Annotated in this window: 95 protein-coding genes and 2 pseudogenes (2 of these 97 running past the window's edge); 38 read left to right on the top strand and 59 right to left on the bottom strand. The window is 53.8% G+C overall.

The window, feature by feature from the left end; genetic code table 11:
• Positions 1-136, top strand: the 3' end of a protein-coding gene (gene narQ, locus HV350_RS07160; protein ID WP_016157109.1) for a nitrate/nitrite two-component system sensor histidine kinase NarQ. Its footprint begins 1,562 nt before the window's first position; the window shows 136 of its 1,698 coding nt (coding positions 1,563-1,698); its start codon lies off the left edge, out of view; it ends in the stop codon at positions 134-136.
• Positions 137-320: 184 nt separating this feature from the next.
• Entirely contained in the window at positions 321-3,434 is a 3,114-nt protein-coding gene (acrD, locus tag HV350_RS07155) for a multidrug efflux RND transporter permease AcrD (RefSeq protein ID WP_016153965.1), read from the top strand.
• Between the two features lie 75 nt (positions 3,435-3,509).
• On the opposite strand, the gene ypfM is transcribed toward acrD, so the two are convergent.
• Complete coding sequence (gene ypfM, locus HV350_RS07150) at positions 3,510-3,569, bottom strand: protein YpfM (protein WP_001386977.1); 60 nt, start codon at positions 3,567-3,569, stop codon at positions 3,510-3,512.
• Between the two features lie 389 nt (positions 3,570-3,958).
• Between ypfM and HV350_RS07145 the strand changes: the two genes are divergently transcribed.
• The 3 genes from HV350_RS07145 to HV350_RS07135 are packed head-to-tail and all read left to right on the top strand — an operon-like array spanning position 3,959 to position 5,674.
• Positions 3,959-4,315, top strand: a complete 357-nt coding sequence (locus tag HV350_RS07145) for an ArsC family reductase (RefSeq protein ID WP_016153966.1) — start codon at positions 3,959-3,961, stop codon at positions 4,313-4,315.
• A 3-nt stretch (positions 4,316-4,318) separates the two neighbouring features.
• Positions 4,319-5,446, top strand: a complete 1,128-nt coding sequence (dapE, locus tag HV350_RS07140) for a succinyl-diaminopimelate desuccinylase (RefSeq protein ID WP_016153967.1) — start codon at positions 4,319-4,321, stop codon at positions 5,444-5,446.
• Positions 5,447-5,473: 27 nt separating this feature from the next.
• Positions 5,474-5,674, top strand: a complete 201-nt coding sequence (locus tag HV350_RS07135) for a YpfN family protein (RefSeq protein WP_003835080.1) — start codon at positions 5,474-5,476, stop codon at positions 5,672-5,674.
• Between the two features lie 48 nt (positions 5,675-5,722).
• On the opposite strand, the gene ypfH is transcribed toward HV350_RS07135, so the two are convergent.
• The 6 genes from ypfH to dapA form a co-directional block, all read right to left on the bottom strand.
• The gene (gene ypfH / locus HV350_RS07130) at positions 5,723-6,421 is read right to left on the bottom strand and encodes an esterase (RefSeq protein ID WP_016157110.1); all 699 of its coding nucleotides are present in this window, start codon (positions 6,419-6,421) and stop codon (positions 5,723-5,725) included.
• A 73-nt stretch (positions 6,422-6,494) separates the two neighbouring features.
• On the bottom strand, positions 6,495-8,510 hold the full coding sequence (locus HV350_RS07125) for a GNAT family N-acetyltransferase (RefSeq protein WP_101700121.1): 2,016 nt from the start codon (positions 8,508-8,510) through the stop codon (positions 6,495-6,497).
• A 15-nt stretch (positions 8,511-8,525) separates the two neighbouring features.
• On the bottom strand, positions 8,526-9,392 hold the full coding sequence (locus HV350_RS07120; protein WP_016153970.1) for a neutral zinc metallopeptidase: 867 nt from the start codon (positions 9,390-9,392) through the stop codon (positions 8,526-8,528).
• 128 nt (positions 9,393-9,520) lie between these two features.
• Entirely contained in the window at positions 9,521-10,234 is a 714-nt protein-coding gene (purC, locus tag HV350_RS07115; RefSeq protein ID WP_003835086.1) for a phosphoribosylaminoimidazolesuccinocarboxamide synthase, read from the bottom strand.
• 111 nt (positions 10,235-10,345) lie between these two features.
• Positions 10,346-11,380 carry an outer membrane protein assembly factor BamC gene (gene bamC, locus HV350_RS07110; protein ID WP_016153971.1) on the bottom strand — a complete coding sequence of 345 codons (1,035 nt, stop codon included), beginning with the start codon at positions 11,378-11,380 and terminating at the stop codon, positions 10,346-10,348.
• Positions 11,381-11,396: 16 nt separating this feature from the next.
• Positions 11,397-12,275: a 4-hydroxy-tetrahydrodipicolinate synthase gene (gene dapA, locus HV350_RS07105; protein WP_016153972.1), complete on the bottom strand. Its 879-nt coding sequence runs from the start codon at positions 12,273-12,275 to the stop codon at positions 11,397-11,399.
• A 145-nt stretch (positions 12,276-12,420) separates the two neighbouring features.
• Between dapA and HV350_RS07100 the strand changes: the two genes are divergently transcribed.
• Together HV350_RS07100 and bcp are read left to right on the top strand one after the other, a co-directional pair.
• Positions 12,421-12,993, top strand: coding sequence for a glycine cleavage system transcriptional repressor (locus HV350_RS07100; RefSeq protein WP_019077363.1), 573 nt, complete (start codon positions 12,421-12,423; stop codon positions 12,991-12,993).
• A complete protein-coding gene (gene bcp, locus HV350_RS07095; RefSeq protein WP_003835095.1) occupies positions 12,993-13,463 on the top strand; it encodes a thioredoxin-dependent thiol peroxidase in 471 nt (156 codons plus the stop codon). Before HV350_RS07100 ends, bcp begins: the two co-directional genes overlap by 1 nt.
• A gap of 115 nt (positions 13,464-13,578) precedes the next feature.
• Here the strand turns inward: bcp and iadA are convergent, their stop codons facing one another.
• The 4 genes from iadA to HV350_RS07075 all read right to left on the bottom strand — a co-directional run bounded on the left by iadA (position 13,579) and on the right by HV350_RS07075 (position 17,107).
• Positions 13,579-14,742: a beta-aspartyl-peptidase gene (iadA, locus tag HV350_RS07090; RefSeq protein WP_181630100.1), complete on the bottom strand. Its 1,164-nt coding sequence runs from the start codon at positions 14,740-14,742 to the stop codon at positions 13,579-13,581.
• Between the two features lie 11 nt (positions 14,743-14,753).
• Positions 14,754-15,215: a YjiG family protein gene (locus HV350_RS07085; protein ID WP_003037948.1), complete on the bottom strand. Its 462-nt coding sequence runs from the start codon at positions 15,213-15,215 to the stop codon at positions 14,754-14,756.
• 1 nt (position 15,216) lies between these two features.
• Positions 15,217-15,876, bottom strand: coding sequence for a nucleoside recognition domain-containing protein (locus tag HV350_RS07080; protein ID WP_047416409.1), 660 nt, complete (start codon positions 15,874-15,876; stop codon positions 15,217-15,219).
• A 166-nt stretch (positions 15,877-16,042) separates the two neighbouring features.
• Positions 16,043-17,107: an AI-2E family transporter gene (locus tag HV350_RS07075; RefSeq protein ID WP_016153975.1), complete on the bottom strand. Its 1,065-nt coding sequence runs from the start codon at positions 17,105-17,107 to the stop codon at positions 16,043-16,045.
• Between the two features lie 226 nt (positions 17,108-17,333).
• On the opposite strand from HV350_RS07075, the gene bepA reads away from it, so the two are divergent.
• Together bepA and arsC are read left to right on the top strand one after the other, a co-directional pair.
• Positions 17,334-18,797: a beta-barrel assembly-enhancing protease gene (gene bepA, locus HV350_RS07070; protein WP_016157117.1), complete on the top strand. Its 1,464-nt coding sequence runs from the start codon at positions 17,334-17,336 to the stop codon at positions 18,795-18,797.
• An 87-nt stretch (positions 18,798-18,884) separates the two neighbouring features.
• The gene (arsC, locus tag HV350_RS07065) at positions 18,885-19,244 is read left to right on the top strand and encodes an arsenate reductase (glutaredoxin) (RefSeq protein ID WP_046275209.1); all 360 of its coding nucleotides are present in this window, start codon (positions 18,885-18,887) and stop codon (positions 19,242-19,244) included.
• A gap of 35 nt (positions 19,245-19,279) precedes the next feature.
• On the opposite strand, the gene HV350_RS07060 is transcribed toward arsC, so the two are convergent.
• From HV350_RS07060 to HV350_RS07045, 4 genes are all read right to left on the bottom strand, one after another.
• Positions 19,280-19,981, bottom strand: coding sequence for a DnaA inactivator Hda (locus HV350_RS07060; protein WP_200049399.1), 702 nt, complete (start codon positions 19,979-19,981; stop codon positions 19,280-19,282).
• 95 nt (positions 19,982-20,076) lie between these two features.
• On the bottom strand, positions 20,077-21,366 hold the full coding sequence (gene uraA / locus HV350_RS07055) for a uracil permease (RefSeq protein ID WP_016157119.1): 1,290 nt from the start codon (positions 21,364-21,366) through the stop codon (positions 20,077-20,079).
• A gap of 95 nt (positions 21,367-21,461) precedes the next feature.
• On the bottom strand, positions 21,462-22,088 hold the full coding sequence (upp, locus tag HV350_RS07050; protein WP_003835110.1) for a uracil phosphoribosyltransferase: 627 nt from the start codon (positions 22,086-22,088) through the stop codon (positions 21,462-21,464).
• A gap of 182 nt (positions 22,089-22,270) precedes the next feature.
• Positions 22,271-23,701, bottom strand: a complete 1,431-nt coding sequence (locus tag HV350_RS07045; protein ID WP_181630099.1) for a 6-phospho-beta-glucosidase — start codon at positions 23,699-23,701, stop codon at positions 22,271-22,273.
• A gap of 295 nt (positions 23,702-23,996) precedes the next feature.
• Between HV350_RS07045 and purM the strand changes: the two genes are divergently transcribed.
• The 4 genes from purM (at position 23,997) to ppx (ending at position 29,498) form a co-directional block, all read left to right on the top strand.
• Positions 23,997-25,034, top strand: a complete 1,038-nt coding sequence (gene purM / locus HV350_RS07040; protein ID WP_019077369.1) for a phosphoribosylformylglycinamidine cyclo-ligase — start codon at positions 23,997-23,999, stop codon at positions 25,032-25,034.
• Complete coding sequence (gene purN / locus HV350_RS07035) at positions 25,031-25,675, top strand: phosphoribosylglycinamide formyltransferase (RefSeq protein WP_049041566.1); 645 nt, start codon at positions 25,031-25,033, stop codon at positions 25,673-25,675. Before purM ends, purN begins: the two co-directional genes overlap by 4 nt.
• Before the next feature lie 210 nt (positions 25,676-25,885).
• Entirely contained in the window at positions 25,886-27,952 is a 2,067-nt protein-coding gene (gene ppk1 / locus HV350_RS07030) for a polyphosphate kinase 1 (protein WP_003835119.1), read from the top strand.
• Between the two features lie 4 nt (positions 27,953-27,956).
• Complete coding sequence (gene ppx, locus HV350_RS07025; protein ID WP_047358231.1) at positions 27,957-29,498, top strand: exopolyphosphatase; 1,542 nt, start codon at positions 27,957-27,959, stop codon at positions 29,496-29,498.
• Here ppx and HV350_RS07020 read toward each other — a convergent pair.
• A complete protein-coding gene (locus HV350_RS07020; RefSeq protein WP_181630097.1) occupies positions 29,478-31,748 on the bottom strand; it encodes a sensor domain-containing phosphodiesterase in 2,271 nt (756 codons plus the stop codon). The genes ppx and HV350_RS07020 overlap by 21 nt on opposite strands.
• Before the next feature lie 350 nt (positions 31,749-32,098).
• On the opposite strand from HV350_RS07020, the gene HV350_RS07015 reads away from it, so the two are divergent.
• The gene (locus HV350_RS07015; protein WP_071601777.1) at positions 32,099-32,302 is read left to right on the top strand and encodes a YfgG family protein; all 204 of its coding nucleotides are present in this window, start codon (positions 32,099-32,101) and stop codon (positions 32,300-32,302) included.
• Positions 32,303-32,857: 555 nt separating this feature from the next.
• Here HV350_RS07015 and guaA read toward each other — a convergent pair.
• Complete coding sequence (gene guaA, locus HV350_RS07010) at positions 32,858-34,435, bottom strand: glutamine-hydrolyzing GMP synthase (RefSeq protein WP_016153990.1); 1,578 nt, start codon at positions 34,433-34,435, stop codon at positions 32,858-32,860.
• Between the two features lie 63 nt (positions 34,436-34,498).
• The gene (gene guaB / locus HV350_RS07005; protein WP_019077375.1) at positions 34,499-35,965 is read right to left on the bottom strand and encodes an IMP dehydrogenase; all 1,467 of its coding nucleotides are present in this window, start codon (positions 35,963-35,965) and stop codon (positions 34,499-34,501) included.
• A 160-nt stretch (positions 35,966-36,125) separates the two neighbouring features.
• Here guaB and xseA point away from each other — a divergent pair, with 160 nt between their 5' ends.
• Positions 36,126-37,499 (top strand): exodeoxyribonuclease VII large subunit, encoded by a 1,374-nt coding sequence (xseA, locus tag HV350_RS07000; RefSeq protein ID WP_181630095.1) that lies wholly within the window; start codon positions 36,126-36,128, stop codon positions 37,497-37,499.
• On the opposite strand, the gene HV350_RS06995 is transcribed toward xseA, so the two are convergent.
• The 13 genes from HV350_RS06995 to HV350_RS06935 all read right to left on the bottom strand — a co-directional run bounded on the left by HV350_RS06995 (position 37,496) and on the right by HV350_RS06935 (position 57,207).
• Positions 37,496-37,711 (bottom strand): zinc ribbon domain-containing protein, encoded by a 216-nt coding sequence (locus tag HV350_RS06995; protein WP_016157125.1) that lies wholly within the window; start codon positions 37,709-37,711, stop codon positions 37,496-37,498. The two genes, xseA and HV350_RS06995, sit on opposite strands and share 4 nt — an antisense overlap.
• A 51-nt stretch (positions 37,712-37,762) precedes the next feature.
• Complete coding sequence (locus HV350_RS06990; RefSeq protein ID WP_153690145.1) at positions 37,763-38,845, bottom strand: Gfo/Idh/MocA family oxidoreductase; 1,083 nt, start codon at positions 38,843-38,845, stop codon at positions 37,763-37,765.
• 63 nt (positions 38,846-38,908) lie between these two features.
• Positions 38,909-40,450: a peptide MFS transporter gene (locus HV350_RS06985; protein WP_181630094.1), complete on the bottom strand. Its 1,542-nt coding sequence runs from the start codon at positions 40,448-40,450 to the stop codon at positions 38,909-38,911.
• Positions 40,451-40,750: 300 nt separating this feature from the next.
• Positions 40,751-42,223, bottom strand: a complete 1,473-nt coding sequence (gene der / locus HV350_RS06980; RefSeq protein ID WP_016153996.1) for a ribosome biogenesis GTPase Der — start codon at positions 42,221-42,223, stop codon at positions 40,751-40,753.
• A 118-nt stretch (positions 42,224-42,341) separates the two neighbouring features.
• Entirely contained in the window at positions 42,342-43,520 is a 1,179-nt protein-coding gene (gene bamB / locus HV350_RS06975) for an outer membrane protein assembly factor BamB (RefSeq protein WP_181630093.1), read from the bottom strand.
• A gap of 10 nt (positions 43,521-43,530) precedes the next feature.
• Positions 43,531-44,151, bottom strand: coding sequence for a YfgM family protein (locus tag HV350_RS06970; RefSeq protein ID WP_016157128.1), 621 nt, complete (start codon positions 44,149-44,151; stop codon positions 43,531-43,533).
• Between the two features lie 13 nt (positions 44,152-44,164).
• The gene (gene hisS, locus HV350_RS06965) at positions 44,165-45,439 is read right to left on the bottom strand and encodes a histidine--tRNA ligase (protein ID WP_181630091.1); all 1,275 of its coding nucleotides are present in this window, start codon (positions 45,437-45,439) and stop codon (positions 44,165-44,167) included.
• 110 nt (positions 45,440-45,549) lie between these two features.
• Entirely contained in the window at positions 45,550-46,668 is a 1,119-nt protein-coding gene (gene ispG / locus HV350_RS06960) for a flavodoxin-dependent (E)-4-hydroxy-3-methylbut-2-enyl-diphosphate synthase (protein WP_016154000.1), read from the bottom strand.
• Positions 46,669-46,694: 26 nt separating this feature from the next.
• Entirely contained in the window at positions 46,695-47,684 is a 990-nt protein-coding gene (rodZ, locus tag HV350_RS06955; RefSeq protein WP_137366961.1) for a cytoskeleton protein RodZ, read from the bottom strand.
• Positions 47,685-47,968: 284 nt separating this feature from the next.
• Positions 47,969-49,135, bottom strand: a complete 1,167-nt coding sequence (locus tag HV350_RS06950) for a bifunctional tRNA (adenosine(37)-C2)-methyltransferase TrmG/ribosomal RNA large subunit methyltransferase RlmN (protein ID WP_016154002.1) — start codon at positions 49,133-49,135, stop codon at positions 47,969-47,971.
• Between the two features lie 256 nt (positions 49,136-49,391).
• The gene (gene ndk, locus HV350_RS06945; protein WP_003037710.1) at positions 49,392-49,823 is read right to left on the bottom strand and encodes a nucleoside-diphosphate kinase; all 432 of its coding nucleotides are present in this window, start codon (positions 49,821-49,823) and stop codon (positions 49,392-49,394) included.
• A 136-nt stretch (positions 49,824-49,959) separates the two neighbouring features.
• Positions 49,960-52,272 carry a peptidoglycan glycosyltransferase PbpC gene (gene pbpC / locus HV350_RS06940; protein WP_181630090.1) on the bottom strand — a complete coding sequence of 771 codons (2,313 nt, stop codon included), beginning with the start codon at positions 52,270-52,272 and terminating at the stop codon, positions 49,960-49,962.
• The gene (locus HV350_RS06935) at positions 52,273-57,207 is read right to left on the bottom strand and encodes an alpha-2-macroglobulin (protein WP_181630088.1); all 4,935 of its coding nucleotides are present in this window, start codon (positions 57,205-57,207) and stop codon (positions 52,273-52,275) included.
• 206 nt (positions 57,208-57,413) lie between these two features.
• Between HV350_RS06935 and sseA the strand changes: the two genes are divergently transcribed.
• A complete protein-coding gene (sseA, locus tag HV350_RS06930) occupies positions 57,414-58,265 on the top strand; it encodes a 3-mercaptopyruvate sulfurtransferase (RefSeq protein WP_181630087.1) in 852 nt (283 codons plus the stop codon).
• Positions 58,266-58,486: 221 nt separating this feature from the next.
• Here the strand turns inward: sseA and sseB are convergent, their stop codons facing one another.
• The 11 genes from sseB to trmJ all read right to left on the bottom strand — a co-directional run bounded on the left by sseB (position 58,487) and on the right by trmJ (position 67,295).
• A complete protein-coding gene (gene sseB / locus HV350_RS06925; RefSeq protein WP_049270026.1) occupies positions 58,487-59,263 on the bottom strand; it encodes an enhanced serine sensitivity protein SseB in 777 nt (258 codons plus the stop codon).
• A gap of 70 nt (positions 59,264-59,333) precedes the next feature.
• Positions 59,334-60,617 (bottom strand): aminopeptidase PepB, encoded by a 1,284-nt coding sequence (gene pepB, locus HV350_RS06920; protein WP_016157137.1) that lies wholly within the window; start codon positions 60,615-60,617, stop codon positions 59,334-59,336.
• Positions 60,618-60,677: 60 nt separating this feature from the next.
• Positions 60,678-60,878, bottom strand: coding sequence for a Fe-S cluster assembly protein IscX (iscX, locus tag HV350_RS06915; protein WP_003037694.1), 201 nt, complete (start codon positions 60,876-60,878; stop codon positions 60,678-60,680).
• Positions 60,879-60,889: 11 nt separating this feature from the next.
• Positions 60,890-61,225: an ISC system 2Fe-2S type ferredoxin gene (gene fdx / locus HV350_RS06910; RefSeq protein WP_003037690.1), complete on the bottom strand. Its 336-nt coding sequence runs from the start codon at positions 61,223-61,225 to the stop codon at positions 60,890-60,892.
• A gap of 1 nt (position 61,226) precedes the next feature.
• Positions 61,227-63,077, bottom strand: coding sequence for a Fe-S protein assembly chaperone HscA (hscA, locus tag HV350_RS06905; RefSeq protein ID WP_016157138.1), 1,851 nt, complete (start codon positions 63,075-63,077; stop codon positions 61,227-61,229).
• A 15-nt stretch (positions 63,078-63,092) separates the two neighbouring features.
• Positions 63,093-63,608, bottom strand: a complete 516-nt coding sequence (hscB, locus tag HV350_RS06900) for a co-chaperone HscB (RefSeq protein WP_016154008.1) — start codon at positions 63,606-63,608, stop codon at positions 63,093-63,095.
• Between the two features lie 108 nt (positions 63,609-63,716).
• Positions 63,717-64,040 carry an iron-sulfur cluster assembly protein IscA gene (gene iscA, locus HV350_RS06895; RefSeq protein ID WP_003835203.1) on the bottom strand — a complete coding sequence of 108 codons (324 nt, stop codon included), beginning with the start codon at positions 64,038-64,040 and terminating at the stop codon, positions 63,717-63,719.
• 20 nt (positions 64,041-64,060) lie between these two features.
• A complete protein-coding gene (gene iscU, locus HV350_RS06890) occupies positions 64,061-64,447 on the bottom strand; it encodes a Fe-S cluster assembly scaffold IscU (RefSeq protein WP_002913991.1) in 387 nt (128 codons plus the stop codon).
• A gap of 25 nt (positions 64,448-64,472) precedes the next feature.
• Entirely contained in the window at positions 64,473-65,687 is a 1,215-nt protein-coding gene (iscS, locus tag HV350_RS06885) for a cysteine desulfurase (RefSeq protein ID WP_016154009.1), read from the bottom strand.
• 167 nt (positions 65,688-65,854) lie between these two features.
• Positions 65,855-66,346: a Fe-S cluster assembly transcriptional regulator IscR gene (iscR, locus tag HV350_RS06880; protein WP_005120405.1), complete on the bottom strand. Its 492-nt coding sequence runs from the start codon at positions 66,344-66,346 to the stop codon at positions 65,855-65,857.
• A gap of 217 nt (positions 66,347-66,563) precedes the next feature.
• Positions 66,564-67,295, bottom strand: coding sequence for a tRNA (cytosine(32)/uridine(32)-2'-O)-methyltransferase TrmJ (trmJ, locus tag HV350_RS06875; protein ID WP_016157139.1), 732 nt, complete (start codon positions 67,293-67,295; stop codon positions 66,564-66,566).
• Between the two features lie 118 nt (positions 67,296-67,413).
• Here trmJ and suhB point away from each other — a divergent pair, with 118 nt between their 5' ends.
• On the top strand, positions 67,414-68,217 hold the full coding sequence (gene suhB / locus HV350_RS06870) for an inositol-1-monophosphatase (RefSeq protein ID WP_016157140.1): 804 nt from the start codon (positions 67,414-67,416) through the stop codon (positions 68,215-68,217).
• 83 nt (positions 68,218-68,300) lie between these two features.
• Here the strand turns inward: suhB and HV350_RS06865 are convergent, their stop codons facing one another.
• The gene (locus tag HV350_RS06865; RefSeq protein WP_016157141.1) at positions 68,301-69,281 is read right to left on the bottom strand and encodes a nickel/cobalt transporter; all 981 of its coding nucleotides are present in this window, start codon (positions 69,279-69,281) and stop codon (positions 68,301-68,303) included.
• Positions 69,272-69,910, bottom strand: a complete 639-nt coding sequence (locus HV350_RS06860) for a DUF1007 family protein (protein WP_181630085.1) — start codon at positions 69,908-69,910, stop codon at positions 69,272-69,274. The genes HV350_RS06865 and HV350_RS06860 overlap by 10 nt, the downstream gene beginning before the upstream one ends.
• A 420-nt stretch (positions 69,911-70,330) precedes the next feature.
• On the opposite strand from HV350_RS06860, the gene HV350_RS06855 reads away from it, so the two are divergent.
• The 7 genes from HV350_RS06855 (at position 70,331) to csiE (ending at position 78,639) form a co-directional block, all read left to right on the top strand.
• Positions 70,331-71,314: an autoinducer 2 ABC transporter substrate-binding protein gene (locus tag HV350_RS06855; protein ID WP_003037665.1), complete on the top strand. Its 984-nt coding sequence runs from the start codon at positions 70,331-70,333 to the stop codon at positions 71,312-71,314.
• Positions 71,315-71,417: 103 nt separating this feature from the next.
• Positions 71,418-72,926 (top strand): sugar ABC transporter ATP-binding protein, encoded by a 1,509-nt coding sequence (locus HV350_RS06850; protein WP_016154014.1) that lies wholly within the window; start codon positions 71,418-71,420, stop codon positions 72,924-72,926.
• Complete coding sequence (locus HV350_RS06845) at positions 72,919-73,908, top strand: ABC transporter permease (RefSeq protein ID WP_008785467.1); 990 nt, start codon at positions 72,919-72,921, stop codon at positions 73,906-73,908. The genes HV350_RS06850 and HV350_RS06845 overlap by 8 nt, the downstream gene beginning before the upstream one ends.
• A 1-nt stretch (position 73,909) precedes the next feature.
• Positions 73,910-74,863: an ABC transporter permease gene (locus tag HV350_RS06840; protein ID WP_003037658.1), complete on the top strand. Its 954-nt coding sequence runs from the start codon at positions 73,910-73,912 to the stop codon at positions 74,861-74,863.
• A 17-nt stretch (positions 74,864-74,880) separates the two neighbouring features.
• Positions 74,881-76,518 (top strand): FGGY-family carbohydrate kinase, encoded by a 1,638-nt coding sequence (locus tag HV350_RS06835; RefSeq protein WP_181630083.1) that lies wholly within the window; start codon positions 74,881-74,883, stop codon positions 76,516-76,518.
• The gene (locus HV350_RS06830; RefSeq protein WP_047416447.1) at positions 76,515-77,114 is read left to right on the top strand and encodes an SIS domain-containing protein; all 600 of its coding nucleotides are present in this window, start codon (positions 76,515-76,517) and stop codon (positions 77,112-77,114) included. The genes HV350_RS06835 and HV350_RS06830 overlap by 4 nt, the downstream gene beginning before the upstream one ends.
• A 247-nt stretch (positions 77,115-77,361) precedes the next feature.
• Positions 77,362-78,639 carry a stationary phase inducible protein CsiE gene (csiE, locus tag HV350_RS06825; RefSeq protein WP_047416449.1) on the top strand — a complete coding sequence of 426 codons (1,278 nt, stop codon included), beginning with the start codon at positions 77,362-77,364 and terminating at the stop codon, positions 78,637-78,639.
• Here the strand turns inward: csiE and HV350_RS06820 are convergent.
• Positions 78,634-79,782: a 3-phenylpropionate MFS transporter gene (locus HV350_RS06820; RefSeq protein WP_019077391.1), complete on the bottom strand. Its 1,149-nt coding sequence runs from the start codon at positions 79,780-79,782 to the stop codon at positions 78,634-78,636. The genes csiE and HV350_RS06820 overlap by 6 nt on opposite strands.
• A 488-nt stretch (positions 79,783-80,270) precedes the next feature.
• Here HV350_RS06820 and HV350_RS06815 point away from each other — a divergent pair, with 488 nt between their 5' ends.
• The 6 genes and pseudogenes from HV350_RS06815 (at position 80,271) to HV350_RS06790 (ending at position 86,016) form a co-directional block, all read left to right on the top strand.
• Positions 80,271-80,849: a fimbrial protein gene (locus tag HV350_RS06815; RefSeq protein WP_049270012.1), complete on the top strand. Its 579-nt coding sequence runs from the start codon at positions 80,271-80,273 to the stop codon at positions 80,847-80,849.
• Between the two features lie 76 nt (positions 80,850-80,925).
• Positions 80,926-81,363, top strand: a pseudogene (locus HV350_RS06810) (fimbria/pilus periplasmic chaperone); the annotation flags it as partial.
• A gap of 62 nt (positions 81,364-81,425) precedes the next feature.
• Positions 81,426-82,123, top strand: a protein-coding gene (locus HV350_RS06805; protein ID WP_103215986.1) for an IS1-like element IS1A family transposase whose coding sequence is annotated in 2 segments (ribosomal slippage) — positions 81,426-81,675 and positions 81,675-82,123 — 699 coding nt in all. Because the reading frame shifts where the segments join, the coding sequence is not laid out codon by codon here.
• 23 nt (positions 82,124-82,146) lie between these two features.
• A pseudogene (locus HV350_RS06800) lies at positions 82,147-82,395 on the top strand (molecular chaperone); the annotation flags it as partial.
• 52 nt (positions 82,396-82,447) lie between these two features.
• Positions 82,448-84,943: a fimbria/pilus outer membrane usher protein gene (locus tag HV350_RS06795; RefSeq protein WP_181630082.1), complete on the top strand. Its 2,496-nt coding sequence runs from the start codon at positions 82,448-82,450 to the stop codon at positions 84,941-84,943.
• Positions 84,934-86,016, top strand: coding sequence for a fimbrial protein (locus HV350_RS06790; protein ID WP_181630081.1), 1,083 nt, complete (start codon positions 84,934-84,936; stop codon positions 86,014-86,016). Before HV350_RS06795 ends, HV350_RS06790 begins: the two co-directional genes overlap by 10 nt.
• Positions 86,017-86,019: 3 nt before the next feature.
• Here the strand turns inward: HV350_RS06790 and hcaR are convergent, their stop codons facing one another.
• On the bottom strand, positions 86,020-86,901 hold the full coding sequence (hcaR, locus tag HV350_RS06785; RefSeq protein WP_181630079.1) for a DNA-binding transcriptional regulator HcaR: 882 nt from the start codon (positions 86,899-86,901) through the stop codon (positions 86,020-86,022).
• Between the two features lie 135 nt (positions 86,902-87,036).
• Between hcaR and hcaE the strand changes: the two genes are divergently transcribed.
• From hcaE to hcaD, 5 genes are read left to right on the top strand one after another with little or no spacing between them, the layout of a single operon-like run.
• A complete protein-coding gene (gene hcaE / locus HV350_RS06780) occupies positions 87,037-88,398 on the top strand; it encodes a 3-phenylpropionate/cinnamic acid dioxygenase subunit alpha (RefSeq protein WP_181630077.1) in 1,362 nt (453 codons plus the stop codon).
• Positions 88,395-88,913, top strand: coding sequence for a 3-phenylpropionate/cinnamic acid dioxygenase subunit beta (gene hcaF, locus HV350_RS06775; protein ID WP_016154024.1), 519 nt, complete (start codon positions 88,395-88,397; stop codon positions 88,911-88,913). Before hcaE ends, hcaF begins: the two co-directional genes overlap by 4 nt.
• Positions 88,913-89,233 carry a 3-phenylpropionate/cinnamic acid dioxygenase ferredoxin subunit gene (gene hcaC, locus HV350_RS06770; protein WP_016154025.1) on the top strand — a complete coding sequence of 107 codons (321 nt, stop codon included), beginning with the start codon at positions 88,913-88,915 and terminating at the stop codon, positions 89,231-89,233. Before hcaF ends, hcaC begins: the two co-directional genes overlap by 1 nt.
• Positions 89,230-90,042 carry a 3-phenylpropionate-dihydrodiol/cinnamic acid-dihydrodiol dehydrogenase gene (gene hcaB, locus HV350_RS06765; protein WP_155574439.1) on the top strand — a complete coding sequence of 271 codons (813 nt, stop codon included), beginning with the start codon at positions 89,230-89,232 and terminating at the stop codon, positions 90,040-90,042. Before hcaC ends, hcaB begins: the two co-directional genes overlap by 4 nt.
• A 9-nt stretch (positions 90,043-90,051) precedes the next feature.
• Entirely contained in the window at positions 90,052-91,254 is a 1,203-nt protein-coding gene (gene hcaD / locus HV350_RS06760; RefSeq protein WP_181630075.1) for a phenylpropionate dioxygenase ferredoxin reductase subunit, read from the top strand.
• Positions 91,255-91,355: 101 nt separating this feature from the next.
• Here hcaD and HV350_RS06755 read toward each other — a convergent pair whose 3' ends face one another.
• The 7 genes from HV350_RS06755 to HV350_RS06725 all read right to left on the bottom strand — a co-directional run bounded on the left by HV350_RS06755 (position 91,356) and on the right by HV350_RS06725 (position 101,469).
• Complete coding sequence (locus HV350_RS06755; RefSeq protein WP_016157153.1) at positions 91,356-92,237, bottom strand: aldose 1-epimerase; 882 nt, start codon at positions 92,235-92,237, stop codon at positions 91,356-91,358.
• Positions 92,238-92,246: 9 nt separating this feature from the next.
• Complete coding sequence (locus tag HV350_RS06750) at positions 92,247-93,308, bottom strand: zinc-binding dehydrogenase (protein ID WP_016157154.1); 1,062 nt, start codon at positions 93,306-93,308, stop codon at positions 92,247-92,249.
• A 27-nt stretch (positions 93,309-93,335) separates the two neighbouring features.
• Entirely contained in the window at positions 93,336-94,334 is a 999-nt protein-coding gene (locus HV350_RS06745) for an ABC transporter permease (protein ID WP_016157155.1), read from the bottom strand.
• 50 nt (positions 94,335-94,384) lie between these two features.
• A complete protein-coding gene (locus HV350_RS06740; protein ID WP_046092923.1) occupies positions 94,385-95,416 on the bottom strand; it encodes an IS630-like element ISEc33 family transposase in 1,032 nt (343 codons plus the stop codon).
• 100 nt (positions 95,417-95,516) lie between these two features.
• On the bottom strand, positions 95,517-97,034 hold the full coding sequence (locus HV350_RS06735; protein WP_088583052.1) for a sugar ABC transporter ATP-binding protein: 1,518 nt from the start codon (positions 97,032-97,034) through the stop codon (positions 95,517-95,519).
• Between the two features lie 30 nt (positions 97,035-97,064).
• Complete coding sequence (locus tag HV350_RS06730; RefSeq protein ID WP_016157157.1) at positions 97,065-98,048, bottom strand: substrate-binding domain-containing protein; 984 nt, start codon at positions 98,046-98,048, stop codon at positions 97,065-97,067.
• Positions 98,049-98,187: 139 nt separating this feature from the next.
• Positions 98,188-101,469, bottom strand: a complete 3,282-nt coding sequence (locus tag HV350_RS06725; RefSeq protein WP_181630073.1) for a DUF5107 domain-containing protein — start codon at positions 101,467-101,469, stop codon at positions 98,188-98,190.
• A 115-nt stretch (positions 101,470-101,584) separates the two neighbouring features.
• Here HV350_RS06725 and HV350_RS06720 point away from each other — a divergent pair, with 115 nt between their 5' ends.
• Positions 101,585-102,778 (top strand): ROK family transcriptional regulator, encoded by a 1,194-nt coding sequence (locus HV350_RS06720; RefSeq protein WP_016154034.1) that lies wholly within the window; start codon positions 101,585-101,587, stop codon positions 102,776-102,778.
• A gap of 58 nt (positions 102,779-102,836) precedes the next feature.
• On the opposite strand, the gene glyA is transcribed toward HV350_RS06720, so the two are convergent.
• Positions 102,837-104,090 carry a serine hydroxymethyltransferase gene (gene glyA, locus HV350_RS06715; protein WP_003835277.1) on the bottom strand — a complete coding sequence of 418 codons (1,254 nt, stop codon included), beginning with the start codon at positions 104,088-104,090 and terminating at the stop codon, positions 102,837-102,839.
• Between the two features lie 326 nt (positions 104,091-104,416).
• Between glyA and hmpA the strand changes: the two genes are divergently transcribed.
• Positions 104,417-105,607 (top strand): NO-inducible flavohemoprotein, encoded by a 1,191-nt coding sequence (hmpA, locus tag HV350_RS06710; protein ID WP_115190339.1) that lies wholly within the window; start codon positions 104,417-104,419, stop codon positions 105,605-105,607.
• 95 nt (positions 105,608-105,702) lie between these two features.
• Here the strand turns inward: hmpA and glnB are convergent, their stop codons facing one another.
• The 5 genes from glnB to purL all read right to left on the bottom strand — a co-directional run bounded on the left by glnB (position 105,703) and on the right by purL (position 114,098).
• Positions 105,703-106,041, bottom strand: coding sequence for a nitrogen regulatory protein P-II (gene glnB / locus HV350_RS06705; protein ID WP_002914032.1), 339 nt, complete (start codon positions 106,039-106,041; stop codon positions 105,703-105,705).
• A 60-nt stretch (positions 106,042-106,101) separates the two neighbouring features.
• Positions 106,102-107,436, bottom strand: a complete 1,335-nt coding sequence (gene glrR / locus HV350_RS06700) for a two-component system response regulator GlrR (RefSeq protein ID WP_304412487.1) — start codon at positions 107,434-107,436, stop codon at positions 106,102-106,104.
• Complete coding sequence (gene qseG / locus HV350_RS06695) at positions 107,436-108,179, bottom strand: two-component system QseEF-associated lipoprotein QseG (RefSeq protein WP_181630071.1); 744 nt, start codon at positions 108,177-108,179, stop codon at positions 107,436-107,438. Before qseG ends, glrR begins: the two co-directional genes overlap by 1 nt.
• Before the next feature lie 22 nt (positions 108,180-108,201).
• Complete coding sequence (qseE, locus tag HV350_RS06690) at positions 108,202-109,632, bottom strand: two component system sensor histidine kinase QseE/GlrK (RefSeq protein WP_049282310.1); 1,431 nt, start codon at positions 109,630-109,632, stop codon at positions 108,202-108,204.
• Between the two features lie 578 nt (positions 109,633-110,210).
• Complete coding sequence (gene purL, locus HV350_RS06685; protein WP_181630070.1) at positions 110,211-114,098, bottom strand: phosphoribosylformylglycinamidine synthase; 3,888 nt, start codon at positions 114,096-114,098, stop codon at positions 110,211-110,213.
• A gap of 257 nt (positions 114,099-114,355) precedes the next feature.
• Here purL and mltF point away from each other — a divergent pair, with 257 nt between their 5' ends.
• Positions 114,356-115,343: the 5' portion of a membrane-bound lytic murein transglycosylase MltF gene (gene mltF / locus HV350_RS06680; RefSeq protein WP_016157165.1), read on the top strand. The gene runs 563 nt beyond the window's last position; 988 of the gene's 1,551 nt are visible here — the first part of the coding sequence; the start codon lies at positions 114,356-114,358; its stop codon lies off the right edge, out of view.

Below are 115,343 nucleotides of genomic sequence, written 5' to 3'. Positions count from 1 at the left end.
GCACTATGGGTTAAATATTATGCGCGAGCGGGCGGAAAGGCTGAGCGGCACGCTGACTTTCTCTCAACCCTCCGGAGGAGGAACGCTGGTGAGCATCAGTTTTCGTTCGGCAGAATCCGACGGTGAGCTAACGTAAAGAACCGCAAAGCGCCGTCGGTTCTCGATCCAGGCCTGACGGCGTTGGCACGAAAGGTATGCTGTAAACGGGCATGATAATTTACATTATCTTCTTTTTTTCTCCACGTTTGCCCCGTACCTTGCCGCTAAAGTGAAGCAATTCACACCCATAACGATACGCAGAAACACGAGGTCCTCTTTTAATGGCGAATTTTTTCATCGATCGCCCCATTTTTGCCTGGGTGTTAGCAATCCTGTTGTGCCTGACAGGAGCCCTGGCTATTTTTTCGCTGCCCGTTGAGCAATATCCCGATCTGGCACCGCCAAACGTGCGGGTAACCGCGAACTACCCTGGCGCGTCCGCACAAACCCTGGAAAATACCGTCACCCAGGTTATCGAGCAGAACATGACTGGTCTCGATAATCTGATGTACATGTCGTCGCAGAGCAGCGGGACAGGCCAGGCGTCAGTTACGCTGAGCTTCCTCGCGGGAACCGATCCTGATGAGGCCGTCCAGCAGGTGCAAAACCAGCTGCAATCGGCAATGCGTAAGCTGCCGCAGGCGGTACAGAATCAAGGGGTCACGGTGCGCAAGACCGGTGACACCAATATTCTGACCATCGCCTTCGTCTCCACCGATGGCTCAATGGATAAGCAGGACATCGCCGACTACGTCGCCAGTAATATCCAGGATCCGCTCAGTCGTATAAACGGCGTGGGCGATATTGACGCCTACGGTTCACAATATTCCATGCGTATCTGGCTCGACCCGGTCAAACTTAACAGCTTCCAGATGACCGCCAAAGATGTGACCGATGCTATCGAGTCACAGAATGCGCAGATTGCCGTCGGGCAACTTGGCGGCACGCCTTCGGTAGACAAACAAGCGCTGAATGCGACAATCAACGCCCAGTCGCTGCTACAGACTCCGGATGAATTCCGCGCGATTACGCTACGCGTCAACCAGGACGGCTCAGAAGTTAAACTGGGTGATGTGGCGACGGTCGAAATGGGAGCGGAAAAGTACGACTATCTCAGCCGCTTCAACGGCCACCCGGCTTCCGGTCTGGGGGTAAAACTGGCCTCCGGCGCCAATGAAATGGCAACGGCGGAGCTGGTTATCGACCGCCTGAACGAGCTCTCACAGTATTTTCCGCATGGGCTGGAATACAAGGTGGCGTATGAAACTACCTCCTTTGTCAAAGCCTCAATTATCGACGTGGTGAAAACGCTGCTGGAAGCGATCGCGCTGGTATTCCTTGTGATGTACCTGTTCCTGCAAAACTTCCGCGCCACGCTGATCCCTACAATCGCCGTTCCCGTCGTCCTGATGGGTACTTTTTCCGTGCTCTACGCCTTTGGCTACAGCGTTAACACCCTGACGATGTTTGCGATGGTGCTGGCGATCGGCCTGCTGGTCGATGATGCCATTGTGGTGGTGGAAAACGTCGAGCGTATTATGAGTGAGGAAGGCCTCTCACCGCGGGAAGCGACGCGGAAATCGATGGGGCAAATCCAGGGCGCGCTGGTCGGTATCGCCATGGTGCTGTCGGCGGTGTTTATCCCGATGGCCTTCTTCGGCGGCACTACCGGGGCTATCTACCGCCAGTTCTCGATTACCATCGTCTCCGCAATGGTTCTTTCAGTTCTGGTGGCGATGATCCTCACCCCTGCCCTGTGCGCCACTCTGCTCAAACCGCTACATAAAGGCGAGCATCACGGGCAAACCGGTTTCTTTGGCTGGTTTAACCGGATGTTTAACCGCAACGCCGAACGCTACGAAAAAGGCGTCGCCAGGATCCTGCACCGCAGCCTGCGCTGGATACTGATTTACGGCCTGCTGCTCGGCGGTATGGTTTTCCTGTTCCTGCGCCTGCCAACCTCCTTCCTGCCGCTCGAAGACCGCGGCATGTTTACCACCTCAATACAGTTGCCCAGCGGCTCGACCCAGCAGCAAACATTGAAAGTGGTTGAGGAAGTGGAGAAGTATTACTTCACCCATGAGAAAGACAACATTACGTCGGTCTTTTCCACGGTCGGTTCCGGCCCTGGCGGGAACGGTCAAAACGTGGCGCGGATGTTTGTCCGCTTAAAAGACTGGGATGATCGCGACACCACCACCGGAACCTCTTTCGCCATCATCGAGCGCGCGACTAAAGCCTTTAATAAGATTAAGGAAGCCCGCGTCTTCGCCAGCAGCCCTCCGGCGATTAGCGGTCTCGGGAGCTCTGCCGGTTTCGATATGGAACTGCAAGATCACGCCGGTGCGGGCCATGATGCGTTAATGGCCGCGCGCGACAAGCTGATTGAGCTGGCCGGGAAAGACGCGTCTCTGACCCGTGTTCGTCATAACGGTCTGGACGACAGCCCGCAGTTGCAAATTGATATCGATCAGCGCAAAGCCCAGGCGCTGGGCGTTTCCATTGATGACATCAACGACACCTTGCAAACGGCCTGGGGCTCCAGCTACGTCAATGACTTTATGGACCGGGGTCGTGTGAAGAAGGTTTACGTACAGGCGGCAGCAAAATATCGCATGCTCCCGGACGACATCAATCTGTGGTACGTCCGCAATAATAGCGGCGGCATGGTGCCTTTCTCGGCCTTTGCCACGTCGCGCTGGGAAACGGGTTCACCGCGTCTGGAACGCTATAACGGCTACTCCGCCGTCGAGATTGTTGGCGAAGCCGCCCCAGGCGTCAGTACCGGTACGGCGATGGACATTATGGAATCGCTGGTCCACCAGTTGCCGACCGGATTCGGCCTCGAATGGACCGCAATGTCTTACCAGGAACGGCTGTCGGGCTCTCAGGCGCCAGCCCTGTACGCCATTTCTTTGCTGGTGGTGTTCCTGTGTCTGGCGGCTCTGTACGAAAGCTGGTCGGTTCCCTTCTCCGTCATGCTGGTTGTACCGCTGGGGGTCATTGGCGCGCTGCTCGCTACCTGGATGCGCGGTCTGGAAAACGACGTGTACTTTCAGGTCGGGTTACTCACCGTGATCGGGCTTTCGGCGAAGAACGCAATATTGATTGTTGAATTCGCCAATGAGATGAACGAGAAAGGTCACGACTTGCTCGACGCCACGCTGCATGCCTGTCGCCAACGCTTACGCCCAATTCTGATGACGTCACTGGCGTTTATCTTTGGGGTGTTGCCGATGACCATCAGCAGTGGCGCAGGTTCCGGCGGTCAACATGCGGTGGGGACTGGCGTAATGGGCGGGATGATTTCAGCCACTGTCCTTGCGATTTACTTCGTTCCTCTGTTCTTTGTGCTGGTACGCAGACGCTTCCCGTTGAAGCCACGCCCAGAATAATCGGACACAAAAAAGGCGACTTACGTTGAGTCGCCTTTTATTATCCTTTGCAGGATATGAATTTCTTCCAGAAAATTATTTACGAAGCATCACTTCGATAAAGTCTTTCCAGTTCCCCAGTTCACGTTCAATCATAACAACCTCTCTTATTATTATGGGCATTCTACGAAATCATCATCATAAAAAGAAGATCATTTAACCAATGGTTGCGATTACATCCTCCAGTGTTCGGGGGTATATGTAATCACTATGCGCTAACCCCATAAATTTTATGTGACTTACTGCAATATTTTGAAATATTCATACATCATCTACGACTTTGGCAATTCTGATGGAAAAACAGGCTGATGCAAACAGGCAAAATCTGATTTTCAGTTCCCCGTGAATTTTGGAACTTTCAGGAATCATTATTCACCATTCAACAACAATGTTATATTTTTCTATAACGGTTCGATGACAATATGTATTATTCATGTTTATAGAACACGAGAATAAATATTCAAATTACGTCAATAAGGATTCAAATGATCACCCTCTACGGCATTAAGAATTGCGATACGATTAAAAAAGCCAGACGCTGGCTGGAAGACAATGGGGTCGACTACCGCTTCCATGATTATCGCGTCGACGGCCTGGACAATGCGTTATTACACGCCTTTATCAGCGAATTAGGTTGGGAGGCGCTGCTCAATACACGTGGAACCACCTGGCGCAAACTGGATGAAGCCACACGTAACCAAATCACCGATGCGTCCTCTGCTGCTGCATTGATGATTGAAATGCCTGCAATTATCAAACGCCCATTGCTCTGCGCGCCGGGTAAGCCTATGCTGCTTGGCTTTAGTGAATCCAGTTATACGCAGTTTTTTAATGAGGTATAGTCTATGTCGTGCCCGGTTATTGAGCTGACACAGCAGCTTATTCGCCGTCCTTCCCTGAGCCCGGATGATGCCGGGTGCCAGGCGTTAATGATTGAACGCCTGCGCGCGGTAGGTTTTACCGTTGAGCGTATGGATTTTGGTGACACACAGAATTTTTGGGCATGGCGCGGCAAAGGTGAGACTCTGGCATTTGCCGGTCACACTGACGTAGTGCCTGTCGGCGATGTCGATCGTTGGATTAATCCACCGTTCGAACCGACCATTCGCGATGGCATGTTGTTCGGGCGTGGCGCAGCCGATATGAAAGGCTCACTGGCGGCAATGGTCGTGGCCGCAGAACGTTTTGTCGCCCAGCATCCGAACCATCAGGGTCGTCTGGCGTTTTTGATAACCTCTGACGAAGAGGCCAGCGCCCAAAACGGCACCGTAAAAGTGGTTGAAGCACTTATGGCACGCAATGAACGACTGGATTATTGTCTGGTTGGCGAGCCGTCCAGCACGGAAATCGTTGGCGACGTGGTGAAAAATGGGCGTCGTGGTTCACTGACCTGCAATCTGACCATTCACGGTGTGCAGGGCCACGTAGCCTACCCGCATCTGGCCGATAACCCGGTACACCGCGCGGCGCCAATGCTTAATGAACTGGTGGCGATTGAGTGGGATCAGGGCAACGAATTCTTCCCGGCTACCAGCATGCAGATTGCCAATATTCAGGCAGGAACCGGCAGCAACAATGTTATTCCCGGCGAACTGTTTATCCAGTTCAACTTCCGTTTCAGCACCGAATTAAACGATGAAATGATTAAGTCCCGGGTGCTGGAGTTGCTGGAGAAACATCAGCTGCGTTATACCGTCGACTGGTGGCTTTCCGGTCAACCGTTCCTGACCGCACGCGGTAAACTGGTGGATGCGGTGGTGAACGCCATTGAGCACTATAATGAGATTAAACCGCAGTTACTGACTACAGGCGGGACGTCCGACGGGCGTTTTATTGCCCGCATGGGGGCACAGGTAGTAGAACTGGGGCCGGTCAACGCGACCATTCATAAAATTAATGAATGTGTTAATGCCGCCGACCTGCAGCTGCTTGCCCGTATGTATCAACGTATCATGGAGCAACTCGTCGCCTGATGAGTGTTCCTGTAAGAGGAAATGAGCATGGACTGGCTGGCAAAATACTGGTGGATTCTGGTGTTGGTGTTTCTGGTAGGCGTATTGCTGAACGTGATTAAAGATCTCAAGCGCGTCGACCACAAGAAATTTCTTGCCAATAAGCCGGAGCTTCCCCCGCATCGTGATTTTAACGATAAATGGGATGACGACGACGATTGGCCAAACAAGGATCAACCGAAGAAATAAGCCAACGCAGGCCGAATGGCGGTTTCACATCGCCATCCGGCCTGCGGGTTAAATCATCTCAATCACATCATCATCGTGAGGCTTACCACCGCTCAGCGCTTCATCAAAGTAGTGCTTCGGTACGGTAAAACGCAGGTGGTCGAGCGCAAACTGCATACTGCGTTCATCAATGGCGTGCCCCAGATTTTCGACGATATCCAGCGTCACATCCCCACCGGCGCGTATTAACGCCTCCTGCGCGGCAACGGCATGAGATAACTCAATCACCCGGTCTTCACCGCCGTGAATCAAATGCACCGTCGTCGCGGTAGTTGCAACCTCCGGCAACGTGGCATAGCGACCATTAAAGGCGATGACCCGCGACGCCAGCCCAGGCTCGGCTTTAATACTCTCAAGCGACATAATCGAGCCCTGAGAAAAACCAATCAGCGCGGTCGCCTGAGGCGAAACGCCGCTTTGCTTCTGCCAGTAGCGAACGGTTTCGATAAAGACCGGCATAATCGCGTCAATACGCGCCTGGCGGTTCTCTTCCGTTATCCCCTGTACAGAAAACCACTGACGCCCGGAAGTTGTACCATAAGGCTCTGCCCCGCCAATGCTGACGATTAGCGCATCTGGAAACAGCGGCGCAAACCAGGAGCCAATTTCGCCCATGGCAACCGGGTTATCGCCGACGCCATGAAACAGCAACAAGAGCTGTTGAGCGGGTTTATCGGGACTTTGAACAACAAAATGGTCATGTTTCATGGCGATCTCCTTAACTGATGAGAATCATTCTACGCCGCTTAACCGCAATGACCATGCCAGGAAATTGAAGAAGTCAGTGAAAAAATTGCCATTGCATAATGCGATTATGTAGCCGTTGTTCACGTTCAGCATCCAGCTGTTTTAAGGCCTGCGCCGCCTCGGCGCGCTGAACTGCCAACAGCGCTTTGCGACCCGATATTTTCAGCTGTTGGCACAATTCAGCATCGCTGCGTTGAGCCTGTATACGCCCGCGTAATGCCGGAAGAGGCAACTCGCTGTGCTCAAGCAAACGACTCAGACAACCTAATGATGTAAGTAATGGTCGATGCGCGAAGGCAAACCCAGCCAGCTCACCCCAGTCATCCTCATTAAGCGTAGTCTCTTTCAGTGGTACCAGCGGAATGCGCTCTGCGTTCCACTGAGCAAGAATCTCCGCATCCCGTCGCAGGCGCTGGTGCGCCCGCCAGGCAAGGCGTTTTCCCGCTTCGCTGATGGGCAGCACCGCCATAGCGGTATAACAGCCGCTGCTGGCTTCCCGATGATTACCCATCCGTACCAGGACAAAACCGCAGCGCTGCCAGAAACGCCATAATTCAGCCGTATAACCAAAGCTGACGGACAGATAGTCGCACTGCGTGCAATAGTGCCGGGCCTGCAGAATCAGCTGTTGCCCAATACCTTCTCTTTGACGTGCGGGATGAACCGCAATTCGACTGACCCGCCGCCCGACGAGCGTCGCTGCCAATGGGTCTCCGCCGTGCGCCGCCAGTGACTGCGCAACCAAATTTCCTCTTGGTCGGCGATATCCGGCCCAGACGGCCTGGCTTAATTCTGCGGATAATCCCCCCTCGTCGACCAGCCAGACGGCGCCCGCCACCGAGTCAGCAGCCGAAGCCTGAAGAAAATGCTGACCCGGCGCGTCCATCATTCGCCGCAGATCCAGTGGCGAGGTGCGATAATGCGCGCCGGAAAGCAGCTGATATACCGCTAACGGCAGCGCCGGGTTTGTCTGCCATGAGAGTTGCTCAAATGCCGAGAAGCTAAGCTCCCCTAAGGGGGCATGCGCAAAGGTTTCGTCGTCAAACACCAGCGCATCGCTGACGATTTTCTCCAGCGGACATCCCTGCGCCCAGCGCACGGGTTGTTGCAACTCATAGCGTCGAAGATGGGGAAAGCGGGCGCAAAATTTCAACAAAAAGCCTCTGCCAGTTCCCTCATAGCCCTGTACGGTGGTGGTTAACAGCGTACGAGGGAAACGCGCAACCAGTTGGTGCAGCAGCGGCGCGGGGATCGCGGCGGCTTCATCCACAACCAGCCAGTCTGCGGTTGCAGAACTGCTTAACAGCGCATCGGGGGCCATAAAGCGGTAACGCTCTGCGGCAAATTGCGCCAGCACATCCGTTGCCGCTTTAGCAGGCGCGGTGACAATCGCGGTCCCGTTGATACGTGCTATCAGTTGCCCTGCCAGAGCCGATTTACCCCGGCCACGTGCAGCTGTGACCGCAGCCACGCCGGGAGGCATATCCAGCAACTGGGTTAAAATCATCGCCTGTTCAGGCTGAGGATCACCGGTTGCCGCGTGCCAGACTGCACAAACAGGAAAACGCGGGCTGGAAACTGCGTGATGCTGCTGCCAGTGCAGCGCCTGTCCGTCACGGGAAATCACCCGTTTGACATGTTCAACAAAGTGCGGCGTTGGGATAGGTTCAGCACAGTCGCTCCAGCGCAGTGAATCCACGTCCGGATGCGTGTGCCAGGTATGCCAGGGGGGAGTCAGCAAAACCAGCCAGCTCCCGGCGATCAGCGTTCCGCTTAAGGCGGCAAACGCCGCAGCGTCAAATCCCTGCCCGGCGTCAAAAACCGCATGACGAAATTCGCGCCCTAATAACGTTTGCAGCGCCTGTGGCGTACAGTTTGGCTCAGCAGGGGCGAGTGCGCCCACCCATAACCAGTCGCCGGGTAACGTGTCGCGTAGCGCTAAAGCCCGCTCCTGACACCAGTTCCCCTCGCCACTGATAATCAGCAGACGACGGATCCCTTCGTGGGCCATCTGTTCAGTTAACGCGCTCAGCGCCGTATTATCAGACATCCCTGCCTCAGTAGCTTAAATGCCTTTACCAAAAGTATTACATTGTCCCGGATCGCCGCTGTCAAAACCGCGTTTGAACCAGCTAAGCCGCTGCTCAGAAGTGCCGTGGGTAAAGCTGTCCGGCACAACGCGTCCTTGTCCCTGCTGCTGCAGGCGATCGTCGCCAATAGCCTGAGCGGCGTTCAGCGCTTCAGCCAGGTCGCCGGACTCCAGCACGCCCTGCTGCTGCATACTGTTGCCCCAGACGCCGGCAAAGCAGTCCGCCTGCAGTTCCATACGTACGGAAAGACGGTTCACTTCAGCCTGTGAGGCATTCTGCTGCATCTGGCGAACTTTCGGTTCAATACCCAGCAGTTTCTGCACGTGGTGACCCACTTCATGGGCGATAACATAGCCCTGAGCAAAATCACCATCGGCGCCCAGCTTGTTTTTCATGTCATCATAAAATGAGAGGTCGATATACACCGTACCATCCGCCGGGCAGTAAAACGGCCCCATCACGGACTGACCCGCGCCACAGCCGGTACGCGTCGCTCCGCGATACATTACCAGCTTCGGCTGTTGGTAGGTCCGGCCCATTTTTTCAAACTGCTGCCCCCAGGTATCTTCCGTGGTGGCCAGAATCACCGAGGTAAATTTTGCTGCTTCATCATCATTTGGGCTGATGGAGTGTGACGATTGCTGTTGGGAAACTGGCTGGCCGGTCATTAATCCGGTGAGATCCACGCCATAATATCCCGCCACCAGCACCACAATCAGCAGGATGATGCCACCTTTACCACTGGGCAAACGAAAACCAGGGCCGCCTATAGAAGGGCCGCCACCGGAGCTATTTCGTCTGTCTTCCACATTGTCACTTTCACGACGCCCTTGCCAGCGCATAATCACCTCAACTTTTTATTCATTATGATGATGATCGTAGGCGGTTCGGAACAGGATTACCATAAGAAACAGTAATCAAAATCGGCGGGATTGATGAGCCGGAGAGCGATCGCCGGCTCAGGGGAGGGTTAGTCTAACTTCACACCCAGACGATGCGCGACGGCTTCATAGGCTTCGATCAGGCCGCCCAGGCTCTGGCGGAAGCGATCTTTGTCCATTTTATCCAGCGTTTCTTTGTCCCACAAACGGCTACCGTCCGGTGAGAACTCATCGCCCAGGACCACTTCACCTTTATACAAACCAAACTCAAGTTTGAAGTCGACCAGAATCAGACCGGCATCATCAAACATCTTTTTCAGCACGTCGTTGGCTTTGTAGGTCAGCTCTTTCATACGCGCCAGATTCTCTTTGCTCACCCAACCAAAAGTTTCGCAATAGGAATCGTTAATCATTGGATCGTGCATAGCATCGTTTTTCAGGAACAGATCAAACAGCGGCGGATTCAGTTCAATACCTTCCTCAACGCCTAAACGCTTAACCAGGGAGCCTGCTGCGCGGTTACGAACCACACATTCAACCGGTACCATCTCCAGTTTTTTCACCAGACATTCAGTATCGGAAAGCAGTCGCTCCATCTGGGTAGGAATGCCCGCTTCTTGCAGTTTAGTCATAATGAAATGGTTGAACTTGTTGTTCACCATGCCTTTACGATCAAACTGTTCAATGCGCGCGCCATCCCCTGCTGACGTATCATTGCGGAATTCGAGCACCAACAGGTCCGGGTTTTCCGTGCTGTATACGGTCTTCGCTTTACCACGATACAACTCAGCTTGCTTTTGCATCTTTATTACTCCTGGGTGTGAATTAACGATAAATATTGCGTTTTTCTGCCGACGCACACGTTTGCGTATCATATCAGAAAAAAAGGGCTGGAGTTATCCAGCCCTTTATTTTTACTTACTGAACGCTGCCTGGAAGACGGCGACCAGCGCGTCGTTCTGGCTTTGCGTCAGGGTATGCCCCTTCGGATCGATAAACTGCAAGCTACTGCGGTTGTCTAAATCACCGACCTGCAGTTTATAGTCGCCGGATACCAGACCCGGATCGCTTGCGCCCAGCTCCTGCCAGTTGCTATCAGACAGTGGTTTGTAGGTCACGGCGATGCTGCCCTGAGAACGGGTGCTGTCGGTCACTTTCATCCCCACTTTCTCAAGCGCTGCCGGCAGACGCTGCCATACCACGTTGAACGGTCCACGTACCACCAGCATCGGTAAACCGGTGTCATCGGCAGCACTCTGAACATCCATGGTGGCGGCAGAGCGGTTCTGCGCGGCATTCGCGGCGTCAGTGGCGTTCTTATCCAGACCTGCGGAGATAACGTTCATCATCTCAGCGCTGTAACGCTGCATTGATGCTGGATCAGCTACGGGTTTACCGGCCTGCTCGAGGTTAATCAGTTTCACCGTTACCGCTTGCTGATAGCCCTGCGGTTTAACCGAGATTTGATAACGTCCACGGTACTGCTCGTCTTCATCCAGACGGTTCCAGTTAACCCAGTCGGTGGTCAATGTCTGGCTGGCATCATCACGTTTGGTGATCGTGTAGTTTTTAGACTGAATGACGCTAACGACCTGTGGCCACAGCGTGTTGCCACGACCATTTTCCACCAGCAATGTCGACGTATCACCCGCGATCTGAGTGCGAGCACCGGTGACTAATGCTAACGGCTGAGCCGGCGGGCGAATGTCCAGCGCTTTACCAACGGCACCGCTGCCGTTGGTGACCGGGATATTATAGTCACCCGACATAACCGGCAGAATCATCCCAGCTGGAGCGTGAAGCTCAGCAAGCGGTGCGGCCTCCAGATAGGATTCATCACCGCTCACCTGGCGCTTATAACGCGAGTCAGAACTACAGGCCGCGAGCAACATAACAAGCGAAACACCCGCAACCTTGGCCAGGCGCGACTTTTGTACTGAGTAAGCCATCAAATCTCCCTAAACTTTACAGCAAACCGGCATGCTTAAGCGCCGCTTTGACGATTTCACGAGCATTATCCGTGATTGGCGTCATCGGCAGACGTAGCGTATCGGTCGCCACAAGTCCCAACTCCTTACACGCCCATTTCACTGGGATAGGATTGGGTTCGACAAATAGTTTGTTGTGTAACGGCATCAGACGCTGGTTAATCACCCGCGCCTCGGCAAAGTTCCCGGCTGCCGCCAGTTTGCACATTTCGGCCATATCGCGTGCCGCAACGTTAGACGTCACGGAAATCACGCCATGACCACCGAGCTGCATAAAATCCAGTCCGGTCGCGTCATCACCGCTGAGCAGAATAAAGTCGTCTGAAACCAGCTCTTTGATCTGGTGAACGCGACTTAAGTTCCCCGTGGCCTCTTTAATAGCGATAATATTTTTTACTTTCGCCAGGCGACCAACGGTTTCCGGCAACATATCGCAGCCGGTACGGGACGGTACATTATACAGAATTTGCGGCAGGTCAGTATGTTCAGCGATGGCTTTGAAATGCTGGAACAAACCTTCCTGGGTTGGGCGGTTGTAGTAAGGCGTCACCGTCAGGCAGCCGACAACACCACTGTCGTTGAAACGCTGCGTCAGACTAATGGCTTCCGCGGTCGCATTAGCGCCGGTTCCGGCAATCACCGGAATACGCCCGTCGGCCAGCTCCAGGGTCATCATCACCACATCGCCATGCTCATCGTGACTCAGGGTGGCAGACTCACCGGTGGTGCCAACCGAAACGATCGCCGAGGTGCCGCTGGCGACATGATAATCAATCAGTTTTTTCAGGCTCGACCGGCAGACTTTACCTTTCTCATCCATCGGCGTAACAAGCGCGACAATACTTCCCGTGAACATGGGCCATCCTCTGTGCAAACAAGTGTCTCAATGGTACGTTTGGTACGACAATAAAAGCAAGCGACCAGAGCCGTTCTGATTGTTGTATGCATGTTTTTTTTATGCTTTCCTTATGATTACCTCACCGCTCAAAGGAAGAACAGGTTTGACATCGTCATCGCAACACTATCTGGTCATTACTGCGCTGGGTGCTGACCGCCCGGGAATTGTGAACACCATCACACGTCATGTCAGCAGTTGCGGCTGTAATATCGAAGACAGCCGACTGGCCATGCTGGGTGACGAGTTCACGTTTATCATGTTGCTGTCGGGCACCTGGAATGCCATAACCCTAATTGAATCAACCTTGCCGTTGAAAGGTGCAGAGCTGGATTTACTGATTGTGATGAAGCGCACGACCGCACGCCCCCGTCCGGCGATGCCCGCTACGGTATGGGTGCAGGTCGATGTTCCTGATTCTCCGCATTTGATTGAACGCTTTACCGCCCTGTTTGACAGCCACCAAATGAATATTGCGGAACTGGTTTCACGCACGCAACCGGCTGAGAACGAAAAGGCGGCACAGCTGTTTATTCAAATTACCGCACATAGTCCTGCGTCACATGATTCGGCAAATATTGAAGATGCGTTTAAAGCACTCTGTACAGAACTCAATGCGCAAGGCAGTATTAACGTCGTCAATTACTCACAGCATGATGAACAGGATGGAGTTAAGTAATGAACCCACTGAAAGCCGGTGATATCGCACCGAAATTTAGCTTGCCGGATCAAGACGGAGAACAAGTAAATTTAACCGACTTCCAGGGACAGCGTGTTCTGGTTTATTTTTACCCGAAAGCCATGACACCCGGCTGTACCGTTCAGGCCTGCGGCCTGCGCGATAACATGGATGAGTTAAAAAAAGCAGGTGTTGAAGTGCTGGGAATCAGCACCGATAAACCAGAGAAGCTTTCCCGATTCGCGGAGAAAGAAGTCCTTAACTTCACGCTCCTGTCCGACGAAGATCACCAGGTTTGCGAGCAGTTCGGCGTCTGGGGTGAGAAGTCATTTATGGGCAAAACCTATGATGGGATCCACCGCATCAGCTTCCTGATTGATGCTGAAGGGAAAATTGAGCATGTGTTTGATGACTTCAAAACCAGCAACCACCACGACGTGGTAATGAACTGGCTGAAAGAGAACGCCTGATTTACATTTTGCCGGATAGCGCCTGATGGTGACGCCACGCGTCTTATCAGGCCACCATCCGCATAACTCCGTAGCCGGATAAGGCGTTTACGCCGCCATCCGGCATCAACGTCGTTTATTCAAACGTCCCTTTTACACAGGCTTTTTTCTCTCTGACGACGGCTTTTCCCTTCGCCCACAGGTGATGAACTTCAAGCGCATCATTGAGCACCAGAATGTCGGCATCGCATCCCACCGCCAGACGCCCTTTATGTTCCAGTCCCAAAAATTCTGCGACCGTTCGCGTCAGCGGACACAGCGCCAGTTCCAGCGGTATGGCATGAACCTTCACCAACTGGCGCACTGTTTCAGCCAGTGATTCAAACCCTGCGACACCGATGCCGGTAAGATTACCGTAGTCATCAAATTCCGGCTGGCTACCGTTGCCATCCGAACTCAAGGTAATACGCGACAGCGGCACGTTCTGGCGTAGCGCTGTGGCGATAGCCGTGGCCGGGTCGACGGGTTCATCAATGCTGCTGGTAATGTCGATAAAACCGCCTTTGCGGGCATACTCCAGCGCCGACTGAAACAACGGTTCCGCACGATTAACGTGTGTGGGCAGCAGCTTGGTAATCGGTACATCGCAACTGTCGAGGATCTGATACAACGGCTCCAGCATGCGCGGGCTGTCGCCCATATGGAAGACGCTAATCCCCGGCTTGCGCCCTAACAATCCGCCAACGCGCGACTGCGCCGCCATGTTTGCCAGCGCCGAGGTGTCCGGGGCTGAAGAACGATGGTCCGAAACAGCACATTTCACGCCAATGATTTTATCGATCAGCGCCACATCGCGATCGATACTGCCGGTGATGGTCGGGGAAGGCAGAGAATACGCCCCGGTCAGCATCCATGCGCTGATGCCTTCAAATTCCAGCGCGCGGGTTTTCGCCAGCAGGGATTCAGGGTGACGGGTAATACCATCTGTCCCCAGCAATCCCACCACCGAGGTGACGCCAGCTTCAACCAGCCGCGACAAGCGCACTTCCGGCGTGCGGGTGTGCGGCCCCGCTTCTCCGCCGCCGCCAATCAGATGGACGTGTTGATCGATAAATCCTGGGCACACAATCGCGCCGTCAAGATTGATACACTCGCAGCCAGGAAAATCGTCAGGGGAAATCGACGGTGCGATGGCAACAATTTTGCTGCCAGACACCAGTATATCCTGGCGCCCTAAGTCTTCCGGCGCGTACACGTGTCCCTGCTGGAACAACGTCAAATTAAGAATGGAACAGTTCATAACCTTCCTTGTCAGGCAATAACCTGCATAACCCAAATAGAGAGCAGCGCATTAATTACGCATACCGCAATAATAAGCGGGTAATAACGGGGATGGACTCCCGCGGTACCCAGACAGCGTCCCACATTTTGCACCGGATTGCCCATCAGGTAGATAGCCGGTAACAGCACCGTAGCATCATGTCCCGAAAGCGTACCGGCAACAACCAGGCTGGCGCAAACACCGACGCCGCCTCCCATACTCATCACCGCCGCCAGCAGTACGGTAGCAGATTCCCCCGGCAGTCCCCACAGCGCCATTACCGGCTCACATACCCGCCCGACAATCTCGAGCAGTCCCGTCACCTTCAGCGCCTGAATAATCACAAACGCCATTACCACGTTAGGCAACAGGCTGGTTGTTGCAATAGTGAATCCGCGCCGTGCGCCATCGATAAACATATCCATGACGTTTTTACGTACTTGCGTTGTCATCTCACGCCTCCTGCTGCGTACGGCGATTTTCCAGCTGCGCAATCCACAAACGCAGCAGGTTCGCCCCCACAAATTTGAAGACAAGGATCACCGCCAGCGGCGTAATCACCGGAACGGTAACCATCGTAAACAGCGCAGCACCCGAGGAAAAATAGTTGGTAATACACGCACTGCCGCTGGTTTGCCAGCAGGCAAAAATGGCACGTTCCTGTTCAGTGATAATGCCCTCTTCCGCCATTTCTTTAGTCATCCCTGCCGCAGCATCGGTATTTTGCATATTCGCAATCAGGGCCAGCGAACAAATACCCGGAATACCGAGTAACGGGCGCAGGACTGGCGTCATCAGTTGCTGTGCCGCACGCAACCCTCCCAGCCCTTCGGTGACGGAAATTATCCCGAGTGAAAGAATGACGGAAGGCGCCAGTTCAAGCGCGAATAAGAAGCCGTCTTTTGCGCCCATACCGCCCGTGCCGCGAAAAGAGACCGCCGTGTCCCCCGCCGCATTAATCTGCCCAAACGCACCGTTGAGAACGGTGAAATCAAAGACTCGCCACCATTCGGTACTTTTCGCAAACATGCCGGAAAAAAGAATAATCGTAATAAAAAAAGCGAGATAACCGCCCCATCCCACCTTCTGCTGCGTGTGTGTGTTGTGACCCATTTTGTTCTCCTGTTGGCCTTATTCCTTGCGTGACTTAAAGACATCACGCGGGTCAAGTTAAAGACAAACGCAGAGAAAAACGACACCAGAGGAGATTATTCAGAATGTGTGGATAGAGGTCAGACAAGTTCGGCTCCGGCGACATTGCATCGCCGGAGCAAACAGATTAGGGTTCATCAACGACCTGACCATCCGGCCAGGCATGCATTACCGCTTTGATTAACGTCGCCAGAGGAATCGCAAAGAATACGCCCCAGAATCCCCACAGGCCGCCGAATATCACTACTGAGAGAATAATCACCAGCGGATGCAGATTTACCGCCTCGGAGAACAGCACCGGCACCAGCAAATTACCGTCCAGCGCCTGGATTATCAGGTATACGGCAAAACAGCTCCAGAACTCGGTGCCAAGCCCGAACTGGAACAATGCCACACCGACCACCGGAATAGTGACCACGAAAGCGCCGATGTACGGGATCAGCACGGAGAAGCCTACCAGCACCGCCAGCAGCAGCGAATAGTTGAGGCCAAACAGCAGGAAGCCGAGCCAGGTCGCCACGCCAACCACCACCATTTCCAGCACCTTGCCGCGGATATAGTTGGTGATTTGCTGGTTCATCTCTTTCCACACCTGCCCCGCCAGTCCGCGATTACGCGGCAGCACCCGACGCACAGCGTTCAGCATTTGTCCTTTATCTTTGATCAGGAAGAATACCATCAACGGGACGAGAATCAGATACACCGCCAGCGTCAGCAATCCGACCAGTGAAGCCAGCGAATATTTCACCACCGAATCGCCCATGGTGAGCATTCGCGAGCGCATATTCTCCGCCATCGCATCAATAATGCCCGCATCCATCAGCGCCGGATAACGCCGCGGTAAGGTGGCGGCAAAATCAGACAATTTGTTGAGCATGCCGGGCATATCGCGGATCAGGTAGATCCCCTGTTGCCATGCAACGGGCATTACCACAAACGCCATCAGCAGCAAAATACCGACAAACACCACCAAAACAATCGATGTCGCCCAACGCCGTGAACAACCAATATGTTCCAGCCGTACTGTCGGCCATTCGAGCAGGTACGCCAGCACGATGGCGACCAGCAGCGGCGCCAGAAGACCGCTAAAAAAGAACAGGATGCCAAAACCGGCAACCAGAATAATCAGCAAGGCGATGGCTTCGGGGTCGCTAAAGCGGCGGCGATACCATTGCATCAACATTTCGAGCATAAAACCCTTCCATGAATCCAATAGCGGGATTGCGATCCCGAATTGTATCGAAATGTCACAAAAAAGACTTCGCTTTTTATAGCGGATTACGCAAAGTGAAAAGTCATTTTTCCTGGGTGTTCATCGTCAGGTTTCGCAGTTACACTCCCTAAGCTTGCGGAGTGTGAACGAAACTTCACGGCATTGGTCAAATGGCTATCTCAAAAAAGAATACAGGACAGAGGTTATGTTCAGGCAGTTGAAAAAAAACCTGGTTGCTACCCTCATTGCTGCACTGACCATCGGTCAGGTTGCGCCCGCATTTGCAGAAACCGCGGACACCCTACCGGATATGGGAACCTCGGCAGGGAGTACGCTTTCCATAGGACAGGAAATGCAGATGGGCGATTATTATGTACGCCAGTTGCGCGGCAGTGCGCCATTAATTAACGATCCGTTGCTGACGCAATACATTAATGCGCTGGGGATGCGTCTGGTCTCGCACGCCGACTCGGTAAAAACGCCCTTCACCTTTTTTTTGATTAACAACGATGAAATCAACGCCTTTGCTTTCTTTGGCGGCAACGTTGTTTTGCACTCCGCACTGTTCCGCTATTCCGATAACGAAAGCCAACTGGCATCGGTTATGGCGCACGAAATTTCCCACGTTACGCAGCGTCACCTGGCGCGTGCAATGGAAGACCAGAAACGCAGCGCGCCGCTAACGTGGGTGGGTGCGTTAGGGTCAATTTTATTGGCGATGGCCAGCCCGCAGGCGGGTATGGCGGCGCTGACCGGTACGCTGGCGGGTACACGCCAGGGGATGATTAGCTTTACGCAGCAAAACGAACAGGAAGCAGACCGCATCGGTATTCAGGTACTGCAACGCTCGGGATTCGATCCCCAGGCCATGCCGACGTTTCTGGAAAAATTGCTCGATCAGGCCCGTTACTCTTCGCGTCCACCAGAAATTTTGCTGACTCACCCCCTGCCAGAAAGCCGTCTGTCGGATGCCCGTAACCGCGCCAACCAAATGCGTCCGGCTGTCGTCCAGTCTTCAGAAGATTTTTATCTGGCCAAGGCACGCACCTTAGGCATGTACAACTCTGGTCGCAACCAGCTGACCGATGACCTGCTGAGTAACTGGTCGAAAGGCAACATACGTGAGCAACGTGCGGCGCAGTATGGCCGGGCATTGCAGGCAATGGAGGCCAGTAAATATGACGAGGCACGTAAAGCACTACAACCGCTGCTGGCGGCAGATGCTAACAATGCCTGGTACCTCGACCTGGCAACGGATATCGATCTCGGCCAGAAGAAAACCAGCGATGCCATTAATCGGTTGAAAAACGCCCGCGACCTGCGCACCAACCCGGTACTGCAGCTCAACCTGGCAAATGCGTATTTACAGGCCGGGCAAGCCAAAGAGGCAGCGACCATCCTGAATCGCTATACGTTTAACCATAAGGACGACCCTAACGGCTGGGATCTGTTAGCGCAAACGGAAGCCAACCTGAACAACCGCGATCAGGAACTGGCGGCCCGCGCGGAAGGGTATGCCCTCGCAGGACGTCTGGATCAGGCGATTTCGATGCTCAGCAGCGCAAGCTCACAGGTCAAGCTGGGTAGCCAGCAGCAGGCCAGATACGATGCCCGTATCGACCAGCTACGCCAACTGCAAGAGCGCTTTAAACCGTATACGAAAATGTAATTATCGAACCCTTGCCGGATGGCGATATATAGGCCAGATAAGGTCTTTTGGTCGCCATCCGGCAGGATTGTTATGCAAGGAGAAGTCATGTCAGACGCGATTAAAATCTACCATAACCCACGCTGCTCCAAGAGCCGTGAAACGCTGGAGTTACTGAAGTCCAACGGCGTGGACCCGGAAGTGGTGTTGTATCTGGAAACCCCGGCTGACGCCACAACCCTGCGTGAATTGCTGCAGATGCTGGGCATGTCCAGCGCGCGCGAGCTGATGCGCCAGAAAGAAGATCTCTATAAGTCACTTAATCTGGCGGACGTAAATCTGAGTGAAGATGCGCTGATTCAGGCAATGGTGGAAAACCCGAAATTGATGGAGCGCCCGATTGTGGTTGCCAAAGGCCAGGCGCGAATTGGACGCCCGCCGGAGCAGGTACTGGAAATCATCGGTTAACCTGAAACCTGCCGCAGTTTTTTCGGCTGCGGCGCTTACAGCTTCAGTATCTCTTTTACGAATGGAATGGTCAGCTTACGCTGGGCGGTGATCGATGCGTGATCAAGCTGATCCAACGTCATAAACAGCGTACGCATTTCTCGATCCAGACGCTTGAGCAGGAAGCGTCCCACATCTTCCGGCAGTTCAAACCCACGAAGTCTGGCGCGTAATTGCAACGCCTGCAGCTTATCTTCATCGGAAAGCGGCTGCAGCTTGTAGATTTGTCCCCAGTCCAGGCGCGAGGCGAGATCCGGCAACCCCAGATTCAGCTGTCTTGGCGGGCGATCGCCGGTGATCAGCAGACGCGTTTTCCCCGACTCCAGGATGCGGTTGTAGAGATCAAAGATCGCCATTTCCCACAGCGAATCCCCGGCCACACATTCAATGTTATCGATGCATACCAGCGATAAATGCTCCATACCGTCGAGCACCTCGGGGACGAACCAGGTACGCTTGTCGAGCGGCACATAGCCTACCGCATCGCCGCGCGCGGACAGTTCCGCACAGGCTGCATGCAGCAAATGACTACGGCCAGCGCCTTCACGCGACCAGAGATAAATATACCCGCTATGGTCCTGACGCAGCACGTTTTGCAGTGCAGCCAGTAAAGAGGAGTTATCCCCCGGCCAGAAACTTGCGAAAGTTTCGTCGTCAGGAAGATAAAGTGGCAAAGAGAGCTGTGCCGGTGTGTTCAGAGATACCTCAACCCAGGATTTCATAAAATCGCGTTGAGTTTAACACAGAAATACGTCGTGATAGAACCGGGCAGCATCGCCACCCGGTAAGAGATTTACTGTTGCGGACTGTCGGCATCTTCCGCGTCAAGCACGACTTCTTCCGGACGCAGCAGGCTGATAACTTTGAAAATCAGGCTCAGACAAACGCCAACAATGGTCGCCAGCGCCATGCCTTTCAGCTCAGCGGCGCCAATGTGAACTTTCGCACCACTCACGCCGATGATCAAAATAACCGAGGTCAGGATCAGGTTTTGCGCTTTGTTGTAGTCAACTTTTGACTCGATCAGTACACGAATACCAGAAGCACCAATCACGCCGTACAGCAGCAGCGATACGCCACCCATGACCGGCAGTGGAATGATTTGGATCGCCGCCGCCAGCTTGCCCACACAGGAGAGCAGAATGGCAAAAATTGCCGCGCCGCCGATAACCCAGGTACTGTAAACACGAGTAATCGCCATTACGCCAATATTTTCACCGTACGTGGTGTTCGGCGTAGAGCCGAAGAAACCAGAGATAACCGTAGACAGGCCGTTGGCAAACATTGAACGATGCAGGCCAGGATCGCGAATCAAATCTTTTTTCACGATATTCGCCGTTACCACCAGGTGTCCAACGTGTTCAGCGATGACCACCAGCGCCGCCGGCAGGATGGTCAGAATGGCAACCCATTCAAAGCGCGGCGTGTAGAACGTTGGCAGAGCAAACCAGTGGGCCTGCGCAATCGGCGTGGTGTCCACGACCCCCATCACGAAGGAGAGCGCGTAGCCGGCCAGCACCCCAATCAGAATCGGGATAATCGCCATAAAACCGCGGAACAGTACAGAGCCAAATACCGTAACCGCCAGCGTCACCATTGAGATGATGATGGTTTTTGAATCCGGTAATTGTCCCTCTGCTGGCAGTAACCCCGCCATGCCCGCAGCGACGCCAGCCAGCTCCAGACCGATGACGGCAACGATTGCGCCCATCGCCGCAGGAGGGAACATGACATCCAGCCAGCCGGTTCCTGCTTTCTTAACGATGAAAGAAACCAGACAGAACAGAACGCCGCACATAATGAAACCACCCAGCGCCACTTCATACCCTAACGGCAGCAACAGCAGTACCGGGGAAATAAATGCGAAGCTGGAACCCAGATACGCAGGAATTTTACCTTTACAGATAAAGAGATACAGCAATGTACCAATGCCGTTAAACAGCAGAACGGTAGCCGGGTTGATGTGGAACAGGACTGGCACCAGTACCGTTGCGCCAAACATGGCGAACAGGTGCTGCAAACTAAGCGGGATTGTCTGTAAAAGCGGCGGTCTTTCACTCACCCCGATAGCACGGCGCGTCATAGTGTTTTCCTCTGAGTGTTGTTTGTTATTAGCCTTGGGTTGTTATATTCAAAAAAAAGCCGACTCTTAAAGTCGGCTTCTTTTCACTTATTCGTTTACTTGGTACCAAAAATCTTATCGCCGGCATCGCCGAGCCCCGGAATAATGTATCCGTGCTCGTTCAACCCCTGATCGATGGAGGCCGTGTACAGCTCAACATCCGGGTGCGCTTTTTCCAGTGCCGCGATACCTTCCGGTGCCGCAACCAAGACCAGCACTTTAATGCTGGTGCAGCCTGCATTTTTCAGCAGGTCGATGGTGGCGATAACGGAACCGCCGGTTGCCAGCATCGGGTCAACGATCAGCGCCATACGCTCATCGATGTTAGATACCAGCTTCTGGAAGTACGGAACCGGCTCCAGCGTTTCTTCGTTACGGTACATACCAACCACGCTGATACGCGCGCTCGGAACGTTTTCCAGTACGCCTTCCATCATGCCCAGGCCCGCACGCAGGATTGGCACAACGGTGATTTTTTTACCTTTGATTTGGTCAACTTCAACCGGACCATTCCAGCCTTCAATGGTCACCTTTTCGGTTTCCAGACCAGCGGTTGCTTCATAAGTCAGCAGGCTGCCAACTTCCGAGGCGAGTTCACGAAAGCGTTTAGTGCTGATGTCGTTTTCACGCATCAGTCCCAGCTTGTGTTTGACGAGTGGGTGTTTGACTTCCACGATCTTCATACTCTTCTCCTTTCCTCAGACGAGTGGCAACCACAAAAAAATCGCCGGATTATACCGCTTTTCGTCTCTGGCGCAACACTGGATACGCTTGATATGGATCAACCAAAGTCGTTTGCGTCTGGATGATGAGTATAAAACAAGCCCCGCATTATTGGCGGGGCTGGCTGTCAATGCTATGAATTTTATAGATATTCAGCATTGGTCTGGATAACGTTTTGATACCATGAAAAAGATTTCTTCGGCGAGCGTGCTAACGTTCCGCTTCCGTCATTATTTTTATCAACATAGATAAAGCCGTAGCGTTTTTTCATCTCCCCCGTCCCGGCTGAGACTAAGTCAATACAACCCCACGGGGTATAACCCATCAGGTCCACACCATCTTCCACTACCGCTTTTTTCATTTCACTGATATGTGCGGCCATATAGTCAATACGATAGGAATCATCTACCGAGCCGTCGGCCTGCTGCACGTCAATCGCACCAAAGCCGTTTTCGACGATAAACAGCGGCAGTTGGTAATGATCCCAGAACCAGTTCAGCGAATAGCGCAGACCGACGGGATCAATCTGCCAGCCCCAGTCCGATTTATGCACGTACGGGTTGGAAACCAGACTTTTCGACTCGTCGTAGTCCAGCTGTGGGTTGTCTGCCGTGGCCTGCGTTGCGAAAGACATATAGTAGCTAAAGCCGATGTAATCGACACAACCCTCGGTCAGCGCCTGACGGTCTTCCTCAGTGATATCAAGATCAAAGCCACGCCGGGCAAAGTAGTTGAGAAGATGCCGCGGGTATTTGCCGCGCACATGGACATCGGTAAACCAGTAACGCCGGTGCATGGCGTTCATCGCCATCATCATATCGTCTGGCGCGCAGGTCAGTGGATAGATAGGACACATGGCAATCATGCACCCTATCTGCAATGCCGGGTTAATCTCACGCGCAGCCTTTACCGCCAGCGCGCTTGCCACCAGTTCATAGTGCGCCGCCTGGTACATAACCGGCTCGCGGTCTTCACCGGGCTGATATTTCAGGCCAGAGTTAGTAAAAGGCGCGAAGTCTTCGTGATAATTTGCCTGGTTGTTAATTTCATTAAACGTCATCCAGTACTTCACTTTGTGCTGGTAACGGGTAAAAACCACTGCGGCAAAACGGACAAAGAAATCGATAAGTTTGCGGTTGCGCCAGCCGCCATATTGCGTCACCAGATGGTATGGCATCTCGAAATGCGACAACGTAATCACCGGTTCAATGCCATATTTCAGGCATTCGTCAAACAGGTCATCATAGAACTGCAGGCCAGCCTCATTGGGTTGCGCTTCGTCGCCTAAGGGGAAAATACGCGTCCAGGCAATCGAAGTACGAAAACATTTAAACCCCATTTCGGCAAACAGTTTAATGTCGTCTTTATAGCGGTGATAAAAATCGATGGCGTCGTGGTTAGGGTAGTTTTTACCGGCAATCACACCGTCAGTGATTTCACGCGCCACGCCATGCGCCCCCGCCGTCATGACATCGGCAACGCTAATTCCTTTTCCACCTTCCTGCCAGCCACCTTCCAGTTGATGAGCGGCTACGGCACCACCCCACATGAAATCTGCTTTAAATCCTGACATCCCCTTCCCCTCTCGTGATTACTCTGTGCAAAACGCTGTTGATGAGGTCTGCAACAGAAAACAGAAACCGGTTTCAGTACGATACTGTGTATTCAGCAGGCAGGTTTCAAGCACAAGACTGTACCCGGTTTCATTTTCGTGGCGCAGTTCAAACAAATAGATAAATGATTGTAAAATGCTGAAAAAATCAGCACATAAAACTTGATGCAGAGCAGGCTCGCAAACGTTTGCTTTCCCTGTTAGAATTGCGCCGAATTTAACTTTTACTGCAAGTAAACATGTGGGGAAGCAGGCAGTGACCGATAAAACCTCTCTTAGCTACAAAGATGCCGGTGTTGATATTGATGCAGGTAATGCTCTGGTTGATCGAATCAAAGGCGTAGTAAAGAAAACTCGTCGTCCGGAAGTTATGGGTGGTCTGGGTGGCTTCGGTGCGCTGTGCGCATTGCCGCAAAAATATCGTGAACCGGTACTGGTTTCCGGCACTGATGGCGTCGGCACAAAACTGCGTCTGGCGATGGATCTGAAACGCCATGACACTATCGGCATTGACCTCGTCGCAATGTGCGTCAACGACCTCGTGGTTCAGGGCGCTGAGCCGCTGTTTTTCCTCGACTACTATGCTACCGGCAAACTGGATGTGGATACCGCAGCCAGCGTCATTAACGGTATTGCCGAAGGCTGTCTGCAGTCTGGCTGTGCGCTTGTCGGCGGTGAAACGGCTGAAATGCCGGGGATGTACCACGGCGAAGATTACGACGTGGCAGGCTTCTGCGTTGGCGTCGTCGAAAAATCAGAGATCATCGACGGTTCAAAAGTGGCTGACGGCGACGTACTGATTGCACTCGGCTCCAGCGGTCCGCACTCCAACGGCTACTCTCTGGTGCGCAAAATTGTTGAAGTTAGCGGTTGTGACCCGGAAACCACCGAACTTGAAGGCAAGCCGCTGGCCGATCACTTACTGGCCCCGACCCGCATTTATGTCAAATCCATTCTGGAACTGATTGAGAAGGTTGATGTGCATGCCATTGCCCACCTGACCGGCGGTGGTTTCTGGGAAAATATTCCACGCGTTCTGCCAGACAACACGCAGGCTGTGATCGACGAATCTTCATGGCAGTGGCCAGCCGTCTTCAACTGGCTGCAAACGGCGGGTAACGTCAGCCAGCATGAGATGTATCGCACCTTTAACTGCGGCGTAGGCATGGTTATCGCCCTGCCAGCTTCTGAAGTGGACAAAGCCCTTGCTTTGCTCAATGAGAAAGGTGAAAACGCATGGAAAATCGGTATCATCAAAGCTTCTGATTCCGAACAGCGTGTGGTCATTGAATGAAAAACATTGTGGTGCTCATTTCCGGCAACGGAAGCAATTTGCAGGCGATAATGGATGCCTGCGAACAGAATAAAATCAATGGCACCATACGTGCAGTATTCAGTAACAAGGCCGATGCGTTCGGCCTTGAGCGCGCACGCGAAGCGAATATTCCTGCACACTCGCTGGAAGCCGCCCAGTTTGCCAGTCGCGAAGCATTCGACCAGCAACTGATACAAGAGATCGACGCTTATGCCCCCGATGTCGTGGTGCTGGCCGGTTATATGCGCATTCTAAGTCCGGCGTTTGTTGCTCACTATTCTGAACGATTGCTGAATATCCACCCGTCTTTATTGCCGAAGTATCCTGGCCTGCACACGCACCGTCAGGTTCTGGAAAACGGCGATGAAGAGCATGGCACCTCCGTCCATTTCGTCACCGATGAACTGGACGGCGGACCGGTTATTCTCCAGGCCAAGGTTCCGGTATTTGAAGGCGACAGCGAAGATGATGTCACGGCACGAGTCCAGGCCCAGGAACATACCATTTACCCGCTGGTGGTAAGCTGGTTTACTGATGGTCGCCTGAAGATGCGTGATAACGCAGCATGGCTGGACGGCGTTTGTCTGCCGCCACAAGGCTACGCCGCCGACGAAGAATAAAATCAACCTGTAAACCGGATCTCATCATCCGGTTTACAGGCATAAATACCTTTTCCGGTTAACATCTCCGGTATTCATCTACGCTCCCCCTTTCTCTTTGCTATCAGACGGTTTATTGTCATATTTTTCTGGCACTGTTGGACATCTGAGAGCAATGCTCGCCATAATAAATCGGTAGTGTCCCGTGAATGAAACGGAGTAAAAGTGGTAATGGGTCAGGAAAAGCTATACATCGAGAAAGAACTCAGCTGGTTAGCGTTCAACGAACGTGTACTCCAGGAAGCTGCTGATAAGTCAAACCCGTTGATCGAACGGATGCGTTTCTTAGGCATCTATTCCAATAATCTCGACGAGTTTTATAAGGTTCGTTTTGCCGAACTGAAGCGCCGAATCATTATTAGCGAAGAACAGGGTTCAAACTCTCATTCCCGCCATCTGTTAGGTAAAATCCAGGCCCGCGTATTAAAAGCCGATCAGGAATTTGACGGCCTGTACAACGAGTTGCTGCTGGAGATGGCGCGCAACCAGATTTTCCTTATCAATGAACGTCAGTTGTCGGTCAATCAACAGAGCTGGTTACGCCATTACTTCAAACAATATCTTCGCCAGCACATTACACCGATCCTGATTAACCGCGAGACGGATTTAGTTCAGTTTCTGAAAGATGACTACACCTATCTGGCGGTGGAAATTATCCGCGGCGATACGATCCGCTACGCGCTGCTGGAAATCCCTTCCGACAAGGTTCCCCGTTTTGTGAATCTACCGCCGGAAACCCCGCGCCGTCGCAAACCGATGATCCTGCTGGACAACATTTTACGCTACTGCCTTGACGACATTTTCAAAGGGTTCTTTGATTACGATGCGCTGAACGCCTATTCGATGAAAATGACTCGCGACGCCGAATACGATTTGGTGCACGAGATGGAATCGAGCCTGATGGAGCTGATGTCGTCCAGCCTGAAACAGCGTCTGACCGCAGAGCCTGTACGTTTTGTCTATCAGCGCGACATGCCCAATGCGCTGGTCGAGGTACTGCGTGAAAAGCTGACGATTTCTCGCTACGACTCGATTGTTCCCGGTGGGCGTTACCATAACTTCAAAGACTTTATTAATTTCCCCAACGTTGGCAAAGCTAACCTGGTGAACAAACCGCTGCCGCGTTTGCGCCATATCTGGTTCGATAACGAGAAGTTTCGTAACGGCTTTGACGCCGTTCGCGAACGCGACGTGCTGCTATATTATCCGTATCACACTTTTGAGCACGTTCTTGAACTGTTGCGCCAGGCCTCTTTCGACCCGAGCGTGCTGGCGATTAAAATCAACATCTACCGTGTGGCCAAAGACTCGCGCATCATTGATTCGATGATCCATGCCGCGCACAACGGTAAGAAAGTCACCGTGGTGGTGGAGTTGCAGGCTCGCTTTGATGAAGAAGCCAACATTCATTGGGCCAAGCGTCTTACCGAGGCTGGCGTTCACGTCATCTTCTCCGCGCCGGGCCTGAAAATTCACGCCAAATTGTTCCTTATCTCGCGTAAAGAAGGTGATGAAGTTGTGCGCTATGCGCATATCGGGACGGGGAACTTCAACGAAAAAACGGCGCGTCTCTATACCGACTACTCGTTACTTACCGCCGACTCACGTATTACCAACGAGGTTCGTCGGGTGTTCAACTTCATCGAGAACCCGTATCGTCCGGTGACGTTCGATTATCTGCTGGTATCTCCGCAGAACTCGCGCCGTTTGCTGTACGCGATGATTGACAAAGAAATCGCCAACGCGCAGCAAGGACAGCCTTCCGGTATCACCCTAAAACTGAATAACCTGGTCGATAAAGGCCTGGTTGATCGTCTCTATGCGGCCTCAAGCTCAGGCGTGCCAGTCAATTTATTGATTCGCGGTATGTGCTCTTTGATTCCGAATCTGGAAGGCATTAGCGACAATATTCGCGTGATAAGCATAGTTGACCGCTACCTTGAACACGACCGGGTTTATATCTTCGAAAACGGTGGCGACAAGCAGGTATACCTCTCCTCCGCAGACTGGATGACCAGGAATATCGACTATCGCATCGAAGTCGCCACACCGCTGCTGGACCCGCGTCTTAAGCAACGGGTGCTGGATATTATCGATATCCTGTTCAGCGACACGGTGAAGGCTCGCTTCATCGATAAAGAACTCAGTAATCGCTACGTACCGCGCGGAAACCGCCGTAAGGTTCAGTCACAATTGGCGATATACGACTACATCAAATCACTCGAGCAACCTGACTAACGCTATGCCAATACACGACAAGACTCCACGACCGCAGGAATTTGCTGCGGTCGACCTTGGTTCAAACAGTTTCCATATGGTCATTGCCCGCGTGGTTGATGGCGCAATGCAGATTATCGGGCGACTGAAACAGCGCGTTCATCTGGCGGATGGCCTCGGCGAAGATAACAAGCTGAGCGAAGAGGCAATGGAGCGCGGATTAAGCTGCCTGTCGCTGTTCGCCGAACGTCTGCAGGGCTTTCCCCCATCAAGTGTATGCATCGTGGGAACCCATACTTTGCGTCAGGCGCTAAATGCGACCGATTTTCTCAAGCGAGCAGAAAAAGTTATCCCCTACCCGATTGAGATTATTTCCGGTAATGAAGAAGCCCGACTGATTTTTATGGGCGTGGAGCACACCCAGCCGGAAAAGGGTCGTAAGCTGGTTATTGATATCGGAGGTGGTTCAACAGAACTGGTGATCGGCGAAGATTTCGAGCCCAAACTGGTGGAAAGTCGTCGTATGGGCTGCGTCAGTTTTGCTCAGATGTATTTCCCGGGCGGCGCTATTAGTCGGGAAAACTTCCAGCGTGCGCGCATGGCGGCAGCGCAAAAGCTTGAAACCTTAACCTGGCAGTTTCGTATTCAGGGCTGGAACGTTGCGCTGGGCGCATCGGGCACGATTAAAGCGGCACACGAAGTGCTGCTGGAGATGGGCGAGAAAGATGGTTTTATCACCCCCGAACGCCTGGACAAACTGCGATCCGAAGTGCTAAAGCATGCGTCATTCGATGCGCTCAGCCTGCCGGGGCTGTCTGAAGAACGAAAAGCGGTGTTTGTGCCGGGACTCGCGATTCTGTGCGGCGTTTTTGACGCACTGGCTATCCGCGAACTCCGCCTTTCTGATGGCGCACTACGCGAAGGCGTGCTGTATGAGATGGAAGGTCGTTTTCGCCACCAGGACGTTCGCAGCCGTACCGCGAGCAGCCTGGCGAACCAGTACAACATCGACAGCGAACAGGCCCGGCGCGTACTGGAAACGACGATGCAAATGTACGACCAGTGGCATACGCAGCAGCCAAAGCTGGCCAATCCACAACTGGAAGCGTTGCTGCGCTGGGCGGCGATGCTGCATGAGGTTGGGCTGAACATCAACCACAGCGGTTTACATCGCCACTCGGCGTATATCCTCCAAAACAGCGATTTACCGGGTTTCAATCAGGAACAACAGCTGATGATGGCAACCCTGGTTCGATATCATCGCAAAGCGGTGAAACTGGATGATTTGCCGCGCTTTACGCTGTTCAAGAAAAAACAGTTTCTGCCGTTAATTCAGCTGTTGCGCCTGGGCGTGCTGCTGAATAATCAGCGACAGGCGACCACCACGCCACCGACGCTGACCCTAATTACCGACGACAACCACTGGACCTTACGCTTTCCGCATGACTGGTTTAGCCAGAATGCGCTGGTGCTGCTCGATCTGGAAAAAGAGCAGCAATACTGGGAAGCCGTTACCGGCTGGCGTCTCAAAATTGAAGAAGAGAGTTCACCCGATATCGCCGCATAAGCTCTCAGCAGGTGCCAGTTCTTCTGGCACCTGTTCTTCCAGCATTTCATGCAACGGCTGCGGTTTACCAATCAGATACCCCTGCATGTAATCAATCCCCAGCGAAATTACCGCACTGCGTATTTCTTCGCTTTCGACGTACTCCGCGACCACCAGCATTCTTTTCATCCGCGCCAGATGGCAAATAGAGGCCACGATTTGATAGTCGAGGCTATTCGAAACGATGTTGCGAATAAAGCTGCCATCAATTTTCAGAATATCGGCATTCACATTCTTCAGCCGCGCATAGCTGGCATATCCGGTACCAAAATCATCAATCGCAATCTGACAGCCCAATGATTGCAGCTGCAGTAACGTTGCCTGCGCCTGTTCCGCATTGGTTAAGGCATTGCTTTCCGTTACTTCAAAAATCAGCTGCCACGGTTCAACTTTGTACTTAATCAGCAGTTGGTTGATGTCATGCGGAAGCCGGGCACGGCATACCGACGTGGGAGATAAGTTAATAGCAAACCGACGAGCGGGCATTTTTTCCCGATTCTGCGCCATAAACTTCAGCGTATTTTCAATCACCCACAGATCGATGCTGGATGACAATCCAAACTCATGCGCTACCGGTAAGAAGCTGTCAGGACCGATGGTTTCACCATCATCCCCCTCTAGCCGCAGCAAAATTTCATGATAAACATCGCCGCGCACGCCTGAAATCGGCTGCGCCATCAGGAAAAAGCGATGGTGCTCCAGCGCCAGTTGCAGACGATTCATCATCGCAACCTTATCTTTCAGGTCACGTTGCAGGTGCATCACGCCTCGGCGCTGCAAATTCTCTGGCGCATTGGTCGCCAGAGAAAGCTCGGCGATGGTGCTTAACTCCCCCAGTAACAAGTAGATGTGATTAACAGGAGAACGGACATAGCAAAAACTAATCCCCACCTGCGGCTGTAAAGGCATGCCATCCCAGATAAAACGAAACTGCTTGATATGCCTGTCCAGCGCTTCAATACGCTCCTGATGCGACTCGGTGTTAAAACGCAGAACTAAATCATTACCCGATAACTGATAGACATGCTCATCTTGTTTCAGCAATGGCTTTACCCACTGGGCAAGTTTTTGCTTGTACTGGATACGCAGCATAATGCCGTAATTTTTCACCAGCAGTTCCATACCCGGAACACTCAAAAAGCAAAGCACTGACCATGGCGCCTTTCTCAAATCCCGGTTCAAAGCGCGCAAATTCGGAATATGCACCATGGGGTCAAAGAAGGCCAGACGATGAGAATGTCTGGCGACAATTCTCTGGCGCGTTGCCAGTACGGCAATAAAATTCACGATGAAGGAGAAAACCAGGTAACTCGATGAGGTAATGGCAAGTTGCACATCGTAACCCGAATACCAGGGCATATAGCGTTGATAATAATGAATTGCTGTAATGAGTACGAGCATCCATATTAACGAAATAAATTTATAACCGTAACGCATAGCTCCCCATAGCATGACGGGCAGCATCAGTGACAAGGTATAATTCGTGCTAAATATTGAGCTTTTCTCATCTAGCGGCATACACAACAATGTCATTAGTATGGTCAATATAATCAGCCAGACCGCAAACTCTGTTTTGGTAACTTTGGTATCAAACTGCTGCTTTAACTGAGATAAATAACCTCTGATATACAAAGGATTACGAATCGTGCGAATTATTAAGTAGCACAGTGGAACCCCAACCAGATTCCCGGCCAGCATGGCCTGATAGTTGATCAACGTGCCGGTATTAAGGGGCATAACGCCCACCATGCCGGATTTGCTCTCATAGACGCCTACAAAAGCGGCGAAATGGAAGAATAGCAGGAACAGCGTTGCCGGGCAGAAAACCTGCCAAAACATGTGCTGAAACATCAGGTGGGAATCACCGTAAGAAACGTTATTCCGCCGGGGAGCAAAAACTTTATACCCTCCCCAACTGAGCACTATCGTAACTATAAAGTGCGAAATTATTGAGAGCATTTCAAATAACCCAACCTGCGGATATTTGTACCAGATGATGGAAATGATAATTCCTGGTAATGCCGCCCAGCCAAAAAACAACATCAGGCTAATCATCAGCGCTAAAGGCAGGTAGAAAAGAATTACGTTCCCGGTACTAATATGGGCATAGGTGTTAGCAGTGCTCAATATAGGCAACAGCAAGGAAGGCAAGATGAGAGGTAACGCCCACCATCTATCTCTAATACCAATATAATTTTTATTGAGTTTCATAGATGCTCAGTAGAATCCCGCACATCCTGCAGGGGGTATTCGGACAGGCATCCCACCTGACGTTAAAACGATAAAGTTAAATACATTAAAATGACTCATCAATTTTAGTTGTCAGCAAAGGGTGATGCTTGATACACATCAATAAATAAGTCCCTCATTAATCAATTATTACTCTTTTCATGGTTTTTTATCGTTATCTCATTATTAATGCAAATAATAATATTAATTTCCATAACATAAATAGATAAAACAACTGAAGCAATTTTACATAACGAAAAATTGACCATTCCCTCACAGTATGCCTTAATGTGACTATCGCCCTCAGTTGGGTACACTACAAGGAACCTTTTGTGAGCCAGGTTACCAGCCTACGCAAACGACACCGATTTAACAGTCGCATGATCCGGATCGTACTGCTTATCAGCTTTCTTTTCTTCTTCGGACGCTTCGTCTACTCCGCCATAGGTGCGTGGCACCACCACCAGAACAAAAAAGAATCTCAGCAGATCACCCAGCCGCAACAGGCATCTCCTGCACACACTGACGTACGCTGATCGCTCGCGCCGAGGATACTCCAGCATTAAGATTCCTTACCGGATGGCTAATCGCCTGACATTTAACCATCCGGTAAGGGATTTGAGTGATGAAACTTCACGCAGTCTTACCCGCCCACACGTGCTGATATATCGGATAATCAACCGTGTTTTTCGCACAAATACACAATCTTTTAATCCCACTTCACCGCGCCATTCGCGCTGATTTTTTACGTTCCAGTGTACTGGATATAAAAAAGAGACACTGCGCTCAAATAGACGCTAATTAATATCTCCAGAAAATATCACTGACTAAAACATTCATATTTAGCATAAACTTAAATGCTTATCTGAATTGTTACCGTTATTAAATTCTACAGGGTAATACACTGAGTATTTTTCATTATTTCCGTAAATAAGAAGCGGTGTTGAATGGAGCGCAGACGTTAAGTGTGTGATTAACCCTACTATCGAGCAGGACTGTCGCATCGATAAAAATTCGCGCAATAAAAAGCCCTCTGTAAAAAGAGGGCTTTTACATACTACCGGTTCAGAAACCGCTAAACGGGAGGAATATTATTCCCATTCAATCGTAGCTGGCGGCTTACCGCTGATGTCATACACCACGCGGGAAATACCGTTAACTTCGTTGATAATGCGGTTAGAGACGCGGCCTAAGAAGTCATACGGCAGGTGCGCCCAGTGCGCGGTCATAAAGTCGATGGTTTCAACAGCACGCAGGGAAACAACCCAGTCATACTTACGGCCATCGCCCATGACGCCAACGGAACGTACCGGCAGGAACACGGTGAACGCCTGGCTCACTTTGTTGTACAGGTCAGCGTTGTGCAGTTCCTCAATGAAGATAGCATCCGCACGGCGCAGCAGGTCGCAGTACTCTTTCTTCACTTCGCCCAGCACGCGTACGCCCAGACCCGGCCCCGGGAATGGGTGACGGTACAGCATGTCGTACGGCAGACCAAGCTCCAGACCAATCTTACGCACTTCGTCTTTGAACAGCTCACGCAGCGGTTCAACCAGACCCATCTTCATCTCTTTCGGCAAACCGCCCACGTTGTGGTGAGATTTGATGACGTGCGCTTTACCGGTGGCAGAAGCCGCGGATTCGATCACGTCCGGATAGATGGTTCCCTGCGCCAGCCACTTAACGTCTTCCAGCTTCAGCGCTTCTTCGTCGAAGACTTCCACGAACACGCGGCCAATGATTTTACGTTTAGCTTCCGGATCGTTCTCGCCTTTCAGCGCGTCCAGGAAACGCTTTTCACCTTCAACATGAATGATGTTCAGGCCGAAATGGTCGCCGAACATATCCATCACCTGCTGAGCTTCGTTGAGACGCAGCAGACCGTTGTCGACGAACACACAGGTCAGGTTTTTGCCAATTGCACGGTGCAGCAGCATCGCGGTGACGGAGGAGTCAACGCCGCCGGAGAGGCCGAGGATCACTTTATCAGTGCCAACCTGCTCACGAATGCGGGCAACGGCGTCATCGATAATTTTTGCCGGGGTCCACAGCGCTTCACACTGGCAGATGTCGCGCACAAAACGCTCCAGCATGCGCATCCCCTGACGGGTGTGGGTAACTTCCGGATGGAACTGCACACCGTAGAAACGTTTTTCCTCGTGCGCCATGATGGCAAATGGGCAGTTGTCGGTGCTGGCAACGGTCACGAAACCTTCCGGAATAGCGGTCACTTTGTCGCCGTGGCTCATCCACACGTCCAGCAGTGGTTTGCCGTCTGCGGTCAGAGAGTCTTCAATACCGCGGATCAGCGCGCTGTCGGTCTGAACTTCAACCTGCGCATAGCCGAATTCACGTTCGTTAGAACCTTCAACATGACCACCGAGCTGCATTGCCATAGTCTGCATGCCGTAGCACACGCCGAACACAGGCACGCCCGCAGTGAAAACGTATTCCGGCGCACGCGGGCTGTTTTCTTCAGTGGTGCTTTCCGGCCCACCGGAAAGAATGATACCGCTTGGGTTGAATTCGCGAATTTGTGCTTCCGTAACATCCCACGCCCACAATTCACAATAGACGCCCAGTTCACGTACGCGACGAGCAACCAGCTGAGTGTACTGAGATCCGAAATCAAGGATGAGAATGCGATGTTTATGAATATTGTCTGTCATTGACGCTAATTCCGAGGCAAGTGAAACAAATTCGCCCGGCATATAGCCGGGCGCGGAAACTTATCAGGAGCCCATGCGATAGTTAGGGGACTCTTTGGTGATGGTCACATCGTGAACGTGACTTTCCTGAATACCCGCACCGCTGATACGTACAAACTCTGCTTTTGTTCGCAGCGCGTCGATAGTACCACAGCCGGTCAGACCCATACAGGAGCGCAGGCCACCCATCTGCTGGTGAATGATCTCTTTCAGGCGACCTTTATACGCAACGCGACCTTCAATACCTTCCGGGACCAGTTTGTCAGCAGCGTTATCGCTCTGGAAATAACGGTCGGAAGAACCTTTGGACATCGCGCCCAGAGAGCCCATACCACGGTATGATTTGTAAGAACGGCCCTGATACAGTTCGATTTCGCCCGGAGATTCTTCAGTCCCCGCCAGCATAGAGCCAACCATCACTGCAGAAGCACCCGCAGCGATCGCTTTTGCGATGTCGCCGGAAAAACGAATACCACCATCGGCAATAACCGGAATACCAGTGCCTTCCAGCGCTTCAACGGCGTCAGAAACGGCGGTGATCTGCGGTACACCTACGCCGGTAACGATACGGGTAGTACAGATGGAGCCTGGGCCGATACCGACTTTAACAGCGCTGCAGCCGGCTTCCGCCAGCGCGCGAGCGCCTGCACCAGTCGCAACGTTCCCCCCGATGATCTGCAGATCCGGGTATTTAGCACGAGTTTCACGGATACGCTGCAGTACGCCTTCTGAGTGTCCGTGAGAGGAGTCAATCAGCAGAACATCCACGCCAGCGGCAACCAGCGCGTCAACACGCTCTTCGTTACCCGCACCTGCGCCTACAGCAGCCCCAACGCGCAGACGACCATGCTCGTCTTTACAAGCGTTAGGTTTACGTTCCGCTTTCTGGAAATCTTTAACGGTGATCATGCCGAGCAGATGGAAGCTGTCGTCAACAACCAGCGCTTTCTCGACGCGTTTTTCGTGCATTTTGGCAAAGACAACATCGCGTGCTTCGCCTTCACGAACGGTCACCAGACGCTCTTTCGGCGTCATGTAGACGCTAACCGGCTGATTCAGATCAGTCACAAACCGTACGTCACGACCGGTGATGATGCCGACCAGTTCATTATCTTCAGTCACTACCGGGTAGCCTGCGAAACCATTACGCTCGGTCAGTTCTTTTACTTCGCGCAGAGTGGTGGTTGGCAGTACGGTTTGTGGGTCGGTCACGACGCCAGATTCGTGTTTCTTCACGCGACGAACTTCTTCCGCCTGGCGCTCAATAGACATGTTTTTGTGGATAAAACCAATGCCGCCTTCCTGGGCCAGGGCAATTGCCAGGCGCGCTTCCGTCACGGTGTCCATTGCTGCGGAGAGCATAGGAATGTTCAGGCGAATGGTTTTCGTCAACTGGGTGCTGAGATCAGCAGTATTCGGCAGAACGGTAGAATGAGCGGGAACGAGGAGGACGTCGTCAAACGTCAGGGCTTCTTTTGCGATACGTAGCATGGGCAATATCTCACCTGGGAGGTTATTAAATATTGCCGCGGCATTATACAGAGCGTAACCGATTGCATCCACACTTTTTTGCAAAAAAACCTTGCGCTCCTCTGTGAGCATGTTACTTTCGACTGAATAACTTGCTGATTTAGAATTTGATCCCGCTCACATGTTATCCTCTCAGACCACCTCAATTTTTACCGTAAGCCGCCTGAATCAGACGGTTCGTTTGCTGCTTGAGCAGGAAATGGGACAAGTGTGGATCAGCGGTGAAATTTCGAATTTCACTCAGCCGTCCTCCGGTCACTGGTATTTCACGCTCAAAGATGACACCGCTCAGGTACGCTGCGCGATGTTTCGCAACAGCAATCGCCGGGTAACGTTCCGACCACAGCACGGTCAGCAGGTACTGGTACGCGCCAACATTACATTGTACGAGCCGCGCGGCGACTATCAGATAATTGTTGAGAGCATGCAGCCAGCGGGCGAAGGTTTGCTGCAGCAAAAATATGAGCAACTCAAGGCCAAACTGCAGGCTGAAGGGCTATTCGATCAGCAGTTCAAAAAAACGCTGCCCTCACCGGCCCACTGCGTCGGGGTAATCACCTCTAAAACCGGCGCCGCGCTGCACGATATTCTCCACGTCCTGAAGCGTCGCGACCCTTCCCTGCCCGTTATTATCTACCCGACCGCAGTCCAGGGCGATGATGCGCCAGGGCAAATCGTTCGGGCCATTGAACTGGCGAACGCGCGGGGCGAGTGCGATGTGCTGATCGTCGGGCGCGGCGGCGGCTCGCTGGAAGATTTGTGGAGCTTTAACGACGAACGTGTAGCACGGGCGATCTTTGCCAGCCGCATTCCAGTCGTCAGCGCCGTCGGCCATGAAACCGATGTCACTATTGCCGATTTTATTGCAGATTTACGGGCACCTACGCCGTCGGCGGCGGCAGAAATTGTCAGCCGTAATCAGCTTGAACTGCTGCGTCAAATACAGCATGGTCAGCAGCGTCTGGAGATGGCGATGGACTACTACCTCGCCAATCGTACTCGTCGATTTACCCAGCTTCATCACCGCTTGCAACAGCAGCATCCGCAACTGCGTCTGGCCCGTCAGCAGACCGTGCTGGAACGACTGCGTCAGAGAATGAACTTCGCACTTGAGAATAAGATTAAACAGGCAAATCAGCGTCAGCAGCGCATGCTGCAGCGTCTGAATCAGCAAAACCCGCAGCCGCGTATTTACCGTGCGCAAACACGCATTCAGCAACTGGAATACCGCCTGGCGGAAAGTATCCGTGCGCGTTTAAGCGAACAACGCGAACGTTTTGGCAACGCGGTTACCCATCTTGAGGCAGTCAGCCCATTGGCCACGCTGGCGCGCGGTTATAGCGTGACGACCGCAAAAGAGGGTGAAGTGCTGAAACAGACTAAACAGGTTACAGCAGGTGATGTGCTCACCACCCGCCTGTCTGACGGATGGGTGGAAAGCGAAGTGAGAGCTGTCACGACGACAAAGAAAACTCGCAGGAAAAAACAGGATTAAAGCGGCACAAACGCCACGCGTTTCTTCGAGATAAGGCCATGACCGTTCTGGCAGAAATAATCCACCGCGCCACAGGCTTTAAGCACCTGCAGCGGCTGATTGCACTCCGGGCAGTGCGCTTCTAACTGAATATCTTTATTACAGTTATCACAGTGCGCCATACCGTTTTGCGGCTCCAGCTCTGCATGACAATCCGGGCAAATAATAGACATAGCGACTCCAGTACAGGGATCCATTACTGCGCTGAGTTTAACACGATGCGTTTAATGCCGCCCGCGTAACTGCTGCTGTAACGTTAACAGGCACTCCACTTCCTCCAGCCTGCGCTGCGTCGTGCGGCTCACTTCCTGTGGGCTGCGTTCAAACAGACTTTGCGCGCCCAGAATATGCTCCGCCAGACAATGGGCATATACGCTACCAGGCAGACTCCAGCGTTGTACAACATCACCGTCAATCAATTCGAGCACATCCTCGACACCACGGCGATCATGGCTAATGACACGACCATCGCGCAGACAAAGGCGCAAGCCTTTTTGTCCGCCAGCCGGCCCCGCGTATTTATTCAGCCAGATATCCAGCGGAATGCCGCTAATCTGTCCCTGCAGATGCGCCTCTCCTTCTGCTGTGGTCAGGTCGCCCTCTACAATATTACGTCCCAGACGGTCTTTAGCGCTTTTCACCTGCAAGGTCATACTGTCATTACCGCCCAGGTAACGCACTGTTTCACGCAGCATTGCCAGTACATGTGTGCCAATGTCCAGAATCACACCGTCCGGATGACGAAGCTCACGGGTATCCGGCTCACCGGTGGCAAAGTTTAGCGCAATAGGTTCTCCAACAGCATTAAACCCGCTCGGTTCCTGCAAAAAACCGTCGATTTTAGCAATGTGTGAAAAGTGAGAGACAAGTGCCTGTTGCGGATTATCGCCCTGCCATTGCGCTCCGAGTTTGCCCAACGCCAGCTGCATTGCGCCATTGCGTGCCATCCAATGGTCGAGTGCCAGCACGCGGTTGGCAGCATCCGGTTGAGCCAGCAGCGTTTTCAGTTTTTCAATTTGGGAAAGCGTGGCGACAATAGGCTTTTCGACCACGATACGAGCGATGGGAGCCGCCAGCGCCTGTTCAAGCACATCAAGGTGATGCAGGGATGCGGTGGTAATAAACAGGGTATCAAGCGGCATTGCAAGAAGTTCAGCGAGCGACGTACAGCGTGTCACGTCTGCGGGCTGCTTTGCGGGTTGAACATCAAATCCCACACAGCGTAGTGCATCACCGAACATATTACGTAATGCGGGCAAGTATGCCGTTTCAACGACTGCACCAAGCCCAACAAATCCTAACAGCATGCTCTTACCTCGTTAATTGAATAGCCGGGACATAACGTCTGCCCCGGCACAATCGAGGTGTTATCAGGCGCTAGTTGCCGGTTTAGTTTGCGTATTCTCCAGCATGCGACGAATCGGAACAATGAGGATGATCAGTACCGCAGCGCAGATCAGCAGCGCAATCGAGCAGCGTGCGAAGAGATCCGGCAGCATATCCAGTTGGTCAGCCTTCACATGACCGCCAATCAAACCTGCGGCCAGGTTGCCCAGCGCACTGGCGCAGAACCACAGGCCCATCATCTGCCCGCGCATTCTTTCCGGCGCCAGCAGCGTCATTGTCGCCAGACCGATCGGACTCAGGCACAGCTCGCCAAGCGTCAGCATCAGGATACTGCCCACCAGCCAGAATGGAGAAACGCCTGCCCCGCCGTTACTGAGAACGTTTTGCGCCGCCAGCATCATCAGACCGAAGCCTGCCGCCGCAAAGAGGATACCGATAACAAACTTGGTGATGCTACTCGGGCGAATATTCATGCTTGCCAGCTTCGGCCATGCCCAGCTAAATACCGGTGCCAGCAGGATAATAAACAGCGCGTTTATCGACTGGAACCAGACCGCCGGGATTTCAAAATCACCGATCATACGGTTAGTGTAGTCGTTAGCGAACAGGTTGAACGAGGTTGGCTTCTGCTCAAACGCGGACCAGAAGAACGCGGCGGAAACCAGCAGGATAAAGCAGACCAGCAGTCTGGCACGCTCTTTACGGTTCAGACCGGCAAAGATGAACAGGTAGATAAAGTAGAGCGCAACGGAGGCTGCAATCACGTACACCAGCATGCTGGCAACCGCGACCGGATTAATTACAATCACGCCTTGCGCTATCAGCGTAACGATAACCGCCGCACCGACGGCCAGCGCCAACAGCCACGCGCCCACACCGTTACGTTTCACTACCGGGCTATTCCTGGTGGAGTCGAGCCCCACTTCGCTGTCGTAGCGTTTCATTGATGGAACGGCAAATACACGGAAAATGATCAACGCCACCAACATCCCGATACCACCGATGCCAAAGCCCCAGTGCCAGCCGTGGGTTTTAATCAGCCAGCCGGAAATCAGCGGCGCGATAAACGACCCCATGTTGATGCCCATGTAGAACAGCGAGAAACCGCCGTCGCGACGCGCATCGCCTTTTTTGTACAGCGTGCCAACCATGACCGAAATACAGGTCTTAAACAGACCGGAACCGAGCACGATAAACATCAGACCAATAAAGAACAGGTTGTTCCCCATAATGGCGGAGAGCGCAATTGACAGATGGCCGAGGGCAATCAGGATGGAACCGTACCACACCGCTTTCTGTTGGCCGAGCCAGTTATCCGCCAGCCAGCCACCCGGCAGCGCAGCGAGGTACATCGTACCGGCAAAGATACCCACAATCGCCGAGGCATTTTCACGTGCCAGCCCCATGCCGCCGTCATAAACGGTAGCAGCCATAAACAGGATCAGTAACGGGCGAATACCATAAAACGAGAAGCGCTCCCACATCTCTGTGAAGAACAGCGAGCCGAGCGGATAAGGATGGCCGAAGAAAGTTCGGCTTTCTTTTTGATTAACAGAGGATTGCATAATTCTCCCGAAAGTTATGTCGTCGTGTGTGTAAACACCGCGATGTACGCCAGCCAGTTACGTATCTGACCGATTTTTTACATGCGGCGAAAATTTATTTAACCATTTGATAACCTAAGGCTAGTTTTGTCTAGTACCAGCCCCCGGACTTTAAGATGAAAACTCGACAAATGTCTACTTTCTTAGATTTAAACTTGGTAAAAAATGAATAGTGATTGACATCGCACGGGCTGAGGCTGGCGATGAAACTTCGAAAAAAAACCCGCGACAAGCACGGGTTTTTATCAGCATCAGCAACGGTTACTTGCTTTTTTTGATGTGTTTTATCAAACGCTTACGTTTGCGCATCTGCGTCGGCGTCAGCGTATTACGCTTGTTCGCAAACGGGTTTTCCCCTTCTTTGAACTGAATGCGGATCGGCGTCCCCATCACATCCAAAGACTTACGGAAATAGTTCATCAGATAGCGCTTGTAGGAATCCGGCAGGTCTTTGACCTGGTTGCCGTGAATCACCACGATTGGTGGGTTATAACCACCGGCGTGGGCATATTTCAGCTTCACACGACGACCACGCACCAGCGGCGGCTGATGATCTTCTGCCGCCATAGTCATAATGCGCGTCAGCATCGCGGTGCTGACGCGACGGGTGGAGCTGTCATACGCTTCGCGGACCGATTCAAACAGATTACCCACGCCGCTGCCGTGCAGCGCAGAGATGAAGTGTACACGCGCAAAATCAATAAAGCCCAGACGGAAGTCCAAGGTCTCTTTGACCTGCTCTTTCACTTCCTGCGTCAGGCCATCCCACTTGTTGACCACAATAACAAGTGAACGCCCACTATTGAGGATAAAGCCCAGCAGCGACAGGTCCTGATCGGAAATTCCTTCGCGCGCGTCAATCACCAGCATCACCACGTTGGCATCTTCAATCGCCTGCAGCGTTTTGATAACTGAGAATTTTTCTACTGCTTCGGTAATTTTGCCGCGCTTACGCACGCCCGCGGTATCAATGAGCACATATTCGCGCTCATCGCGTTGCATCGGGATATAAATACTGTCACGCGTGGTCCCCGGCATGTCGTAAACCACTACGCGGTCTTCGCCGAGAATACGGTTAGTAAGCGTGGACTTACCTACGTTCGGGCGACCAACAATCGCCAGTTTGATCGGCAGATCCTGCGGGTTGAAGTCATCTTCAGGCTCTTCTTCGCCGTTCTCTTCGGCTTCCAGTTGCGCCCAATATTCTGCATCTTCATCCACCTCTTCCTGAGGAGCAACGTCATCCATCCACGGCAGCAGAACATGCTCCAGCAGGCTGAGAACGCCACGACCATGGGATGCCGCGATCGGATAAATTTCACCCAGACCCAGCGAGTAGAAATCGACGACCGCCTGATCAGGATCGAGTCCGTCAGTTTTGTTGGCTACCAGGAACGTCGGTTTCTGGCGCGAACGCAGATGTTTCGCAATGGCTTCATCCGCAGGCATCAGGCCAGCACGCGCATCTACCATGAACAGCACAACGTCTGCTTCTTCGATCGCCAACAGCGACTGTTCCGCCATGCGGGTTTCTACACCGTCTTCGGTGCCATCAATACCGCCGGTATCAATACAGATAAACTCGCGGCCTTCAATTTCCGCACGACCGTACTTACGGTCACGAGTCAGACCCGGGAAATCCGCAACCAGCGCATCTCGGGTGCGAGTTAGACGGTTAAATAACGTGGATTTGCCAACGTTAGGGCGCCCGACAAGCGCGACCACAGGTACCATGTTTAAAGCCTCATTTAATAAATCATCAGACAACGGGCACATTTTTTGCGCCGTTGTTAAAAACAGTAAAACGGCCCCTGCACCAGGAGCCGTTTTTCAAAGCGAGCGGCCGGGACGATTAACGCGTAATAGAGTACAGCGTACCGTCTTTCGCCTGGATCAGCAGTTTACCATCAGCAGAGACCGGCTCGGTCAGGAAACCAGAGCTGTCAACTTTCTGCTGGGCGACAAAGCGGCCATCGTCAACGTTAATCCAGTGCAGGTAGCCTTCGCTATCACCCACGACCAGATTGCCGTTATACAATACCGGGGACGTCAGCAGACGGTGCAGCAGATCGCTTTGCGTCCACAGCGTCACACCGCCGTCGGTGGTCAGCGCCAGTACACGATCGTTCTGGTCTACCAGGTAGATACGGTTACCGTCGACGATGAAATCATTCACTGAGCCCAGTTCACGTTTCCACATGATCTGACCGCTGCGCAGATCCAGCGCCGTCAGGTTACCATTATAAGCCAGCGCGTAGACAACGCCATTGACGATAACCGGCGTGGTATCAACGTCGCTCAGACGATCGATTTCCGTTGGACCTGTCGCCTGAGAAATACGCTGCTGCCAAATCATCTGGCCCTGCTGCATCAGCACGGCGCTTACGCGGCCGTTATCACCGCCAACGATAGCTGCGCCAAAGGCGGTCGCTGGGGCAGATTCGCCGCGCAGAGACAGAGAAGGCATGTCGAGGTTAACGGTCCATTTGATAGCGCCGTCAGCTTCGTTCAAGGCCTGCAACTGACCGTTACTGGTGTGGATTAATACCACGCCATCGCTCACAACAGGACGAGACAGCGCTTCACCGGCAACTTTCGTCTGCCATGCGGTGGTACCATCGCTGGTGTTCAGCGCATAAACCTGCGCTTTTTCGCTGCCAATGTAAACATAGCCACCGGACACGGTTACACCGCCAGAAAGCTGTGCAGATGCGCGGGAGAACCAGCCGTCTTTCTCACCCAGATTAACAGACCAGACTTCTTTGCCGTCGTCCGCATTCAACGCCTTAACGACGCCGGCGCGATCGGCTGCATAGACAACGTTATCCGCCAGCGCAGGATGAAGATTGGAATAGAAATCACCAATACCGTTACCTACAGAGGTGCTCCAGTCCGTAGACGGAGTAAACTGGTTTTCAACCACCGGTAATGGGGACATCTTAACGACATCTTCTTCGCCACTAAACAGTGAACAGCCGCTCAATAGGGTAACGGAAAGCAGCCCTGGCAGAAGTAATTTACGCAATTGCATCGGGTCCCTCTCAGATGGACAAATTATTGATTTTCATCTGCATCATTTCGCTCAGAGCAGGAGAGGCATCGCTTTTCACGCCCGCTTCCCATGCGCTACGCGCACCTTGTTTATCGCCTTTGCTCAGCAATGCTTCACCGCGCAGGTCGGCAACAATGGCCGTCCACCCTTCACCTTTAATGGTGTCGAGTGTTTTCAGCGCGGTATCAGCCTGTTTAAGCTGAACCTGAACACGAGCCAGACGCAGATTAATCACCGCTTTGAGATTCTCATCGCTGGTCGCTGCTAAGCCTTGTTGCAGCTGGCTTGCGGCTTTCTCAAGTTCATTTTGGTCAACAAACTGCTGCGCCAGTTCCAGTGAAGCTAACGCGCCGTAGGTATTTTTGTTTTCTGCGGCAAATTTCTCTGCAGCAGGAAGACTATCCGGTTTACCCGCGCTAACCGCAGTCACCGTATTTTGATATGCCAGAGAAGCAGAGCGTGCGGACTCCGTCTGATGGCTGGTCCAGTAACGCCAGCCAACCAGCGCGCCAACCCCTAAAATGACCCCAACAGCCAGCGCTTTGCCGTTTTCAGCAAAGAAGCGTTTTACTGCATCAATCTGGTCGTTTTCGTTCTCGTAAATTTCCACGCTGTCCTTCTCCTTAGCCCAGTAGAGTGCGCAAATGCGCGGCAACGCTATCCTGCGCTACTGCCGTTTGCTCACCAGAGCGCAAATCCTTCACTACAACAGTACCGTCAGCCACTTCGGACTCGCCCAGTACCAGTGCAACGCGGGCGCCCCACTTGTCGGCGCGGGCGAACTGTTTCTTAAAGTTGCCGCCACCGTGGTTTGTCATCAGTTTCACACCAGGAACTTCATCGCGCAGACGTTCTGCAAGCAGCATTGCCGCCGACTGCGTATCCGCCCCCGAAGCGACCAGGTATATATCGACAACAGGATCTGCGTTAAATTCCGGATTAACTGCCTGAACTAACAAAACAAGTCGTTCCAGACCCATGGCAAAGCCCACGGCCGGCGTTGCGCGACCGCCAAGTTGCTCTACCAGACCGTCGTAACGCCCACCGGCACACACGGTACCCTGAGAGCCCAGGCTGCTGGTAACCCACTCAAATACGGTGCGGTTGTAATAATCAAGACCACGAACCAGACGCTGATTGACGGTGTAGGCAATACCTGCGGATTCCAGCAGTTTGCACAGGCCCGCAAAGTGCTCGCGAGAGTCGTCATCAAGATAGTCGCCCAGTGCAGGTGCGTCGTTGAGCAGCGCCTGTACTTCCGGGTTTTTGGAGTCGAGAACGCGCAGCGGGTTAGTGTACATACGGCGCTTGCAGTCTTCGTCCAGTTTCTCTTTGTGCTGTTCCAGGTAGGCGACCAGCGCATCACGGTAGTTAGCGCGGGCTTCAAGCGAACCAATTGAGTTCAGCTCAAGGCTGACATGCTGAGAAATACCCAGCGCGCGCCACCAGCGAGCGGTCAGCATAATCAGTTCAGCATCGATGTCCGGGCCTTGCAGGCCAAACACTTCGACACCCAGCTGATGGAATTGACGATAGCGCCCTTTTTGCGGACGTTCGTGGCGGAACATCGGCCCGATATACCACAGACGCTGTTCCTGATTGTACAGGAGACCATGTTCGATGCCGGCGCGTACGCAGCCCGCAGTTCCTTCAGGACGCAACGTCAGGCTGTCGCCATTACGGTCCTCAAAGGTATACATCTCTTTTTCAACCACGTCGGTGACTTCACCGATCGCGCGTTTGAATAACGGGGTCTGCTCTACAATCGGCAAGCGGATTTCACTGTAACCGTAGCTGCCGAGCACGTTTTTGAGAGTGCCTTCAATGCGCTGCCAGATGGCGGTTTCGCCAGGCAGATAATCGTTCATGCCGCGAATGGCTTGAATGTTTTTTGCCACGTTTATTCTCTTTATGAATATAAAAATGAACCCTCAGCGCTAACCCGAACAATGCGGGCGCCATGCGGGTTCAATCATACACGGGAAGCACGCCGCTTCCCATCACGTTGTTATTTTTCAAGCTGCTGCACGTCAATACGACGCGCTTCGTCCAGGATACTCGCTTTGGCGCGAATGCGGGCTTCAAGCTGCGTAATCATATCGTCGTTATCGAGTCGATCCTTACGCACGCCGTCTTCATACAGACCGCTTTTCTTGTTACCACCCGTGACGCCCAGCGTAGAAACCAGCGCTTCGCCAGGACCGTTCACCACGCAGCCGATGATCGAAACATCCATTGGCGTAATGATATCTTCCAGACGTTGTTCCAGCGCGTTCACCGTACCGATAACGTCGAACTCCTGACGCGAGCAGGTTGGGCAGGCGATAAAGTTGATCCCGCGGGCACGAATGCGCAGCGATTTCAGGATATCGAAGCCAACTTTGATCTCTTCCACCGGATCCGCCGCCAGAGAGACACGCAGCGTATCGCCGATCCCTTCGGACAACAGCAATCCTAAACCGATCGCTGATTTTACCGCCCCACTGCGTGCGCCACCGGCTTCGGTGATCCCCAAATGCAGCGGTTGATCGATCTGTTTCGCCAGCAGGCGATAGGATTCAACAGCGAGGAAAACGTCAGACGCTTTAACGCTGACTTTGAATTGATCGAAGTTCAGACGATCGAGGTGATCCACATGGCGCATAGCGGATTCCAGCAGCGCCTGCGGCGTCGGTTCACCGTATTTTTCCTGCAGATCTTTTTCCAGCGATCCGGCGTTGACGCCGATACGGATAGGAATATTTTTATCACGAGCGCAGTCCACTACCATGCGAATACGCTCTTCATTACCGATATTGCCTGGGTTGATACGCAGGCAATCGACGCCGTATTCCGCCACCTTCAGCGCGATACGATAGTCGAAGTGAATATCGGCAACCAGCGGGACATTAACCTGCTGTTTGATAAGCTTGAACGCTTCTGCGGCATCCATTGTCGGTACAGAGACACGAACAATATCTGCGCCGACGCGTTCCAGCGCTTTGATCTGATTAACCGTCGCTTCCACATCTGTGGTACGCGTATTGGTCATAGACTGTACGGCGATGGGCGCGCCATCGCCGATCGGCACGTTCCCAACGTAAATGCGTGTCGATTTTCTACGTTGAATTGGAGCCTGGTTATGCATTAAAAAATCTCCCGCATTGCCGTCTGTTACTGAGCCGGTGATTGTTCGGCATTAACGGTCAGACGCGCAACCTGGTTAGTTCTGATAAAACGACTCAGATCGACAGGTTTACCCTGGAACTGAATCTGCACTGCCGCCGGAGCGCCAATTTTCAGTTTGTACGGCGCCTGACCCGTCAGATTCAGATTGCCGTCCTTACGCTGCATACCACTGAACAGTTTTTTTCCGGTCGCATCGGTCACTTCCAGCCAGCAATCGGCGGTAAAGTTCATTACCAGTGCGTTAGGATCGGCGGCAGGGGTAGTGACACCCGCCTGGTCAGTTGGCAGCGGCGCCGCGGTAGCTGGCGCTGCAGTTGCGGTATCGACGTTAGCCTGAGAAGGTGCCACAACGGCATTCTGCTGCGCATCAGCGGCAGGTGCCGGGGTTGCAGCAACATCTGGCGTAGGCGCTGCGTCCGCCACCGCGCCATCGTCTGGAGCCGGGGTAATATCCTGGCCCGCTGCGGCGCTGGTATCTAACGGTACGTTCTGCGCACCATCTTTACCGGCATTCAGCTCAGCGGAGGATTGATCGGCCATGGTGGTGATCTCTTCCTGCTGCGCTTTATGGTTCTGCCACCACCAGGCTCCCGTCAGTCCGACAACGACAAACAGCACCAGCCAGGTAAAGGTCATTAACCAGCCGTCGCGTTTTTTACGACGCTTACCGAGCGAGAAGCTCTGCATCGGTGCGACTTTGGCTGGGCGAATCGGAGCCTGTTTTTCCAGCCCTGGCAACAGTTCTTCTTCAGGAATATGCACCAGACGCGCATAAGAACGGATATACCCGCGCAGGAATGTTGAAGCGAGATCGGCTGGTGCCTTATCTTCTTCAATATCACGTACCGTGGAGACCTTCAGGCAAAGTCGCTCCGCGACTGCCTGCTGGCTGAATCCGAGTTGTTCACGGGCATTGCGCAGACGAACGCCGGTGGATAGTGCTTCATTTTTGTCGTGCGTGGCTTCAGTATTCATTCGCTACAGCTGCGTAAATTTGGGTTCTGATGCCGGCGAGCCACAATGCTCACCCACACCGCGAAACATCTGGTCAGTTAACCTTTGTCAGACAGTATAAAACGGTCAGACTATCAAAGACAAAACAACGTAAACCTGAGGGCTAAAGGCTTGTTGCGCCGTTACATACTGCCTTAAAGTCGACAAAAACGCACCGTTATTATTGACCTCACGAAAACAACAAAGAACCTCATTTGGCTTACGTTGCACTACGGTACATGAATTATACCGTAGTGCACTCAACATCAAACGGTCTTGATATCGATAGCGTCGCCCTGCATACGCTTACGCAGAGTACGCTTGGTACGGTCGATAACGTCACCCGCCAGCTGACCGCAGGCTGCATCGATGTCATCGCCACGTGTTTTACGCACGATGGTAGTGAAACCATAGCTCATCAACACTTTGGAGAAACGATCGATACGGCTGTTAGAGCTACGGCCATACGGCGCGCCAGGGAACGGGTTCCACGGGATCAGGTTAATCTTACACGGCGTATCTTTCAGCAGCTCTGCCAACTGATGCGCGTGTTCAGTACCATCATTGATGTGATCTAACATCACATACTCAATGGTCACACGACCCTGGTTAGCGTTGGATTTCTCCAGATAACGACGAACCGCGCCAAGGAATGTTTCGATATTGTACTTTTTGTTGATAGGTACAATTTCGTCACGAATTTCATCGTTCGGCGCATGCAGAGAAATCGCCAGCGCGACATCAATCATATCGCCCAGCTTATCCAGCGCAGGGACAACGCCTGAGGTGGAGAGCGTGACGCGACGCTTGGACAGCCCAAAACCGAAGTCATCCAGCATGATTTCCATCGCTGGCACCACGTTGGTCAGGTTGAGCAGCGGCTCGCCCATCCCCATCATCACCACGTTGGTGATAGGACGCACGCCCGTTGCTTTCACCGCGCCAACGATTTTCGCCGCGCGCCAGACCTGACCAATGATTTCCGACACCCGCAGGTTACGGTTAAAGCCCTGTTGCGCCGTAGAGCAGAATTTACACTCTAATGCGCAACCGACCTGTGAAGAAACACACAGGGTCGCGCGATCGTCTTCCGGGATATACACGGTTTCTACGCGCTGATCGCCAACCGCGATGGCCCATTTGATCGTACCGTCAGAGGAACGCTGCTCTTCCACCACTTCCGGGGCGCGAATTTCAGCCACTTCTTTCAGCTTGTTACGCAGCACCTTATTGATGTCAGTCATGTCATCAAAGTTGTCGCTGCAATAGTGGTACATCCACTTCATGACCTGATCGGCACGAAACGGTTTTTCACCCATATCTTTGAAGAATTCGCGCATTTGCTGACGGTTCAGATCCAGCAGGTTAATTTTTCCATTTTTATTTGGAACCGCAGGAATGACGACTTCAGAGGTGTTAACTAATTCAGACATAATTTTTTCCGGCCTCGTTGTTACACGTTGTGGCCCGTGGAGGGTTAAAAAGAAACGCCCCGGCAAGCGTTCTGCTCTTCCGGGGCGTTGCATTGTACAAAGTCTGGCGCAGGGATGCCACGTTTGCACGAAGCATTAGCGAAAATAATATGTAAATCGCTAATTCCTCTCCAAAGGATTTCGCATCGCAGGAAAGCGGCACGTTCGAGCCTCCCCGAAAGCATAGAAAACTATGCGATGTGAAAGACGCAGGAGATTAGCGCGTGCGCGGGCAAACCTCGCCTTCACCGAAGAAATAGGCGATTTCACGCGCGGCAGATTCAACGGAGTCGGAACCGTGAGTACCGTTCTCGGTGAAGCTATCAGCGTAGTCTGCACGCAGAGTACCCGCCAGCGCATTCGCCGGGTTGGTTGCACCCAGCAGATCACGGTGACGCTGCACGGCATTTTCGCTTTCCAGAACAGAAACAACGATCGGACCGGAGGTCATGAATTCAACCAGACCGTCAAAGAACGGCTTACCATCATGCTCAGCATAGAAGCCACGCGCCTGCTCAACGGTCAGGTGCAGCATTTTAGTACCGACAATTTTGAACCCTGCTGCTTCAAAGCGCGCAAAGATGCTCCCAATAACGTTTTTTGCCACCGCGTTTGGTTTGATGATGGAAAAAGTACGTTCAATAGCCATGATTACCTCTGAAAAAGATGTTTTGTTGTTGTTTACCTGGCGCGGATTATAAAGAGCATCCCGGCAATTGACTATTGACGAAGATAACATTTCTTTAAAATAAGATGAATTTTAGCAACAAAAATCACCTGGTGGTCTACTGCAACGAAAATCTCACCGTCGCCACCTGTCCGGCGTCATCCATCACCAGCAGTTGATAATCCCCTTTGGTCGCCAGCCGTAGCGTAAGACGGCGTCCGCGTTCATCCAGCCGTTCACCGTTAAGAAACCACCAGCGATCGCCAGTCCCACCGCTGGTTTGTACCGGCAATGAGGCCAGCGCAGAGCCGGGTAAACGCTTCACGATCGCGCCATCACGAACCCCTGTCAACTGCAACGGCAGCGAAGCATCCTGCCCCAGCGGCGGACACGTGGCAGAAACCGGCGGTAATCTCGCCCCACGGCGCTCTGACTCCGGCAGCCATGGCTCCAGCGGTAAAGGCCAGACGATTAACGTTTGTTCGCGCGCCTGCGGGCAATCCGCCGCCACACGTTTGCCTTCATCATCCAGCCAGACGGGGAAACGAATGCCACTCACGCCCTCCTGTTCGGGCAATAACAACGTGGGCGGCTGGCTGCCGTCCAGCAGCCAGGTTGCCAGACGGCGTCGACAGTTGCTGTCTCCCGGCGCAAGTGACTGCCCGCCCGGCCAGCACACTACGCCGCGGCTAACGGATTCAGGGCGCGGATCCTCCGGCTGATTTGTCCCGCGAGAGAGCAAAAGATTGTTGACCTGATTGAGCAGCGGCACGGCGCTGGCAAAACCAAACTGGCCCACCACCGGCGTACCGTCGGGTCTGCCGGTCCAGATCCCCATCACATAACGGGCGTTAACGCCAATCGCCCACGCATCGCGATAGCCATAACTGGTACCCGTTTTCCACGCCAGCGGAACCACTCTGCTCAGCGCGTTATCCGGCAGCGGTTGCGCTTCGTCAGCCATAATGCGGCGAATAATCCACGCCGCGCCTACCGACATCAACGGACGCTCCAGCAGTGGATCGTCTGGCTGCAGGCGCAGTTTTCCCGCTTTTCCCTGACGGGCAAAGGCACTGTACGCCGCCGCCATGTCTTCCAGTCTGGCCCCTGCCCCGCCCAAAATCAGCGACAGATTCGGTGCGGCACCTGCGGGCAGATACAGCGGTAAGCCAACGTTACGTAACGATGCGGCAAAACGCTTCGGGCCATAGGCTTCAAGTACCTGCACGGCGGGTAAATTCAGCGAGCGCACCAGCGCTTCGCTCATACTCACCGGACCATGAAAACCACTGTCAAAATTCCCTGGTCGATAATCTCCGGTTCGACGCGGCACATCCTGCAACAATGAAGCAGGATGAATTAATCCGTCATCCAGCGCCAGACCATAGATAAACGGCTTCAGCACCGAGCCCGGCGAGCGGATCGCATTCACCATATCCACATGGCCAAAGCGGGAGTCGTCATTCATATCTACCGACCCCACCCAGCCACGCACGCTCATATCAGTGTGATCGACCACAATCATCGCCAGCGAACTGCGCGCAGGTAAGCGGCCCTTCCAGTTTTGCGCCAGCTCTTCCAGTTGGCGCTGCAATCCGGCGTCAAGGGTGGTCACGATTTTATCGCTCCGGCTTTTTCCCAGCATCATGCGCGAGAATAACGGCGCTAGCTGCGGCATTTGTCTGGGCGCCAGCCAGACCGGTTCTTCACGTGACTCCTGCACCTGTCTGGCAGGCCAAACGCCCTGCGTCGCCATGCGCTCAAGCACTTTATTGCGCGCCGCTTCAGCGCGGTCCGGCCAGCGGTCCGGGCGCAGACGGCTCGGTGCCTGCGGCAACACGGCCAGCAGCGCGGCATCGGAATAACTCAACTGTGCGGGAGATTTACCAAGGTAGGCCCAGCTCGCAGCACCCACGCCCTGTAGCGTGCCGCCAAACGGCGCACGGTTAAGATATAGCGTCAGGATGTCGCGCTTAGAAAGATGCCATTCCAGCTGCAATGCGCGCCAGAGCTGGCGGAACTTGCCGCCGAAAGTTCGCGGGTGGGGATCGAGTAATCGTGCGACCTGCATGGTGAGCGTACTGCCGCCTGAAACGACACGACCTGAGGAGAGGTCCTGCCATGCCGCGCGCAGCACTGAAAACGGATTGACGCCGGGATGTTTCCAGAACCAGCGGTCTTCGTAGTTGATTAACGCCTCAAGGTAACGGGGGGACACCTCATCAATAGTCACCGGATAACGCCAGATACCGTCCGCGTCGGCGAAGCGCCATAGCGGCGTACCATCGTAAGCCACCACGACACGTGCCGGATCGACTTCGTGAAGCGGCAGCGGCCAGATTTTATCTGCCGCCCAAACCCCCGCTACCAGCAATAGCGCAACGGCTGCCAGCCAGAGCCAGCAGCCGCGTTTCCCCAACCCGCGCATCATTTACGGTCTGACAATCAAAAGCCCCTCTGTCGCACCGGTCGCGCGCCACTGCGGAACATACATTGACTCCACCTGCGGCACAGGAACCTGATAGGTCCCCGGCGTTACCGCCCGCGCCAGATAGACCAGCGTCACAGGCTGCCCTTCGTTGACCGCTACCGCGGCGACAAAGCGATCGTCACGGAACTCAACGTGCTGGATATCCGCCTGCTGCATCTGATTGAGCAAATTCGCTACCTCGCTGCCGCTGTCCTGCAGACTGGCGCTGCCGTTGGCCAGATTCTGGTTTTCCAGCTCCAGGCCGGCTGGCAGTAAGTCAACCACCAACGCATCCGGTACGTTCTGGCTGGCTTTCACCTCCAGCCAGACCAGTACCAGCTCGCCGCTGCGCAGAGAATCCAGCGCTTTGCTGTTCCCGTCGAGCCCCAGGATCTGACGCTCAATGTGCAGGACGTTGCTGGCAGGCGTCGGCGAGGTTTGCGGGTAACCACTCACATCCAGACGCAGCCACAGCGGCAGATTACCGGTATTGGTGACGTTCAGCGTAGACAGCGCGTCAGCATCCAGATTACGCGTTTGTGATTTCTCCCCGGCTAACGCCTGTTCAGAGAGTGACGTTTGCGCCTGCCACGAGCCAGGCAAGTCCTGTAACGTACGCGCGGCAAGGAACAGCGCATTGTTTTCCTGAGTAGAGAGCCAGCGCTGCCCAAAGGCCTGTTCTGACAAAGTGTTCAGCAGCGTATTCTGCACGTCAGGTTTAAGCTTGTTCTCTTCCAACAATGCCAGCATCAGCGCGTTGTCACGTAGCTGACTGCCGTAATCCGCCATCCACTGCTGCGCATCGCGACGTGGCGTATTCAGCGCCAGCGTCAACGCTTGTTCACTGCGGTTGGCGTCGCCCATGTTTTTCAGCGCTATCCCCAGTTGCATCAGCGGTAAACCGGAAGCCGCCTGTGCACGACGCTCCCAGATCTCACGCAGCGCGCCGAGCGGGGCTTTCTGCTGACGAGCCAGCACCAGCGCGGCGTAGGCCTGTACGGCAAACCGGCTTGCTGATGCGTCGTCGGTATAGCGAATCGACATCATGCCCGGATCCTGCAAATAGCGCAGCAGCCGCTCGTTACCCCGGTTAATCACCTCTGCCGGAACGCTATAGCCCTGTTCATTCGCGCGAACGAGGAAATCCATCACATACGCGGTCAGCCAGTACTCTTCCGACCCGTTCTTATCCCACAGCGCAAAACCGCCGTTATCACGCTGCATTTGCAGTAAACGAGAGATGCCAATCTCTACTGCCGCACGGCGTTTTTCATCACTGTCGCCCGCGATACCTAACGCCTTCAACTGCACGGCATTAGTATATAAGGATGGGAACAACCCGCTCGCCGTTTGCTCGAGGCAACCGTAAGGGTAAGCTTTCAGTTCACGGATATAGCGCGCCAGATTCAGCGGTGGCTTACCGCTGAACAGCAGTTGTCCCTGCATCGTCACAGGAGAGAAATTCGTCAGTTCTTCGCCCGGAAGCTGCCAAGTTGCGCCCGGCTGAAGTGCGACGCCGTAATTAACAGTTTGCGCCGGGAACGCCGGTCGCACGCCAATTTTCCACTGTTTATGCTGAACAGGCAGCGTTTCACCCGGTAGATTCAGACCGCTAATTTGCGCCTGAATTTCGCCATCGCCAAAGCCCTCCCGCGCACGCACCGGAATAAACAGCGTAGTCCGTACGCCTGGCGCCAGATTCACCGGGGCGGGATCTTGCCCCATCAGCTCCAGTAAACCGCTGGCCGCGAGATTAATAATCAGCGTTTGCGGTTTGTCAGTCAGGTTGGTCACGTCCAGCGTCAGGCGCGAGGTATCGCCCCCCGCCAGAAAGCGCGGCATGTTCAGTTCAGCAATTACCGGCGCGGCGACAGTCACTTTGCTTTCGCTACTGCCAAAATCATCCGCCGTCCAGGCTTGCGCCATTACCCGCAGCTCGCCGTTGAAATCACCAATTGGTAACGTCACCGTACCTTCGCCCTGCTCGTTAAGCGTCACCGGCAGCGCCTGTTGCGCCACAATATTGACGTGATTAACCGGTGGCTTGCCGCCGCGTTTTAACTCATCGCCATCACCACCAAAGCGCAGCGCCGCCAGACGTCCTTGCCCTTCGATCACCTGGCCGTAAATATCATAAATATCCGCGCCATAGCGTTTTTGCCCGAAAAACGCCTGCCACGGATCCGGCGTGGCGTAATCGGTAATGTTCAACACCCCGCTGTCAACGGCTGAGACCAGCACGTTAACCTGTTTTGGCACGTCGCCATTTTTAACGCTGGCTTTAATCTTGACGGTCAACGGCTGATTTGGACGCATTTTCGCCGGACTTTCCAGCGCCAGCGCCAGACGACGGTTTTCATCGCCTAACGGCAAATGCAGTAAGCCGACTGCCCGCTTTGGCGTTGCCGAACGAGACTTGTCGCCAGGACGAACCACCAGCGCGCTGAGATACAAGTCATGGCGATTCCAGGTTTTATCGACCGGGATGGAGATATCAAGACCATCCGTCGGTACGTCTATCTCTTGCCACCACAGCGGGCCTTCGCTGGACTCCACCATCGCGTAACCTTTGCCAGCAGCGGGTGCGGCAATGTGTAGCTTCATGGTATCGCCGGGACGATAGCCGGGTTTATCCAGTTTCAGGGTCACGCGATCGGGACGCACTGCCCCGCTGCCGTCGCTGTTATCCTGCCAGCTATAACCAGCCCAGAAGCGCACGCTGCTCACCGCATCATTCGGAGCTTTCACTTCCAGGCGATAGGCACCCCACTCGACAGGGAAGCTGACTTTACCGGTCTCATCGGCCTTAAGATCCAGGGTCTGCTCACCCTCAACCAGATCTTTTTGATCGAACTGCGATTGCCAGCCCTCGCCTTCAGACCAGTTCCAGTAATAATCACGGCGTTCACGAATCAAACGCACCTGTAAACCGGACACCGCTTTTTTCTCGCCTTGCGCATCGGCATACACAATATCAAAAGCAGCATTGCTGTTTTCATCAACGCCAGGTTGATTGACGGTGGTATCGGTGCGGTAGTCATAAACGGCTTTCGCCGCAAACTGCGGACGAATACCTGGCAGCGTATCCGCAGGCCAGATGGCTTGTTCAACCCGACGCGTCACCGGACGGCCACCCGACTCCAGCAGGCTGGCTTGCAGAATCACCTGTAACGGAGAATGCGTCTCCTGCCATTGGCTGTTGGTAGTCACTTCGCCGCGACCGTGGTCATCCAGCGTCAACTGAACCTCATCGAGGCTGCGAGAAAGATTTTCTTCGGCAATATTACCAAACTGGAACCCCGGTAATGCCTGCACCGCTTCCCGCAACGGGCGCAGGAAAAGCTGCCCTTGCAGAGCATTGCCGTTGGCGGGCGCGCCGTACAGGTAGTAGCCCACCACCGAGAACTTCACTTCATCAGTTGGAGCCACCGGCATCTTATTGGCGGTGAGATTGAGCGCCATCCGCTCAGGCATGAAATCTTCGACGTGGAAATCCCACATCCGCGACTGGTTGTCGCCAGTATTGGCACGAATATGCCACATGCCGGTTGGCGCGCTGCTGTCCAGCGGCCAGCTAAAGCGATACAGACCGTTTTCCGGCTGGCTCACTACCGAGCGTAACACCTGTCCGTCGGGCTTAACGACCTCCAGCTTCACCGGCTGGTCAGGCAACGTTTTGCCGTCGCTATCTCGCAGTAATCCGTTGAGGATCACCGTTTCGCCAGGGCGATAGAGGTCTCGGGGGCCAAACATAAAGAACTGCTTGCTGTATCCCGGCGCGCCGGCAATATCAAATTCAGCCAGATCCAACGCCGGGAGCTTCAGGTCCAGCAGCGTGGTTTGCCCGTCTTTACGGGCCAGCAATAAGGCCGCGTCTTTATCGGTTTCCAGCTTGACGTGCCCCTGCGCGTCGCTGGTAGCCTGCGCTAGCGTCTGCCCTTTTTCGTTGAGTAACGTGACCTCAATACCCTGCTGCGCAGCGCCGTTTTCCAGACTCTGCGTAAAGACATCCAGTTGATTGTGGTAACGGTGCGCAGAGACACCAATGTCACTGAGCGTAAACAGCGTAGCAGCATTGCTGTAGTTATAGTGTCCGGCCTGATTCATCACCGCAATGTAAACGCCTGCTTGCTGCAACGGCTTGATATCGCTCAGTGGCAGTAGCAGCTTATCTCGGGTGTTACGCTCAGGATTGAGGTCAAAGCGTCCGGTATAAACCAGCTCCGCCATTTTCAGCAGATTGTCTGACTCCCAGTTTGACAACGAATTACGGTATTCCCACTGGCTGACAAACGCACCGAGCGACTCAGGCTTCACGCGAAAGAAGTTCACATCCACGCTATTAACGTTAAGGGCCATCACAGGTAACCCTTCAATCACTTTTCCCGGCAGCAGCGAGCCGCGACTAGCGAACCCTACGCTTGGCTGGACGTCGCGGGTGGTAATGTTTTTTTCATAATCGATAGTGAACGTCGCTTTATTCAGCGCCAGTAAATCACGCTCAATGGTAACCACCAGTTCCCGATTAGGTTCGAGATGGCGTAAGCGTAGCTCTTTTAGATTTGGCGCCAGCTCCCAGGCACCATCCACTTTTCCGCTTTTTTTATCAACAACGTGCACTACGCGAGAAAAATCTTGTTCCGGATCGAGGGGAATGGAAAAGGTCAAAACGAGCGTTGCCGCGCCGTCGAGTTGGACCTCGGAGGCATCAAGCAGCGTCAGCGACTTACCCTGGCTTTGCTGAATCAGCTTTTGTAATTGGGCCTTATCTTTTGCTGGCGCAGTCTGCGGTGCAGGCGCATCAGGCTTCGCAGCCGTCGGTGATTTTTCGTTATTATTATCGCACCCAACCAGTGCCAGCATCAGCATACAGGCCGCTACGCGTAAATGTTTCATTTTTCATCCCTGGCCGTAGTGGCCCGTTAGCTACGTAGAACAACTATTATGCGTCAGATTTTCGGCTGTGGAAGCCAGTATCTGTTCTACGTTGTCCTATTTTTCGTGATTAATGTGGATTCGCCTGACAAATCAGCCTCTTTTACTTGTCGCATTGCCCTAAACATCCGACAATTTGCCAAAACCTGGTAAAAATGGAGATGCCTATGACCACCGCCTTTTTTGTCGCTGCCGACTGGCTTGCCGAACACATTGACGACCCGGAAATACAAATTCTTGATGCCCGGATGGCACCTCCAGGACAGGAAGATCGCGATGTTGGCGAGGAGTATCGTGCAGGCCATATTCCTGGCGCAGTCTTTTTTGATATTGAAGCGCTTTCCGACCATACGTCACCGCTACCGCATATGATGCCGCGACCGGAAGCCTTTGCCGTAGCGATGCGCGAATTGGGCGTTCATCAGGATAAACACCTGGTTGTCTACGATGACGGCAACCTGTTTTCCGCGCCACGCGCATGGTGGATGCTGCAGACATTTGGTGTCGAGAATGTCTCCATTCTGGCGGGCGGTCTGGCTGGCTGGCAGCGCGATGAGCTAATGCTCAAAGAAGGAAATGAGGATTTACCGGAAGGTGAATTTAACGTGGCATTTACGCCTGAAGCGGTTGTGCGCGTTACCGACGTACTGCTGGCCAGTCATGAAAAAACGGCGCAGATCGTCGATGCCCGACCGGCTGCGCGTTTTAATGCCGAAGTTGACGAGCCGCGTCCAGGCCTCAAGCGTGGCCATGTGCCTGGTGCGCTTAACGTACCGTGGACAGAGCTGGTTCGTGACGGTGAACTGAAAACTACCGACGAACTGGATGCTATTTTCTTCAGCCATGGCGTAAGCTTTGACCGTCCCATTATCGCCAGTTGCGGCTCAGGCGTCACGGCGGCGGTGGTTGTGCTGGCGCTTGCCACGCTGGGCGTTTCTAACGTCGCATTGTATGACGGCGCATGGAGCGAATGGGGCGCGCGTAACGATTTACCGGTAGAACCGGCTGAGACTCAATAAAATATGATTTACTCATCTTTTTCACCCACTAAAAAACCGCTCAATGAGCGGTTTTTTTGTGCCAGTCCGGTTCGCGGCCTTTCCAGCAGGCTGTGCTGCTTTAGCAACGCAGGCTCATCGTAGCGAACTAATACTCCCTTTTGAGGAGAAAAAGCCAACTGAGTTAGCGGCAAAATTATTCAGTGCGCGAGGTATTATCCTTCGTGGCGGCTTTCCTTCACTCAGATAATCCGGTTCTGTTTGAAATCGCGCAGGAAACCGCCCCAGCGGCGTTCGTAGAACGGTGCAATGTGCTCAGTGATAAAGTGACTCACGCCCTTCTCACCTTTCTTCACCTGGCAGATATCAATGGGTTCATCACCCGGCAACGTATCGGTCGCGACGCTACCCGCAGCATGGATGATCTCTTCAATATCTCCTTCAGCTTCAATACCAATCAGCAGATTCGGCTGGGCTTCCGCACTTTCTTTGATTGAGCAGAGAAATGCGCGTTTTACCGGCTTAATGGTTTTAAACAGCGTGGTCAGCGAGTCAATCATCTGCGCCGGAGGTTCGGCGACTTCAGAAAGGAGCAGCGATTCACCACCTTCCAGTACTTCCTGGGTGCTTAGCGGATTACCCTCTTCCCCCATCAGCAGGCTGATTTCACGCGGCATAAACTCTTTGCCGGTCGGCAGTTTAGCGTTGAGAAAGAGCGTTTCGCCAAGCGTCATTTCAAATAGCGTACGCACCGGCATAACGACAAATGCCTGCTCATCTTCAACCGCCTGTTGCAGGGCTTCCAGGGAGGTGAAGAACGGGATCACGGTAGTGCCGTCTTCTTTTTCCCAGTGTTGAAGGTCGAGGGCGCTGTCTTCAACCACCGCCTCGCCTTCTGCGGCAGTACCCGGCACCCAGACGGTGGATTCCAGTAATGTACGGAAAAATGCCGGACGATGCGCAGGCTCTGTCGCTGCTTGCTCCAGCAACGTTTCTAATTCATTTTTTGTTTCGGACATAAGTATCACAAATTGGATGAATACATGTAAGCCGGATAAGCGTAGCGCCATCCGGCAATACAGTCGTGAATTATGCGGTCAGCAGATTCGCGATGGTGCGCACACCCAGACCGGTTGCGCCCGCAGACCACTGCTCAACCGGCGCTTTGCGATAGGTTGCAGAGCAATCGATGTGCAGCCAGCCTTGCTGGTAATTTTCCACGAAATGAGACAGGAAGCCCGCCGCGGTGCTTGCACCCGCTGGGTAGGCCGCACTGCCGGTATTGTTCAGCTCGGCAAAATTTGACGGCAGTTGGCTACGGTGGAACTCTGCCAACGGCAAACGCCAGAACGGCTCGTTTTCTTGCGCCGCACTTGCCAACAAACGCGCGGCCAGTTGGTCATCAAAGCTAAACAGCGCGTGGTAATCGTTGCCCAGTGCGGTTTTCGCCGCGCCGGTCAGCGTGGCAGCATCAATGATCAATTCAGGTTTTTGCGCGCTGGCATCGATCAGGCCATCGGCCAGTACCAGACGCCCTTCAGCATCGGTATTCATCACTTCAACTTTTTTACCGTTGCGATAGTGAATGATATCGCCAAGCTTAAAGGCGTTGCCGCTGATCAGGTTATCCGCGCAGCACAAATACAGCTTCACACGCTTGTTCAGGCCACGGGTGATGGCAAACGCCAGCGCGCCGGTGACCGTTGCCGCACCGCCCATATCGGACTTCATTGAGTCCATAAATGCGCTTTGCTTGATGCTGTATCCGCCGGAGTCAAAGGTAATTCCCTTGCCAACCAGGCAGGCATAAACTGGAGCTTCTTTGTCGCCAGTCGGGTTGTAATCGAGCGCCAGCAGCACCGGCGGACGTTCAGAGCCTCGACCTACGGTATGCAGCCCCATGTAGTTCTGCTCGCGCAGATCTTCACCTTTGGTGATACGGTACGAGACGTTGTCGCAGGCCACGCCACACAGCAGGTCTACCGCGCGTTGCGCCAGCTGTTCCGGGCCCAGCTCTTCTGCAGGTGCGTTAATGGTATCGCGCACCCAGTCAATAATCTTCAGACGGTTATCCAGCTCTTTGCGCTGCGCCTCGTCCAGAGCGGCCCACTCAACTTTGCGGGTGCCTTTTGGTCCTTTGTAACCCTGCCAGAACGCCCAGCTACGTTCGGTATCCCAGCCTTCACCATCCAGTTGGACATGTTTAATACCCAGGCCGTCAATTTTACGCGCGGCGCGCTGGATAAGGCTGAGATCATCTTTTCCGTTCAGGTGCAGGGTAATACCGTCATTATTAATGCTGTATGTCGCCTTTTCACCCCAGCGAGCGTCAGCGGGTTGCGTGGAAAGCGTAATTTTCATGGCTTCTGTCATTTTATTTATCCTTATTTCGCGCATACAGGAAAACGGGCCACCCGTGGGCAGCCCGTTGACTTATTCGGCTTCGTCCAGCCAGACCAGTAAAATGGCCTCAAGGATTTTTTCGTTCGATGCCTGTGGATCATCATCGAACTCTTCCAGGTCACAGATCCATTGGTGCAGATCGGTGAAACGAACGGTCTTGGGATCGAGATCGGGGAACGCGTCGTACAGCGCCTCGCCGATTTCGCGGCTATCGGTCCACTTCAGTCCCATACTACCCTCTGTTAATGCTCACGTGCATGATTGATTGTGTAACGTGGGATTTCGACCACTAAATCGTCCTCGGTTACCCGTGCCTGACAGCTTAAACGGCTCTCCGGCTCCAGTCCCCAGGCTTTATCCAGCATGTCGTCTTCTTCTTCTGTGCTTTCCGGCAAAGAATCAAAACCTTCACGTACGATGCAGTGGCAGGTCGTGCAGGCACAGGATTTTTCACAGGCGTGTTCAATCTCGATACCGTTACGCAGGGCAACGTCGAGAATGGTTTCGCCGGTCTCAGCTTCCAGAACTGCGCCATCGGGACAGAGATCCTGATGAGGCAAAATAACAATCTTTGGCATATTAAACCTCGTCCACGGAATGGCCTTTCAGCGCGCTACGGACGGATTTGTCCATACGGCGAGCGGCGAATTCCTGGGTTTGTTTGTCTACGTTTTTAATGGCTTGTTCTATCGCGTCAACATCGTCACCCTGTGCTACCTCGCTCAAGTGCGCAGCAGCGGTGTCGATAGCCTGACGTTCTGCGGCGCTTAACAGCGCGGCATCAGCGTTCAGCGCACCGGATAAACTCTCCAGTACGCGTGCCGCTTCGACTTTCTGTTCTGCCAGCATACGAGCTTTAACGTCCTGCTCGGCAAAACTCATCGAATCCTGAATCATGGAGGCGATTTCACTGTCGGTCAGACCGTAGGACGGTTTGACCTGAATCGAGGACTCAACGCCGGTGGATTTCTCCATAGCGGTGACGCTCAGCAGCCCATCAGCATCGACCTGGAAGGTCACGCGGATATGCGCGCCGCCTGCCGGCAACGCCGGGATACCGCGCAGCGCAAAACGCGCCAGTGAACGACAGTCCTGCACCAACTCACGCTCGCCTTGCATCACGTGAATGGACATCGCGGTTTGGCCATCTTTAAACGTGGTGAAGTCCTGCGCACGCGCCACCGGGATAGTGGTGTTACGCGGGATCACTTTCTCCACCAGACCGCCCATGGTTTCCAGTCCCAGAGACAGCGGGATAACGTCCAGCAGCAGCATTTCGCTGTCCGGTTTATTCCCGACCAGAATATCCGCCTGGATTGCCGCACCGATAGCGACCACTTTGTCCGGGTCGATAGAGGTCAGCGGCGTACGGCCAAAGAATTCACCGACGCGTTCACGTACCAGCGGCACGCGCGTTGAACCACCGACCATTACCACTTCCAGCACATCCTGCGGCTCAACGCCCGCATCTTTCAGCGCACGGCGGCAGGCCAGCAGCGTACGTTTAACCAGTGCGGAAATGAGTTCATTAAAGGTTTCACGGGTGATTTCACCCTGCCATCCCGCCACGTTAACCGTCACAGAATCGGCGTCGCTGAGTGCGATTTTCGCTGCAATCGCGGCATCCAGCAGCTCGCGCTGTACGCGGTTATCGCTGCGATCGGCAACGCCCGCCTGCTCGCGAATATAGTCGGCCAGCAGATGGTCAAAATCGTCGCCGCCCAGCGCGGAATCACCACCGGTCGCCAACACTTCGAACACGCCGCGACTCAGGCGCAGAATAGAAATATCAAAAGTACCGCCGCCAAGGTCATAGACCGCGATCACGCCTTCCTGACCGGAATCCAGGCCATAAGCGATCGCCGCAGCGGTCGGTTCGTTCAGCAGACGCAATACGTGCAGGCCCGCCAGACGCGCGGCGTCTTTCGTCCCCTGACGCTGTGCATCGTCAAAGTAAGCCGGAACGGTGATCACTACGCCATCCAGTTCGCCGGACAACGATTCGGTTGCCCGCGCGGCCAGCGCTTTCAGAATGTCAGCGGATACGCGCACCGGATTAAGCAAACCGGCAGCGGTTTCAATCATCGGCAGGCCGTTTTCGCTCGCCTGGAATGAATAAGGCAGATGTGGGTAACGCGCCTGGATATCCGCCAGAGAGCGGCCCATCATGCGTTTTACCGAGCTGACGGTGTTTGCCGTATCCAGCGCAGCATTGGCGCGGGCATCGTAACCGACCGAGTAGCCCTGTTGCTGATAGTGAACCACTGACGGCAACAGGTGGCGACCTTCATGATCTGCCAGCGTTTCGGCCTGGCCGCTGCGTACGGTCGCAACCAGGGAGTTGGTGGTGCCTAAATCGATACCGACCGCCAGACGACGCTGGTGCGGCGCGGCGCTCAGACCAGGCTCACTAATTTGTAATAAGGCCATTTTCGCTTCCGGAAATTAAAAATCGAGCAGTTTTTCTTCGAGTTGTTCTGCACTGCTTCGCAGTTTATCGAGAAAACGCAGCTTACGCACGGTATCTGCCGCTGCGTCCCACGTCTCGCTATCCAGCTGTTCCACCATCAGTTGATGGCGAACGTTGTACATTTCGCTGACGCGTTGCATAAACGCATCCAGCCGTTGATTGTCTTTTGCCTGTTCAATCTCGTCCAGCTCTTCGCGCAGCTCCAGCTGTTCCATCAGAAACGCGGTATCGCGCACCGTGTGCTGCTCGCTGCGGATATCAAAGCCGTGTAAAGACAACAAGTATTCGGCGCGCATCAAAGGATGACGCAGCGTTTGCCAGGCCTGGTTGATAGTGGCGGACTGCGAAACCGCAGCAAGTTGTTCCGCCTGAGAACCGCTGGCGAATTTATCAGGATGATACTGACGTTGCAGATCCTGAAAACGTAGGCTCAGCGCCTGAGTATCGAGCTGATAACGGGCCGGTAAGCCAAAGAGGGTGAAGTAGTCCATAACATTCTCAGGGCATCGATTCTCTGTTGTTCGATGAGGCAAAACCAGAGAGTCAGGTAAAACAAACCCCACGCGCAGGCGACCACGGTGGGGTTATCAGTAAGCGCGTTACACGTGGAAGCTTTCGCCGCATCCACATTCGTCTTTCACGTTCGGGTTAGTGAACTTAAACCCTTCGTTCAGACCTTCTTTGACGAAGTCTAACTGCGTACCGTCGAGGAATTGCAGGCTCTTACCGTCGATCACGACTTTTACGCCTTTGTCTTCAAACACGGTATCTTCAGCCGCCGGCTCGTCAACAAATTCCAGTACATAAGCCATACCTGAGCAGCCGGAGGTTCTCACGCCCAGACGCAGACCAAACCCTTTACCGCGGTTTGCCAGGAAGGTATTTACACGCGCTGCTGCACTGTCGCTTAAGGTAATCGACATAATAAAACCTCAACTCTTAATTATTTTGCTTCACGTTTGCTTTTGTAATCCGCAATCGCGGCTTTAATCGCGTCTTCAGCCAGAATAGAGCAGTGAATTTTCACTGGTGGCAGTTCAAGCTCGTCGGCGATATCGGTATTTTTGATCGCCTGTGCTTCGTCCAGAGATTTCCCTTTTACCCATTCGGTAACCAGAGAGCTGGAAGCAATAGCGGAACCGCAGCCGTAAGTCTTGAAACGCGCGTCTTCAATGATACCCTCATTGTTGACTTTGATCTGCAACTTCATCACGTCGCCACAGGCCGGTGCACCCACCATGCCGCTGCCCACGTTCTCGTCGCTGTTGTCAAAAGAGCCCACGTTACGTGGATTCTCGTAATGATCGATTACTTTTTCGCTATAAGCCATGATGAATTCTCCTTATCGGTACCGATTAGTGATGTGACCATTCAATACTGTTCAAATCCACGCCCTGTTTGAACATTTCCCACAGCGGAGAAAGGTCGCGCAGACGGCCGATGGAGTTGCGAACCAGATTGATGGCGTAGTCAATCTCTTCTTCGGTAGTAAAACGACCTAAAGAGAAACGAATTGAGCTATGTGCCAGCTCGTCGGTCATCCCCAGCGCGCGCAGCACGTAGGATGGCTCCAGGCTTGCAGAGGTACATGCAGAACCGGAGGACACAGCCAGGTCTTTCAGCGCCATAATCAGCGACTCGCCTTCAACAAAGTTGAAGCTAACGTTGAGAATGTTCGGTGCGCCCTGCTCGAGGTCACCATTGAGGTACACCTCTTCCATATCTTTCACGCCGTTCCACAGACGGTTACGCAGAGTGCGCAGGCGCGCCATCTCGGTTTCCATCTCTTCTTTGGCGATACGGTAAGCTTCACCCATCCCAACGATTTGGTGCACAGGCAGCGTACCGGAACGCATACCGCGCTCGTGACCGCCGCCGTGCATCTGCGCTTCAATACGAATACGCGGTTTACGACGAACGTACAGCGCGCCGATACCTTTCGGACCATAGATTTTGTGGCCGGAGAAGGACATCAGGTCAACTTTCAGTTGGCTCAGATCGATAGGCAGTTTGCCCACGCTCTGGGTCGCATCAACGTGATAGATGATGCCACGGGCACGGCACATTTCGCCGATGGTTGCGATATCCTGTACCACGCCGATTTCGTTGTTAACGTGCATGATGGAGACCAGAATGGTGTCGTCACGCATTGCCGCTTCAAGTTCTTTCAGGTCGATAATGCCATTACGCTGCGGGGCGAGGTAGGTCACTTCAAACCCTTCGCGCTCCAGCTGACGGCAGGTGTCCAGCACGGCTTTGTGTTCGGTTTTGCTGGTGATGATGTGCTTGCCTTTTTTCTGGTAAAAGTTGGCTGCACCTTTAATCGCCAGGTTATCGGATTCCGTCGCACCGGAAGTAAAGACGATTTCACGCGGATCGGCACCGACCAGATCAGCGATCTGATTGCGGGCGATATCTACCGCCTCTTCAGCTTGCCAGCCGAAACGGTGTGAACGGGAAGCTGGGTTACCAAAGTTTCCGTCCAGGGTCAGACACTGCATCATTTTCTCGGCAACACGCGGGTCCACCGGCGTGGTTGCGGAGTAGTCGAGATAGATCGGTAATTTCATTGCTCTATAAACTCCGTACATCGCTTCAATGCAAGGAACCAGGCAACCGGCTGGATGTACGACCGAGTTAACGGGGCGTCTGGCACCCCGGCCTGATTCTGAAATACTTTTTACGCTTCATCTTTCTGGCTGCCTTGATGCAACCAGAAGATATTGCGTAATTTTTATTAGGCACGCAGTTTGACGTCGATAGCGTCTTGCGTGCGAGTGCTGCGTGGAGCGTCATGTGTGTGCTGGCGACCAGACACATCCAGGACTTCCTGATTATTCACCAGTTCGCCCAACGTAATGTTGTTGAGGAAACCGGTCAGACGATCGCTCAGATCGCGCCACAGCGCGTGGGTCAGGCATTTATCGCCGCCCTGACAACCGCCTTTGCCCTGGCAACGGGTCGCGTCTACAGACTCGTCAACAGCGCTAATCACTTCACCTACTGCGATGCTGCCGGCATCTTTACCCAGCAGATACCCGCCGCCTGGTCCACGTACGCTGGAAACCAGACCGTTTTTACGCAAACGGGAAAACAGCTGCTCCAGATATGACAGGGAAATTCCCTGACGTTCAGAAATATCAGCCAACGGTACCGGGCCCGTTTCGGAGTTGAGCGCAACGTCCAACATTGCGGTCACGGCATAACGCCCTTTTGATGTCAGTCTCATGTCTTACTTAGCCTCAAACTCGCCCCTGCCCGGGGTTTTTTATTGTAAAATGGGGGTATTGCATAGCAGGGGCAAGTCTGACATTCCCGACTAAATCAGTCAACTATTTACTTGACTAATTTAGTCAGGTATTTAACCTTCAGTGCCATTTTCATTTACCGGATGGCGCTTCGCTAATCCGGCCTGGAAATCGTGCAGCCATCCGGCATCAAGACGCTTACTTGCCTTTATTCTGCTGCTCTATAGAAGCTAAAATTCCGCGCAAAATGTTCAGCTCCTGGCTCTCAGGACGCGCACGAGTGAACAGACGGCGCAGCTTGTTCATTACCTGCCCCGGATGTCCTTCGCGGATAAACCCGGTCGACAGCAGCGTTTGTTCCAGATGACCGTAAAAACGCTCTAAATCATCGACCAGCGGATACTCAGCTTCTTCGTATTCTGCGGTCTTGTCGCTTTCCTGCGTTGCCAGCCAGGCCATGCGAACTTCATAAGAGATGACCTGCACCGCCATCGCCAGGTTGAGCGAGCTGTATTCCGGGTTCGCGGCAATGGCGACGTGATAATGGCACTTCTGCAGCTCTTCGTTGGTCAGGCCAACGCGTTCACGTCCAAACACCAGCGCCACCGGCGAGTTCGTTGCTTCAGAGACGCTTTTTAAACCGCATTCACGCGGATCCAGCATCGGCCACGGCAGCGTACGGGAGCGCGCGCTGGTACCCACCACCAGGCTGCAACCCGCCAGCGCTTCATCGAGAGTATCGACGATCTGCGCGCTGCCGATCACATCGCTGGCACCTGCCGCCAGGGCGATGGCCTGGGAGTCCGGTTTAACCAGTGGATTTACCAGCCACAGATTAGTTAAACCCATGGTTTTCATTGCGCGGGCCACAGAGCCCATGTTGCCAGTGTGAGAGGTTTCCACCAGCACGATTCGAATATTTTGCAGCATTGTATTTCTTCGGCTAAAGATTATTCGGGCATATTATCATAAAACGAAGACATATTCCGAACTCGCTGCTATACTCTGCGCCGTTTTCCCGTTCTTTAACATCCAGTGAGAGAGACCGATGCATCCGATGCTGACCATCGCCGTGCGCGCAGCGCGCAAGGCGGGTAATGTAATTGCCAAACACTACGAAACGCCAGACTCTGTAGAAACCAGCCAGAAAGGCAGCAATGATTTCGTGACTAACGTCGATAAAGCCGCCGAAGCGATTATTATCGAAACAATTCGCAAATCTTACCCACAGCACACCATCATCACCGAAGAAAGCGGTGAGCATGTTGGTGAAGATCAGGATGTTCAATGGGTTATCGATCCACTGGATGGCACCACCAACTTCGTAAAACGTCTGCCGCACTTCGCGGTTTCCATCGCAGTACGCATTAAAGGCCGTACTGAAGTCGCCGTTGTTTACGATCCAATGCGTAACGAACTGTTCACCGCAACCCGCGGCCAGGGCGCACAGCTGAACGGCTACCGTCTGCGTGGCAGCACCGCACGCGATCTGGACGGCACCATCATCGCCACCGGTTTCCCGTTCAAAGCGAAACAGCACGCCACGTCTTACATGAAAATTCTTGGCAAGATGTTTACCGAGTGCGCTGACTTCCGCCGCACAGGTTCTGCTGCGCTGGATCTGGCTTACGTTGCCGCTGCACGCGTTGACGGTTACTTCGAAATCGGTCTGAAACCATGGGATTTCGCCGCAGGTGAGCTGATTGCTCGTGAAGCAGGCGCACTGGTTTGCGACTTCACCGGCGGTCATAACTACATGGCGACTGGCAACATCGTTGCAGGTAATCCGCGCGTAGTGAAAGCCATGCTGGCTAACATGCGTGACGAACTGAGCGACGCGCTGAAGCGTTAATTCAGTACAGCCCGGTGGTGTCATGCTACCGGGCTTACGTGTTGATACAGGCCGGATAAGGCGAAGCCGCCATCCGGCTTTGATTAAAACGGTCTAATCCCTCGCCCCACCGGCACCGCGCTCACCCACATCACTACCGCAGCAGCAATCAGCACCGCACCACCGGCTAATGCCAGCGTCGTCCAGCCAATCTGTCGCCACAGCACCGGCGCTTTATGTCCGCTAAGTCTCACCGCCAGCGAGCGGAAACTGTGTACCAGCAAAGCCAGTGACGTAATCGTCAAAGAGGTTCCTGCCGCCATCGCCAGCGCCGACGCCATGCCCCAGCTAAAAACGCCAACCACTTTGCTAAACAGTAAAACCATAATTGCCCCGGAGCATGGCCGCATTCCCATAGACAAAACGATCATCAGCCGGGCGCGCCAGTCATCACCGCTTTGCAGCTGTTCAGGATCAGGCAAATGCTGATGCCCACAGCCACAGCCCTCGTGATGCACATGGTGCGGCGTGAAGGCGGTAAATTTCGGGCGACGCAGCAGCTGGCGCAATTTCTTCAGCGCACGGACGCACAATAAAACGCCCAACACGCCAACCAGCGCATAACTCCCTTTCTCCAGCCAGAAACTACTCATATGTAGCTGTCGCGCAGGCAACTGCAAAATGGTGAGCACCACAACCACCAGCCCGATGGCGACCAGTCCCTGTAATAAAGATGAGGCCAGCGTCAAGCCAATACTCGACCTCAGCTTCGAGGGATGCGTTGCCAGCCAGGTGGTAATGACGACTTTTCCATGTCCTGGTCCCAACGCATGCAGCACACCATAAAGAAAACTAAACAGCAGCAGCGATCCCCCGGCCTGGGCCGGATTGGCGGCAACGGCTTTCAGCAAACCGCTCATCTGCTGGTTAACGTCGCGCTGCCAGACGACACTTTTCATCATCACCTGCGGCCAGGCCTGCCATAGCCACAGTATGCCGACTGCAGCCAGCAGTAAAAACACCGCCAGCGGCCATAGCGTGAGCCAGCGGCGTCTGGCGGCGCGTTGTTGATAAACTACGGACATTGCAGCGTCACCGTCTGTGCAAACTGTTTACCCAATTCCATATCCTCCGGCGGTGCGTCTTCTTTATCCAGCGACTGCGCAAAGCTCAGCATTTGTTCATTCGGCGTCGGCGTATGTACTGAAATACGGCATTGCTGACTTATGGCCTGCGCCAGCCTGGCATCGCTGTCTTTGTCATAGCTCATATCAACGTAGTAGGTGGGGTCGAAGGTTGAAATGGTATATTTTTGACCGCTTAGCGGCTGAGCTTCCGCCAGCGGCAACACGAACGTCAGCACTGCCTGATGTTCTTCACGCTCCATGCCATATTCCGTCGGCCTGTTTTTAAACTTTACCTTTTTCCCGTCGTGCCACACTTCGGTGAAATAGTGCTGCCCGAGGACGTTGGCCATCACTTCTGCCGCCAGTTTTTTCCAGATCTCATCACCAGGTTTGGCACTTCCCGCATCGTAAAGCAGATCTGCCGAGGTGATTTCATCCATCGTCCAGCGCATTTTTAGCGCGACGAACTGGTCATTCTCGCTCACTACCTCGGTTTTCAAATGGATAAAGCTGTGGGGATGCGCACCTGCGCCAAAGGACAGGATCGCGAGAAACAACGTCATAATGATACGTTTAACGCCTTGCATGAGTTCTCCACGAGAAAAATCTACACCGCCACAAATAATGATGCCGTGTTTGGCGAAAGTGTGCTGAGGATACCATTGAACGAAAAAATGTTGAGCCTCCTTTTCCGGTATCGATTCAGTTCTCAATTTCAACAATTTCTTCTTCAGCAACATCCTCCCAAATACCTTTTCGTCGCCACAACTTAAGTAAAATGATAACAATTTGTTAACTTATGGTTTCATTTTAATGTTTTATTAACACTGAATTTAAATCCCTGAGTGTATTTCCGTGCAAATTTAACCAATATTTAACCGTTTATTTCCCATAAAATTACAATAATGGGCATAGATCACATTCACCAAACTTCTGATTCATTCCCTCTTCCATTCGTTGTTAACTTCACGCCGTGACATGTCCTGCCCCCTACGAAAGGTACAACTATGAAATTCAAACTCGCATTACTCAGTGCAACCCTGGTTTCTGCATGCATGTTGTCCGGCACGTCCTTTGCGGCGGAAAAATATGAAATTGCTGTGGTTGCCAAAGTCACCGGGATTCCGTGGTTTAACCGGATGGAAACCGGTGTTAATGAAGCAGCAAAAAAACTGGATGTGAATGCTTACCAGACCGGGCCTTCCACGCCGGATCCGGCACAGCAGGTCAAAGTGATTGAGGATCTGATCGCCAAAAACGTCAACGCCATCATCGTGGTACCGAACGATGCCAAGGTCCTTGAGCCAGTACTGAAAAAAGCGCGCGATAAAGGCATTGTCGTTCTGACGCACGAATCCCCGGATGAGCAAATTGGCCAATGGGATATCGAAACCATCGATAGTGAAAAATACGCGCAGGCCAACGTCGATGAGTTAGCAAAAAATATGGGCGGCAAAGGGGGTTACGCCATCTATGTCGGTTCACTGACGGTGCCGCTGCATAACGCGTGGGCGGATTATGCAATTAAGTACCAGAAAGAAAAATATCCGGAAATGTTTGAGGTCACTTCACGTCTGCCGGTTGCGGAAAGCATCGATAAATCCTACGCCACGACGCTGGACCTGATGAAAACCTATCCGCAGATGAAAGGCATTATCGGTTTCGGCTCGCTGGGTCCAATCGGGGCGGGTCAGGCTGTGCAGAAAAAACGCGCCAAAGATAAAATCGCCGTTGTCGGGATTGCAATGCCAGCACAGGCTGCACCTTACCTGATGCGCGGTGATATCAAAAAAGCGCTGCTGTGGGATCCAAAAGACGCGGGCTACGCGCTGGTAACGGTTGCCGATCAGCTGTTGCAGGGCAAAGAAGTTAACGCCGACCTGAGTATCGATGGTTTAGGGAAAGCCGATATCGACACGGAGAAGAAAGTGATCCGCTTTAACAAGATCCTCGAAGTCACCAAAGACAACGCACAATCACTTGGTTTCTAAGGCTTTAGCCAACACCAGGGAACCTTAACGCCGGCCGTCTGGCCGGCGCTATCAACCAAACTAACACTCAGCGTCCATCCGGGCGCTCGCAGGGGTATTGTCCATGGCAGACACCACCGCATTTATCACTCTTGAGAATATCAGCAAACAATTCCCGGGCGTGCTGGCGCTGGATAACGTGAATCTGACGCTGAGAAAAGGCGAAGTTCACTGTCTGGCGGGTCAAAACGGCTGTGGTAAAAGTACCATTATTAAAGTGATCTCCGGAGTTTATCATCCGGAAAAAGGCGCGCAGATTTTACTCGATGGCAAATTGTTCCATCACCTGACGCCGCAGCTCTCTTCCCATTATGGCATTCAGGTTATTTATCAGGACCTGTCGTTGTTCCCTAACTTTAGCGTCGCGGAGAATATCGCGGTCAACCGCTATCTGCCCGGTGGCGATATCTGGGTACGTCGTGGCGCCATGAAGCAGCAGGCGCTGGCAGCCATGAAGCGCATCGGTGTGAACATCGATCCCGATAAAAAGGTTGAAAAACTCTCGATTGCCGACCGACAACTGGTCGCCATTTGCCGGGCGATTGCCGCCGATGCGCGTCTGGTGATTATGGACGAGCCCACCGCCTCACTAACCCGTCAGGAGGTTAATGGCCTGCTACGGGTCGTTAACGAACTAAAAGCTGCCGGAATTTGTGTAGTGTTTGTCAGCCACCGTCTGGATGAAGTGATGGAAGTGGCTGACCGCATCAGCGTGATGCGCGACGGCAAACTGGTGGGCACTTATCCTGCCAGCGAACTCGACAGCCACGAGCTGGCTTTCCTGATGACCGGACAACGCTTCCACTATAGCCCGCTGCCGGAAAGACCCGCTATTGAGCAAGAGCCCCTGCTGGAGCTGCGCAACCTCAGCCGCAGAGGCAAATACCAAAACATTAATCTGTCGCTGCACGGCGGCGAGATTGTCTCCATTGTGGGCCTGCTGGGGGCCGGACGCACCGAACTTTGTCTGAGTCTGTTTGGCATGACGCACCCAGAAAGCGGTGAGATTCGCATTAACGGCCAGCCGGTCACTCTTCGCAATAACCATGATGCCATCAAACATGGGATCGGCTACGTCTCAGAAGATCGCCTGACGCAAGGGCTGATCATGGAGCAGTCGATCTACGACAACACCATCGTCACGGTGTTTGATCAACTGCATACCGGCAGCGGCCTGCTCGATCACCGTAAAGCGCAAAAGCTGGTCGCCGACTTGATCCGCGAGCTGAATATCAAAGTGTCAGATCCACACCTGCCGGTTAAAACCCTTTCCGGCGGTAATGCCCAGCGTATCGCCATTGCCAAATGGGTGGCGACTAATCCCCGCATCCTGATCCTCGACTCCCCTACCGTAGGCGTAGATATCGCCAACAAAGAGGGTATTTACCAGATAGCCCGCGATTTGGCGGAACAGGGTATGGCGGTGCTGATGATTTGCGATGAAATCCCGGAAGCGTATTACAACAGCCACCGCGTGCTGGTGATGCGTCGCGGCAGGCTGGTCGCGGAATTTAATCCTCATCAGTGCCGTGAAGAGGAGATTGCTGAAGTGGTCGAGGTAATCAATGAATAAGATGCATCTCTCCCGTTTAATCGGGCAACATGAATTTTGGCTGGGCCTGCTGGTTGTGGCCCTTGCCGTTGGGCTGAGCATCAGCACCGATGAGTTCTTGTCTTTGGGGAACCTGACGGATGTGGCTACCAGCTATGCGATTCTCGGCATCCTTGCCTGCGGGCTGTTTGTGGTACTGATTTCCGGCGGGATCGACATCTCATTTCCGGCGATGACCGCGATAGCCCAGTATGCGATGGCCAGTTGGGTTATCGGCCACGGCGGCAACTTCGCGCTGGCGTTAATCATCGCGATTGCGGTGGGCCTGTTGCTTGGACTTATTAATGGCTTCCTGGTCTACTGGCTGCGCGTTCCGGCCATCATCATTACCATCGCCACGTTGAACGTTTACTACGGTCTGCTGGTGTACGCCACCAAAGGCACCTGGCTGTACGGCTTTCCGGACTGGTTTATGAACGGCATCAATTGGTTCTCGTTCACCGCGGCGGATGGCTACGACTACGGCTTGACACTGCCCCTGCTGTGCCTTGCGGCTGTGATCATCTTTACCGCCGTGCTGATGAACTATACCCGTCTTGGCCGTCAGGTTTACGCCATGGGCGGTAATCGTGATGCGGCCTCGCGTCTGGGACTGAATCTGCTGAAGCTGCATTTCTACGTGTATGGCTACATGGGCATTCTGGCAGGCGTTGCCGCAGTGGTTCAGGCGCAAATCACCCAGTCAGTTGCGCCCAATTCGCTGCTCGGCTTTGAGTTGACGGTGCTGGCGGCGGTCGTGCTCGGCGGAACCAGCATGAGCGGCGGACGCGGCACATTAACCGGAACCCTGCTCGGCGTGGTCCTGCTGGCCTTCTTACAAAATGGCCTGACGCTGCTCAGCGTCTCCTCTTACTGGCACACCGTGTTCAGCGGCGCCATTATCCTGGTCAGCATTAGCGCCACGGCCTGGAACGAAAAACGCAAACTGGCAAGGGAGCTTTGAGATGAAAACAATCGCCAGATTTTTACCCGGTGATGCCATCATTCGTCTGCAATGCGTCATTATTGTGGTCGTCGCCCTGGTCTTCTCGGCCCTGCTCGGCAGCCGTTTTTTCAGCGTCGCTAACTTCCAGTCGATTGGCTCGCAACTGCCGATCCTTGGCATGCTGGCCCTCGGGATGGGCATGACCATGCTGACCGGCGGCATAAACCTGTCGATAATTGCAGGAGCGAATGCCTGCTCGCTGGTAATGGCGGCGATTATCGTCACCCATCCGGATAACCCTCTGTTTCTGGTGCTGGCGCTGCTGGCAGGCGCTGCCGTGGCGGTCGCAATCGGTACGCTCAACGGCGCGCTGATTGCCTGGGTCGGGGTTTCGCCGATTCTCGCCACGCTCGGCACGATGACGCTTATCTCCGGGCTGAATATTCTGCTTTCCAATGGGACAGTGATTTCCGGTTTCCCGACCGCCATTCAATATCTTGGTAACGCCACGATTGCCGGTATTCCGGTAGCGCTGCTGCTCTTTTTCCTGGTGGCAATCCTGCTGTGGGTACTGCTGGAGCACACCACGCTTGGGCGCAGTCTGTATCTCGTGGGTTCCAATGAACAGGCTACCCGCTACAGCGGCGTAAATACCGTCCGGGTACAAATTTCCGTGTACGTGATTTCTGCCCTGCTCGGCTGGGTCGCCGCCATTCTGATGATGGCGAAATTCAACTCGGCAAAAGCCGGATACGGTGAGTCATACCTGCTGGTCACCATCCTTGCCTCCGTCCTCGGCGGCATCAACCCGGATGGCGGTTTCGGGCGCATTATCGGCCTGGTACTGGCGCTGATTGTGCTGCAAATGCTGGAAAGCGGCCTTAACTTGCTGGGGGTCAGCAGCTATCTGACGATGGCGCTGTGGGGCGCGGTGCTGATCCTCTTTATCGCATTACAGAATCGTAAAGCCTGATTTCAGGAGAAAAAATTATGGCAAGTTACTTTATTGGTGTGGATGTCGGAACCGGAAGCGCCCGTGCCGGCGTGTTTGATCTCAACGGCAGAATGGTCGGCCAGGCCAGTCGGGCTATCGAGATTTACCGCCCGCAGGCCGATTTTGTTGAGCAGTCTTCCGATAACATCTGGCAGACGGTGTGTAACGCGGTTCGCGATGCGATTAACCAGTCAGATATCAACCCAATCCAGGTGAAAGGTCTGGGCTTTGACGCTACCTGCTCACTGGTGGTGCTGGATAAAGAAGGTAAACCGCTGACCATCAGCCCGTCCGGGCGCAGCGAACAGAACATCATTGTGTGGATGGATCACCGCGCCATTACCCAGGCTGAACGCATTAACGCCCTGCATCATCGGGTGCTGGACTACGTTGGCGGCATTATCTCCCCGGAAATGCAAACGCCCAAGCTGCTGTGGCTGAAGCAGCATATGCCCAATACCTGGGCCAATGCGGGTTACTACTTTGACCTGCCCGATTTTCTGACCTGGCGCGCAACAGGCGATGACACACGCTCATTGTGTTCGACAGTGTGTAAATGGACCTATATGGGCCATGAAGACAAATGGGATGCCAGCTATTTCCGCCAGATTGGGCTGGAAGACCTGCTGGAACATGATGCTGCCAAAATTGGTCGCTACGTGAAAACCATGGGCGAACCTCTCGGTCACGGGCTGTCCGCGCGCGCCGCCAGCGAAATGGGACTGATTCCAGGGACCGCGGTCAGCGTCTCGATAATCGATGCCCACGCCGGCACACTCGGTACGCTCGGCGCAAGCGGAGTTTCCGGAGAGGTGGCGGATTTTGACCGTCGTGTCGCGCTAATTGGTGGCACCTCCACCGGACACATGGCGATTTCCAAAGAGCCGCGTTTTATCGGCGGCGTCTGGGGCCCTTACTACTCAGCCGTACTGCCGGAATACTGGCTCAATGAAGGCGGGCAGTCAGCAACCGGGGCGTTAATCGACCACGTTATTCAGTCGCACCCGTGTTACGAAACCCTGCTGACGCAGGCTAAGTCTCAGGGGCAAACCATTTATGAAGTGCTGAATGCGCTGCTGCGCAAAATGGCTGGTGAGCCGGAAGATATCGCCTTTTTGACCCGTGACATGCACATCCTGCCCTATTTCCACGGCAACCGCTCGCCGCGCGCTAACCCCACGCTAACGGGAGCAATCACCGGACTGAAGCTGTCCCGCACGCCGGAAGATATGGCGCTCCAGTACCTCGCAACCATCCAGGCCATTGCGCTGGGAACGCGCCATATCATTGAAACGATGAACCAAAGCGGCTACACCATCGATACAATCATGGCCAGCGGCGGCGGGACGAAAAACCCGATCTTCGTTCAGGAGCATGCCAACGCCACCGGTTGCGCCATGCTGCTGCCTGAAGAGAGCGAAGCCATGCTGCTGGGTGGCGCCATGATGGGGACTATCGCCGCAGGCGTGTTCGACACGTTCCCGGAAGCGATGTCGGCGATGAGCCGGATTGGTAAAACGGTCACCCCGCAGACCAATCGCATTAAGCAGTACTACGATCGCAAATATCGGGTATTCCACGAGATGTATCAGGATCATATGAAATACCGCCAACTGATGCAGGAGGACGCATGAGTAACTCCTGGTCTCAGGCCATCGGCGTATTTCAGCTCTATAGCGATGCCCTCGCAGGTCTGGGACAGCATCTGACTGAACCGGTCTGGCAGTCGCTAATGGCGGAGCTGCGCGGTTGCCAGGGGAAAATCGTCGTCACTGGCGTCGGTACATCCGGTATTGCGGCGCGTAAAGTTGCGCACATGCTCGCCTGCGTGGAACGTCCGGCGATTTACCTCAACGCGACGGATGCGGCGCATGGCGATCTCGGTTTTTTACGCGCCGACGACCTGGTCATTATGCTATCACGCGGGGGAAATTCGGATGAACTCACTCGGCTGCTGCCCGGACTGGCTGCGAGAAATGTGCCCATCCTGAGCGTGACTGAAAACGCCGACTCAGCCATTGCTAAAGCGTCGAGGCTGGTGATTTCCACCGGCGTCCAGCGTGAGGCCGACCCGTTGAACATGTTGGCCACCACCTCAATTTTACTGGTCCTGGCTATCTTTGACGCCGCCTGCGCCTGTCTGATGAGCGAAAGCGGTTACTCAAAAGAGACGCTATTGTCTGTACATCCTGGCGGTGATGTGGGATTAACGCTGAGCCGCGAGCAGTAACACCAGACCGCGCATTTCCACTCGTCTTCTCAACCCGTCACCCTCAGGCGGGTTTTTTTATGTCTCAATAGAAGATAAAACAGTGAAAAAGCCAGTTAACGCGCTGCGTTCCACTCCTGCTATCTGTTCCGCACGTTAAAAATTCTGTGACGCTCTCCAGCATTCCTGGTGGAAAGCATTCCATTCTCCAAATCTATGAGCAAACTTTAGCTATTCTTATCAAACATACTTACGGGAGATTCTACAGATGATGTCAACGCTTGCTCCACCATCTGTACTTTCCGCTCCCCAGCGCCGTTGCCAGGTGCTGCTGACGCTTTTCCTGCCAGGGCAAATCGCTACAGCTCAAACCTTCAGTAGCCTCAATGGCGTTGATGATGCCACTGTTGAGGAAGATATTATTGGCGCAGGACTCGAAATCCAGCGCTATCACCGACTCGCGATTACCACCGCGCTGAATGGCGGCTATACGATCGAAGGGACCCCGCTAAATCAGCGCCTGTGTCTGTTGCAGTGGCTGCGCCGCGGTCTGCGGATCTGCCCGACTTTTATCGCCCAGCATTTCACACCCGCATTAAAAATGGCGCTGAAACAACAAGGTATCGCGCGTACGCTGTATGACGACACCAATCTGCATGCGCTCATTAATCTGTGCTCCCGGCGCTTGCAGAAACCGTTTGAGTACCGTGACATCCAGTTCCTGCGCCTGTATTTACAGTATTGTCTGCTACAGCATCACGCGGGAGTCACCCCGGAATTTAATCCGCTCCAGCAACGCTGGGCGCAATCCTGCGCAGAGTATCCGCTCGCTGAGGAAATTGGCCGCCACTGGCAGCGCCACGTCATGCAGAGTGCGCCGCCGGGCGAATCGCTGTTTATGGCGTTGCTGTTCTCAATGCTCCGTATCCCCGACCCCGTGCGCGATAACCACCAGCAGGATCGTCGCCTGCGTCTTGCTATTGCACGGCTGGTGCTGCGTTTTCGCGAGTATGGCAATGTGCGCTTCAGCGATGAGCAAGGACTGAACGATCAGCTGTATATTCACCTTGCCCAGGCGCTTAACCGCAGCGTGTTTGCCATTGGCATTGATAACACGCTGCCGGAGGAGTTCAGCCGACTTTATCCCCGTCTGGTTCGTACTACCCGCGAGGCGATACATGGCTTCGAAGCGGAGTACGATGTGCAGTTTTCAGAAGAAGAGATCGGGCTGGTCGCCGTTATTTTCGGTGCCTGGCTGATGCAGGAGAAGGATTTGCACGAGAAGCAGATTATCCTGCTGACCGGCAACAATGAACAACTTGAAGCGCATATTGAGCAACAGCTGCGCGAACTGACGCTGCTGCCGCTCAACGTAAAACATATGCCGATGCAGGACTTTCAAAAACAGGGTACGCCGCGCGGAGTCACGTTGATTATTACGCCGTATACCACGCCGCTGCCGCTGTTTTCACCGCCGTTGATTCATGCGGATCTGGCACTTACGCCGCATCAGCAGCAGCAGATCCGCAAAATTCTCGAATCATAACGTTGCAGGCTGCGCCACCACCTTCGGGCGCAGAAAGATTGCCGGTAGCGCCACCAGCGCCATCACCCAGAATACACCGTTGCCCAGATTCTGGTACAGGTAGCCTGCGAATACGGTCATGATGGCGATGCTGCCGCCCATCGCCACCGCAGAATACACCGCCTGCAAACGTATCACTTCGCTGCCCTGGCGCGTCGCGATATAGCGCATTGCCGCCAGGTGGCAGACGGTAAAGGTTCCGCAATGGAGGATTTGCACCACGATCAGCCACGGTAGCTCAGTGCTCCAGCCCATCAACCCCCAACGTGCCACGCCGCAAACGGCGGAAAGCAGCAGCAAATCGCGCGCGCTAAAGCGGCGGAATAGCTTGTGACTGAGCGCAAAAATAATCACTTCCGCCACCACGCCTAATGACCACAAATAGCCCACCGCCGAAGCGGAATATCCGGCAGACTGCCAGTAGATGGCGCTGAACCCGTAATAAGCGGCATGCGCACCTTGCAACAGACTCACACAGGCCAGAAAACGCCAGCTTTGGGTTATCAACGCACGCCAGGCGGGCCATCCCGCGCTCTCCTGCTGACGGTTTTCCCCTGCTGGCTGCACGCTCGGGCGGATCATCATCCCCAATAGCATCGACGCGACGCCAAGCGACAGCAGGACCAGGATCACCCGATAGTCAAACAGGCTCACCAGCTTGCCAGTCAGCGCGGAGCCAATCACAAAGGCAACGGATCCCCACAGTCTTACCCGACCGTAGTCCATGGTTATCTGTTTTTGCCAGGTGTTGGCCAGCGCGTCGGTCAATGGCACAAGCGGCGAGAAAAACAGGTTAAAGCCGACCATCACCACCATCAGCCACGCCACGTTGGTGCCCGCCCAGAAGGCCAGCGCAAACACCAGCGTCAACAGCGCCAGAATACGTAAAGCGGAGATCAGACGAGAGGGATCGCTTACGCGCGGCGCAATCAGCAAACTGCCGAGAAAACGGGCAATCAGCCCCGCGCCCAGCAGTAAACCGATGGTTTCCGGCGTCAGCCCCAGCCCTTCGAGCCAGACGCTCCAGAAAGGCAGAAAAATACCGTAGCTAAAGAAGTAGGTGAAATAACCGAGCGCCAGCCAGCGCGTGGAATGCAAAGCCATGGGTCCTCCCGTTTTAGAAGCCCTAGTCTAATGACACAAGCCGCATTCTGAAGAGTACTACTGTTCACATTTACCAGATAATTGTGACAAACATCACTTTTAACCAACACTGTTGGCTATCCGAATCCACAATCATTTACACCTGTACAATTTTACAGCAGAAGATGTAATGGGATGAGTAAACAGGAATGCAAGGAAGGGAAAAATTAGCTAAAAAACACGCAACTAAATATCAAGGGCTTAATATCATCACGAGTATAATACTTAGCAAAAACATTCGTTATTATAATATTTCACCCTTCACTAATTTAATATTATTTAATACAATGACAGTTAATTTTCTTATTTTTAATAAATATAATCTGAAAACATCACGCCTTAACTTGCTTATGCACGAATATCGAATACCATCGCCCCGCAATTAATTTTAACCTGTATGTTTTCATAAATTTAATTGTCAATAGGTTTATCGGATAAGAGGGAATTTAATGAACAAAATTACAAAATCTATAGCAGTTAGCCTGATAGCACTTTCTGCGGGAAGCGCATGGGCGACAGATGGCACCATTGAATTTACGGGTGAAATTCTAACCAGCACCTGTGAGTTTTCTAATGGCGACGTCATCAAGGTGGAACTGGGTCACTACGCCGCCGCGCAGTTTAAAGAAATTGGCGACCGCTCCCCGGCGATTCCGGTTGATATTCCGTTAAAAAATTGCCCAACCACCACGTGGAAACACGTTGATGGTACAACGGACAACTCGTTCCAGCTGTGGCTGGAAACGCGCACAGGCAGCACCGTGACTGCGCCCGATCACGACGCTCTGGTCGCCGTTAGCGGCCTGGATACCGCCGCAACAGGCGTGGGTATCCGTATCGACAGAGCCAGCGACGGCAAGCAAATGTCACTGAATAAGCTCACCACGCCGAAAGTTAGTTTTACCCCGGACGCCAATGGCACCACTACCGTAGGGCTGCAAGCCTATTACGTCTCCACCGTTGATTCATCACTGATCACCCCTGGGGAAGCCAACGCCAACGTGGATGTCACCATAGACTACCGCTAATTCCCGTACGTCGTCTCTTTTCTTCCAGCAAGGACGGAAAGAGACGTTTTCTGACGTCTGGTTAAGGATGACTGTGATGAAAAAACACACTATTCTCGTATTATCGATGCTGCTTGGCGGCTGGGTCAGCCAGTGCCTCGCGGGTGGAATTGTGCTAGAGAGAACTCGCGTCATCTACGATGCCGGGAAAAAAGAGGCCGCCCTGCCGGTGGCTAACCGCAGCGAAAACCTGCCCTATTTATTACAGTCGTGGGTCGATAATGCGCAAGGAACGGCGCGTGGTCCTTTTATTATTACGCCACCGCTATTTCGTCTGGATTCGGGCAGCGATTCATCACTACGAATAATTAAATCATCTGAAAACATCATTAATAACAAAGAATCACTTTTCTTTATTAACGTCCGCGCGATCCCGGCAAAAAGCCAGTCTGCCGACAGCGATAATAATATGCTGACCCTGGTATTTAAAACGCGTATCAAACTGTTCTATCGGCCAGCCAATTTAACGGGTAAACCTTACGGGTGATGCTGCCAACTTACTGATTTAGTGTATGATGGTGTTTTTGAGGTGCTCCAGTGGCTTCTGTTTCTATCAGCTGTCCCTCCTGTTCAGCTACTGACGGGGTGGTGCGTAACGGCAAAAGCACCGCCGGACATCAGCGCTATCTCTGCTCTCACTGCCGTAAAACATGGCAACTGCAGTTCACTTACACCGCTTCTCAACCCGGTACGCACCAGAAAATCATTGATATGGCCATGAATGGCGTTGGATGCCGGGCAACTGCCCGCATTATGGGCGTTGGCCTCAACACGATTTTACGTCACTTAAAAAACTCAGGCCGCAGTCGGTAACCTCGCGCATACAGCCGGGCAGTGACGTCATCGTCTGCGCGGAAATGGACGAACAGTGGGGCTATGTCGGGGCTAAATCGCGCCAGCGCTGGCTGTTTTACGCGTATGACAGGCTCCGGAAGACGGTTGTTGCGCACGTATTCGGTGAACGCACTATGGCGACGCTGGGGCGTCTTATGAGCCTGCTGTCACCCTTTGACGTGGTGATATGGATGACGGATGGCTGGCCGCTGTATGAATCCCGCCTGAAGGGAAAGCTGCACGTAATCAGCAAGCGATATACGCAGCGAATTGAGCGGCATAACCTGAATCTGAGGCAGCACCTGGCACGGCTGGGACGGAAGTCGCTGTCGTTCTCAAAATCGGTGGAGCTGCATGACAAAGTCATCGGGCATTATCTGAACATAAAACACTATCAATAAGTTGGAGTCATTACCAACCTTACGATGCCTATAAATCTCTCCAATATAAATATAGCAATAATAAGTTAGACATCTATAACCCATCGGCTTATCACGTCGTCTTTGCCGGTATTGCGCTCGGGAAAACCGATCTCACCAGTAAAATCGACTATATCGCTCCCGGCGAGCATAAACAGATCGAGGTTCCCGCTTCTGCAGGGAAAACGGTGCAGTGGGCAGCCATTAACGACTACGGCGGGGCCACCAAAACGGAAACCCGAACGCTGCAATAGCCGTACCCCATGTTGACCATACGATAATAGCTCTCAAGGAATGACAAGCGAAATGGTGCAATTAACACCGCATTTATTAACCACGAAACGGCTCTCTTTCTGGATACATTGCGCGATTGTCAGCGGATGCCTGAGCGCATGCCAGGCCTGGGCCAGCGATCTCTATTTTGACCCGGCGCTGCTGGAAACGGAGAAAAGTGGCCAGCGGGCAGTGGATCTCAACGTATTTTCTCAGAATAACGCCCAGCTCCCTGGTGAATATATTGTTGATATTTATATTAATAAAAAGAAAACGGTACAACGTACGCTGCCGTTCATCGCCGGTAAAGACCACCAGCTGATTCCTCAGTTCACCCTTGGGCAGCTACGTGAGTTAGGCTTTAAGATCGACAACTATCCGCAGCTTGCTGAGCAGGACAACCGTACGATAATTGCCGATCTGGCGCAGGCCATCCCCGGCAGCGTCTCTCAGTTCGACTTCAACCACAGCCGGCTGAATCTCAGCGTGCCGCAGATTGCATTGTACCGCGACGCCCGCGGCTATATTGACCCCTCCCGCTGGGACGACGGTATGCCGGTGCTGTTTACCAACTACGCCTTTAGCGGCTCGCAGAACCAATACGAAAGCGATAACACCCAGCACCAGTATCTGAATATGCAAAACGGCGCCAATATCGGCCCCTGGCGGCTGCGCAATTATTCCACCTGGACGCACAACGATAACGACACACGCTGGGAGAGCATTAATAGCTGGTTGCAGCGGGATATCAAAAGTCTGAAATCGCAGTTGGTAATGGGCGAGAGCGCAACGGAAGGCACAGTATTCACCAGCTATCAGTTTACCGGCGTGCGGCTGTACTCCGATGAAACCATGCTGCCCAACAGCCAGCGCGGCTTTGCGCCGACCATTCGCGGTATCGCCAACTCCAGCGCTATCGTCACGGTACGGCAAAACGGCTACACCCTGTATCAAAGCAATGTCCCGGCCGGCGCTTTTGAAATCAACGACCTCTACCCCTCTTCCTTCAGCGGCGATTTAGACGTCACTATCGAAGAGGCCGACGGTAGCGTGCGGCACTTCGTCCAGCCATTCTCCGCGCTACCGCAGATGCAGAGGCCGGGATATCTCAAATACAGCGCCACCGCCGGGCGCTTTCGCGCCGCCAGCTCGCAGGACAGCAACGAACCGGAGTTCCTTGAAAGCACCGCCAGCTATGGCCTGAACAACGTGTTGACCCTGTACGGTGGCCTGAATGCCTCGCAGGACTATCGGGCGCTGGCGCTGGGTCTCGGCTCTACACTCGGCGAACTTGGAGCGGTATCGATGGATGTCAGCCGTGCGGATACCCAGCTTGATAACGATGAAAACTATCACGGCTACAGCTGGCGTACCCAGTACATCAAAGATCTACCGGAAAGCGGCACCAGCGTGTCAGTAAGCTACTATCGCTACACCAGCAGCGGTTATTTCAACTTCTCCGACGCCAACCAGAAGGACATCAGCGCCGACGACCGCCTGCGCAATGAAGCTCAGTTCACCGTCAGCCAGTCGCTGTTTTCTGGTATCAGCTTCTACGCCTCCGGCTCGCAGCAGAAGTACTGGGATCGCGGGGGGCAGGATAAAAACCTGTCCATCGGTCTGAACGGCAATCTATGGGGCGTGAGCTATAACCTCAGCGGCCAGTTCACCGATTCGCAGGACAGCGACAACGATCGCACGCTGTCGCTCAGCCTGAGCGTACCGCTGGATCGCTGGCTGTCGCATGCGCGGGCAACCTGGCGCACCACCGATCAACGCGATCGCGCCACACAGCACGAAGTGGGTATCAACGGCTCGCTGCTGGAAGACCGTCGACTGAGCTATAGCCTCAAACAGCGGCAAAGCGAAGGCGGCGGCGGTGATAGCAGCAGCCTGTACGGCAGCTATCGCTCTGCCTATGGCACCATGAATGCGGGCTACGACTACAGCAGCGATAGCCAACAGATGAGCTACGGCCTCTCCGGCGGTATTGTCGCCCATCCCCACGGCGTGACGCTGTCGCAGCCGCTGGGTAATGCCTTTGCGCTGATTGACGCCAACGGCGCGGCAGGTATCCGGGTGAAAAACTATCCGGGCATCGCCACCGACTATTTTGGCTATGCCATTATCCCCTATCTGACCGCGTATCAGGAAAACGCCATCTCTCTCGATACCACTATGATGCCGGATAATGTCGATGTGACCGAAACCGTGCGTACCGTGGTGCCTAATCGCGGTGCCGCCGTAACGGCGCACTTTATTGCCCAGACCGGCTACCGCGTGCTGTTGAAACTCACCGATGCGCGAGGGAATGCGCTGCCCTTCGGCGCAGTAGCCAGCAGCCAGACGCAGCAAAGCATCGTCGATGAAGGCGGCGTGCTGTATATCACCGGCGTGAACAATCAGCCGCAGAGGTGGTCCGTGCGCTGGGGCAATCAGCCTGATCAACAGTGCCAGTTTACCTTCAGCCTGCAGGAAGATGCCGCTCGCAGCGCCGCAATACATAATGGGAACGCACTATGTCAATAAAGAATTCGTGGATGAAAAATGGGATTGCCGCCGCGCTGCTGGTGCTATCTATCGCCCCGGTCTACGCGGCGAACGGGTCCTGCGCCGCAGCAGGTCGCTTTAACGCCGATGTCTCCAGCGACTGGACACAAGCCCAGAACGTCGCCGGAACCTCGCTGGAGCTGCCGACACCGCTCTCGGGCGGTGCCTATCAAATTGATTGTGACTGTGGCGCGGGTAGCAGAGTGGCGCTGTTCTATACGGTCACCAGCGCGCTACCCGGAATCGGTCAACTCAGCGGCTTTTACCATCTGAATGATAATCTGGATATTAAAACCGAAGTTGACGATATTCCCGGCGCCACAGCCGTCTTACCGACAAACCGTGACCCATTGAGAGAAAATGGCTCGTATGAAATAAACAACCCCAAAGGCAGCGTGTGTACCGACGATCCGGCGGAGAATCGCGCCGCGCCGGTGACGATAGGCGCACGTACCCGTTTTACGCTGTACGTCACCAAACCCTTCTTAGGTGAACTGGTGATTCCAGATACCCCAATCGCCTCCGTACGGGCAGGATGGAGCACGACGACCTCCCCTCCGTCAATGAGCAGCCTGGGAGATATCGCCGAACTGCGCATCCAGGGGAGCATTACCGTGCCTCAGGACTGTAAAATCAACCAGGGCGACGTCATTCAGGTCGATCTCGGTTATATCAACACCAGCCGTTTCACTACTCGTAATGAGATGCCGGACGGCTATACACCAGTCAATTTTGATATTGTCTACGACTGTGGCGATACATCAAGCATCAACAATAAGATGGAAATGAGGATTGATGGCGATGATCTGCTTGATCAGTACACATTAGTCGCCCGCCGCCGGGAGGCCGATAATACCCCAGACATCGGCGTGAGAATGGCTCGTATCGACGACACCCACATCAATATCCCGTTCACAAATGGGTTAATCGGTATCCATCCTTCCGGCCGGGGGGTCATCAGCCTGGAGGCATGGCCGATCAATCTCCTCGGTGGAACGCCAGCCCCAGGTAAATTTAGCGGTACAGCCACGATTACCGTTCTCGTGAAATAGCGGTTACTCTATCCTCTGGCGTTGTGCCAGTTCGATGAATTGCTGCAGGGCGGGCTTTAGCTCGCCCTTCTTCCATGCCATCAACAATGCCAGCGTTGGCGCTTCACCGACGATTGACCGAAAAACCACCTGCCCGGTATTAAAATTATTCATATAACCGGGTATCAAAGTCACCCCCAGCCCCATGCCGACCAGATTCATGGTCACCAGAATATTGGTCGCTACCTGCACAATATTGGGCTGGCTTTTCTGCTGCTGAAACCAGTTTTTGACAATCATCGCTAGCGCCCCGGAATAAGCGGGATCGGTACTGACAAAATTTACGCCGTGTAACTGTTCTGCGGAGATCGCTTGCTCATTGGTTAACGGATGATTCACCGGTAACACCACGACCAGCGGCTCATGAATCAGCTCCAGATAATCCAGCTCCGGGCTGTACACCGGGTGACGCATTAAGCCCACATCCAGTTCTCCGTTGAGGATCCTTTCTTCCTGTTCGGTGGTTATCAGGCTTACCAGCTCAATGTGCGTATCCGGTTGTTTTAAACGAAATAAGGGCAGCACTTTCGGGAGCAAATTCACCTCAGCGGAAGGGACAAAACCAATAGCGAAATGATTATCTTCCTGCCCCGTTTTACGGGCGCGAACTTTGGCATTTTCCGCCTGCTCAAGGATCGCCAGCGCATCCTGTAAAAAGCACTCCCCCGCCGCCGTCAGCGCAACTTTTCGCTTGTCCCGCACCAGTAACGGAACGCCCACGCAGGTTTCCAGATCGCGGATCTGGCTGCTTAACGACGGCTGAGAGGTATGCAGCTTTTCTGCCGCCCGGGTGAAATTCAGCGCCTGCGCCACCGCCACAAAATAGCGTAAGTGCCTCAGTTCCATGCCCTTCTCCTTGTTATCGAAAAAATGTCTCAACTGGTAGAAATTTACTATTTCACAGATTGATAACTAACCAGCAACATCCTTATGGCACAAAAATAGAAGGTCAATACATCTTATCTTTCAGGATTAAAAAATATGACCACACCCTCAAATTTAGACATCTACCAACTGATCGACACGCAAAACGGTCGTGTAACCCCACGGATTTATACTGACCCAGAAATTTACCAACTGGAGCTGGAGCGCATCTTCGGGCGCTGCTGGCTATTTCTCGCCCACGAAAGCCAAATCCCCAAAGCCGGTGATTTTTTTAACACCTACATGGGCGAGGATGCGGTCGTGGTGGTTCGCCAGAAAGACGGCAGAATCAAAGCGTTTCTCAACCAGTGCCGCCACCGGGCGATGCGCGTCAGCTACGCCGACTGCGGGAACACTCGCGCCTTTACCTGCCCGTATCACGGCTGGTCGTACGGTATCAATGGCGAGCTGATCGACGTCCCGCTGGAGCCTCGCGCTTACCCGCAAGGGCTATGCAAATCGCACTGGGGACTGAACGAAGTTCCTGGCGTAGAGAGCTATAAAGGGCTGATTTTCGGCAACTGGGACACCACCGCGCCCACGCTACGCGATTATCTCGGCGACATTGCGTGGTATCTCGACGGCGTGCTTGACCGCCGCGAAGGCGGCACAGAAATCGTCGGCGGCGTACAGAAGTGGACCATCGACTGTAACTGGAAATTCCCCGCCGAACAGTTTGCCAGCGATCAGTATCACGCATTGTTCAGCCATGCCTCCGCTGTGCAGGTGTTGGGGGCAAAAGACGACGGTAGCGATAAACGCCTCGGTGACGGACAAACCGCTCGCCCGGTGTGGGAAACCGCCAAAGATGCACTACAGTTCGGCCAGGACGGGCACGGCAGCGGCTTCTTCTTTACCGAAAAGCCGGATGCCAACGTGTGGGTCGACGGCGAAGTCTCCAGCTACTACCGCGACACCTACGCGGAAGCTGAACAGCGTCTGGGTAAGGTTCGTGCCCTGCGTCTGGCCGGTCACAACAACATTTTTCCAACGCTTTCCTGGCTCAATGGTACCGCTACGTTGCGCGTCTGGCATCCGCGCGGTCCTGATCAGGTTGAAGTGTGGGCGTTCTGTATTACCGATAAAGCCGCCTCTGATGAAGTGAAAGCCGCATTTGAAAACAGCGCTACGCGCGCTTTTGGCCCCGCCGGATTCCTTGAACAGGACGACTCGGAAAACTGGTGTGAAATTCAAAAACTTCTGAAGGGCCATCGGGCGCGTAATAGCAAACTGTGCCTGGAAATGGGGTTAGGTCAGGAGAAACGCCGTGAAGACGGCATTCCGGGGATCACCAACTACATCTTCTCAGAAACCGCCGCCCGCGGCATGTATCAGCGCTGGGCTGATTTACTCAGCAGCGAAAGCTGGCAGGAAGTGCAGGAAAAAACCGCCGCTTACCAGCAGGAGGTGATGAAATGAGTGCTTTAGTTTCCCTGGAACTGCATCACCGCATTACGCAGTTTCTCTACCATGAAGCCAGCCTGCTGGATGACTGGCAGTTTCGCGACTGGCTGGCACAGCTGGATGACGACATTCGCTATACCATGCGCACAACGGTCAATGCCCAGACGCGCGATCGTCGCAAAGGCGTGCAGCCGCCAACCACCTGGATTTTTAACGACAATAAAGATCAGCTTGAACGCCGTATTGCGCGACTGGAAACCGGAATGGCCTGGGCAGAGGAGCCGCCGTCGCGTACCCGGCACCTGATCAGCAACTGCCAGGTCAGTGAAACCGAAGTGCCGGATGTATTCGCCGTGCGTCTTAACTATCTGCTGTATCGCGCGCAAAAAGAGCGCGATGAAACCTTTTACGTCGGCATGCGCATGGACAAAGTGCGCCGTTTACCGGGCGATGAGTGGCGCTTACTGGAGCGTGAGATCGTGCTGGATCAAGCGGTGATCACCTCCCATAACTTGAGTGTATTGTTCTGATGAGTCGTATTTATGCCTGCCCCGTAGGGGATTTGCCGGAGGGTGAAGCGCTCCGGCTCGACACCTCGCCTGTCATCGCGCTGTTCAACGTTGGCGGCGAGTTTTATGCCATTAACGATCGCTGTAGCCACGGTAATGCCTCGATGTCGGAAGGTTATCTGGAAGACGATGCGACGGTGGAATGCCCGCTGCATGCCGCCAGTTTCTGCCTGAAAACCGGTAAGGCGTTGTGTTTACCTGCCACCGATCCGCTGACCACCTACGCAGTGTACGTGGAAGGTAGCGATGTGTTCGTTGATATTCCAGAGGACGCGAGATGAGCGATTTACGCGATAACGTGGTCTTTATCACCGGCGGCGGCTCCGGTCTTGGCCTGGCGCTGGTCGAGCGTTTCATTGAGGAAGGCGCGCGGGTCGCCACGCTGGAACTTTCGCCAGCCAAAGTCGCCAGCCTGCGCCAACGTTTTGGCGAACATGTGCTGGCAGTAGAAGGCAACGTCACCTGCTACGCCGACTATCAGCGCGCGGTGGATCAAATTCTGGCGCGCTACGGCACCCTGGACTGTTTGATCGGCAACGCCGGGATATGGGATCACAACGCCTCGCTGGTCAATACGCCAGCGGACGCGCTGGAGAGCGGCTTTCATGAGCTGTTTAACGTCAACGTGTTGGGCTATCTGCTGGGCGCAAAAGCCTGCGCCCCTGCACTTATCGCCAGCGAAGGCAACATCATCTTTACCCTTTCCAACGCGGCGTGGTATCCCGGCGGCGGCGGTCCGTTGTATACCGCCTCTAAACATGCCGCCACCGGGTTGATTCGCCAGTTAGCCTACGAGCTGGCGCCAAAGGTGCGCGTCAACGGCGTCGGTCCGTGCGGCATGGCGACCGATCTGCGCGGCCCACAGGCGCTGGGCCAGGGCGATACGTTGATTATGCAGTCGCTGACGCCGGAAAAAATCGCCGCCATTTTGCCGTTGCAGTTTTTTCCTGAGCCAGCGGATTTTACCGGCCCGTATGTGATGCTGGCGTCAAAGCGCAACAATCGCACATTGAGTGGCGTGATGATCAATGCCGATGCCGGTTTGGGCATTCGCGGTATTCGTCACGTTGCCGCCGGACTGGATCTCTGAGGAGGCGTTATGAGCCATAAAGTTATCGCTATCGTCGGCGGTGGTCAGGCTGCGGCAATGGCCGCCGTCGCACTGCGTCAGCAAGGATTTAACGGCGAATTGCATCTGTTTTCCGATGAGCCGTATCTGCCCTATGAACGCCCTCCGCTCTCCAAAGCGATGCTGCTGGACGAAAATCCACAGCGACAGCCGATCCTGAACGCTGACTGGTGGCTGGAGAACAACGTACAGCTGCATCTTGGCGTCACGCTGCGTCAGATTGACCGCACCTCGCGCACGCTGATGCTCGCCGATGGTCAGTCCTACCGCTGGTCGCAGTTGCTGTTGGCGACCGGGGCCGCCGCCAGACCGCTGCCGCTACTGGATAAACTGGGCGAACGTTGCTTTACCCTGCGTCACGCCAAAGATGCCGAGCGTCTGCGCGGTGCCTTGCTGCCGGGCAAGTCGATTGTGATTGTCGGTGCGGGCACCATTGGCCTGGAATTAGCGGCCAGCGCGATCCAACGCGGCTGTCGGGTGACGTTAGTGGAGCTGGCCTCAACGGTAATGGGTCGCAACGCCCCTGCTCCGGTGCGCGACTATCTGCTAAACCGCCACCGACAGGCAGGGGTGCGGGTACTGCTCAACAGCGCCATTGAGCACGCCGAAGCCGGAGAGTTTATCTCGCTTACCCTGCAAAACGGCGAGACGCTACAGGCCGATGCGCTGGTTTATGGCATCGGCATCGTGGCGAATGATGCGCTGGCTCGCGAAGCGGGGCTGGAGACGGCTAACGGTATTATCGTTGACTCCGCCTGCATCACCTCCGATCCCGCGATTTTCGCCGCCGGTGATGTGGCGATAACGCGCCAGCCTGACGGTTCGTTAGAACGGGTAGAAAGCTGGGAAAATGCCAATAACCAGGCACAGATTGCCGCTGCCGCAATGCTCAATCTGCCGTTGCCGGAGAAGACGCCTGGCTGGTTCTGGACCGACCAATTTAATGACAATCTGCAATTTGTTGGCGATATGCAAGGGCAAACATGGCTATGTCGTGGCAATCCGGATGACGGCAAGGCTATCTGGTTCCACCTGCGTGATGGGAAGCTAATTGGCGCAGTAGCGCTCAACAACGGACGCGAAGTGCGCGCACTGCGTAAGTTAATTCATTCAGGACGAGTAGTAAGCGAGGAAGCGCTGTGCGATGAAGGCGTAGCGCTGAAGTCGTTGTGATAGCAGCCTGATAAGCGCATTTTTGCCCAGTCAACAACGCCGGAATAAGTATAGAAGCCGCCGAAGTTGACGTTATTCCTGCCCGTTTCCGGGCAGGGAGTTTAATAAGACTGAATATTCAGAGTCATCTTTTGCCGCATGCTTTCGCCGCATGCCAACAGGGTTAACTGACCAAAATCCGGGCGATGGTGATCGTCAGGCGCATGGCTCATGGGTTCAAAACAGAAAAAATCGAATGCATATCCCTTATCAAATGCCGGATCGGAAACAAAAACAAAATAGCAGGGCGCAGGTGGCTCGGTAGTCATCAAAAGCTGATACCCCAAATCGGGTTGCTGGATTGCCGCAGCCCCATCCCAGCCGGAGAAACCATTATTCACCCAATGTTCAGGCAGCGGAGCGGGCTGATTGAAATCCAGCTCTTGCGGCAAGCTCTCCTGGTGCGCGCCGGTTAGCCAGTGTTCTTTCTCAAGCCAGTAGCCGTTGGCATGCGCCTGTATACGGGTTCCCGGCGACAGCGGGAAATAGGGATGCCAGCCCAGGCCAAACGGGAGCGAATCCCCCTCATTGGTGACGATCAGTTCAACCTCAACCCCGCTGGCGCTCAGGGTAAAAACCTGCTGCGCCGTATAAAGATAGACTCCCTGCCGATGGATATACTCCAGTCTGAGCTGCGTCGGAGAGTGTGCCACACAGCGCCAGCGATTCAGCCAGCCATCGCCGTGAAGGTAATGGCGGTCCCACTCAACGTTAGGTTGCAGCTGATGCTCTCCCGCCGGTGAGCGAAACCGATTTCCGCTCACCCGGTTACCGAACGGCACGAGGGGGAAACAAGACGATTCCACCGCAATTCCGCTTTTCAGGCCTGGGCGCAGCACGGGGCTCATTTCCCCCTGATGTTGCCACCACAGTCCCTCAATCGCCCCGCCCTGCTCCGCAACCTGAAGCCGCAGATTGCTATTTTCCAGCGTATAAAGCGTCATCTGGCCCCCTTAATCCGGAAAGTTAATAACCACTTTGCCGCACTTCCCGCTCGCCATCAGCGCATAGGCTTCCCCTGCCTGTTCAAGAGAAAAACGATGCGTAATCGCACTATGCGGCCAAAGCTTCCAGTCGGTCAGATCGCGGGCGCATTTCTCCATATGGAACAGGCTGGTTACCCAGGAGCCAATAATACGCCGCTGGTGATGCATCAGGTCGGCACTCACTTCAAATTCAACTTTCCCGGTTTCACCGATATAGACAACTCGCCCCCAGTCCGCTGTCGACTGCAATGCCAGCAGACGACCCGCTGCATTACCGGAACAATCCAGCGCCACGTCCGCGCCGCCGTGCGTCAGTTCGGCAATCAGCGCCGGTAGATTCTCCGTCGTGGCCAGGAATCCGTTGTCCATCACGCCCAGCTGTTTTGCCGTCGCCAGGCGATCTGGCAGCATATCGACGCCAATAACGCGCTTCGCCCCACGCCCCTTCGCCAGCATCATGGCCATCATGCCGACAGGCCCGAGGCCGACAACCAGAACGTTGTCACTGCCGGACACTTCACCACGCAGAATACCTTCGTAGGCTGTCCCAACGCCGCAGCTAATAAACGCCCCGTCTTCATAGCTCAGGGCATCCGGGAGATGAATCAGGTCTTTCTCTTCCGCTAATAAATATTCAGCATGACCCCCGTCGCGCTGCCAGCCGTAGGCGGCTTTGCCCTCCCCGGTACAGGAGATCGGAAAACCCCGTCGGCAGTTGGAACAGAATCCGCAGCCGGAAATATGGTAAACCAGCACCCGGTCACCCGCTTTGAAGTGTCGACAGCCAGCCCCGGTTTCAATAATTTGTCCACAAGGTTCATGACCGTTAACAAACCCCTGATACAATGGCTTATCCGGCGCAGCAGCAGTCCCCCGATGCTGATGATAAATATAATGAACATCGCTCCCGCAAATTCCTGATGATTTCATTTTAATGAGAACCTGATTGATACCCGGCGTTGGCACAGGAACCTCTCTGAGTTCAACGGTGGAATTTCCCGGTAAAAAAGCAGCCAGCATTGTTTTCATCATTCCCTCTGCATAAATTAATAAATATTAATGTTTAAGTTTACTGTTACGTTGGGTCAGCAATATATTCGCCAGCACTGCCACCACAATAATTAGTCCGCGAACAACCTGCTGGAAGAAAGAGTTAATTCCCAGCAGCACCAGTCCATTACCAATAAGGGTAATCACCAGTACGCCTAATAAAGTGCCAAACAGTGAACCGCGACCGCCGGACAGCGCGGTGCCTCCGACCACAACCGCCGCAATGACGTCAAACTCCAGTCCATTTGCCGCCCCCGCATTACCTGAGCCAAGCCTGGCGGCCAACAGAATCCCGGTAATGGCAGCCAGCAAACCGGAGAGCGTAAAAATCAAAATACGCACCCGCTTAACGTTAATCCCGCAAAGCTGCGCGGCGGTCGCATTCCCGCCGGTGGCAAAAACGGAGCGACCAAACGCAGTCTTGCGGCTGATAAAGACAAAGATGACGAACAGAATCAGCATAATGAGCGCCGACACCGGGATGCCAAAAAGCTGCCCACCGAGCCATTCCAGCACCTCATTTTCATCAATCGGTACCGGAAGCGCGTTGGTCATAAACAGTCCCATACCGCGTAAGGCGCTCCACAAACCTAATGTGGCCACGAAGCTTGGAACGCTAAATACGCCACGCAATACGCCAGCAAGCGTGCCCAGCGCGGCGCCCAGAATTAACACCATCAGGCAGGCAAGGCTAAGCGGCACCTGAAACTGTAACAGGAAGGCCAGACAGACGGAGATAAACGCCACCATCGGCCCAACACTCACGTCTATCTCACCGGAAATAATAATGAGCGTCATTGCCCATGCGGCAATCCCAATCGTCGCGGCATCCCGGAGGACGTTCATTTGGTTATTTAACGAAATAAATCCTGGCGCGTTCAATGAAAATACCAGATATAAAATAGCAATAACCACCAGCAAACCAATTTCATTAATATGATTGCTAATAAATTGCTTTGGCGCGGTACTTTTGCCTTGCGGCAGCGTTAATGATGAGGCAGACATCTGTTATTTCCTCAATAAACGTAATGGCTAAATAGCTGCGCCTAATACCGCTACACTTTTGCCTGACCATGTTTTCCTCCGGGGAATGGGCTGGCGGTTTCCATAAAATGGCGGACCTTTTTCAGTAACTGCCACATTGAGCGGCACTGATGATTACGGGTTATCGTGTCATGAAGTGCCTGCCATAGCCGTTCCACATGATTCACCCACGGCGAGTAAACCGGCTGGTAAATTACCCTGAACTTGGGATTTGCTTTCAACCAGCGCTGTGTTTCGCGGCTTTTATGGATAATGTAGTTATCAACGATCAGCGTGATTGTTTTCGCCCGCCGGTAAGTGGCTTTCAGGTGCTTCAGCAGAGCGATAAACAGCGCTGAACTTTTGCTGTTGCCGCCCACGTAGCTGACTTTACCCGTGCCACTGTGCAGTGCGCCGGCCAGATAGTATTTTTCGTTCTGCCCCGGCGTCACTACCCGTTTCTGCTGTCCGCGCAACTGCCAGTCCGCACCGATTTTAGGATTAAGGTGGATATCCACTTCATCTTCATAAAATACCGGATGCTCTGCGCTGCATTCATCCAGCGCTTTGTGGATTACCGCCATCTTTTCATCTTTATGTGGGTCACGGATACGCAGAGTTGGCGCGGCCCTGCGCCATACAAGCCCCGCAGATGGCAACCAGCGGCGAACGGTTCCTGCATGTAACTGGCAACCGGTTATCTCATTGATTTTTATTGCCAGTAATTCGGTGCTCCAGCGTGAACGTTGATAACCAAAATCGCCGGGAGAATGCTTTATCAGCTCACGTAACAGGGTGCAGATATGTTCAAAAGGCCAGCGTCGGGAGCGCCCTGCGGGTAAGGATTTCAGGCCTTCAATACCTGAGTGCGTAAACCAGTTAATCCAGCGACCAACGGATGAACGGGCACAACAGAGAGTTCTGGCAACATCGCTGACCCGTTCACCCCGATGAAGCATCAGCATGGCCGTGAGTCTGCGGGCATGATTTTTATCGCGCGTTTTATGAATAGCTTTCTGCATCAGGCGTCGTTCGCCACGGGGTATTGGTGCTATGATCGGCATCGCTCAGTCCGGTTGGTGGTTTTGGTTGGTTTGGCGATTGATCAGATCGCACAATCCGGGCTGAGTTCCCTTTCAGTGATCTACTATTCCGCGCAGCTATTTAGTGCGTGGATAGAATGGCCGACATTAATTCATCGACATTTACAGGGGCTAAAAGCTCGCGGGTAAATTCGCCGTTTTGCAGCAGCAAAATACGATCGCAAACTAAAGGCAGTTCTTCTATTTCGCTGGAAATGAAGATGACACTTTTTCCTTCTGCGGCCAGCTCACGCACGATACGATATATCTGCTGTTTGGCTTCGATATCGACGCCGCGCGTCGGCTCATCAAGGAGCAAAATTTCGCTTTCGGCATATACCCAGCGTCCAATGACCACCTTTTGCTGATTGCCGCCCGATAACGTCCCGATTGCGGTCTGCGTATTTGCCGCTTTTACCGTCATCCTGCTCATCACCGCCGCCGTCAGCGCCTGGATCCGCTGCCAGTTCAACACGCCACGCTGACTCACCTTGTGTCGGTTGGTCATTACCGTGTTTTCATCCACACCCAGTAGCGGAATGATCCCCGCTTCTTTACGGTTTTCCGGGGTATAGCCCACGCCGCTTTTGAGCATTGCGGCATAATCAGGCTGCGAAATATTCACGCCGTTCAGCGTGATTTCTCCGCGGGAAAATGACTCTAATCCAATGATTGCCTTGAGTAATTCGCTACGGCCCGATCCCAGCAGACCTGCAATCCCCAGGACTTCGCCCCGGTGCAGCGTAAAGCTAATATTATGTAGCTTTGGCGGATGGCATAATTGCGCAACCTGCAGAACCGGAGTCGTTAGCGAGATGCCGGGTTTAACCCGCGGGAGATCGATATGTTCCCTGCCCAGCATCAACGATACGATTTCCTGAGTGGTCGTGCTCTCCAGCGTAACATCCCCGGCGACCTGACCATCGCGCATGATCGTTGCGCAAGAGGCGATACGGCGGATCTCCTCCATGCGATGACTGACATAAATCACGGCGACGCCCAGCGCTGACATCCGTTTTACCGCGTTGATCACCAACTCAACTTCCGCATTAGCCAGCGAGCTGGTCGGTTCATCGAGAATAACCACCTGCGGCTGGCCTTTCATTACACGGGCAATCTCCACCAGTTGCTTTTGTGCCGGACTCAACGTCCCGACTAAAGCATCGGGTGGAACATCAACACCGAGAGCCGCCAGTGCCTCTGTCGCCTGGCGAGCCATCATAGTCTGATTAATCATGCCATTACGACGCGGCCATTGACCAAGACAGAGATTTTCAGCAACCGTCAATCCCTCAACCAGACTCAGCTCCTGGTATACGGCTCTGACCCCCAACTCCGCTGCGCGTCGCGTCAGCGTGGCATCGCTGCCCTCAAGGCGGGTTCCACCCAACCAAATTTCGCCGCTATCAGGACTTTCACTGCCGGTCAGCATACGAATGAGCGTGGACTTTCCCGCGCCATTTTTCCCCAATAGCGCCCGAACCTCACCTTTTGAGAGCATAAAATTCACGTTATCCAGCGCCACGACGCCGGGATAACGCTTATTTCCTGCGACTATCTTCGCGACCGGTGTCGACGTTTTTTCACTTGCTGTCATCACATCTCTACCTCAGTTAACGGACAAGAGTCATCAAGGCAGACCGTCGACATGCGTAGTCAGCCACTGCTTACCATCTTCAGATTTAACGTAGGTATCGATGTCCACAGGGATGATTTTGTTTGCCTGTGGGGTTTTATTAATCACATTCATGGTTTGTGCGAAAACGGCATTGCCCATTTTCTTACCCGAAATGTCGACAACGGCTTTCAGCACCTGATAGCTTTGCAATTCCTGAGCGATTTCCGTTGTCATATCCGAGCCGAACACGGCAATTTTGCCCGCTTTCCCTTGATTGCGGACCGCTTTAACCGCACCCAGCGTCGCCCCGCCGGACTCCCCCATAATGGCGTCCAGACTGGATGAGGAGATAATCAGCTTTTCGCCCACAGAGATGGCTTTATCGAGAACAGTTCCTTCCTGATTCGCGACAATCTGCATATCCGGAACGCGTGCTTTTAGCGCCTCTTCAAAGCCTTTACGCCGCTGCACACAGACCTCGAACGCTTCACAGTTAATTATCGCAATTTTTGGGGCACTGATTTTTTGTGCAATAAAATAATCAGCCGCGGCCTCCCCCAGCTTTTTACCAAATTCAACCGGATCGCCAACCAGGTAGGCAGAGACATACTTGTCCACGCCTTTATCATTGATACAGGTGTTGTAGCAAATCACCGGAATACCGGCTTCACTGGCCCGGCGAACCGCGCGGCTGCTGCCGTTTTCTGAAACGGCAGAGAGAATAATGGCGTCCACGTTGCGCGCGACCAGCGTATCGATAAACGAACTCTCTTTGGAAATATCGCCCTGAGCATTGGTTTCAATGAGCTGAATTTTTGCCTGATTCTCTAGTGCCGCATCCTGAACGCCCTGACGTACGCCAGCGTAATACCCCTGAGTATCAAGGTAGATTGCACCGACGGTAATCTCTTTCTCTGCGCTAAAGCCGGGGAATGAAATACTCAACAACGTTAACAGTAAATATGAAAAAAATGAGACTACCTTATTTTTAGACATACGTGCCTCCTGTAGGGTCAGGCATTTATTGTTGTTTAGCTTCGGCGGAACATAAGCGTCCGCCGGGCGATTTCACATATTCTAAACATCCCGAAGAAAGCGGCGGGTCAGGCCGCTCAAAGATTACAGTAAACGTTCTTTAGTTAATGAGGTGCAGCACGAAGGGCATTGTCTGTCGAAACAGCGCAGCTTTCGCCCAGGCGGGATTGAGCGCTTCCAGCTCAGATAGCGCCTGCTCGTAGCTTGCTCCGCCGCCCAGTCCTGCCGTCGCCAGGGAGCGCACAAGCAAACATTTCTCCTGATGCTGCTTTTGGATATCGGCATATAACGAGAGGAGATCGGGTTGGGATACCGCGAAGAAATCGGCCTCCACCTGCTCAGCCTCCATGTGTTGCGACCATTGCAGCATATCGTTGAAAAGCTGGTGGCTGGCCGCGTTTTCACCCGTCATCCGCAAGGCAATACCTTGCCAGAAGAGGTAATCCACCGGCTGATCGTTGTAGTAGCTATGAATGTTGATCGTCCGATCGCCCCGCGCCGCTTTCTGGAAACACTCGACAGCACGTTCTTCCATACCCTGCTGCCGGGCGCAAATCCCCAGCCAGAACCAGATATCGTTATCGGTCTGACCCGGCAACCGTCCTTCGCTGAGGTTATCCGGGTAGTGCAGCGCGGCAGTCAGCAACGCTTCAGCCTGCTGTGGACGCTGGTGCTGAATATGCTGCCAGGCTCGCAAAAGGTGATTGATAATAAACTGACTGGTTATTTTTCCTTCGCCACCTTCCCAGGGATGAAACTTACGCGAAGAAAGGATCCCGGCCGCGTGATCCGTTTTCCCGGCGAGATGCCAAAGATGCAGCAGCTCCGCCGTTAAATCGTCGCGTTTCAGTGCCGTAGCGAGATTTGCCTCCAGCCGGGCAAGGCGTTTGCCTGGCTCTGCGGCAGTGAGCTTATCCAGCAGATCGCGCTCAAACAAAAGACGAGCGTCTTGCGGTTGTTGCTCACACGCTTTATCCAGATACGCCGTCGCCAGACTGGCATCAGACAGTTTATTCCACGCATGAATCGCCAGCCCTCGCCAGGCATCAGCAAAATCAGGGGCCATCTCAACACAGCGCTGCCACAGGTGAGTCGCTTTCTCATAGTTACGCCGGCTGTAGTGAAAGCAGGCGAGCAGGTGCTGAGCAAAATAGCACTCTGTGACATTTTCCAGCGCCGCCACTTCCGGCAGCAGATTGGGAAAACGCACAAAGTCAGGAAACACCTCGCGCGCGCGGTTTATCAGCGCAAGGCGCTCATTCCCCTCGCTCAAACTGGCTTGCAAATAGAGCGGTAGCGTTTTCTGGCAGTTAAGCGCGGTCAGGACGGCTTTCGCCCGCTCAGTCATTCCCCAGTCCAGCAATAATCCGGCGGTCTGCAAGGCGTTAATATCCCGCGACTGGCAGACGCCCACCCAGCGGGCCATGTCCGATTCGGCTGCAGAGATCGTCGCTTTCACCCACCAGAAAGTGGGATTCAGCGGATAGTCGCGCAGCAGGTTTTCGGTCAGTTGCAGTGCCTCGCCATGACGACCGGTGAGGTGCAGTAATAATGTTTCGAGAGACAGCACATCCTGGTTGGTCTGACACGCCAGCAGACTCTGCCGACAAAAATTCAGGGCATCATCGTAACGCTCATTTCGCGTAGCCAGCCTGGCAAGCCCATAATATCCGCCCGCTTTGCTGTTACCACTCCACACTGCGCGCCAAAAATCCTCCTGCGCATCGTGCCATTGCTGTAGCCGTTCTCTGGCGCTGGCGCGGATCAGGCTTGCCTGCCCGCACTGCGGATTTTTGTTCAGGCGATGCGCACGCGCCAACGCCTGAGTGGCATAATCGCTCGCTCGTACGTAGTCGGCGCGATTATATTCCAGCATCGCCAGCGCCAGATTGCAGCGGTAATCCAGTGGATCCAGCTCAAGGCCGCGAAGGTAATAGTCGAAAGGTGAACGGCTGGCGTGGTGATATTGCTCCAGATGCTGGCCGATAAACCACGCCTCATCCACGCTGCCGATCTCATCCGCGCTTAGCGGGGCTTTCGCCACTTCCGGCAGCGGTATCTCCTGCGGCTGATGTTCCTGATAACGCAATACGCTCCTGCCGTGGCGATCGGACAGCGTTATCGTCAGACGAGCGGGATTAATCCCGGTTAACGTCTCCTGAATAACGGCGCATGGCATCAACTCAATCACTTCATCCAACAGCGGCTGCGGGTTCCCCTCTTCGCAAAGGGTAAGACGGTGGGCGGAAAGAGGCGAAATGGCATACACACCCCAGGCGATCCCCTCGTCATCACGCTGTAGTTTAATCACCGCATCGCGCGAGGCGTTCTGTACCATGCCCAGCGAGTGGTAAGGCAGGAAGTATTGCTCAAAACGCTTTTCTTCAAATGGGTCAAGCCAGGTAAAATCCGGTTGGTTATCGGCAAAAATACCGGTCATCAGTTCGATATAAGGCCCATTCTCATCGGTCAGATTTTTATCCCATGCCTGACCAAATTCGCTATACCCCCAGCTCCACTGTTTTTTCCCCGGCGCGATATGATGATCCGCAACATGTAGCAGCCCGCCATTTTCATCATGGCTCCAGGCACCGACAAAATCGTATTCTGACTTTTCCGCCATGTAGGAGGTCGGTACCGGAACATTTTTATAGCGAGAGATATCAACACCCGCCGAATAGTCCACCTTGTAATACGTTCCGGTGGCGATCGGGAAGGCTGAAACCGCACGTTTGCCGTGATCAAACACCGCGGTGACATCCGGTGGAAAGACGCTTTGATGCCCGTCGCCACCTTTCACTGCCGGATTCGCCCACCATAAGAAATGACGCGGCGTGGCATTGCTGTTGTAGACGCGACTGCCAATCTCCAGCGCTGCACGTTGCGGGCGCAGAGTAAATCCGGTCATCACCTGCAGCCCATGCATCGGCTCTGTCTCGCCAACCCACACTGTTTTTGAGCCATCGTCATTTTCGCTAATCGTAAAATCCACCGGCATATACGTAGTGGGTCGATGGTGCTGCGGCCAGTTGAACTCGATCCCCCCGGAGATCCACGGACCAAGCAGCCCCACCAGCGCGGGTTTGATAACGTCATTGTGATAAACGAAATCACGCTGCCTCACCTTATCCCATGCGCGATGCACGCGGCCCCCAAGCTGAGGCAGGATCATGATTTTGATATAATCATTTTCCAGCCATACCGCCTGCCAGGCCTTTAACGTTTTATCCTCGCTCAGCGTATCCGTCACACCGTAGGGATACACGGCCCCGGAAGACCCCTGATAAACCCGATTCTCCAGAAACATGGGATGTACATCCTGCGCCCCCGTTTCATAGGTCGGAATATGTACCGTCTCCTGCCAAACGTTTACTGAACTCATAACGCCCTCAAAGTTAACAAGACATACTAGAGTGAAATAATGAGAGCAGTGTAATGGACAGAATTACGGGTTTTACGCACAATAATCACGCAATTTAGTTAACAAGGTTTAGTGTATGAAAGCCTGCATTAACAATCAGCAAATTCGCCATTACAACAAGGGTGTGCTGCTGGAGTACCTGTATCGCAAGAAACGAGCCAGCAAATCGACCCTCGCCCGACTGGCACAAATCTCGATTCCTGCCGTCAGCAATATTCTTCAGGAGTTGGAGGAAGAGGGACGCGTCGTAAATGTACCGGACGACCGTCTGTCACGCGGCCATAGCAGCGGCGCCTGGCTTATCGCCCCGGAGGGTGACTGGACCTTATGCATGAACATCACGCCTACCAGTATCGAGTGCCAGCTTGGCAACGCCTGCCTGAGTCCAAAAGGCGACGTTGAATACCATGCGATTGACGCCCCCCATCCCCAGGCATTACTCGCGGCCATTGAGAAATGCTGGCATCAGTACCGTAAAAATTGGCCTAATCGAAAAATCAATCTGGCGTTGGCGGTTCATGGACAGGTTGATGCGGGAACTGGCGTATCGCAGACGATGCCGCAGGCACCCTGGAAACAGCCCGTGGAGTTGAAATACCTACTGGAAGAAAAACTCAACGTGCGCGTCATGGTCGATAACGATTGTGTGATGCTGGCGCTGGCGGAAAAATGGCAAAACGACGGTCAGTATCGGGACTTTTGCGTCATCAATGTCGATTATGGTATTGGCTCATCATTTGTTATCAACGACCAGGTATGGCGCGGCAGTCTCTACGGCAGCGGACAAATCGGGCACACGATTATCAACCCTGATGGCGTAGCCTGCGATTGTGGTCGATACGGTTGTCTGGAAACCGTAGCGTCCCTCAGCGCGCTAAAAAAACAGGCGAGAATGTGGTTAAAAACGCGCCCCGATCTCGCTGATAATCCTGAAGCACTAACCATTGATGCCTTGATTGAAAAATGGCAACAGGGGGATTTACGCCTTCATGCCTGGGTTGAAGACTCGGCCAACGCCATCGGACTTAGTCTCTACAACTTCCTGAATACCTTAAATATAAACAATATTTTGTTATACGGCCGCAGCTGTGGCTTTGGGGAAGAGTGGCTGAATATCATCATCAGGCAGACGGGATTTAACCCCTTCGATCATCGTGACGCGACTCGCACCAGAGCAACCCAAATCGGCTTTGGCAAGCTGAGCCGCGCACAACAGCTGATGGGAATTGGTTATCTGTATGTGGAGGAGCAACTACAGACGATTCGTTGACCGGGATGAGCATGAAAAAAGGCCGCATCAGCGGCCTTTCGTTTTGCGTAAAGCAGAATTACGCGTAAACCGGGAAGCGTGCGCAGATATCCAGAACCTTACCTTTGACGCGCTCGATAACGGCTTCGTCATTGATGTTGTCCAGAACGTCACACATCCAGCCAGCCAGCTCTTTCACTTCCGCTTCTTTAAAGCCACGGCGAGTCACAGCCGGAGAACCGATACGGATACCGGAAGTCACAAACGGGCTCTTCGGATCGTTCGGCACGCTGTTTTTGTTAACAGTGATGTTAGCGCGGCCCAGTGCGGCGTCAGCTTCTTTACCGGTCAGGTTTTTATCAACCAGATCCAGCAGGAACAGGTGGTTTTCAGTACCGCCAGAAACCACTTTGTAGCCACGGTTCAGGAACACTTCCACCATCGCTTTGGCGTTTTTGGCAACCTGCTGCTGGTAAACCTTAAACTCAGGCTCCATCGCTTCTTTCAGCGCCACGGCTTTCGCCGCGATCACGTGCATCAGCGGGCCGCCCTGCGCGCTTGGGAACACCGCGGAGTTCAGCTTTTTGTACAGCTCTTCGTCACCGCCTTTAGCCAGGATCAGGCCGCCGCGCGGACCTGCCAGGGTTTTGTGGGTGGTGGTGGTCACTACGTGTGCGTGTGGAACCGGGTTCGGGTAAACGCCTGCGGCGATCAGGCCCGCAACGTGCGCCATGTCAACGAACAGGTATGCGCCAATGCTGTCGGCGATTTCACGCATTTTTGCCCAGTCAACAACGCCGGAGTAAGCAGAGAATCCGCCGATGATCATCTTCGGCTTGTGCTCTTTGGCCTGCTTAGCCATATCTTCGTAGTCAATTTTACCGGACTCATCAATACCGTAAGGGATGATGTTGTACAGCTTGCCAGAGAAGTTAACCGGGGAACCGTGAGTCAGGTGGCCGCCTTGCGCCAGGTTCATACCCAGAACGGTATCACCCGGTTGCAGCAGAGCGGTGTAAACAGCGAAGTTAGCCTGGGAGCCGGAGTGCGGCTGTACGTTAGCGTAGTCAGCGCCAAACAGCTCTTTTGCACGATCGATAGCCAATTGCTCAACGATATCAACGTACTCACAACCGCCGTAGTAGCGCTTGCCCGGATAACCTTCAGCGTATTTGTTGGTCAGCTGAGAACCCTGCGCCTGCATAACACGCGGGCTGGTGTAGTTTTCGGAGGCGATCAGTTCGATGTGCTCTTCCTGACGTACTTTTTCCTGCTCCATAGCCTGCCACAGTTCGGCATCATAATCGGCAATGTTCATTTCACGCTTTAACATCCGCATCTCCTGACTCAGCTAACAATAGAATTTCGGCCTAAAAAGGCAGTCCCGTTGGACGACGACGAACAGTATAACCGAATCATTCTTCGATAACAGGTCTTGACAAAGGATTTTACGCAAACGATTACCTTCACGGCACGCAAGGCTTTGGAGAACAAAGGTCTGCTGAATTTCAACGGATTTCTTTTCAGGTTTGTGATGCAGATTTTTCACGATGTAACCTTTACAACGCAAAGTGACAAAGAACCATTTACAATGCAGGGGTATTTTTTATAAGATGCATTTGACATACATCATTAAAATTTCAGATAAAGGAAGACCGTATGCTTGACGCACAAACCATCGCTACAGTGAAAGCCACCATTCCCCTGCTGGTTGAAACAGGCCCGAAGCTGACCGCCCATTTCTACGATCGCATGTTTACGCATAACCCAGAGCTGAAAGAAATCTTCAACATGAGTAACCAGCGTAATGGCGATCAGCGGGAAGCGCTGTTTAACGCTATTGCCGCGTATGCCAGCAATATCGAGAACCTGGCGGCGCTGTTGCCTGCCGTTGAGAAAATCGCGCAGAAGCATACCAGCTTCCAGATTAAACCGGAGCAGTACAACATCGTAGGTGGCCATTTGCTGGCAACGCTGGACGAAATGTTCAGTCCGGGCCAGGAAGTTCTGGATGCATGGGGCAAAGCATACGGCGTGCTGGCGAACGTTTTCATCAACCGTGAAGCGCAGATCTACAGTGAAAATGCCAATAAAAATGGCGGCTGGGAGGGTACCCGTCCTTTCCGCATCGTGGCAAAAACCCCACGCAGTGCGCTTATCACCAGCTTTGAATTTGAACCTGTCGACGGTGGCGCAGTGGCTGAATATCATCCGGGGCAATACCTGGGCGTCTGGCTGAAGCCGGAAGGTTTCCCGCATCAGGAAATTCGTCAGTACTCACTGACCCGTAAACCCGATGGCAAAGGCTACCGTATTGCCGTGAAGCGTGAAGACGGTGGTCAGGTTTCCACCTGGCTGCACAACCATGCGAATGTGGGCGATGTCGTTCACTTAGCTGCACCTGCGGGCGATTTCTTTATGGACGTTGCGACCGATACCCCAGTGTCTCTGATTTCAGCAGGCGTGGGTCAAACCCCGATGCTGGCGATGCTGGATACGCTGGCAAAAGCGAATCATACGGCGCAGGTTAACTGGTTCCACGCGGCAGAAAATGGCGATGTACATGCCTTTGCCGATGAAGTGAATGAACTGGGCAAAACGCTGCCACGCTTTAGCGCACACACCTGGTATCGTGAGCCAACCGAAGCCGATCGCGCGAAAGGTGCGTTTGATAGCGTTGGTCTGATGGATTTGAACAAACTGGAAGGCGCAATCAGCGATCCGGCGATGCAGTTTTATCTGTGCGGTCCGGTTGGCTTTATGCAGTTTGCCGCGAAGCAGTTGGTCGGCCTGGGCGTGAAAAACGAGAACATTCATTACGAATGCTTCGGCCCGCATAAAGTCTTGTAATTACTCATGCCTGATGGCGCTGCGCTTATCAGGCCTACGGGATATTGTAGGCCTGATAAGGTGTTTACACCGTCATCCGGCAAGCACGGCGCGGCTTAGATTGCCGCGTCGTCTTCTTCACCGGTGCGAATACGAATCACGCGTGCCACGTCGAAGACAAAAATCTTACCGTCACCGATTTTACCGGTCTGGGCAGTACGAATAATGGTGTCGACGCAGGTATCGACAATGTCGTCTGTGACCACAATTTCAATTTTTACCTTCGGCAGAAAATCCACCATATATTCCGCACCACGGTACAGCTCAGTATGGCCTTTCTGACGGCCAAACCCTTTCACTTCTGTTACAGTCATACCGGTAATGCCGACTTCAGCCAGCGCTTCGCGGACGTCGTCCAGCTTGAAGGGTTTAATAATCGCATCAATCTTTTTCATGCTATTCCTTGAAAAGGTCGCCTGTCTTTTGATCGAATAAAACTAACATAATCCGCAGATTTATTCTTTGAAATCGTTTGCATCCAGCTCATGGCGAGAGAGCAACTTGTAGAATTCGGTGCGGTTGCGCCCCGCCATTCGCGCCGCATGGGTCACATTGCCCTTGGTGATTTGCAACAGCTTACGCAGGTAGTTGAGTTCAAACTGGTTACGCGCTTCAACAAAGGTCGGCAGCGCGGTGTTCTCCCCTTCCAGCGCCTGCTCCACCAGCGCGTCGCTGATCACCGGCGAAGAGGTCAACGCCACGCACTGCTCAATCACGTTAACCAACTGACGCACGTTACCAGGCCAACTGGCGGTCATTAACCGTTTCATGGCATCGGTCGAAAAGGCGCGCACGAACGGTTTGTGTCGTTCAGCAGACTGGCGCAGCAGATGGTTTGCCAGCAGCGGAATATCTTCCGTACGCTCGGCCAGCGCTGGGATCTTCAGGCTCACCACGTTGAGGCGATAGTACAAATCTTCGCGAAATTCCCCCCGAGCCATCGCTTTGGGTAAATCACGATGGGTCGCGGAAACGATCCGCACATCAATATCGATATCGCGGTTACTGCCCAGCGGCCTGACTTTTCGCTCCTGCAATACCCGTAGCAATTTAACCTGCAACGGCGCGGGCATATCGCCAATCTCATCGAGAAACAGCGTCCCGCCTTCCGCGGCCTGAAATAGCCCTTCACGATTGCTCACCGCGCCGGTAAAGGCGCCGCGCGCATGACCAAACAGCTCAGACTCCAGCAGTTGTTCCGGTAATGCGCCGCAGTTAATGGCAATAAAGGGCTTGTGGCTGCGCGGGCTGGCGTTGTGAATGGCCTGGGCAAAAACTTCTTTCCCGGTTCCGCTTTGGCCGTTGATCAATACGCTTACGTCCGATTGCGCCACCATGCGCGCCTGTTCCAGCAGACGCAGCATCAGTGGGCTGCGGGTGACGATGGACTCACGCCAGCTGTCATCAGCGGCAGGCGCAGACTGTTCCAACGCCCCGTCGATCGCATGGTATAACGCGTCTTTATCCACCGGCTTAGTGAGAAAGCTGAACACCCCTTGCTGAGTCGCCGCAACGGCGTCGGGGATGGAACCGTGAGCGGTGAGAATAATAACCGGCATTCCCGGCTGCACTTTCTGGATTTCAGTAAACAGCTGCATGCCGTCCATTTCATCCATGCGCAGATCGCTAATAACCAGATCCACTTTTTCACGGTTCAGTACCCGTAACCCTTCCTGCCCGCTTTCTGCGGTTACGACGCTGTAGCCTTCGCTGGTCAGGCGCATTCCAAGTAATTTCAACAGGCCGGGATCGTCATCCACCAGCAGCAGATGCGCGGGCTTACGGCTTATCATGGCGTGACCTCATCGGCAGACGGCGCTGCGCCTTCCTCGTTATCAGGTAGGGTGACTTTTTCGTTCCCGTGCGGCGCATCAGGGTTGTAACTACCGGCAGGTTTGCGCGTGGAAAGCTGGCGTTCAATATCGGTTAGATTCTCCAGCTTGCGGGTCGTGAGATCGAGCTGAGACTGCAAATGTTGCTGCTGCTGACGTAACGTATCAAGATCGCTGTCTGACGCCTGCTGAAGCTTGCTGTAGCGCATACGCTCTTCGGCCAGTTGCAACTGCAACGTCTGACTACTGCGCCAGACCTGATACAGCGGGCGTACCTGTAGCGGAATTTGCGGGCTTAATGCGTCGAGGCGCGTAACCGTCTCCCGCCTTTCAGGCGGCGTAATGTTGGCGTTATCAAGCAGGATCCCGCGCCTGAAAGCCCCCTGCCAGGTATCAGGCATCATCGTGCTGGCTTCACTACGCGCCTGTACCGGCATCAGGCGATTGGCGCAATCCATCGCCCGCAGCCAGTACAGCGGATTGGTTTCTGTGGGCTGACCAGACAGCGACCAGATATCGCTACAGTCGGTTGCAAGGTAGTCCGCCAGTTGATGAGGCGGAATTTTCTCCTGCGAGGGGTCGCCGATAATATGATTCACCGCGTTCGGGACGCAGCCTACCAGCGCCAGACACGGCAGGCTTGCGAGGATGACGTGACGGAAAAAATGTCGTTTAAGCATTCGGACAACAACGTATGGCATACTCACCAGACTTAGGTTTATTTTAGTGATTTTTCGCTGCAGATAGCGGCAGTTCTATGCGAAAACAAACGTTTTGCGCATGCTCATCAACCAGATACAGTTTGCCCCGCATACGGCGGATGCAATCTCTGGCAATGCTAAGCCCCAACCCGCTTCCTTTTACCGCCCCTTTTCGCTGATGGCTACCCTGGAAAAAAGGCTCGAAGATCATGGTCTGTTCTGCTTCTGGAATCGGTGTGCCGGTATTCATTACATCAATGTATACCATTGAGCCATGCAAACTGCTGCGGATCCAAATGTTACCGGATTCAGCGCCATAGTGCACCGCATTGGAATAAAGATTGTCCAGCACGCTCATCAATAGCATCGGTTCTGCCAGGCAGGCGTTCACCGCAAGCGCAACATCAGTATGTATCATTTTGGCGCGAGCGGGCAGGCTATGTGCAGAAACAACGCTTTCCACCAGCGGCGCGATTTCCACTCGTTCAAGCTCAACCTCGTCATCCGCCAGCTTGCGGTTGTAATCGAGCAGTTGCTCAATCAGTTTTTGCAGGTTGCGGCTACTGTCATCGAGAATACCGACCACCTCTTTTTGCTCTGGCGTTAACGGCCCAACGACCTGATCGGCTAACAGCTCGGTACCTTCGCGCATGCTCGCCAGAGGCGTTTTCAGCTCATGAGACAGGTGGCGTAAAAACTGATGTCGTTGTGACTCCAGCCAGGAGAGACGTTCGCTCAGCCAGATAATGCGCTGGCCCACGGACCGCAGCTCCCGGGGTCCCGTAAATAATACGCTATCGCCCAGCGAGCGCCCTTCCCCCAGACGATTGATCATTTTTTCTATGCCCTTCACCGGACCGATTATCATGCGGGTAAACAGCAACACCATCGCCAGGCTGACAAGAAACAGCACCAGCGCCTGCCAGCCAAAGAACTGCCCACGTTCGGCTATTTCCTGCTGTAGCTGCTGCCCACGAGAAAAGACGACCGTGCGCGTCGCTTGTACCATTTCAGTATTGGCACTGGCGAAAGCGTCCAGCCGCGCCGCCGCCACGCTATCAGGACCACTGTTGGTGCACTGTAACTGCGCGAGATCGTTGAGGTCCTGACGCAGTGCCTGATAAAGCTTGGTATCCGGCAACACACCCGCATGCGCATCCAGCATGTCGCTGTAGCGTTTACGTTGGCTCTGGTAAACCTTAGCCAGCGTTGGGTCATCAAGCACACAGTATTGCCGGTAGCTACGCTCCATCTCCAGCGCGGCATTGGTCATCGCTTCACTGCGTCTGGCGTCAATCAGCGTGGTTTGGTTCGTCAGCGCCGCCTGCGCGCTCAGGGCATTCAGACTTTGCCACGCCTGCCAGGCCAAAACTAACAACGGCAGCAGGATAAGCAAAAATGCCAACGTAACCAATTGACGTAAAGATCGGGGGAAAACAGACCAGCGCTTCAAGGCGTTACTCTCAATGGACAGGAATAGGTTGATGCTAACTGAGGGGAACGTCAGATACAACAAAGCCGGGATTAACCCGGCTTTGTTGTGGAATAAGGCGGTGCCTAACTCGACGTTTCGCCCGAAGGTTGATATGAGCGATGCTAATATCAGATGTTGGACGGCAGGCACCTTGTTGTGCGTCATTCGAAGTTTATGTAGCACGTCCCGAAGGGGCTGACATAAGAAGGTGAATGAGCCACTGGGCAATATTATGCAGCATCTGTGCCAATATTCAAAACACTTTATTAACACAATGATAAATATAGAAAATGTTCTTATTCACATGAAAAATAATTTTGGCTATTTTTCACCCTTACTGTCGCCAATCAGCAACACCCACAGCACTTAAAAACAAATTCATTTTAAATCATATAATTAAATGTCTCTTTTTAGCGACAACGTAACCCCACCTATGTCGGGATTTCCCGACACTTAAACGCATTGTCGGATAGCGGCATACATGCGTTATCTGGCATACAAAATGACAGACAAAAAAAAGCCCCTCACGCAGAGGGGCTTAAAGGTTATCGAGCTGATTACCCGAGCTGTTTACGCGCGTTGCGGAAGATACGCATCCACGGGCTGTCCTCGCCCCAGTTTTCCGGGTGCCAGGAGTTGCTCACGGTACGGAATACACGTTCCGGGTGCGGCATCATAATGGTGACGCGACCATTTTCAGTAGTAACGGCAGTAATTCCGTTCGGCGAACCGTTCGGGTTAGCCGGGTAGGTCTCGGTCACCTTACCGAAGTTATCAACGTAGCGCAGCGCCACCAGCCCCTTACTCTCCAGCGCGGCCAGATGCGCGCCGTCACGCACTTCCACACGGCCTTCACCGTGAGAAACGGCAATCGGCATCATCGAACCAACCATATCGGTAAGCAGTAAAGACGGGCTTTGCGTCACTTCGACCAGGCTGAAGCGGGCTTCAAAACGATCGGAGTGGTTACGCACAAAGCGTGGCCACAGCTCGCTTCCCGGGATCAGTTCACGCAGGTTAGACATCATCTGGCAACCGTTACACACCCCGAGCGCCAGCGTTTGCGGGCGATGGAAGAAGGTTTCGAACTCATCACGGACGCGGTTGTTGAACAGAATCGACTTCGCCCAGCCTTCCCCTGCGCCGAGCACATCGCCGTAAGAGAAACCGCCACAGGCTACCAGCGCCTGGAAGTTACCCAGACCGATGCGTCCGCCCAGCAGGTCGCTCATATGCACATCGATGGCGTCAAAGCCCGCACGGTGGAAGGCAGCCGCCATTTCAACGTGGGAGTTCACGCCCTGCTCGCGCAGCACGGCCACTTTTGGACGCGCGCCGGTAGCGATGAACGGGGCGGCAACATCTTCGTTGATATCAAACGACAGTTTAACGTTGAGGCCAGGATCGGCATCGTTGGTTTTCGCGTCGTGTTCCTGATCGGCACACTCCGGGTTGTCGCGCAGACGCTGCATTTGCCAGGTGGTTTCCGCCCACCACATGCGCAGCGTGGTGCGGCTTTCGCTGAACACCGGCTGACCGTTGGCGCTCAGGGTGAAACGGTCACCCGTTACCGCCTGGCCGAGATAGTGCACGCAATCTGCCAGGCCATGTTGTGCCAGCAACACCTCAACCGCTTCACGGTCAGCAGCGCGAACCTGGATCACTGCGCCCAGCTCTTCATTAAACAGCGCCGCCAGACGATCGTCACCCAACGAGTGGATATCAGCGTCAATACCGCAGTGACCGGTGAAGGCCATTTCCGCCAGCGTAACCAGCAGTCCGCCGTCGGAACGGTCATGGTAGGCCAGCAGCTTACGCTGCGCGACCAGCGCCTGAATGGCGTCGTAGAAGCCTTTCAGTTGCTCAACGTTACGCACGTCGGCAGGCTTGTCGCCCAGTTGACGATAAACCTGTGCCAGCGCCGTCGCGCCCAGCGCGTTGTGACCAAGACCGAGGTCAATCAGCAGCAGGGCGTTGTCTTCAGTAGAGAGCTGTGGGGTTATCGTGTGGCGCACGTCTTCCACGCGGGCAAAGGCGGTGATCACCAGCGACAGCGGCGAAGTCATTTCACGCTGCTCATTACCTTCCTGCCAGCGGGTTTTCATCGACATAGAGTCTTTGCCCACCGGAATAGTCAGGCCAAGCGCCGGACATAATTCTTCCCCAACGGCTTTTACCGCTTCGTACAGCCCGGCATCTTCACCGGGGTGACCCGCAGCCGCCATCCAGTTAGCCGACAGTTTAATGCGTTTGATATCGCCAATCTGCGTTGCCGCAATGTTAGTCAGCGCTTCACCTACCGCCAGACGCGCAGAGGCCGAGAAATCCAGTAGCGCAACTGGCGCACGCTCACCGATAGACATCGCTTCACCGTAGTAGCTATCCAGGCTTGCGGTGGTGACCGCGCAGTTGGCTACCGGGATCTGCCACGGACCAACCATCTGGTCACGCGCCACCATGCCGGTAACGGTACGGTCGCCGATCGTCACGAGGAACGTTTTCTCAGCGACAGTCGGCAGATGCAGCACGCGGTTAACCGCATCTGCAATCGAGATTTCGCCACGATTCAGGGCGTCGCCTTTGGCTTTCAGCGTCTGCACATCGCGGGTCATTTTCGGGGTTTTACCCAGCAGCACATCCAGCGGCATGTCGATCGGCTGGTTATCGAAGTGGCTGTCGCTCAGTGTGAGATGCTGTTCTTCAGTGGCCTCACCGATCACCGCATACGGCGCGCGCTCGCGCTTACACAGTTCATCAAACAGCGGTAGCTGGTCAGCGGCAACCGCCAGCACATAGCGCTCCTGGGATTCGTTACACCAGATTTCCAGCGGGCTCATACCCGGCTCGTCGCTAAGAATATCGCGCAGCTGGAACTTACCGCCGCGACCGCCATCGCTTACCAACTCCGGCATGGCGTTAGACAGACCGCCTGCGCCAACGTCATGGATAAACAGGATCGGGTTCGCATCGCCCATCTGCCAGCAGCGGTCGATAACTTCCTGGCAACGACGTTCCATTTCCGGGTTGTCGCGTTGTACCGAAGCGAAATCAAGATCGGCATCAGACTGGCCGGAAGCCATAGAGGAGGCAGCCCCGCCGCCAAGCCCGATGTTCATCGCCGGGCCGCCGAGGACGATCAGCTTGGCGCCAACGACGATCTCACCTTTTTGCACGTGATCGGCACGGATGTTACCGATCCCGCCCGCCAGCATGATCGGTTTATGGTAACCGCGTAGCTCTTCGCCGTTGTGGCTGTTGACCTTTTCTTCGTAGGTGCGGAAGTAGCCGGTCAGCGCCGGACGACCGAATTCGTTGTTAAATGCCGCGCCGCCCAACGGACCTTCGGTCATGATATCGAGCGCGGTAACAATACGGTCCGGCTTACCAAAGTCTTCTTCCCACGGCTGTTCAAAGCCAGGAATACGCAGGTTGGAAACGGAGAAGCCCACCAGCCCGGCTTTCGGTTTTGCACCGCGACCGGTTGCACCCTCGTCGCGGATTTCGCCGCCGGAGCCGGTAGCCGCGCCCGGCCACGGAGAGATAGCCGTCGGGTGGTTGTGGGTTTCAACCTTCATCAGGATGTGGGCTGGCTCCTGATGGAAATCGTAGCGGCCGGTTTTGTGGTCGGCAAAGTAGCGGCCCACTTCAGAACCTTCCATTACCGCGGCGTTGTCTTTATAAGCAGACAGCACGTGGTCCGGCGTGGTTTCGAAAGTGTTTTTAATCATCTTGAACAGCGACTTGGGCTGCTGTTTACCGTCGATAACCCAGTCGGCGTTAAAAATTTTGTGGCGGCAGTGCTCGGAGTTAGCCTGCGCAAACATGTACAGTTCAATGTCGTTCGGGTTGCGTCCCAGTTTGGTAAACGCATCCTGCAGATAGTCGATTTCGTCTTCCGCCAGCGCCAGACCGAGACGCAGGTTAGCGTCGATCAGCGCCTGGCGTCCCTCACCCAGCAGATCAACACTGGAGACCGGCGCAGGCTGGTGATGGACAAACAGTTTTTCGGCATCGTTCAGCGCAGAGAAAACCGTTTCCATCATGCGGTCGTGCAGTTCGTCGGCAACCATCTGCCACTGCTCAGCGGTCAGCGTAGAGGCTTCTACATACCAGGCAATGCCACGTTCCAGACGGCTAATCTGTTGCAGGCCACAGTTGTGGGCAATATCAGTCGCTTTAGAAGACCACGGGGAGATGGTGCCAGGGCGAGGCGTAACCAGCAGCAGTTTGCCTTCAGGGGCATGGCTGTGAAGAGCAGGACCATATTTCAGCAGGCGTACAAGCTGGGCGTGCTCATCCTCATTCAACGGTGCATTCAGATCGGCAAAATGGACGTACTCGGCGTAAATATTGTGGACCTGGAGGTTGGCAGCCTGAAAACGTGCCAGCAGTTTGTTAATACGGAATGCAGACAGTGCAGGTGAACCACGCAGAATTTCCATCATAAGTCTCTCGTCTTCTAAGCTTTCGGTGTGCCCAAGTGGGGGAAACGGGCGTCATTATAAAGAATCTACCGCGCCGACGAAACCGTTTGCGTCGAAATAAAATCACGACCTTCTCTTATCATCAAATGCGGTCTGGTTTCTGAATAAGTTGCCAACTGACGCAAGTTTAAGCAAAATGCCGCTCATTAATGACGACTTCACTTCTTAATCATCACCACAGCAGGCAGAGACAACGTACGGTTCAGAGAATTAACTAATTGAAAAAATTAAAGATTAATTATCTGTTCATCGGCATATTAACGCTGTTGTTGGCAGCGGCCCTCTGGCCATCTATTCCCTGGTTCGGTAAAGCCGAAAATCGTATCGCCGCCATTCAGTCGCGGGGAGAACTGCGCGTCAGTACCCTCGACTCGCCGTTAACTTACGCGACCCTCAACGGTAAGAAATTCGGCCTGGATTATGAACTGACTCAGGCATTCGCCAACTACCTGGGCGTGAAGTTAAAAGTCACCGTGCGCCAGAACATCAGCCAGCTTTTTGACGACCTGGATAACGGCCATGCCGATCTGTTAGCCGCAGGCCTGGTATATAACAGCGAGCGGGTGAAAAATTACCAGCCCGGCCCAACCTACTATTCGGTTTCACAACAGTTGGTGTATCGGGTTGGGCAATACCGCCCGCGCACTCTTGCCACTGTGAACGAAAATCAGCTGACCATCGCCCCGGGACACGTGGTGGTTAACGATCTCCAGTTACTTAAAGAGAATAAATTTCCCGATCTGAGCTGGAAGGTGGATGACAAAAAGGGCACTACTGAACTGCTTGATGATGTTATCGCCGGGAAGCTGGATTACACCATTGCCGATTCCGTCGCCATCAGCTTATACCAGCGCGTACATCCTGAACTGGCCGTAGCGCTGGACGTATCTGACGAACAGCCGGTGACCTGGTTTAGTCGCCTGGACGATGACAACACGCTGTCTGCCGCCCTGTTGGATTTTTTTAACACCATGAATGAAGACGGCTCTCTGGCGCGGCTAGAAGAAAAGTATCTCGGGCATGGCGATGATTTTGACTATGTTGATACCCGCACCTTTTTACGCGCCGTAGACAGCGTATTGCCGGACCTTAAGCCGCTGTTTGAGAAATATGCGCAGGAGATAGACTGGCGACTGCTCGCCGCAATCTCTTATCAGGAGTCGCACTGGGACGCGCAGGCCACTTCCCCGACCGGCGTACGCGGGT

The sequence above is a fragment of the Citrobacter sp. RHBSTW-01013 genome (assembly GCF_013781985.1).
Taxonomy (GTDB): Bacteria; Pseudomonadota; Gammaproteobacteria; order Enterobacterales; family Enterobacteriaceae; genus Citrobacter; species Citrobacter braakii.
Note: the sequence above shows the minus strand (reverse complement) of the source record. Positions and strands in the feature narration are given on the sequence as shown.

Bases quoted from the DNA above. Each gene is read 5' to 3' on its own strand.
- acrD (WP_016153965.1), top strand. From the start codon at position 321: ATGGCGAATTTTTTCATCGATCGCCCCATTTTTGCCTGGGTGTTAGCA.
- HV350_RS07145 (WP_016153966.1), top strand. From the start codon at position 3,959: ATGATCACCCTCTACGGCATTAAGAATTGCGATACGATTAAAAAAGCC.
- dapE (WP_016153967.1), top strand. From the start codon at position 4,319: ATGTCGTGCCCGGTTATTGAGCTGACACAGCAGCTTATTCGCCGTCCT.
- HV350_RS07135 (WP_003835080.1), top strand. From the start codon at position 5,474: ATGGACTGGCTGGCAAAATACTGGTGGATTCTGGTGTTGGTGTTTCTG.
- ypfH (WP_016157110.1), bottom strand. From the start codon at position 6,421: ATGAAACATGACCATTTTGTTGTTCAAAGTCCCGATAAACCCGCTCAA.
- HV350_RS07125 (WP_101700121.1), bottom strand. From the start codon at position 8,510: ATGTCTGATAATACGGCGCTGAGCGCGTTAACTGAACAGATGGCCCAC.
- HV350_RS07120 (WP_016153970.1), bottom strand. From the start codon at position 9,392: ATGCGCTGGCAAGGGCGTCGTGAAAGTGACAATGTGGAAGACAGACGA.
- purC (WP_003835086.1), bottom strand. From the start codon at position 10,234: ATGCAAAAGCAAGCTGAGTTGTATCGTGGTAAAGCGAAGACCGTATAC.
- bamC (WP_016153971.1), bottom strand. From the start codon at position 11,380: ATGGCTTACTCAGTACAAAAGTCGCGCCTGGCCAAGGTTGCGGGTGTT.
- dapA (WP_016153972.1), bottom strand. From the start codon at position 12,275: ATGTTCACGGGAAGTATTGTCGCGCTTGTTACGCCGATGGATGAGAAA.
- bcp (WP_003835095.1), top strand. From the start codon at position 12,993: ATGAACCCACTGAAAGCCGGTGATATCGCACCGAAATTTAGCTTGCCG.
- iadA (WP_181630100.1), bottom strand. From the start codon at position 14,742: ATGAACTGTTCCATTCTTAATTTGACGTTGTTCCAGCAGGGACACGTG.
- HV350_RS07085 (WP_003037948.1), bottom strand. From the start codon at position 15,215: ATGACAACGCAAGTACGTAAAAACGTCATGGATATGTTTATCGATGGC.
- HV350_RS07080 (WP_047416409.1), bottom strand. From the start codon at position 15,876: ATGGGTCACAACACACACACGCAGCAGAAGGTGGGATGGGGCGGTTAT.
- HV350_RS07075 (WP_016153975.1), bottom strand. From the start codon at position 17,107: ATGCTCGAAATGTTGATGCAATGGTATCGCCGCCGCTTTAGCGACCCC.
- bepA (WP_016157117.1), top strand. From the start codon at position 17,334: ATGTTCAGGCAGTTGAAAAAAAACCTGGTTGCTACCCTCATTGCTGCA.
- arsC (WP_046275209.1), top strand. From the start codon at position 18,885: ATGTCAGACGCGATTAAAATCTACCATAACCCACGCTGCTCCAAGAGC.
- uraA (WP_016157119.1), bottom strand. From the start codon at position 21,366: ATGACGCGCCGTGCTATCGGGGTGAGTGAAAGACCGCCGCTTTTACAG.
- upp (WP_003835110.1), bottom strand. From the start codon at position 22,088: ATGAAGATCGTGGAAGTCAAACACCCACTCGTCAAACACAAGCTGGGA.
- HV350_RS07045 (WP_181630099.1), bottom strand. From the start codon at position 23,701: ATGTCAGGATTTAAAGCAGATTTCATGTGGGGTGGTGCCGTAGCCGCT.
- purN (WP_049041566.1), top strand. From the start codon at position 25,031: ATGAAAAACATTGTGGTGCTCATTTCCGGCAACGGAAGCAATTTGCAG.
- ppk1 (WP_003835119.1), top strand. From the start codon at position 25,886: ATGGGTCAGGAAAAGCTATACATCGAGAAAGAACTCAGCTGGTTAGCG.
- ppx (WP_047358231.1), top strand. From the start codon at position 27,957: ATGCCAATACACGACAAGACTCCACGACCGCAGGAATTTGCTGCGGTC.
- HV350_RS07020 (WP_181630097.1), bottom strand. From the start codon at position 31,748: ATGAAACTCAATAAAAATTATATTGGTATTAGAGATAGATGGTGGGCG.
- guaA (WP_016153990.1), bottom strand. From the start codon at position 34,435: ATGACAGACAATATTCATAAACATCGCATTCTCATCCTTGATTTCGGA.
- guaB (WP_019077375.1), bottom strand. From the start codon at position 35,965: ATGCTACGTATCGCAAAAGAAGCCCTGACGTTTGACGACGTCCTCCTC.
- xseA (WP_181630095.1), top strand. From the start codon at position 36,126: ATGTTATCCTCTCAGACCACCTCAATTTTTACCGTAAGCCGCCTGAAT.
- HV350_RS06995 (WP_016157125.1), bottom strand. From the start codon at position 37,711: ATGTCTATTATTTGCCCGGATTGTCATGCAGAGCTGGAGCCGCAAAAC.
- HV350_RS06990 (WP_153690145.1), bottom strand. From the start codon at position 38,845: ATGCTGTTAGGATTTGTTGGGCTTGGTGCAGTCGTTGAAACGGCATAC.
- HV350_RS06985 (WP_181630094.1), bottom strand. From the start codon at position 40,450: ATGCAATCCTCTGTTAATCAAAAAGAAAGCCGAACTTTCTTCGGCCAT.
- der (WP_016153996.1), bottom strand. From the start codon at position 42,223: ATGGTACCTGTGGTCGCGCTTGTCGGGCGCCCTAACGTTGGCAAATCC.
- bamB (WP_181630093.1), bottom strand. From the start codon at position 43,520: ATGCAATTGCGTAAATTACTTCTGCCAGGGCTGCTTTCCGTTACCCTA.
- ispG (WP_016154000.1), bottom strand. From the start codon at position 46,668: ATGCATAACCAGGCTCCAATTCAACGTAGAAAATCGACACGCATTTAC.
- rodZ (WP_137366961.1), bottom strand. From the start codon at position 47,684: ATGAATACTGAAGCCACGCACGACAAAAATGAAGCACTATCCACCGGC.
- HV350_RS06950 (WP_016154002.1), bottom strand. From the start codon at position 49,135: ATGTCTGAATTAGTTAACACCTCTGAAGTCGTCATTCCTGCGGTTCCA.
- ndk (WP_003037710.1), bottom strand. From the start codon at position 49,823: ATGGCTATTGAACGTACTTTTTCCATCATCAAACCAAACGCGGTGGCA.
- pbpC (WP_181630090.1), bottom strand. From the start codon at position 52,272: ATGATGCGCGGGTTGGGGAAACGCGGCTGCTGGCTCTGGCTGGCAGCC.
- HV350_RS06935 (WP_181630088.1), bottom strand. From the start codon at position 57,207: ATGAAACATTTACGCGTAGCGGCCTGTATGCTGATGCTGGCACTGGTT.
- sseA (WP_181630087.1), top strand. From the start codon at position 57,414: ATGACCACCGCCTTTTTTGTCGCTGCCGACTGGCTTGCCGAACACATT.
- sseB (WP_049270026.1), bottom strand. From the start codon at position 59,263: ATGTCCGAAACAAAAAATGAATTAGAAACGTTGCTGGAGCAAGCAGCG.
- pepB (WP_016157137.1), bottom strand. From the start codon at position 60,617: ATGACAGAAGCCATGAAAATTACGCTTTCCACGCAACCCGCTGACGCT.
- iscX (WP_003037694.1), bottom strand. From the start codon at position 60,878: ATGGGACTGAAGTGGACCGATAGCCGCGAAATCGGCGAGGCGCTGTAC.
- fdx (WP_003037690.1), bottom strand. From the start codon at position 61,225: ATGCCAAAGATTGTTATTTTGCCTCATCAGGATCTCTGTCCCGATGGC.
- hscA (WP_016157138.1), bottom strand. From the start codon at position 63,077: ATGGCCTTATTACAAATTAGTGAGCCTGGTCTGAGCGCCGCGCCGCAC.
- hscB (WP_016154008.1), bottom strand. From the start codon at position 63,608: ATGGACTACTTCACCCTCTTTGGCTTACCGGCCCGTTATCAGCTCGAT.
- iscA (WP_003835203.1), bottom strand. From the start codon at position 64,040: ATGTCGATTACCTTAAGCGACAGTGCAGCAGCGCGTGTAAATACCTTC.
- iscU (WP_002913991.1), bottom strand. From the start codon at position 64,447: ATGGCTTATAGCGAAAAAGTAATCGATCATTACGAGAATCCACGTAAC.
- iscS (WP_016154009.1), bottom strand. From the start codon at position 65,687: ATGAAATTACCGATCTATCTCGACTACTCCGCAACCACGCCGGTGGAC.
- iscR (WP_005120405.1), bottom strand. From the start codon at position 66,346: ATGAGACTGACATCAAAAGGGCGTTATGCCGTGACCGCAATGTTGGAC.
- trmJ (WP_016157139.1), bottom strand. From the start codon at position 67,295: ATGCTGCAAAATATTCGAATCGTGCTGGTGGAAACCTCTCACACTGGC.
- suhB (WP_016157140.1), top strand. From the start codon at position 67,414: ATGCATCCGATGCTGACCATCGCCGTGCGCGCAGCGCGCAAGGCGGGT.
- HV350_RS06865 (WP_016157141.1), bottom strand. From the start codon at position 69,281: ATGTCCGTAGTTTATCAACAACGCGCCGCCAGACGCCGCTGGCTCACG.
- HV350_RS06860 (WP_181630085.1), bottom strand. From the start codon at position 69,910: ATGCAAGGCGTTAAACGTATCATTATGACGTTGTTTCTCGCGATCCTG.
- HV350_RS06855 (WP_003037665.1), top strand. From the start codon at position 70,331: ATGAAATTCAAACTCGCATTACTCAGTGCAACCCTGGTTTCTGCATGC.
- HV350_RS06850 (WP_016154014.1), top strand. From the start codon at position 71,418: ATGGCAGACACCACCGCATTTATCACTCTTGAGAATATCAGCAAACAA.
- HV350_RS06845 (WP_008785467.1), top strand. From the start codon at position 72,919: ATGAATAAGATGCATCTCTCCCGTTTAATCGGGCAACATGAATTTTGG.
- HV350_RS06840 (WP_003037658.1), top strand. From the start codon at position 73,910: ATGAAAACAATCGCCAGATTTTTACCCGGTGATGCCATCATTCGTCTG.
- HV350_RS06835 (WP_181630083.1), top strand. From the start codon at position 74,881: ATGGCAAGTTACTTTATTGGTGTGGATGTCGGAACCGGAAGCGCCCGT.
- HV350_RS06830 (WP_047416447.1), top strand. From the start codon at position 76,515: ATGAGTAACTCCTGGTCTCAGGCCATCGGCGTATTTCAGCTCTATAGC.
- csiE (WP_047416449.1), top strand. From the start codon at position 77,362: ATGATGTCAACGCTTGCTCCACCATCTGTACTTTCCGCTCCCCAGCGC.
- HV350_RS06820 (WP_019077391.1), bottom strand. From the start codon at position 79,782: ATGGCTTTGCATTCCACGCGCTGGCTGGCGCTCGGTTATTTCACCTAC.
- HV350_RS06815 (WP_049270012.1), top strand. From the start codon at position 80,271: ATGAACAAAATTACAAAATCTATAGCAGTTAGCCTGATAGCACTTTCT.
- HV350_RS06795 (WP_181630082.1), top strand. From the start codon at position 82,448: ATGGTGCAATTAACACCGCATTTATTAACCACGAAACGGCTCTCTTTC.
- HV350_RS06790 (WP_181630081.1), top strand. From the start codon at position 84,934: ATGTCAATAAAGAATTCGTGGATGAAAAATGGGATTGCCGCCGCGCTG.
- hcaR (WP_181630079.1), bottom strand. From the start codon at position 86,901: ATGGAACTGAGGCACTTACGCTATTTTGTGGCGGTGGCGCAGGCGCTG.
- hcaE (WP_181630077.1), top strand. From the start codon at position 87,037: ATGACCACACCCTCAAATTTAGACATCTACCAACTGATCGACACGCAA.
- hcaF (WP_016154024.1), top strand. From the start codon at position 88,395: ATGAGTGCTTTAGTTTCCCTGGAACTGCATCACCGCATTACGCAGTTT.
- hcaC (WP_016154025.1), top strand. From the start codon at position 88,913: ATGAGTCGTATTTATGCCTGCCCCGTAGGGGATTTGCCGGAGGGTGAA.
- hcaB (WP_155574439.1), top strand. From the start codon at position 89,230: ATGAGCGATTTACGCGATAACGTGGTCTTTATCACCGGCGGCGGCTCC.
- hcaD (WP_181630075.1), top strand. From the start codon at position 90,052: ATGAGCCATAAAGTTATCGCTATCGTCGGCGGTGGTCAGGCTGCGGCA.
- HV350_RS06755 (WP_016157153.1), bottom strand. From the start codon at position 92,237: ATGACGCTTTATACGCTGGAAAATAGCAATCTGCGGCTTCAGGTTGCG.
- HV350_RS06750 (WP_016157154.1), bottom strand. From the start codon at position 93,308: ATGAAAACAATGCTGGCTGCTTTTTTACCGGGAAATTCCACCGTTGAA.
- HV350_RS06745 (WP_016157155.1), bottom strand. From the start codon at position 94,334: ATGTCTGCCTCATCATTAACGCTGCCGCAAGGCAAAAGTACCGCGCCA.
- HV350_RS06740 (WP_046092923.1), bottom strand. From the start codon at position 95,416: ATGCCGATCATAGCACCAATACCCCGTGGCGAACGACGCCTGATGCAG.
- HV350_RS06730 (WP_016157157.1), bottom strand. From the start codon at position 98,048: ATGTCTAAAAATAAGGTAGTCTCATTTTTTTCATATTTACTGTTAACG.
- HV350_RS06725 (WP_181630073.1), bottom strand. From the start codon at position 101,469: ATGAGTTCAGTAAACGTTTGGCAGGAGACGGTACATATTCCGACCTAT.
- HV350_RS06720 (WP_016154034.1), top strand. From the start codon at position 101,585: ATGAAAGCCTGCATTAACAATCAGCAAATTCGCCATTACAACAAGGGT.
- glyA (WP_003835277.1), bottom strand. From the start codon at position 104,090: ATGTTAAAGCGTGAAATGAACATTGCCGATTATGATGCCGAACTGTGG.
- hmpA (WP_115190339.1), top strand. From the start codon at position 104,417: ATGCTTGACGCACAAACCATCGCTACAGTGAAAGCCACCATTCCCCTG.
- glnB (WP_002914032.1), bottom strand. From the start codon at position 106,041: ATGAAAAAGATTGATGCGATTATTAAACCCTTCAAGCTGGACGACGTC.
- qseG (WP_181630071.1), bottom strand. From the start codon at position 108,179: ATGCCATACGTTGTTGTCCGAATGCTTAAACGACATTTTTTCCGTCAC.
- purL (WP_181630070.1), bottom strand. From the start codon at position 114,098: ATGATGGAAATTCTGCGTGGTTCACCTGCACTGTCTGCATTCCGTATT.